Raw genomic sequence first — 114,019 nt, 5'->3', positions numbered from 1 at the left:
GCGAGAGCAGAACAAGCCCCTGCAGGCCGCCCGGTTTTCCGCAGGTGACAGGGTTGGCATCGCGCTTGAAGCCAACGCTGCCAGGGTCTTGAGGAACTGAGATGACAGACGCAGCGGGGACGATCGAGGCAGAGCAAAGCAAGGACATCCGCAAGCGGTGGCTGCTTTCACTTCCCGCCCTCCTGATCATCCTGCTGGCAGCAACCGGCCCGCTGCTGATCGTTCTCCTTTATTCGTTCCTGGCACCCGGCCCCTATGGCGACGTGCAATGGGCCCCGTCGCTCGAAGGCTGGATCGGCGTCTTCCTCGAGAAGGACATCTTCGACGAGACGTTGTCGCTTGCGAGCGCCCATATCTCAATCTTCATGCGCTCCGTTGGCTTGTCGCTCGTCACCACCATCCTGACCTTGCTGGTCGGTTTTCCGACGGCCTATTTCATTGCCACGCGCCCCGAAAAGACCCGCGAACTGTGGCTCTTCCTGATCACCATCCCGTTCTGGACCAATCTTCTCATTCGTACCTTCGCCATCCTCGAAGTCATCCGCAACGAGGGACTGATCAACGGCCTGCTGATAAAAACCGGCCTGATTGCAAAGCCGATCCAGATGCTGTTCACCGACGGCGCGATCCTGACCGGTATGGTCTATGTCTATTTGCCTCTGATGGTGCTGCCACTCTATGCCAGCATGGAAAAACTGGATTTCCGCCTGGTCGAGGCAGGCTATGATCTCTATGCGACCCCGTTCCGCGTGCTGCGGAAAATCATCATCCCGCTGGTCAAGCCCGGCATCATCGCCGGCTCCATCCTGGTCTTCATCCCCGCCCTCGGTGCCTATGTCACGCCCAGCATTCTGGGCGGCGGCAAGAACATGATGCTCGGAAACCTGATCGAGCTGCAGTTCGGCCAGGGCCGCAACTGGCCGCTCGGATCGGCGCTGTCGATCACGCTGATGCTGATCGTCATGGTGGCGCTGCTGGTCTATGTCCGCAATGCCGGATCGCAAGGGAGCCGTCATGGCTAGGGCATTCTCCATCCGCCGTCAGCGCGGTTTTACCGCCATAGCCGTGGCCTGCTTCTTTGCACTCTATCTGCCGATCGGCGTTCTGGTTTTCTATTCGTTCAACGCGGGCGAATCCCTTGCCTCCTTCGATGGGATTTCGCTGCGCTGGTTCGCCAAGGCGTTCCAGAACCAGCAGGTGATCGACGCGTCCATCCGGTCGCTACAGATCGCCTCGGTTGCGGCGGTCGTTGCAACGATCGCGGCCACCATGGCGGCGCTGGCGACGACGCGGACGGAGCCCTATCGCGGCCTGACCCTGAAATACGCCTTCATCAACCAGCCGCTGATGATCCCTGAAATCGTCACGGCGGTTGCGCTTCTGATCTTCTTTGCCCGCATCAAGATCTGGACCGGCTATTCCGGCCTCGGCTACCTGATCGCCGCCCATACGGCGTTCTGCATTCCGTTTGCCTATCTGCCGATCCGGGCGCGGCTGGAGAATATGGATCTGACGCTGGAGAAGGCCGCGGCCGATCTCTATGCAACGCCATGGAACGCCTTCCGCTACGTTACCCTGCCGCTGCTCTGGCCCGGAATTCTCGCCGGCTTCATGCTGGCCTTCGTGATTTCTCTGGATGACGTCGTTATCACCGAATTCGTCAAGTCGGCCGGCCAGGATACGCTTCCGACCTACATGCTCGGCCAGATCCGCCGCTCGATTACGCCGGAAATGAACGCGATCTCGACGCTGTTCCTGCTCCTGTCGATCGGTGTCGTCACCGTCTTCTTCATCGTCAATAGAAAACGTGTCTAACAAGAGGGAAAAGGGAACAGCATCATGAAACGGATCACCACGATCATGGCCGCAACGGCCGCGCTTCTCGCGACGACCGGCCTTGCGCGGGCGGAAGGTGAACTCAACATCTACAACTGGGGCAACTATACCAGCCCCGAGATGATCAAGAAGTTCGAAGACCAGTACAAGGTCAAGGTAACGATCACCGACTATGATTCCAACGACACGGCGCTCGCCAAGGTCCGCCAGGGTGGCTCCGGCTTCGACATGGTCGTGCCGTCGCAGAACTACATTCCGATCTGGATCTCGGAGGGTCTTTTCCTCGAGACCGACCCGGGCAAAATGGAGAATTTCAGCCACGTCGCCAAGGAATGGCAGAACCCCGAGTTCGATCCGGGCCGCAAATATACCGTTCCATGGGCGATGGGCATCGTCGGTACCGTCGTCAACACCGACGTCTACAAGGGTGACATCAACACCTGGGGCATCATCTTCAACACGCCGGACGAGCTGAAGGGCAAGGTCAACGTCGTTCCGGAAATGACCGACGTCATCGACGCGGCCGTGCTCTATAACGGCGGCAAGAAGTGCACGGGCGATCTCGCCATCCTCAAGAAGGTTCGTGACACGCTTGTCGCCGCCAAGCCGAACTGGGTAGCCATGGAATACGGCACGATCCAGAAGATGGGATCGGGCGATTTTGCCGCCTCCAGCGACTGGAACGGCTCTGCCTTCCGTCAGCGTCTGGCGAACCCTGCGATCAAATTCGGCTATCCGAAGGAAGGCTATGTCAACTGGAGCGACAATCTTGCTGTGCTCAAGGATGCCAAGAATGTCGAGAATGCCAAGCTCTTCCAGAACTTCATGATGGATCCGGCCAATGCTGGCATGAATTCCGGTTTCCACCGCTACGCCAATGGTATCGCCGGTTCGGGCGAATTCATGCCAGCTGACATGAAGGGCGCACCTGAAATCGACATCCCGGCCGAGTTTGCTTCGGTCGGCGTCCCTTCGCAGACCTGCCCGCCGGAAGTTCAGGAACTCTACACCAAGATCTGGACCGAGCTGCAGAAGTAACCCGTTCCAATCGCACCCCGCTGGTCGCAGTGGGGTGCGTTTTCATTTCCTGACGCTGGATGTTTCCATGAAAACCGTCTTCTCGCCCCGCCATCTCGGCCATGCCAACCAGCTTGAACTGGTGGCTGGCGCCATCGTTCCCGGCTTCGAACTGACCTCGCGCGCCGAGTATGTCTCGGGGCGGATCAAGACGGTCGGGCTCGGACCGATCCTGCCGCCGCAGGAGCATGACCTGACGACGGCCGCGCGCATCCATCGCAAGGATTATCTCGATTTCCTGCCGACGATCTGGGACCGCTGGACGGCGGAGGGACGCACCGGTACCGCGCTTCCCTTCACCTGGCCGACACGCGGCCTGCGCGGCGACGTGCCGCCGGAATTCATCGATGGGCTCTTGGGTTATTATTCCTTCGACGCCGGCTGCGGCATCGTCGAAGGCTCGTGGGACGCGATCAAATCCTCGCATGACGTGGCGCTGACGGCAGCGGGCCTTGTTCAGGACGGTGAACGCTCCGCTTTCGCGCTCTGCCGCCCGCCCGGTCATCACGCCGGTGCCGGTTTCATGGGCGGTTATTGCTATATCAACAATGCCGCTGTGGCGGCGCAATGGTTCCGCGACAACGGCGCCAAGCGCGTCTCGATCCTTGATGTCGATTATCACCATGGCAACGGCACGCAGGAGATCTTCTATTCCCGCTCCGACGTGCAGGTGATCAATCTGCATGCCGATCCGATGCAGGAATACCCCTATTTCCTCGGCCATGCCGATGAGCGCGGCGCAGGCGAGGGGGAGGGCTATAACCTCAATTATCCCATGCGTTTCGGCACGGATTGGCAACGCTGGTGCGAGGCGCTGGAAGACGCCTGCGGCAAGCTGGTCGCCTACAATCCGGACGTGGTGGTGATCTCGCTCGGCGTCGATACGTTCGAGAAGGATCCGATCAGCAAGTTCAAGCTGAAGACCGAGGATTTCCCGAAGATCGGCGAGCGGATCGCCCGGCTGAACCTGCCGACATTGTTCGTCATGGAAGGCGGCTACGCCGTCGCCGAAATCGGCGTCAACGCCGTCAGCGTGCTGACCGGCTTCGAGGGCAATTGATCGTGACATCAAATCCGGTCGTGACCCTGGGCGTCGTCCAGTTCGCCTGCACGGATGATCTTGCGGAAAATCTCGCCACCGCCATCCGGCTGATCCGGCAGGCGGCAAATGCCGGCGCCAATATCGTGCTGGTGCAGGAACTGTTCGAAGGCCTGTATTTCTGCCAGACGCAGGATCCGGTTCATTTCGCCAGGGCGCATACGCTTGCCAAACATCCGGTGATCGCGCCGCTTCAGGCGCTGGCGGGTGAACTCGGGATTGTCCTGCCTGTGTCCTTCTTTGAGAAGAAGAACCAGGCCTTTTACAACAGCGTCGCTATGATCGATGCCACCGGAGACATCCTCGGCATCTACCGGAAATCTCATATCCCCGACGGTCCGGGCTATAGCGAAAAATTCTATTTCCGCCCGGGCGATACCGGCTTCAAGGTGTGGCCGACCCGTTTCGGTGTGATCGGCGTCGGCATCTGCTGGGATCAGTGGTTTCCGGAAGCCGCCCGTGCAATGGCGCTGATGGGGGCCGAACTCATCCTTTACCCGACCGCCATCGGCTCGGAGCCCAAACGCCCCGATCTCGATACCATGGAACATTGGCGTATGGTGATGCGCGGCCATGCAGCCGCCAACATGATGCCGGTCGCCGCAGCCAACCGTATCGGCGCGGAAACGATCGGCGGCCAGTCGCAATCCTATTACGGCTCATCATTCATCGCCGGTGCCGATGGCCAGATTACTGCGAGCGCCGGGCGTGATGGTGAAGAGGTGCTGATTGCCCGTTTCGACCGGCAGCAGCTTGCCGATAATCGCGCAGCCTGGGGTATTTTCCGTGATCGCCGCCCGGAACTTTACGGCGTGCTGGCGACCGCCGATGGAGGAGACAGGACATGACGGAGTTCAGACGCTCGGACGTCAGGCTTAGCAACTGGCGGACAGTCCCCTTTTCAAAATGGGCCTTCCAGAATGTCAGCGAGATCGTTCCCTCCGCCGTCATCAGGGCCAAAGGCGCGGACGAACACGGGGCTTATCTTGATCTTGCCGGTCTCGGAGATCTGCAAGTAGCGGGAGTTGATGGTACATCGCAATCGCTCAAGGCGTTTTTGACCGCAAGCGAGACCGACGAATTTCTGGTGATGCGGGACGGGCGTATCATTGCCGAATGGTCGGCGGATCATTCCAGCCCCTCGCGCCCGCACATCATCTTTTCCGTGTCGAAATCCCTGACGGCGCTGCTTGCCGGGATTCTGGCGGACAAGGGGTTGCTCTCCTTCGGCAAGCTGGTGATCGACTATGTCCCCGAGGTCGCCGGGTCAGCCTATGCGGATGCGACGGTGCAGCAGTTGTTCGACATGGAGATCAGCGTCGATTTCGTCGAGGACTATCTCGATACATCCGGCGGGTTCGACCGTTACCGGCGGGCGACCGGTTGGAACCCCGACCGTCCGGAGAGTCCCGCACTTGATTTGCTGGGTTTCATCTGCAGCATCGGCAAGGGCGGCTGGCAGCACGGCGAAAAGCATGCCTATCGCTCTCCGGATACCGATCTTGCGGGCATCGTGCTGGAACGGGCCGCCAATGGCCGGCTGGCGGACCTGCTGAGCGAGCACCTGTGGCAGCCGATGGGTGCCGGCTCGAATGCGATGATCACGGTCGATCGCGCCGGCACGGCGCGCGCCGCGGGCGGCATGTCGGCAACGGCGCGGGATCTCGCCTTGACCGGCGAACTTGTCCGCCAGAAAGGTGCTGGCCTGCTCCCGGCGGCATTCGTTGACGATCTATGGACCGGTGGCAGTCGGGATGCGTGGAAGAAAGGCGATCAGGCAAGCCTGTTTCCGGGCGGCAGTTACCGCAACTATTGGTACGAGACCGGACAGGGCGAGCTTGCCGCCATCGGCATTCACGGCCAGTGGATCTGGGTCGATCCGGCAACCGCGACGGTGGTCGTCAAATTGTCGTCGCAGACATTGCCTGTCGACGCTGAACTGGACCAGGCCATCGTTTCGATGCTGCGCACGGTTTCCCGCGCGGCGCTCTAAAGGGCTGCGGTTGCGGCGTCTTCGTTAGCAGCCGCAACCGGCCAACGGATCAGCGCCTCGACACCGGTGGCCGTCAGGCCATAGACACCATGGTCAATGCGCTCGAACCAGCCATAGACATTGCCGCGCAGGATCGTTGCTGCCGAGGGGGTGATTGCCTTCAGGTCCCTTGACCGCAAAGGGCCGGCTTGGAGCGCTGCGGCGCAGGCCAGCGCCTGTTGCCGGTAGGCCGTCATGATCGGCGAGCGGGTGCTGCCGCCAATGGCCGGATCGCCCTTGCGCTTTTTGTGTTCAGTGACGAGACGGGACCGTTTGCGAGGATTCTTGCGCGGCATCAGCGCTTGCGGGCTGACAATCACATCGACAGTGCCGTTGTCGGCAACGCTGAGCATGCCGAATCCGAGTCTCCGGCAGAGATTGCGGTAGCGGCCATCGCTTTCGCGGCCCTTGCCCTTGGCCGAAACACGCGCTGCGATCCACACTTCATCACTGGCCGCAGCCCTGTCTACGGCCTGCAGGATCAGTTCCAGATTGAAGCTCAGCTTGAGTTCGCAGATGACCACCACCGGCGGCTCGTCCGGGCTCAGTCCTACCAGGTCACACCCGGCGATCTCGCCCTTGACGCTGTAGCCGGCGGCTTCGAGAAAGCCCTTGATCGGCAGATAGAGCGCGGTCTCCAAATCATGTCCTCACATCATCGTCTGCACGGTCTTGCCGTGATTTGTCGGCGAGATCAATGAAATGATGGTCATGTGCAGGGCTGGCGCTGCCGGGTCTAGTTCATTCCGGCAACGGAAAGAACGACGATCTCCTCTTCGCGGTCCGCCACTGCGAACTCCACCGTGTCGCCCGGTGCGGCATCTTCGAGTGCGCGGGCAAGTGGCGATGTCCATGCGATTGCCCCGGCTGATGGATCCGCCTCGTCCTCTCCGACAATGCGGATATCTTTGACCGCCCCACCGCGCCTGATGGAGACATGCGTTCCAAATTTAACCGTTCCCGGCTCGGAGAGGGGCTCCATGACCTCCATGCTGGCCCGGCGCGCCTCCCAATAGCGCAGATCGCGCTTGAGGGCGGCACGTAACTCGCTGTCGCTGGTTGCCGCAGTCTGCTGCATTAGCGCTGCAACCATCTGTTCGATCTGCCGGGCACCGTTGGGCGTGACGAGGTTGCGAGCCGTGCTGATGGGTCGTTCTGGAACGGGCGGCGGCGGGGCGTCGTCGATTTCCTTGGTGAATGCGCGGCTCATCGGTATCTCCTCCATACCAACATATACCACGCTTTTCGCGCTCATTTATGCCCCAACTGTCGGGTGCGCATTCGAAAAGGCAAACCGATCACACTTTCTTCTTCAGCTTCGTATGCCGGTCCCGGATAATATGGTCGACCTTTCCGGCAAGCGCATGGTCCGGATCATTTTCGGCCGCTTGCCTTAAAAGCTCGGTCAAACGCCTGAGTTCTTTCTCGTCGAGATGTTCGATGCCCATGAAACGGTTCTCGGCTTCGCTGGTGAGAATCAGTTCGTCGAGCTTTGCCTGAACGGCCTTGCCGTCGCGGTTCTGCGAATTTTGCAGCACAAAAACCATTAGGAAGGTGATGATCGTCGTGCCCGTGTTGACCACCAGCTGCCAGGTTTCCGAGAAGCCGAACAGCGGGCCGGTGACCGCCCAGATAACGATACCCGCCACGGCAATCACGAAGGTTGCGGGCTTGCCGGTCAGTTGTGCGACCCCGCCGGAAAATCTTGAAAAGAGACTGGGTTTTTCAGACATGGTTTCCTCCCTAAGGTCGCGCCACGTCCTAAAGTCCCGGCAGCAACGGAAGTTCCTGCCGGGTTGCACACGCCAGCGAAAATCAGGGGATTCGCCCGGGAAACGGTGTTCCGCGCCGGTGCGTCACACTGCCGAATTGCTCAAACGGCTTTCAGCGTCCTCCCAGTTGCCGGTCATCCGCAAGCTCGGTGATTGGCTTTCGTCATGGGAGGCCCAGCGCAGCGGCAGCGCGTCCGGCCGCCGGATGATGCGGCGCGGCGTAAAGCGCCATAGGCGCTCGGCACCCTCGAATGCCGCAATTTCGGGCGAATCCACAATGACATGAGCATCGCCGGACAACTGCAACAAATCGCCGGTCTCGAAATCAGCGAAAACCAGACCAGCCTTTCCATTGGCCAGGATATTGCCGAGTGTGTTGAAGAACAGGTTGCCGGCAAAATCCGGGATGGTCAGTACGCCGTCGCTGCCAACCCGGACGAAGCCGGGCTTTCCGCCACGGTGCGAGACATCCGCCTGCCGCTCACCGTTTTCAAACGCCGCATAGGTCGCGACGAAGAACGTGTCGGCTGCCGCAATCATCTGCCGGGCGCCGGCGTCGAGCGCATTCAGGACTGTCGGCTTGACGGCAGAGCTTTGCGCAGGATCGCGAACGAAGCGGTAGTCACGCAGCTGAATGTATTTCGGACAGTTGCCATAGGACTGGCCGACGTCCACATCGAACCCAAGCGGCCCGGACCGGTGGATGGTTCCGTTCAGCCGGTTGCGGCGCCGGGTGTGCAGTTCGATGCCGAGCATGCCGATCGCTGCCCCGTCATTCATTCCACCGTCCGCCGGATCGTCGTGCTCACGGTCCAGGCGGACGTTCAGTGTGTACGGGTCGGAGCTTTGTAGAAAGCCCGGATTCGCCGCTCGTATTGTCGCCCACGCATCGCCCTGATCGTCCACCGTGCCGAGCACGATGAACGGCAGTTGCGGATAGAAGGCGCGGTGCTGGTCGATCAGATGATCGCGCAGCACCCGTCGGCCGAGCTCTTCCATACGCTCGCCAACACCGGCCTGATCTTGCAGCAGCCGTTCGCCCGCATGCCAGGGCGACGGCTGATCTGTCGTGTGAAGAGCGAACATCTGTTGATCCTTTGATATCTGGCCGGTAAACCGCCGGGAAATCCGGAGGCCTGCTCAGGCAGCCTCCGGAATACCGATTGCGGTCTTCTGGAAGGCAACAAAGCCAGGAAGCGCTTCTATGCGCCTTAGCCAAGCATTGACGTTGGCGTAAGCGCTCCGATCGACATTGCCCTCCGGCGCGCGGTCGATGTAGCTGTAAAGCGCGACATCGGCGATAGTCGGATGACCGGCAGCAATCCATTGGCGGCCCTCAAGAGCGGCCTCGATGCGCTGCAGGATGACGTGGGCGCGTGCAATGACCTCGTCCGCATTGAAAGGCGCACCGAAGACGGTGACAAGCCGTGCGGCACCGGGGCCATAGGCAATTTCCCCGGCGGCTACCGACAGCCAGCGTTGCACGGAGGCAGCCCTTGCCGGATCTTCCGGCAACCAGTTCTTCGCTCCGTTCTTCTTGGCGAGATAGACAAGGATGGCATTGGAATCGGGGATGATCGTACCTTCATCGTCCAGCACCGGCAGTTGTCCGAACGGATTGAGTTTGAGGAAGTCCGGAGCCTTGTGGGCACGGGCAGCAAGATCGACTTCGACCAGCTCCACATCGAGCCCAAGCAGCGAGACGAACAGCCGGGCGCGATGCGCGTGGCCGGACAAAGGGTGATAGTAAAGTTTCATCGTTGCTCTCCAAGTGGCGTTGATCGCCCCGGAGCAAGATGGTTATTTCCTCACACCAACAGAAGTGCGATAAAAGACAAGATATCATTCCAATTTTTGGAATAATCATACGGAGGCGGCAGTGGACAGACTTCAATCCATGCGGGTTCTGGTAAAGGTTGCCGATACGGGCAGCTTCGCGCAGGCTGCGCGTGTGCTCAACATGAGTCCTCCGGCCGTCACCCGGGCCATTGCCTGTCTCGAAGTCCTGACGGGTGCGCGGCTCTTTCTGCGCTCAACGCGATCGGTGAAGCTGACCGCGCCCGGCAGCCGCTATGTCGAGGATTGCCGCCGTATCCTTGCCGATATCGATGAGGCCGAAGCTTCGGCTGGCGGCTCGCATGCGACGCCCTCCGGCCTGCTGACGGTCACGGCACCTGTCCTCTTCGGCCAAATCTATGTGATGCCAGTCATGACATCGTTTCTGACCCTGCATCCGGCCGTCAACGGACGCGCCCTTCTGCTCGACCGCGTTGTCAACCTGTTGGAAGAGGGCATCGATGTTGCATTACGCATCGGGCAATTGCCGGATTCAGGATATCACGCCATCAAGGTCGGCAGCGTGCGGCGGGTCGTCTGCGGCGCTCCGTCTTATTTTAAGGATCACCCGGTGCCACAGGTTCCCGCTGACCTCGCGGGGCACACCATTATCGCCAATACCGGTTCGTCCGCGCCGCAGGACTGGCGTTTCGTGGACGGGGAAAAGAGCCATGTGACGCTGCGTCCGCGATTGTTCTGCAATACCGTGGATGCCTCGATCTCTGCCGCGCTCAGCGGCTGGGGCCTGACCAGCGCGCTGTCCTATCAGGTGGCATCGGCGGTGCGGGACGGGACGCTCGATATCGTGCTGGCCGGCTATGAGGAGCCGCCCATTCCCATCCATGTCATGCACGCTGAGGGGCGCCACATCTCGGCCAAGACGCGGGCGTTCGTGGACTTTCTGGTCGCGCAATTACGGGATAATCGGAACCTGCAAGCGGCGGCGTCTTTGATGGAGAGTTAAAGCGCTGCAGTTGACAGTGGCCATATTTCGAATTACGACTGACGAAAATCTAAATTCGTCAGTCGTAATTCGAAAGTGTCTCATTATGGACGGCAACACGGATAGTCCGGATATTGCGCGGCAGGAAAATATAACGCGGATCCTGGAAGCGGCGGAACGGCTGTTTAGGCACTATGGCTACGCCAAGACCAACGTCGCCGATATTGCGCGCGATCTCGGCATGTCGCCGGCCAACATCTATCGCTTCTTTGCCTCGAAAACCGAAATCCATCAGGCGATCTGCGGCCGCATGCTCGCTGGTAGTTATCAGCAAGCCTATGAAATCTCGCAATTGCCGATCAGCGCGGCGGACCGTCTGCGTCGCTACCTGTATGCCGAGTATCAGCTGATCGTCACCGCAATGCTTGATCATGAAAAGGTGCACGAGATGGTCGTCGTCGCCATTGAGCGAGACTGGCACGTGATCGAAAAACACATCGACCGTATGCACGAACTGCTGGAAGAGATCATCCGCCAGGGTATCGCCGCCGGCGAATTTGCCGAACAGGATCCTGCGGTTGCCGCCCGGTCCTTCGGGGCCGCCACGGTGGTCATGTGCCATCCGCAAATGGTGGCGCAATGTCTCTCCAAGCCAAACCGGGCGACGCCCGACGAAATTACCGAATTTGCAATTAATGCCTTGAGATGAACGCGGCCGCCAAGGCCCGCTCCCACGCTTCATTTTTGATCAGGAGTGCGAACATGCTTTCGCCGAGCAATACCTATATTCGCCTGTCTGCCATTTCGATCTTTTCCGCCGCAGTGCTGGCTCTGTCCGGCTGCTCCGAAGAAAAAGCCGAGACCAGGCAGATCGTGCGCCCGGTGAAAGTGGTCGAGATCGCCGCCATCGATACGTCGCGCACGCTCAGCTATTCCGGCACGGTGCGCGCCCGCACCGAAATGAACCTCGGCTTCCGCGTCAACGGCAAGATCACTGAACGCCTCGTCGATATCGGCCAGCGGGTCAAATCGGGCGATCTGCTCGCCCGTATTGACCCGTCCGACTACGAGCTTGCTCTGACCAGTGCGAAAGCAAGCCTTGATGCCACTGAGCGGCAGGTCGAGACGGCGGAACTGGCGCGAGTGCGTGCCGAACAGCTGTTTGCCAAGAATGTTTCGCCGAAATCGCAGCTCGAACAGACAACGCTCAGCTACAATCAGGCCGTCGCCACGCGTGACTCGGCCCGCTCGGCGCTCGACCAAGCGAAAAACCAGGTCAGCTATACCAACCTGAAGTCCGACCAGAACGGCATTGTTACTGCGGTGAGTGCCGATATCGGCCAGGTCGTCGGCTCGGGAACGCCTGTTGTCAGTGTCGCCGTTGATGGCGAAAAGGAAGTGCTGGTCGCCATACCTGAGACGGATATCGCCCAGTTCAAGCCCGGCAAGGTGGTCACGGTCGGCTTCTGGTCGGATGCCTCCCTGATGCTGCAGGGCAAGGTGCGGGAGGTGGCCGGCAGCGCTGAGCCACAGTCGCGGACATTTGCGGTGCGTATCAGCCTGCCGAATGATCAAAACGTGCTTCTCGGCATGACCGCCGGCATCATTGCCGCCGCTTCCGACGTCCAGCAGTTCGTCACCATCCCTCTAAGCGCGCTTGCCAGGAAGGGGGGCGAACCGATCGTCTGGACCGTCGATCGCACCGCCGAGACCGTGCATTCCCGCCCGGTCGAGGTTGCTGATTTTACTGGTGACGGTGTGCGGATTGCCGAGGGATTGAAGCCCGGCGATGTCGTGGTCGCCGCCGGCACGCAGTTCATGACCGAAGGCCTGAAAGTGAAGGTCGGCGACGACGTCGCACAGCAATTGGCTGCCACAGAACACACGCAACTCGTGCGCTGACCCAGATCCATCGAAAGCGGAATAACGCCGATGACCTCCTCCTCCTCCGACCACAAGCAGTCCTTCAACCTGTCGCGCTGGGCAATCGGCCATCCGAGCATCGCCCGCTTCCTTTTCGGCCTCATCCTGATCACAGGCGTTCTTGGCCTGATGCGCATGGGCCAAAAGGAAGATCCAGATTTCACCTTCCGCGTCATGGTCGTGCAGGCCATCTGGCCGGGCGCGTCGATCCAGGACATGGAGGATCAGGTCGTCAACAAGATCGAGCGCAGGCTGCAGGAAACCCCGCATCTCGATTTCGTCCGCTCTTATACCCGCGCCGGCAGTGCCATCATCACCCTGCAGGTTAAGGGGGATACCAATGCAGCTGAGGTGGCCGATGCTTTCTATCAGGTACGAAAAAAGGTCGGCGATATCGCCAATGAATTGCCGCAGGGCCTGCTCGGCCCCTATTTCAACGACGAGTTCGGCGACACCTTCGTCACCCTGCATTCGCTGAGCGGCGAGGGCTACAGCTATCCGGAGCTGAAGAAGTTCGCCATCCAGGCGCGCGACATGCTGCTGACGACCCCGGGCGTCGAAAAGGCCGTGATCATCGGCGATCAGCCGCAGAAGATCTACATCGACATCTCGTCTGCCGTGCTGGCATCGCGCGGGCTGACGCTGGCCGATGTGCAGAACGCCATCAAGGGTCAGAACAATGTCGATCCGGCAGGCTCCGTCGATACCGGCACGCGCTCCGTGCGGATCTCGGTCGAGGGTGGGGTAACCCAGCCGTCCGATATCCGCGAACTGCGGCTGCGCTCCGGCAATGAGGTTACGCGGCTCGGCGATATCGCCACGGTCTCCTCAGGTCTGGAAGACCCTTATCAGCGCAAATACCGTTTCAACGGCGAAGACAGCGTCCAGATCGGCGTGGTCATGGCCAAGGGCTACAAGGTGACCGATGTCGGCGCAGCCGTCGAGGAAACCTACAAGCAGTTTGAAACAGCACTTCCCTATGGTGTGAAGGTCGACCAGATTGCCGACCAGCCGGAAGTGGTCACCGAGGCAGTCGGCGAATTCATGAAGGCGCTCGGCGAAGCGCTGGTGATCGTGCTGGTCGTCTCCTTCCTGTCGATCGGCTGGCGCTCAGGCCTAGTGATCGCCATTGCCATTCCGCTCGTTCTCGCCGCCACCTTCGCCATCATGTATGAGCTCGGCATCGACCTGCAGCGTATTTCGCTGGGCGCGCTGATCATTGCGCTCGGGCTTCTGGTCGATGATGCGATGATCGTCGTCGAGCTGATGGAGCGCAAACTGGAAGAGGGGCTCGACAAGCTCGATGCCGCCAGCTTTGCCTATTCCTCGACCGCATTTCCGATGCTGACCGGCACGCTGATCACCACGGCAGGCTTCATTCCCGTCGGCTTTGCCGCATCAACAGCGGGTGAATATGTCCGCTCGCTGTTTTATGTTGTCGGCATTGCGCTGGTCGTTTCCTGGTTCGTGGCGGTCTATTTCACGCCCTGGCTTGGCTATATGATCCTCAAGCAGCGCGCCCATGCCGGAGAACATCACGATGTCTTCGATACGCGCTTTTATCGCCGCCTGCGTGCAACCGTCGGCTGGGCGGTGCGCCACCGCATCATTGTTCTTTCCCTGACGCTCGTCACCTTCATGACCAGCCTCTGGGCGTTCCAGTTCATCCCGAAAAACTTCTTCCCGCAGTCGTCGCGTCCGGAAATCCTCGTCGATCTCTGGCTGCCGGAAGGCACCAGCATCAAGGAAGTCGAAACCCAGGCCAAGGCTCTGGAGGCCAGGATCATTGACGATACCGACAAGAAATTCATCGCCACCTATATCGGCGAGGGCGCGCCGCGCTTCTTCCTGCCGCTCGATCAGCAGCTGCGCAATCCGAATTTCGCCCAGTTGCTCGTCATGGCCAAGGACGAGCCGGCCCGCGAACGGCTGATCGTCAAGCTGCGCACCATTCTGGCCGAGGATTTTCCGACGATCCGCGGCAAGGTCGACCGCCTGTTCCTTGGCCCGCCGACCGGCTGGCCGGTCCAGATTCGTGTCACCGGGCACGATCGCGCCGAGGTTCGCCGGATCGCCGACCAGGTGAAGGCGAAGTTTGCCGAAAACCCTGAGCTTGGCGCCATCCACGACGATTGGCTGGAGCCGGTTCCGGCGATGAAGCTGGTGATCGATCAGGACCGCGCTCGCGCGCTCGGCGTCTCATCGCAGCGCATCCGCCAGATGCTGCAGGCGACGATGAGCGGCGCGCCGCTCGACGATTTCCGGGACGGCGAGGAAACGGTCTCTATTGTTGCGCGGGAGCAGGAAAGCAGCCGCCATCTGCTGACGGCCGTGCACTCGATCTATGTCCCGACCGATTTCGGCAGTTACGTGCCGCTGTCGCAGGTCGCCAAGGTCGCGCCTGTTCTCGAACAGGGCGTCGAGTGGCGTCGCAACCGCCTGCCGACGATTACCGTGCGCGGCACGCTTCCCGATGGCGTGCAGCCAAACGATGTCGCCATGAAGATGTATGCCGACTTGAAGCCGCTGCGTGACAGTCTTGCGCCCGGTTATTCCGTCGAGATCCAAGGCGGTGCAGAGGATGCGGCCGAGAGCCAGCAGTCGATCGCCGACAAAGCGCCGGTCATGCTCGCCGTCATCGTCGTGCTCTTGATGATCCAGCTTCAGCATTTCGGCAAGGCGATGCTGGTTCTGGCAACCGGCCCGCTCGGCATCATCGGTGCGGCCGCCGCACTCCTCATTAGCGGCGCCCCGTTCGGTTTCGTCGCCATCCTCGGCGTCATCGCGCTGCTCGGCATCATCATGCGCAACTCGATCATCCTTGTCGATCAGATCGATCAGGATATTGCTTCAGGCATGGAACGGACGGAAGCAATCGTTGGTTCGGCCGTGCGCCGTTTCCGGCCGATCGTGCTGACGGCGATGACGGCGGTGCTGGCGCTGATCCCGATCTCACGCGGCGTATTCTGGGGGCCGCTCGCCTATGCGATGATGGGCGGTATCCTGGTTGCGACCGTGTTGACCATCCTCGTCCTTCCGGCCGGCTATGCGCTATTCTTTGGCAAGCAGCCGAAGAGCAAGGTTTCTGAGCCGGAGCCAGCAGACAATGAAGCGGAGGAGACTGGAGGATATCCGGCCGCGATCGCAGCGGAATAATCTTCCCCAGTGTGAAGAATGCCGGCGGCTGGTGTTGCGTGCGCCGCAACCTGCAATGCAGGCCGAGGGCAGGGGAGGCGCATTGAAACGATTTAGAGTACAGCGAGCCATCTGGTACGCGCATAGCGCATGGCTGCCCTGCAAAACTCTGCCTACAATTTAAGCTGAATCAATGTATATTAAAACCATCGAAGCAATGCACCTCCTCCCGCAGAGCTTCGATATGCAAGCGGCCTCACTCCTCCTCCCAGAGGGCGCTTGCGGAATGGCAACACTCCTCCTCCCAGTTGCCATTCGGTTCTATTCGAAAGCCTGCCGCACCTCCTCCCGCGGCAGGCTTTTTCGATTCTAGGCCTGTTTTCCCTCGTCTACATGCAAACACAAAAAAAACCGCCGCGAAGTATGACCTCGCGACGGCCCAGGACGTTTATGCGCTTTGATCAGCGCAGCGGCGGGGCGTAGACCAGACCGCCATTGTTCCAGAGATTGTTCAGGCCGCGCTCGATCTTCAGCGGGCTGTCCTTGCCAAGATGGCGCTCGAACACTTCGCCATAATTGCCGACGGCCGAGATGGCCTGAAAAGCCCATTTCGGATCGAGGCCGAAGTTCTTGGAGATCGCGCCGTCTGCACCCAGGAAGCGCTTCTGCGCCACGGTGCCGTCTTCCGCCGTTTTGGCGGCATTTTCCTTGGTGATGCCCAGTTCTTCCGCCTCGATCAGCGCGAACAGGGTCCAGCGAACGATCTTGAACCATTGCTCGTCGCCCTGGCGAACGGCCGGTCCGAGCGGCTCCTTGGAGATGACCTCGGGCAGGACCATGTAATTGTCGGGATCGGTCAGCGTCAGGCGCTGGGCGTAGAGCGCGGAGGCATCCGTCGAATAGACGTCGCAGCGGCCGGTGCCGAAGGCCTGCACGGTCTGGTCGGGCTTTTCAAAGGCAATTACGTTGTACTGGATGCCGTTGGCGCTGAAGTAATCGGCCATGTTCTGTTCGGTCGTGGTACCGGTTTCGGTGCAGACCGAAGCGCCCGACAGTTCCTTGGCGCTCTTTACGCCCAGATCCTTGCGGATCATGAAGGCCTGGCCGTCATAATAGTTGGCGCCGACAAAGCTCATGCCAAGATCGGTATCGCGCGACAGGGTCCAGGTGGTCTGGCGCGACAGAAGGTCGACTTCACCGGATTGCAGGGCGGCAAAGCGTTCCTTGGTGGAAAGCGGCACATATTGCACCTTGCTGGAATCGCCGAGTGTCGCTGCCGCCACGGCGCGGCAGAAATCAACGTCGAAGCCTGCCCATTCGCCCTTGTCGTTCGGGCTCGAAAAGCCGAGAACACCCTGGCTGACGCCGCAGCGCAGCGCGCCGCGTTCGCGAGAAATGTCCAGCGTGCCCGCCTGTGCTCCCGTGCCTGCCAGCGTCGCTGCGGCAAACAATGCAAGAATTGCTGATTTCATGATTTTGTCCTCCTCCGGTTTTTAGTCACACGTATCCCGTCCGGGCAGCGCTAAGCGCTGCCAAGCTTCTTTCCTGTTCGTTTCTGGTATTGACCGGGCCTATCAGCCCCGGGCTGTGACCGCCTCGAATGTTTCCTCGAGTATGGAAAGCAGATGGTCCGCATCGCGCTTCGAGAAGATCATCGGCGGGCGCATCTTCAGCACGTTGTCATGCGGCCCTTCGGTGCCCATCAGCACGCCGCGCTGCCGCGCGCCGTTCGAGACCGCGCGGGCAAAATCGGTCGCCGGCGCCTTGGTCTTGCGGTCGGTCACCAGTTCGATACCAAGGAAAAGACCCAGGCCGCGCACATCGCCGATCACCTCGTAACGGTCCTGCATCGCCTGGAAACCGGCCATCAGGTAGTTGCCGATCTCCAGCGCATTGCCGCGCAGGTCCTGGCCCTCGATCACGTCGAGCACGGCGAGACCAACAGCGCAGGAAACCGGGTTGCCGCCGAACGTGTTGAAATATTCCATGCCGTTGTTGAAGCTATCGGCAATCTCGCGGGTGGTCACGACAGCCGCCAGCGGATGGCCGTCACCGATCGGTTTGCCCATGGTGACGATGTCGGGCACGACACCCTGTTCCTCGAACGCCCACCAGTGGCTGCCCACCCGGCCGAAGCCGACCTGAACCTCGTCGGCAATGCAGACACCGCCGGCATCCCGCACCATCCGGTAGACTTCCTTCAGGTAACCCTGCGGCAGGAACACCTGCCCGGCAACGCTCGGGATGGATTCGGCGATGAAGAAGCCCGGACCTTCGCCCTTTGCCTGCATCTCAGCGATCAGTCCGGCAACGCTTTCGGCATAGCGCTTGCCGTGTTCTTCGATCGCCCAATCGGCAGGAGCGCGGTAGCTGTCGGGAACGGCGGCCACATGCACATGCGGCTTCTTCTCCTTGCCGCCCTTGCGGCGGAACTTGTAGGGGCTGATCTCGATCAGTTCCTGCGTCGTGCCGTGATAGGCCCAGTCGAGCACGATGGCGTTTTCGCGGCCGGTATGGGCACGCATCATCCGCAGCGCCAGGCTGTTGGCTTCCGAGCCGCTGTTGACGAATCCGGCGACCGTCAGTTCCCTCGGCAGTGTCGCGGTCAGCCGTTCGGCATAGGCAACGATATTGTCATGCAGGTAACGTGTGTTGGTGTTCAGCGTCGCCGCCTGCCGCGCCATCGCTTCGACCACGGCCGGGTGTGCATGGCCGATATGGCAGACATTGTTGAAGCAATCGAGATAGGCGCGGCCGCTGTCATCGATCAGCCAGACACCGTCGCCGCGCACGAACTTGATCGGCTTGTCATAGGAAATCGACAGGTTGGGAACCAGAAGTTCCTTGCGCAGCGTGACGATCTCCTCATGCGAACGCCCGGTCTTTTCGTAAAATTCCGGGGCAATACCGGCAAAGGCATTGGCATCGGGAAACAACTCGGCCCAGACGTCGAGATAGCGCTCTTCGCCGACGCCAAGGATTTCGGTGGCGGAAAGCCGGGTGTCGACGGACAGTTGCAGATGCAGGTGGGGCGCCCAGCCTCCGTTTTCCGCAGGAGCGCCCATCTGTCCAACCAGCGCACCGGCGTTCAGACGGTCGCCCGCCTTCAAGCGTCCGAGCGCTTCATGAGCAAGATGGCCCCACAGGCTGATAAAGGCCGGGCAGTCCTCAGGTTCATGGCGAAGCGCAATCAGGCAGCCGTAACCAAGCGGATCCGGCTCGATCTCGACACTGACGACCGTGGCAGCGATCGGCGTGTAGAGCTTGGTGCCTGCAGCCATGAACAGGTCTAGGCCGAGATGACGGATGCGGCGGGTCTTTTCGATCAGCCGCGAGACGAACATGTCGCCGGAATAGACCGTGCGCTTCTCGCCCCAAGGGCCGATGCCGAGGTCGACGCCGCGGTCGGCGCAATAGGCTTCCCAGATTGCCTGCGCCTCGTCCGGCTGTTCGCCGGCCGACTTGACCGTCATCGGATGCTGCGGATCGCCATAGGGAACAAGCGCTGCCGGATAGGTCGCGGCCGGGCGGTCGAGCAGTGGATGAAGCGTCTTCCGGTTGGCTTCAATCCAGGCGGTGACGGCGCGCGTGCCGGGTGTCGCCTCGAAACCGCAGGCATGCCGCAGGATCGCGGTGGCAAAACGCGGGTTCATCGCATCGAGCTTGCGCAGCAGCGTCCAGGCCGGCTTTTCACTGATGGCGAGATAGGGATTGCCGCCGGTATGGGCATGGCGCGAGGCCGAGATGGTCACGGAGGTAACGAGCCGCATGGCGATGAGGTCGAAGAGAAGATCGACTTCCTCTTCGAGCAGCGGATATTCGGCATGGAAGCCCCGGGCAATGGCGCCGGCAGCGCCGATCGGATCGGCATGGTCGAGCCCCGCATAGGCGGCGGCGATCGCCACTTCGGCGATGACGGGCGCATAGAGCGCGTCGCCAAGATCGATCAGGCCGGCGATCCGGTCATGGTCGTCTTCCGCGACGAGCACGTTCCAGTCATTGGCATCGTTGTGAATGACCGTCGAGCGTAGCTTCGGCAGTTTCGGTTCGACCGTTGTTTCGAAATGGGCAAGGAACCGCTCCAGCAATGCGCGGTCGTCCGCATCGGCAATGTGCGGCAACCGGCCGGCGGAACGGCCGGCATTGCGGATGTTCCAGTCGAGATCGCGCAGCGCGCCGGGATGCATGAAGCCCTGCAGCGCGGTATCGAAGCGGCCAAGCAGACGGCCGAGCGAGGTGAGCGCTTCTTCACTGCGGGCGGACTGCGCCAGCGGCGTGCCCGGCACCCAGCCGACGAGGCGCAGCAGATGGCGCACGCCGTGGACGCTGGTCGTTTCGCCAAGGCTCGCGCCGGAAACTGTCGGGCGGATATGCGGGATCGGCAGATCCGGCGCATGGTCGCTGACATGGGTCAGCAGCGCCGTCTGGAAATCGCTTTCGACCTGTGGCTCGGCGGCATTGACGATCTTGAGGATGTAGATCCCGCCGGTGCTGGCCGTCACCTTGAAATTCTGGTCGCGCTCGCTGTCGAGCGGCGACAGCGTTCCGTCGAGGCCATAGTGCTCGGCCAGCAGGCGCTGTGCGTCTTCAATGGAAAAATCCGGGGTGGTCTTCAGCATGTCGGTCATGGCGGTTCCTTATCTGCCCCGCAGATTTGCACGGGCGGAGAAGCCATGCACCCGGCAATATGCCGGTTGCACCGGCATTATGTTTATAATAACCGTCATCTTGTCGGCACTTTGAAAGGCGCGCACTCATGCAGGATACAGACGCGATCGACCGGACGATCCTGAGCATCCTGTCGCGGGAAGCCCGGATCCCGATGAAGTCGCTCGCGGGCCGCATCGGGCTTTCCAGAAGCGCCACCACCGAACGCGTCACCCGGCTGGAAAAGGCCGGGATCATTCGCGGCTACCGGGCCGATATCGGCCAGCTCGACGAGGATCAGGTGTACGCCTTCCTGCTGCTGACGCTGAAGAAGACGCCGTCGATCGGCGTGCTCGACCGGCTGGCTGGCTTCTCCTCCGTGCGCAAGGTATCGTCTGTCAGCGGCCAGCTTGATCTTGTCGTTGAAGTCCAGGTCGGATCGATCAATGCGCTGAACGAACTCAGGAATGAAGTAGCGACGATGGAGAACGTCGATGACCTGACGACATCGATTGTGCTGCGCCGCGACATCGAACGCAGCTGAGCCGCGCTTGACTTTGCTGCGGATGCTCACACAATGAAGTCGAGGAAAATACAGCGTTTGCTGCCTTCTCTTGCCCTGATTGATGCAAGAGAAGAGGCGCTTGCCGCTGGGCCAACCCTGTTTCACTCCAAAACTGTTCCCCGAAAAATTTGAAAGTCTTTCGTTGAGCCCGTCGAAATGGACGGCTAGCGATCCGCCGCGCGAAAACGCACAATCACCAAACCGTGAATGAGACATCCGGCCTGCCGCCATGGCAGCCGGATACTGATCGGGCAGGGGCCCTGACAAGTCATGATGGCTTGAAGATCGGTACAGTGTGGTTGGTTGCCAGAGGAGAAGGCGGCCAGTCAGTGGCATGCGCCGGGAATGGATTTTTTCGGCCAAGGGAGGAAATATGTTTGAACGGCTCTTCAAGCTGAGTGAGCACAATACGACGATCCGCACCGAACTGGTTGCGGGCGTCACGACATTTCTCACAATGTCGTACATCATCTTCGTCAATCCGGATATTCTATCGACCACCGGCATGGACCGCGACGCGATCTTCGTCGCGACCTGTCTCGCCGCAGCACTCGGTTCGATCATCATGGCGCTGGTCGCCAACTGGCCGATCGGCATGGCGCCTGGCATGGGCCTCAATGCCTTCTTCGCCTTCACGGTCGTCGCCGCCCTCGGCTTCACCTGGCAGCAGGCGCTCGGCGCCGTCTTCATCTCGGGCCTGATCTTCCTCTTCCTGACGGTGACGGGGATCCGCAGTTGGCTGATTCAGGGCATTCCGCATTCGCTGCGCAGTGCGATCGCCACCGGTATCGGCCTTTTCCTCGGCATCATCGCCCTGAAGAATGCCGGTATCGTCGTCGATAATCCGGCAACGCTTGTTGGCCTCGGCAGCCTCAAGGCCACCGGTCCGCTGCTGGCGATCTTCGGCTTCTTCGTCATTGCAGTGCTCGACGCCCTGAAAGTTCGCGGTGCGATCCTGATCGGTATTCTTGCCGTCACCGTGCTGTCCTGGATCACCGGCGTCAGCCAATTCCAGGGCGTCGTTTCGATGCCGCCCAGCATGGCGCCGACCTTCCTGCAGCTCGATATCGTCGGTGCACTGCATGGTGGCCTGGTCCACGTCATCCTCGTCTTCGTTCTGGTTGAAGTGTTCGACGCCACCGGCACGCTGATCGGCGTCGCCAAGCGCGCCAACCTGATCCAGGAAGGCAAGCCGAGCCGCCTCGGCCGTGCGCTTCTGGCAGACAGCACCGCCATCGTTGCCGGTTCGCTGATGGGTACCAGCAGCACCACGGCCTATGTCGAAAGCGCATCCGGCGTTCAGGCCGGCGGCCGCACAGGCCTGACGGCCCTGGTCATCGCCGTGCTGTTCCTCGCATCGCTGTTCATCTCGCCGCTGGCTGCATCGGTGCCCACGTATGCAACAGCCCCGGCTCTGCTCTATGTCGCCGGCCTGATGATGCGCGAACTGACTGAAGTCGATTGGGAAGACCTGACCGAAGCCGCACCGGCAGCGCTGACAGCTCTTGCCATGCCCTTCACCTACTCGATCGCCAACGGCCTTGCCTTCGGCTTCATCAGCTATGTCGTCCTGAAAGCCTTCACCGGAAAATGGCGCGCCATCCACCCGGCCACTTTCATCGTCGCCGCTCTGTTCGTCATCCGCTTCGCGTTCTTCGCGGAGTGAGTGCCACAACGAGGCGCGAACAGCCGCCTCGTTTCAAGCGATCTGAATATAGTGCGGGCCGCATCCATCGCGGCCCGTTTTATATGGCAAGTTTGCTCTGCCGCCGGTGGTTCAGGGGCGCTTTCATTAACCGATCCTATTTGGGCCGTGACGTGCAAGAGAGGTTCGCCCGGATTGTGGATAGCGCCCGGCAGGTCCCCGCCAGGAGTGCTTCCGGGCGGACAGGATGATAAACGAAATCGCAAGGGTGATGCGATCGGGAGATTTGGGATGGACCAGCGTGCTTATTCAATCGTGGCTCAAACGCCCTCTATAGAAGACTATCTGCATCTGCGTTCCGTGGCGGGGCTGAGCCCGTTCTCGCAAGAGGCAGCTGGCAAGGGGGTGGCGGGCACCGTTTTTTCCGCATTGGTTTTGTTCGAAGGCTCAACGATTGGGATGGGACGACTGATCGGGGATGGCGGTTGTTTCTTCCAGGTCGTGGACATTGCCGTTCATCCCGAACATCAGGGGCGCGGGCTTGGAAAGATGATCATGAAAGCCATTATGGGGTATATCGAAAACGAGCTTCCTGTTTCCGCCTATGTCAGTCTGATCGCGGATGTGCCGGCAAATTCGCTCTATGGAAAGTTCGGCTTCAAGGAAACTGCTCCAAGATCTCTCGGCATGGCATATCGCGTCGTGCGTTAGTATGAGCGGAAATGGCGCGTGCGTTACAGCGTTCAGTCATCTGCGATGGCCGCCAGAACCATAAAAAAATTCCAGAGGCCCGGCGCCGGTTCCCGGCCGCCGGGCTACGCACCCACCGATTTCGTGACCTGCGCGTCAGTGCCTCATTGCCAGTCAGTCATTTCGTACAACGGCCGGATTTCGATCTCACTCGGCCCCGGCATCGGATTGGGGCAGCGCTTGACCCAGGCAACGGCCTCGTCCATGTCCTTGACGTCCCAGAGCCAGAAGCCGGCCACCAGTTCGCGGGCTTCAGCGAACGGTCCGTCAATGACCGTGCGGCGGGATCCATCGAAGGCAACGCGCTTGCCCGCCGAGGAAGGTTTGAGACCGTCGGCGTCGCGCAGGATGCCGGCATCGCGCAGTTCGTCATTGAACTTGCCCATCGCCTCCATCATCGCATTCGTCTCGGCTGTTGGGAAAAAACCCTTTTCGCTGTCTTCGGTCGCTTTCACGAGCACCATCACACGCATCCTCTATCTCCTTGTTAGAGCCGGCCTCAATGGCCGGTCATCCTAACGACGAACGGGCTTTTCGGAAATCGACATCGTCCCGCAGAATTTCTTGCCGGTCGAAAGTGATCGTGTTTGGTCTTTTCTAACAGTGCTGGGAAGCGCTTAGCAGACCAAAAACGGTGCCTCGTAAAAATGCTCCTCCAGATTGATACCATCGCCGGCACGGTCGACGACGGCGAAGTCGGAAACCCCATCGAGCGGTGTCAGGATACCGTGCCAGACGTTGCGGCCGATATTGACGCCCTGTCCGGGTGCCGTCTTGAAGGCGATCGGCTCGCCCGGGCCATCCGGGGTCTCTTCGGCAACAACCACAAGAAAAGGATGTTCGCTGAGTGGAATGAACGCCTGACTGCCGAAGGGGTGCCGCTCCACCATGCCGAGTTCAAGCGGCAGCGGATAAGGCTCGCCGCGCAACAGGCTGATCATCGGGCGGGCCTTTTCGCCGGTCGTCTCGATCTTGGCGAGATCATGATAACGCACACATTTGCCTGCGTTGATCGGGAAATTGTGGGCGCCCTCGGTTTCCAGAACCTCGCCGAAGGGGGCGAAGGCCTCGCGGGTCAATGGCCGGATATGGATCGTCTTCATCATCTCCCCCTCAGTTCGGCAACATGTCGGTCAGACGCAGCAGCGCGATCCGCTCGACCTGACGGCAGGCCGTTTGAAACTCCGTCTTCCAGTCATTGCCGATGCGGCGTTGGAAGGCCGCCAGGATGTCGCTCTTGTCGAGGCCGCGCACGGCGATGATGAAGGGAAAGCCGAAGGTTTTGACATAACGGCCATTGAGCGTGTTGAACTGTTCGCGCTCAGCGTCTGTCAGAGCATCGAGGCCAGCGGATGCCTGTTCGCTGGTCGAGCTTTCGGTCAGGCGCTTGGCCCGCGCCAGCTTGCCGGCAAGATCGGGGTGAGCGTTGAGCACCGCCAACCGCTCCGTTTCGCTGGCACCACGGAAGACTGCCGCCAATGCGGCATGCAGACCGATGGCCGTATCGTTGGCGGCTCCCAACTCGCCCGCAAAGGCGCGCCGGGCGATCCAGTCCGAATGTTCGAAGACGCCACCGAAGCGGGCAACGAAAGCCTCTTCCGAAAGACGCGACGGGCGGCTGTCATTCGCCTTGAAGGGAAAGGTCTTAGCCCAATGGTCGGCGATATCGATGCGCCGGGCGATCCAGACCTTGTCATGGCTCTTCACATAGTCGATGAACCGGGCAAGGGCTGCTGCGCGTCCCGGCCGCCCAACAAGGCGGCAATGCAGGCCGATATTCATCATCTTTGGCGCCCCTTCAGCACCCTCTGCATAGAGCACGTCGAACGTGTCCTTCAGATAGCTGAAGAACTGGTCGCCGCTGTTGAACCCTTGGGGGGTGGCAAAGCGCATGTCGTTGGTATCGAGCGTGTAGGGAATGACCAGCTGGGGCTTGCCGCCATACTCATGCCAGTAGGGCAGGTCGTCGGCATAGCTATCGGAGACATAGGCAAAGCCACCTTCCTCACTGACGAGATCGACGGTGTTTTCCGAACAGCGGCCGGTATACCAGCCGCGTGGCCGCTCACCGGTCACCAGCGTGTGCAAGCGGATTGCCTCGGCGATCTGCTTGCGTTCCTCGGCCGGGTCCATGTCCTTGTGCTCGACCCATTTCAGTCCGTGCGAGGCGATTTCCCAACCGGCGCTCTGCATGGCCGCCACCTGTTCCGGGGAGCGCCTCAGGGCGGTTGCGACACCATAGACGGTGACGGGGACATCACGCTCGGTCAAAAGCCGGTGCAGCCGCCAAAAACCGGCGCGGGCACCGTATTCATAGATCGATTCCATGTTCCAGTGGCGCTGTCCCATCCATGCGCTGGCACCGACGATTTCCGACAGGAAGGCCTCCGAGGCGATGTCGCCATGCAACACGCAGTTTTCGCCGCCCTCTTCATAATTGACGACAAACTGGACGGCGATGCGGGCCTCATCCGGCCAGGCGGCGTTCGGTGCGGTGGCGCCGTAGCCCTGGAGATCGCGTGGATATCGCATGAAATCATTCCTCCCAAAACGTTCGATTGGCCGATTTCTAACCGCAAATCGCGCGCGTCATTCCCCCTCAAAATTTTGAAAGTCTCGAACGATCAGCCTGCTACCGCAGGGAAGTGAGGTGGCGGATAGTGGCCGGATGAATGCAGTCTTCGGGAGGTGAAACGCATGCAATCTGGAACAGCCGGCCGGCTGACGACCCACGTGCTCGACACGGCGCTTGGCAAGCCCGCCGAGAACCTGCGCATCGATCTCTTCCGCATCGAAGGCGAGCGTGCCGTTGAGATCGGCTCGACCCGCACCAATGATGACGGCCGCTGCGATGTGCCGATTTTGAGCGGCGATGCCATGAAGTCCGGGACCTATGAGCTGCGCTTCCACGCCGGCGATTATCTCGGCCAGACGGATGGCGAAGTGGCGTTCCTCGATATCATCCCCATCCGCTTCGGCATCGCAGACGAGACGGCGCATTACCACGTGCCATTGCTGCTGTCGCCCTACAGCTATTCGACCTATCGCGGGAGCTGAGTAATGACCGTCCAGATCCGCAGCTCCATCCGTTTCCTGCTCAACCATCGCCAGGTCGAACTCTCTGCCGTCTCGGCGGTTCAGACATTGCTCGATTTTCTGCGGCTTGACCGCAATCTGCGCGGCACCAAGGAAGGCTGCGCCGAAGGCGATTGCGGCGCCTGCACCGTGCTGGTCGGACGCCTGCTGGATGGCCAGCTGAAATACGAAAGCGTCAATGCCTGCATCCGTTTCGTCGGCTCGCTTGATGGCTGCCATATCGTGACGGTGGATTCGCTCGCCGTGCCGGGCGGTCCGCTGCATCCGGTGCAGCAGGCGATGGTCGATACCCATGCCTCGCAATGCGGTTTCTGCACGCCAGGTTTCGTGATGTCGCTCTATGGGCTCTGGATGGAAAACCCGAAGCCGTCGGTGGCGGAGATCGAAAAGGCGCTGCAGGGCAATCTCTGTCGCTGCACCGGCTATGCCGCCATCCTGCGTGCCGCCGAGGCGGTCTCGGTGATCGGTGACCTCGACCGTGATCCGCTGGTTGCGGAACGCGCTAAGATTGTCGAGAAGTTGGAAGCGCTGAAGGACGGCAAGCGCGTCGAGATCGGCGAAGGCTCCGAGCGTTTCCTGCTGCCGGCTTCGGTCGATGATCTCGCCGAAATCTATGAGGCGGAGCCGAAAGCCCGCATCGTCGCCGGTTCCACCGATGTCGGCCTGTGGGTGACGAAGTTCATGCGCGATATCGCGCCGGTCGTGCATCTCAGTCATCTTGACGAGTTACGCCGCATTGCCGTCGATGAGGCCGGCATCACCTTTGGCGCCGGTGTCAGCTACACCGAATCCTTTCCGCTGATCGCAAAACATTTCCCTCAGCTCATCGAGTTGTGGAACCGAATCGGCGGCCAGCAGGTGCGCAACATGGGTACGATCGGCGGCAACATCGCCAACGGCTCGCCGATCGGCGACACGCCGCCGGCGCTGATTGCGCTCGGTGCGTCCGTCGTGCTGCGCAAGGGCAAGGTCAGCCGTACTGTGCCGCTCGAAAGCTTCTTCATCGAATATGGCAAGCAGGACCGCCAACCTGGTGAATTTGTTGAGGCCGTGCGCATTCCATTCCTGAACGAAAACGCCCTTTACGCTGTCTACAAGATCACCAAGCGGCTGGACGAGGATATTTCCGCCGTCTGTGGCGCCTTCCGCATCACCCTTGATGCGGGCGACAAGATTGCCAGCGCGGTGATCGCCTATGGCGGCATAGCCGGAACACCGAAGCGGGCTGACAATGCCGAGGCGGTGTTGACCGGAGCGGATTGGACGGAAGCCACCGTCGAGGCCGCCATGGCGGCACTCGGCAAGGATTACACGCCGCTCACCGACTGGCGGGCATCTGCTGATTACCGGCTGCTGGTGGCACAGAACCTCTTGCGCCGCTTCTATCTGGAAACGCAGGGCGATGAGCCGGTGCGGCTTGACCGCAAGCAGGCTGTGTGAGGAGAAGACCATGAACGTCATGCAGCCCATCAATCGCATCCGCGGCGGTGTCCACGAAAACGAACGCCACGAATCCGGCCACAAGCATGTGACGGGAACCGCTGAATATATCGACGATATTCCCGAACCCGCGGGCACCCTGCACGCCTATCTCGGCCTGTCGCAGCGCGCCCATGCGCAGATCCTGTCGATCGATTTTGATGCCGTCAAATCCGCGCCCGGCGTGATCGGTGTGCTGACGGCAGACGATATTCCCGGCGAGAACGACGTCAGCCCGGCACACAAGCATGATGACCCGGTCTTTGCGACCGGCAAGGTCGAATTCCACGGCCAGCCGATCTTTGCCGTGATCGCCGAAACCCGCGATGCTGCCCGCCGCGCTGCCGCCAAGGTCAAGATCGAGTATCAGGACCTGCCGCATGTCACCGACGTGCTCGAAGCGGCCGCTGCCAATTATCCGCTGGTCATCGATCCCCTGAAGCTGGAGCGCGGCGATATCTCCGCCGGATTTGCCAAGGCAAAGAACATTCTCGAAGGCGAGATGCGCATCGGCGGGCAGGATCATTTCTATCTCGAAGGCCATATCTCCTTCGCCATCCCCGGCGAAGACGACGAAATTTTGCTCTATTCCTCGACCCAGCATCCGAGTGAAACTCAGCACATGGTCGGCCAGGTGCTGGGCGTCGCGTCCAATGCCGTGACCATCAATGTGCGGCGCATGGGCGGCGCTTTCGGCGGCAAGGAAACACAGGCAAACCTGTTTGCGGCGGTCGCAGCGCTCGCGGCGAAGAAGTACCGCTGCGCCGTCAAAATCCGCCCGGACCGCGATGACGACATGAGCGCGACCGGCAAGCGCCATGATTTTCATGTCGGCTACAAGGTCGGTTACGACGACGACGGCCGCATCGAAGCGGTCGATGCGACCTTCTCGGCCCGTTGTGGCTTCTCGGCCGATCTCTCCGGCCCGGTTACCGACCGCGCGCTGTTTCACGCCGATAACTGCTATTTCTATCCAAATGTCCGGCTGCGGTCGCGGCCGTTGAAGACCAATACCGTTTCGAACACCGCGTTTCGCGGTTTCGGTGGCCCGCAGGGCATGGTCGGTGGCGAGCGGATGATCGAGGATGTCGCCTATGCGCTGGGCAAGGACCCGCTTGAAATCCGCAAACTGAATTTCTACGGCGGCGAGGGGCGCAACCTGACGCCCTATCACCAGACCGTCGAAGACAACATCATCGGCCGTATCATCGAGGAACTCGAAACCTCCTGCGATTACGCGGCACGGCGCGAGGCGGTTCTGGCTTTCAACCGCAAGAGCAGCATCATCAAGCGCGGTATCGCGCTGACGCCGGTCAAGTTCGGCATCTCTTTCACCAAGACGGAGTATAACCAGGCCGGCGCGCTGGTGCATGTCTATGCCGATGGGTCGATCCATCTCAACCACGGCGGCACGGAGATGGGGCAGGGGCTCTATACCAAGGTGGCGCAGGTGGTGGCCGACGAATTCCAGGTCGATCTGGACCGGATCAAGGTAACGGCAACGACGACCGGCAAGGTGCCGAACACCTCGGCGACGGCCGCGTCCTCCGGATCCGACCTCAACGGCATGGCCGCCGCCAATGCCGCCCAGCAGATCAAGGCGCGGCTGGTCACCTTTGCGGCCGAGCGCTGGAATGTCAGCGAAAACGATGTCGCGTTCGAGCCGAACACGGTCCGCGTTGGCGCCGAGCGTATTGCCTTTTCAGAGTTCATCAAGATCGCCTATGGATCCCGTATCCAGCTTTCGGCGGCGGGCTTTTACAAGACGCCGAAAATTCACTGGAACCGCTCCGAAGGCCGGGGGCGTCCGTTCTTCTACTATGCCTATGGTGCCTCCTGCTCCGAGGTCAGCGTCGATACGCTGACCGGCGAATATCAGGTCGACCGTGTCGATGTGCTGCACGATGCCGGCAAGTCGCTCAATCCGATCCTCGATATCGGCCAGGTCGAGGGTGCCTTCGTGCAGGGCATGGGCTGGCTGACGACCGAGGAACTGTGGTGGGATGGCAAGGGGCGGCTCAGAACCCATGCACCATCTACCTACAAGATCCCGCTCGCCTCCGACCGGCCACGGATCTTCAACGTCAAGCTCGCCGAATGGTCCGTCAACCGCGAAGAGACGATCCGCCGTTCCAAGGCGGTCGGCGAACCACCGTTCATGCTGCCGATCTCGGTTTTGGAGGCAATCTCGATGGCGGCGGCGAGCGTTGCGGAGTATCGTATTTCACCGCGCATCGATGCGCCGGCGACGCCGGAGCGGGTTTTGCTCGGCATCGAGCGGCTGCGCCGCGCGGCAAGAAACGGGTGATTGGACATGGCCGCCAAGCGCGAAGACATCAGGGATTTCCTGCGCCGCGAGCCGGGCTGCGTGTTCGTCGAAGTGACGGGTGCCGCCGGTTCGACGCCGCGTGATACCGATGCCTGGATGCTGGTGGCGGCCGAAGGCCTGTTCGGGACCATTGGCGGCGGTCAGTTGGAATATATGGCCATTGACCATGCGCGCCGCAGCCTGCGGCAGGGCGTGCCTGCCGAAGAGATGAACGTTCCGCTCGGCCCGGAAATCGGCCAGTGCTGCGGCGGCCGTGTCGGGCTTTCCTTCACGCAGATGAGCCCCGAACTTTCCACATTCCTCATTGCGCGCAGCGATCGCGAGATGGCCGCCCGGCCTCACGTCTATGTGTTTGGCGCCGGTCATGTCGGCGATGCACTGGCGATGGCCTTGTCGCTGGTGCCCTTGCGTATCGTGCTTGTCGATACCCGCGAGGACGAACTGGCTGCTTCGACGGTTCCCGGTATCGAAACCTGCCTGACGGCGATGCCGGAGGCGGTGGTGCGCGACGCTCCGGCCGGAAGCTCTTTTGTTATCCTCACCCATGACCATGCATTGGATTTCCTGATCACCGCGGAAGCTTTGCGCCGCAGTGATGCGGCCTATGTCGGCATGATCGGTTCGAAGACCAAGCGCGCGACCTTCAAGAACTGGCTCTCCCGCGAGGTTGGGCGGCCGGAACTGTTCGACCGCCTGATCTGCCCGATCGGCGGCACGGCGGTGAAAGACAAGCGACCGGCGGTGATCGCTGCGTTGGCGGCAGCGGAGATCATGACAGTTGCTTTAAATTACGATCGGGTCGGCACTGCTCACCTGCGGCGGGACATTGGCGCGCCAGCGAGAAGCGCGTTGCGCTGACCGCTCATATCCACGGATTGTGGCACCGCACGCCCAGCGGTTCGAAATGTGCCGTATTGCGGGTAACGACATCCAGACCATGGAGAAGCGCGATCGCTGCGATCATCGCGTCTGGAGACGGACGTTTGTCGGCGGTCGGGAGCTTGCCGGCAATCGAGGCTGCATCGGCATCGAAGGGCAATATCCGGCCATGGAAGCGAGGAAGCACGATGGCCCTGAACCATTGGTCGAGTTCTGCCGCAAAGACTGTGTCGCGATTTTGCTCTCGCGAGATGCCAAACTCGATTTCCATGATCGTTATTGCCGGGAGAAATGCTGTGCTGGCATCGAAATCGGCAAAGAATACGCGGAATTCTTCCGTCTGACGCTCCGGCCGCCGTGCGGCCGAAACCACATTTGTGTCAAGGAGTAGAGGCATCAGAAGGTGACGTCACGTCCGGAGAAGTCGACGCGCTCCGGCTCAAAATCCTTGTCTGAGCCGGGTGAGGGATCGGCCAGAGCTTCGAGTAAGCTCATCGGTTTTTTCCAGCTTCGCTGAAAGTCGTCATAATTAACAAGCACATAGCTCGCTTCGCCATGCTCGGTGATGACAAGCGGGCCTTCGTTGGCGGCTTTTTTTGCCTTGCTGGGGTTCTGGTTGAAGTCTGCACTGGTCATGAGGGCATAGGACATCGACACCTCCATCTAGTATATTTATAACAATATATACTATTTTCTCCGGCAGATTCAATCTGGACCGCCTCTCGCCGTCTATTCCAGCATCTTGCCGATCATCCGCTGACAGCGTTCGGCCATGAAATCGATCATCAGGCGAACCTTTGGGTCCTGGAAGCGCTTGTGTGGATAGATCGCGGCGAGCTGGACGCTGGCGGGTGGGGTATCTTTGAGGATCTCCACCAGCGAGCCTTCGTTGAGATAGCTCTTTACCTCGAACAGCGGCTTGTTGATGATGCCGCGGCCTTCAAGCGCCCACTGGGTCAGGACATCGCCGTCGTCGGAATCGTAGGGGCCGCCGATTTCCAGTTTGCGGGTGCCGTCCGGCGTCTGCAGCGTCCAGTAATATTCCTTCGAGCCCGGATAGCGTAAAAGCAGACAGTCGTGCTTGTCGTCGATCAGTGCATCCGGCGTTTCCGGCGTGCCGCGTTTTGCAAGGTATCCGGGGGCAGCGCAGACCACGCGCTGACAGTTGAGGATGCCGCGCATGCGCAGGTTGGAATCCTCCAGCACGCCGAGCTTGAAGGCGACATCGACGCCTTCGCTCAAGATATCGACATTGTGGTCGGAGAGACGCAAACGCACCTCGATATCCGGATACTTGTCATGGAATTCCGGAATGCCCGACGCGATCAGGCGCCGGCCAATGCCGAGTGGGGCTGTGATCCGGAGCGACCCCTTCGGGTTGTGCGAGAGATCGGCGATAGCGCTTTCGGCTTCGTTGACCGCCTCGATGATCTTGACCGCGCCCTGATAGAACACCCGGCCATGTTCCGTCGGTGAGAGCTTGCGCGTGGTGCGGTTGCACAGGCGCACGCCAAGGTGCCGTTCCAGCTCCTTGATGCGATTGCTGGCGACGGCAGGGGTCACCCGCTGGTCGCGGCCGGCGGAGGAGAGGGTACCGAGTTCAACGACCCGGACAAAGACGCGCACGTTATCGAGATAGGACATGGATTTCTTCTACCACATTGAAAATCGAACGGCATCGGGGGCGATCTTATAGTTTTTTTTGAAAGTGTTGGGGATTAACCGGCATTTCAGCGAAGATCGCGCGATGGCAGAAAGCTCCCAAATAGGGAGGCCCATATGTATGAATACGCCATCGCCTGGGACTGGCTGACCTTCGCCGTCCGCTGGCTCCACGTCATCACCGCCATCGCCTGGATCGGCTCGTCGTTCTATTTCGTCGCGCTCGACCTTGGCCTGCGCAAGCGTCCGGACCTTCCGGCAGGCGCCTATGGCGAGGAGTGGCAGGTGCATGGCGGCGGCTTCTACCATATCCAGAAATATCTCGTGGCGCCTGCCAACATGCCGGAACACCTGATCTGGTTCAAATGGGAGAGCTATGTCACCTGGCTTTCCGGCTTCGGCATGCTGTGTCTGGTTTATTATGCCGGTGCGGATCTCTACCTGATCGATCCGAACGTGCTGGATGTTTCCAAGCCCGTCGCCATCGGTATCTCGCTCGCCTCGCTTGCCTTCGGCTGGATCATCTACGACCTGCTCTGCAAGTCGCCCTTCGGCAAGGACAACACCCGGCTGATGGTGGCGCTCTACTTCATCCTGGTCGCCGTTGCCTGGGGGTATACGCAGCTGTTTACTGGCCGCGCCGCTTTCCTGCATCTCGGTGCCTTCACGGCGACGATCATGTCGGCCAACGTGTTCTTCATCATCATGCCGAACCAGCGCATCGTCGTCGCCGACCTCATCGCCGGTCGCACGCCGGATGCGAAATACGGCCGGATCGCCAAGCAGCGCTCGACGCACAACAACTATCTGACGCTGCCTGTCCTGTTCCTGATGCTGTCGAACCACTATCCGCTGGCCTTCGGCACGCAGTTCAACTGGATCATCGCCTCGCTGGTGTTCCTGATGGGTGTCACCATCCGGCACTATTTCAATACCCGCCACGCCAACACCGGCAACCCGACTTGGACATGGCTTGCCACCGTGCTGCTCTTCATCGTCATCATGTGGCTTTCGACTGTGCCAAAGATCCTGACCGGCGCGCCGGAGCAGGTCTCGGCCGCGCAGCAGCCATTCGTGACGGCGCAAGGCTTTCCGAAGGTGCGCGATACGATCCTCGGGCGCTGCGCCATGTGCCACGCGCAGGAACCAGGCTGGGAAGGCATGATCAAGCCGCCCAAGGGCGTGGTGCTGGAAACCGATGCCGAGATCGCCGCCCATGCGCGGGAAATCTACCTGCAGGCCGGTCGCAGCCACGCGATGCCGCCCGCCAATGTGACGGCCGTGACCGACGACGAGCGCAAGCTTCTGGTCGCCTGGTACGAGACAGTTGTGAACGGAGGAAAAACCCAATGAGCGAACTCCTGATCCGTGGACGGGTGCTGACTTTTATCGACGAGCCCCAGGGGATCGATGATACGGCATCCTATCTGACCGTGGACGATGGCGCGGTGCTGGTGCGCAACGGAAAGATCGCCGCCATCGGCGATTATGCCGACATCAGCAAGACTGCCGGTCCCGGCGTCGCGGTGGCCGATCACCGGCCGCACCTGATCCTGCCCGGGCTGATCGACACGCATCTGCATTTCCCCCAGACCCAGGCGATCGCGTCTTATGGCGCCCAGCTGCTGGAATGGTTGAACACCTATATTTTCGTCGAGGAACAGAAATTCGCCGAACTGGAGCACGCGGCCTTTATCGCCGGGCGTTTCATGGACGAACTGCTGTCGAACGGTACGACAACGGCGGCTGCCTACTGCTCGGTGCATCCGCAGAGTGTGGACGCCTATTTCACGGCGGCCGAACAGCGCGGCATGCTGATGGTCGGCGGCAAGGTGATGATGGACCGCAATGCGCCGGATGCATTGCGCGATACGCCGCAAAAAGGCTATGACGAGACCAAGGGGCTGATCGGCAAATGGCATGGCCGTGGACGGGCGCATTATGCGATCAGCCCGCGCTTTGCCATCACCTCGACACCGGAGCAGATGGAAATGAGCCAGGCGCTGGTGGCCGAACACCGCGATTGCTACGTGCAGACGCATCTGTCGGAAAACCGGGACGAGATCGCCTTTGCCACCTCGCTCTATCCTGATGCCAAGGATTATACCGACATCTATGCCCGCTACGATCTTCTGACGGACAAGACGCTGCTGGGGCATTGCATCTATCTCAGCGACCGGGAGATTTCGGTTCTGGCGGAAACCGGCGCGGTCGGCGTGTTCTGCCCGACCTCGAACCTCTTCCTCGGTTCCGGCCTGTTCGACCGCGACCGGTTCGACAGACTGGGTGCGCGATGGTCGGTTGCGACCGATGTCGGCGCCGGCACCAGCTTCTCGATGCTGGAGACGATGGATGAGGCTTATAAGGTCTTGCATCTGCAGGGCCAGCGCCTGTCGCCGCTCAATTCCTTCTACCGCATGACGCTCGGCAATGCCCGGGCGCTCGGACTTCAGGACCGCATCGGCTCGCTGCATGTGGGCGCCGACGCCGATATCGTCGTGCTGGACTCGAGCGGCAAATCGGCAATGGACCTGCGCATGCGCACGGCAAAATCGCTGACCGACGAATTGTTCATCCTGCAGACGATGGGTGATGACCGCTGTGTCGCCGAAGTCTATGTGGCGGGCAAGGCGATGAAGAAGCGTAAGACTGGTGCTTCGGTGCGGACGCTGGAGACGGCGTAAGGCGGTTACTCCCGCCTTGAGGGGGAGGGGCGTTCTCTCTTCTCCCCAGCGGGGAGAAGTGTCGAGCGGATGCGAGACGATGAGGGGGCGTTTCGGCCAACACGGAGTTCGCGGCCCCTCATCCGGCCCTGCGGGCCACCTTCTCCCCGCTGGGGAGAAGAGGGAGTGCGCGGTAACTTCCATGCCCTATAGCCACGCCCGGAAGAATCCGCCGTGGTTTTGTCTGATGCTTACTTGGCCGGGACGCTGGAAAGTGCCGCAGGGTAATTAAGTTCATATGACGCCTTCCGGCGCCCCGTTCGATGTCTTTTGCCGCGCTTCTCAGGTTCTTCTGCGCTTTCCTCTCTGACTGGAAAGCCTCCAATGCCCCAGCCCGGCCGCTTATCCGCCAAGCCTTCCGATCCGGCGGGGTTTGGCCCTGGACCGTCCAAGACGGTGTGACCATCCGGCACGCCCGGTTCATTTGCGAACCGGAGGAGAACCACCTTTCACGCAGCCCCGGGGATTTGCGGGGATGATTTTTCTATCAACGGCCGGAAAAGCCGGGGCCATCGCATCGGGACGTCCCCGTTATCAGTGATAAAATCGCCGCTCCTTTCCAAATTTGCGTCCATCGTACGTAAGAAAGATCGGATTCAATCTTTGTTGGTAATTTTCCGTTAGGAATTGAATTCAGTGGGGCGGGTGCCGCCTGTTTCTTGTTTTGCGTACGGGGTCTCATGCGTTTTTCGGCTGTTCCAGCGATCCTTCTTGCCGGCCTTCTTGTGGCGGGCTGCACATCGAGTTCCGGGCCGGAAAGCCTGGTGAGCGGACTGCCGTCGAAGGAGACGACCAGTTCCGTCGTTGCGGCGCCCGTGCCTGCGGCCGATGTCGGCGCTGTGATTGCGCAGGCTGAAAGCCATCCCGAGCAACTGGCCTGGGCAGGGCAGGTGCCGCAGTCGCAGGCGTTTGAATCTATGTCGACCCAAGGCATGGCGGTTCCGGCTGAGCGGCCGGTGGCGATGATCATGCCGGATGATCCGGTGACCAGCACCAAGCGGACCCGCCGCGGGCAAATCTACAGCCATCAGTTCCGCGACGCGCATCCGATCAATTTCGGCAAGGCTTCGCCGCGCAAGCTCGCCGTACACGGCGTCGATGTATCGCGCTGGCAAGCAAACATGGACTGGGCGAAACTACGCACGCAAGGCGCCAACTTCGCTTATATCAAGGCCACCGATGGCGGCGATCACCTTGACCCGATGTTCAAGACGAACTGGAAGCGGGCGAAGGATGCCGGGCTGAAGCGCGGCGCGTATCACTTCTTCTACTGGTGCCGGACGGCCGGCGAACAGGCCGACTGGTTCATCCGCAACGTGCCGCGCGATCCCGACGCGCTGCCGCCGGTCATCGATGTCGAATATAACGGCGAATCGAGCTGCAAATTCCGCCTGTCGCGGGCCAAGACGCTTGAGAAGATGCAGGTGTTCATGGACAAGCTTGAGCGCCATTACGGCAAGCGCCCGGTCATCTACACTGCCCCTGATTTCTACCGTGACAACCTGGCGGGCGAATTCAAGAACTATCCGTTCTGGCTGCGCTCGGTGGCGGCACATCCATCGCAGGTCTATCCGGGCCGCAAATGGGTGTTCTGGCAGTATTCGGGTTCGGGCCTTTCGCACGGCGTCGAGGGCCGGATCGATCTCAACGTATTCCGTGGCAGCGAAGCCGATTGGCATGATTGGGTGGCGCGGAACTGACCTGGTGCCGGTGGCCGGGCTGCGGATCGCAACGGGCCATCGGCAGCCCCGGTCAACATCGTGGCATCAAGGCCAGTTCCGGTGGCTGGACTCCAGCGCGTTCGATTGTTAGAAACAACCCATATGCTTCGCAGAAGCCTGGCACGGACGACCCTGCCGCGATCCTATAGTTGGGGACGGCCCCTTGTGAGGTTCACAAGTCTTGTTGCCGAAATCTTCCCCTAGCCTGATCCACAGCCCTTATCTGAAACTGGCCATCGCCTGGCTGGTTGTCATCCTGTTTCTCTGGAAGGGCTCCTCCTGGCTTTCCCAGCCGATGACGGTTTCAACGGCGATTGCCTGTTTCGCCGCTCTGTTCGGAACGATCCTGCTCGGCTCGTTCGGTGTCGTGCGCGAGGCCGACCATCTGGCGCATCAACTGGGTGAGCCCTATGGAACGCTGATCCTGACGCTTTCGATCGTGTCGATCGAGGTCATTCTCATCGCCGCCGTCATGCTTGGCCCGAGCGAAGCGCCGACCATCGCGCGGGATTCGATCTTCGCCGTGATGATGATCATCATGAACCTGGTCACCGGCCTCTGCCTGATTGCCGGTGCATGGCGTCATGGCGAGCAGGAATATAACGCGCAGGGTGCCTTGGCCTTCATGTCGATGACGCTGGTGCTTGCGGGTGTGGCGCTCATTCTGCCCAACACGCTGACGACCGGCAACGGCACGTTCTGGCCCGCGCAGGCGATTGCGATCGCGTTGCTGACCGCAGCGCTCTATGCTGCGTTCCTGGCTCTGCAGATGGGGCGGTACAAGATCCATTTCATGCAGCCGCCTGCGGGCGAGATGTCCATCCGCCGGGAAACGGTGAAGGCGCCTGGCGCGGCGGCAACCGCGCAGTCCGGCTCGAACGGGCGCAAGCTGCTGGGGCACACCGTTATTCTGATCGCTCTGATGATCCCGATCGTCCTTCTGGCGCACGATCTTGCCGTCGTTATCGACTATGGCGTCGCCACCGCCGGTGCGCCGGTGGCTGTCGGCGGCGTGCTGATCGCGATCATCGTCTTCACGCCCGAATCGATCACCGCCGTGAAAGCGGCGCTCAACAACGAAACGCAGCGGGCGATCAATCTATGCCTCGGGGCTTTCGTTTCGACGGTCGGTCTTACTGTTCCGGCTGTGCTCACAGTGGGGCTGGTGACCGGAAAAACGGTGGTCTTCGGGATCTCTCCGACGGAAACGGTGCTGTTCGCATTGACTGTGGGCTTGACGGCCATGACCTATCTCGGACGCCGGACCTCGATCACGCAAGGGCTGCTGCATCTGATGGTGTTCGCGGTATTTACCCTGATGCTGTTCACCAGTTGATATCCGATGGCCTGCGGCGGGTTGCAATCACCGCGGGATATGTCTATCAGACCCCTGCGCAGGACGACCTGCGCCTCGACCATTCCGGGGACGGCCCCGCATCTCATTCGTGAGAGCAGGAGCCGCCCGTGAAAATCCTTTCCTTCGCTTTCATCATTCAGTCCCGCGATCCCATCGCGCGTGTCCTTGCGCCTGTTCGCCGGCGTGCGGACCTGCGCGTGGCCGCGACCTCTTTTCAAGGATAATCGATGGCCGGTCCTATTGAACAATTCGAAATCAAGCCGCTTCTGGAACTGACCGCGGGCGATATCGATCTCAGCTTCACCAATTCCTCCGCCTACATGGTCCTGACGGTCGTGCTTGCCTCCGGCCTGCTTCTGATCGGCACGGCAAGGCGCAGCCTCGTGCCCGGCCGCTGGCAATCGGTGTCGGAACTGCTGTACGAATTCGTCGGTAAAACCCTGCGCGAGAATGCCGGGAAAGACGGCATGCGGTTCTTCCCGCTGGTGTTTTCGCTGTTCATGTTCATTCTTTTCGCCAACCTGATCGGCATGTTTCCCTTCGCCTTCACGGTCACCAGCCACATCATCGTCACCTTCGCGCTGGCGATGATCGTGTTTGGCACGGTGACCATCTACGGCCTGGTGAAACACGGATTCGGCTTTTTCCGGCTGTTCATGCCGGCCGGGATTCCGATGGTACTGGCGCCGATCATCATCCCCATCGAGGTGATTTCCTACATGTCGCGGCCGATCAGCCATTCCGTGCGCCTGTTTGCGGTGATGCTGGCCGGACATATCACCCTGAAGGTGTTTGCGGGTTTCGTGGCCTCGATGACCGAACTGGGAACGCTTGGGATTATCGGCGCCGTGCTGCCGCTGATAATGACCGTTGCCCTGACGGCGCTGGAAATGCTGATGTCGGTCATCCAGGCCTATGTGTTTACGATGCTGACCTGTATGTATCTGAACGACGCCTTGCATCCCGGACATTGATGCCGGGGCGCATTTCTGTCCGTTCATACCTCCATGCTGCTACCGAGCGTCGGCAGAGAAACGGACACCCGGACACCGGGGGCGTTGTCGTCCAACGTCAATATGCCCGAATGCAGATCGGCAATGGCGCGCACAAGGCTGAGGCCGAGCCCGCTTCCTTTGGTGGTACGGCTCTTGTCCAGACGATAAAGGCGCCGGAAGACCTTTTCGCGTTCTGCGGCAGGAATTCCGGGGCCGTTATCGGCGATGATCACCGTTATGCAAGCGGCTTCGACAACCAGCGAGACCTGGATCTCCGAGCCTTTTGGGCAATGAGTAATGGAATTTTCAATCAGGTTGACGAACATCTGGGTCAGCAATTCGCGGTCACCGGCGACAATGCCGGGTGCATCCTGCAGGACCGAAACCTGAAGGACATGACCGTTGTCCTCGGCGACGCCCGTATAGATCTCGGCGAGCGAGGCAAGCAGGCCGGCAAGGTTCACCGGTTGAAAGCGGGTTCTGCGGGCGCCTGCCTCAATCTGTGAAATTCGCAGCAGCGCTTCGAACGTCGCATTGATCTGGCCGCTTTCGGTCCGCGCATCGGCGATGAGGGTCTGGACCCTCTTGCCGTCCTTGCCGGCCGCCTCTTCCAGAATCATGGCAAGCCGGTTGAGCGGGGTCTTGAGCTCATGGGCAATATCCGCGCTCACCTGGCGCACCCCTTCCACCAGGCTAGAGAGCCGGTCAAGCGCATGATTGATCTGGGTGGAGACGCGATCGATGTCGTCTCCGTTTCCCTTCAAGGGTATGCGGGAGGCAAGCTGCCCCTCGGAAACATGCATCATCGTGCGGGCAACTGCATCCAGCCGCCGTTGCGCCCGCACCGCAAGAAAAGCGCCGCCGCCGATGGCGATGAGGATGACGAGCCCTGACACCCAGCCAAGGCTGATCAGAAGGATTTGCGCCAGGCGTTCCGTCTCCGCAAAGCTCTGGCCGACCACGAGCCGATTTTCGCCGACGATGCCCACCTGAACACGATACAAATCAAAGTTCGGCAGGCCGAGCGTGGCGGCCTGCACGCTCAATAATCCAAGCGGCAGCGCGGGCGCGGCGAAATTGCCGGCGAGGCGCTTGCCATCAGCGCCTTCGAGCGAGAAGACGCGATGTTCGGTGGAGCGCAGGCTGGAATAGGTATTGATCGCTGCGATCAGATCCTCGACGTCGTTTTGCGCATAGGTCGAGGCGACGACGGAATAAGCCTCCTTGACGGATTCGTCGAGCTGCCGCGCGAGCGCCCTGTCCAGCAATTGATACGTGGTCATTCCCGCTATCAGGAAGGCGATGATGAAGAGAAAGCCGAATGTCAGCGCGAGGCGGAACGGCGTGCTGCGGAGGAGACTAGCGCGATGCATGCAAGCTGTAACCGGTGTTACGCACGGTATGCAGGAGCTGGACGGTAAAGGGTTTGTCGATCTTGCCGCGCAGCCGGCTGATATGGGTTTCCACCACACTTGTTTTCGGGTCGAAATGAAAATCCCAGACCCGTTCGAGCAGCATGGTTCGGGTCAGAACGCGGCCCTCTGCCCGCATCAGGACTTCGAGCAGGGTGAATTCACGCGGCTGCAAGTCGATCGCTACCCCGGCTCGCGTGGTTTGCCGGCGGATGAGATCCAGCTCCAGATCGGCAACCTGCAACACGGTCTTCTGTTCCTGAACGGGCGGCCGCCGGGCTAGCGCATTGGCTCTGGCAAGCAACTCGGAAAAGGCAAACGGCTTCACCAGATAGTCGTCGCCGCCGGCCTCCAGCCCATCGACCCGGTCGTCAACGCCGCCGATCGCGGTGAGAAACAGGGCCGGTGTGCTGACGCGCGCTGCGCGGAGCGCCTTGACCAGGGAGAGACCATCAAGTCCCGGCAGCATCCGGTCGATGACCGCCACGTCATAGGATTCGCGCGTTGCCTGGAACAGGCCGTCACGGCCATCATGCACCACGTCGCACAGATGGCCTGCCTCGGCAAAACCCTTTGCGACATAGTCCGCGGTCCGTCTGTCGTCCTCGACCAGCAGTATGCGCATAGGGTCCGTCTGCTCCGCGTGATGACCAAGGCTCGTTAGCGTGGAAGGCCGAAGCTCCATTCCAAAGGCCGGCATGCAGCAAAGGTACCTGATTTTTCGAAGAATTCCATCGCGGTGGCCCAACCTTACGAAAGCGTATTGTTTCGGCAAGACCGTGGTATGAGCCCGTCGCTAGTGTTCCGGCCATGGCACCAAGGCTGCCAGCAACCCTACCGCCAAACAAAGGACATCCCGATGAAAACTCTTGCCGCTGCACTTTTTCTCACCACCTCTGCAGTGCTTGGAACTGTCTCCGCGACAATACCCGCCCATGCGGCAGTCCCTTGCGAAGATATGCTCAAGGACATGCGCGCGACCAAGGCGACGGCGAAACTTGCCGATGCCGACATGAAAAAGGTCGATGCGCTGGAAGCCAAGGCGGTGGAGCGCTGCAATGCAGACGATGACACGCGCTCGGATGCCTTCCTCACCGACGCCATGAAGATAATGGGCAAGTGAAAACCGGATTGGAGTTGCCATGACCCACCCAACCTTGTCCCCCAGCGAACGCGTCAACCGCGTTCCACGGGTGACCATCGAATTCTGGCTGATCAAGCTGATGGCCGTGACCATGGGCGAGACGGCGGCCGACTATCTTGCCGTGAACCTCGGGCTTGGGCTTACCGTCACCTCGGTGATCATGACCGCAATCCTTGCTGTCGCCATTGGCCTCCAGTTTTCCAGGAAGCGCTACGTGCCCTGGGTCTACTGGACGGCCGTCGTGCTGATCAGCGTCGTCGGGACGCTGGTGACGGACAATCTCGTCGACAATTTCGGCGTACCGCTCGAAGTCACGACGGTGATCTTCACCATTGCGCTGATCGCTGTGTTCGCGCTTTGGCAGCTTAGCGAGCATACGCTATCGATCCACACGATCTCCACCGACCGCCGGGAGATCTTTTACTGGTTCGCCATTCTGTTCACCTTCGCCCTCGGCACGGCAGCGGGCGATCTGATCGCGGAAGTGCTGGCCTTCGGATATTTTATCACGGCGCTGCTGTTTGCAGGCGTCATCGGTATCATCTCCGCCGCTTATTTCACGGGCAGAATGAACGGCATCCTCGCCTTCTGGCTTGCCTATATCTTCACCCGGCCGCTCGGCGCATCGTTGGGCGACCTGCTGTCACAGCCGGTGGAATATGGCGGGCTCGGTTTTGGCACGATCTATACCAGCCTGCTGTTCCTCGGCGCGATTGTGGCCATCGTCATCTACATGACGGCGACGGAGCAGGCCGCAGAGTTTGCCGAACCGGCTGCGGAGGGCAGCGCCGATCCGCTTTAAAGGCGGCCGGATATCGCAGCGCCGGTGCAAGGCCCTATAAACGGGGTGTTGCGCCGGCGTTTGCTTATCCTTTCAGCGTCCGTCGCGCCGCCCGCCCATCGCCTGCGTCACGCCGTTGGCTGCGGCCGTGACCACCGGGCCAAGTGCTGCCAGCGTCTCGTCCGGCAGCCTGACGGCCGGGCCTGACACCGAGATGCCGGCGATCGCCTCGCCATATTCGTTGAAGATCGGAGCGGCGAGGCAGCGCATGCCGAGCGTGTGTTCCTCGTCGTCGATTGACCAGCCGCGCGCGCGGATGGTTTCGATATCGGTGAGAAGCTTCGGCAGGGTGTCGCGGGTCTTTCCGGTAAACCGCGTCAGCGGGCGCGGCGAGATGAGGCGCTCGATGTCGGCGTTTGGCCAGGTCGAGAGGATGGCCTTGCCGATGCCGGACGCATGAATGGGGCCACGGCGGCCGGGGCGGAAGAAGGCGCGCATCGGCGCGTGGCTTTCGACCTGCGAGATGAAGACGACATCGCCGCCGTCCTCGATGCCGATATTGGCGGTTTCCCCCGAAAGCTCCATCAGGTTTTTCAAGAAAGGACGGCTGATCGTGCCGAGCTTGCGGAAACGCATGAAGGCGTTGCCGATCTCGAAGGCTTTCAGCCCGATCGTCCAGGCGCCGGTCTCGGCATCGTGGGTGACCATGCCGTGATTGGCAAGCGAGGTGAGCAGACGATGAACGGTCGAGGGCGCCATGCCGGACTGATCGGACAGCTCCGTCAGTGCCGCGCCATCGGCGCTGGCGACGAGATCGAGCAGTTTCAAACTGCGGTCGAGCACCTGCACGGAGGAGGGAACGGCATTTTCGCTGGCCTTGCGGCCGGGTTTGGCGCGCAGTTGATCCTGGTTGGGTTGCTTGTCGGCCATGTCGGCTCCGGTTTGTCTGGTCGTCCATGACATAGTGCATCGTTGCCGAAAGCGGAACGGGTGCTTCCGTATCTTCTTCTTCTCCCCCACGGGGAGAAGTGCCCAGCGCATGCGAGGCGATGAGGGGGCAGTTCGGCAAGTTCCTGAACCAATGGCTTCGCCCCCCTCATCCGGCGCTTTGCGCCACCTTCTCCCCGCTGGGGAGAAGAGGGATTGGCTGCCGTGCATGAATTCCGTAGCCATTTATCATGCTCCAGAACGCCGCCATTCATATCGGAATCGTTGAAGATGTTTATTTCCGTATGGTGGGAATGATTTCCATTTTGTGATTGTCCGTCGAAAAAATTGGACTACCCTGATCCTCACACGATGGAGGATAAACTCATGGCGAAAATGCGCGCAGTCGATGCGGCGGTTCTGGTTCTGGAGAAGGAAGGCGTCGATTGCGCCTTCGGGGTTCCGGGTGCTGCAATCAATCCCTTTTACTCGGCGCTGAAGGCCCGCGGTTCGGTGCGCCATATCCTGGCGCGGCATGTCGAGGGCGCCTCGCATATGGCGGAAGGATATACCCGCGCCAAGCATGGCAATATCGGCGTCTGCATCGGTACGTCCGGTCCGGCCGGTACCGACATGATCACCGGCCTCTATTCGGCGTCGGCGGACTCGATCCCGATTCTCTGCATTACCGGTCAGGCGCCACGCGCCCGGCTCGACAAGGAAGATTTCCAGGCGGTCGATATCGCCAAGATCGCCGGTCCGCTGACCAAATGGGCTGTCACCGTCATGGAGCCGGCGCTGGTGCCGTTCGTCTTCCAGAAGGCGTTCCACCTGATGCGCTCCGGCCGTCCCGGTCCGGTCCTCATCGACCTGCCGGTCGATGTGCAGCTGGCCGAAATCGAGTTCGACATCGACACCTACGCGCCGCTTGAAACCTACAAGCCATCCGCGACACGGGCGCAGGCCGAAAAGGCGATCGCGATGCTGAACGAAGCAGAGCGGCCGCTGATCGTCGCCGGTGGCGGCATCATCAATGCCGACGCGTCCGACCTGCTCACCGAATTCGCCGAGATTACCGGCATTCCGGTCATCCCGACGCTGATGGGTTGGGGCACGATCCCTGACGATCATCCGCTGATGGCTGGCATGTGCGGGCTGCAGACATCGCATCGCTATGGCAATGCCAATCTGCTCGCCTCCGACTTCGTGCTCGGTGTCGGCAACCGCTGGGCCAATCGCCACACCGGCAATGTGCCGACCTATACCGAAGGGCGCAAGTTCGTCCATGTCGATATCGAGCCGACCCAGATCGGCCGCGTTTTCGCACCGGACTTCGGCATCGTTTCGGATGCGGGCGCAGCCCTAAAACTGTTCCTCGATGTTGCGACCGAATGGAAGACGGCGGGCAAGCTGAAGGACTGGTCGGGCTGGGCCGAAGAATGCCGCGAGCGCAAGCGGACGATGCTGCGCAAGACGCATTTCGACCAGACGCCGCTGAAGCCGCAGCGCGTCTACGAGGAGATGAACAAGGCATTCGGCCGCGACACCTGCTACGTCTCGACCATCGGTCTCAGCCAGATCGCCGGTGCGCAGTTCCTGCATGTCTATCGCCCACGCAACTGGATCAATTGCGGCCAGGCAGGCCCGCTCGGCTGGACGTTGCCGGCAGCGCTCGGCGTGCGTGCCGCCGATCCGGAGCGGAAGATCGTGGCGCTTTCGGGTGACTACGATTTCCAGTTCATGATCGAGGAACTGGCTGTCGGCGCCCAGCACAAGCTGCCTTACCTGCACGTGGTGGTGAACAACTCCTATCTCGGCCTGATCCGCCAGGCGCAGCGCGGGCTGAACATGGATTTCGAGGTCAGTCTCGCCTTCGACAACATCAACCATTCCGGCGATGCCGAGAAGGGCTACGGCGTCGATCACGTGGCGGTGGCCGAAGGCCTCGGCTGCAAAGGGATCCGGGTCCGCAGCCCGAACGAGTTCCAGGAGGCTTTTGCCAAGGCACAGGCGCTGATGGACGAACATCAGGTGCCTGTTGTCGTCGAGTTCATTCTCGAGCGCGTCACCAATATCTCGATGGGCGCCGACATCAACGCTGTCGTTGAATTCGAGGAACTGGCCGAACGCGGCGAGGACGCCCCGACGGCGATCATGGCGCTGCTCGACTGATCAGAGAACGGAGGATTTTCTCATGCCAAAATTTGCGGCAAACCTGACAATGCTTTTCAACGAGGTACCGTTCCTCGACCGGTTCGCGCTGGCTGCCAAGGCCGGGTTCGACGCTGTGGAATATCTCTTCCCCTACGATTTCGACGCCAAGGCGCTGAAAGCGGCGCTGGAGGTCAACGGCCTGACCCAGGTGCTGCATAACCTGCCGGCCGGAAACTGGGCCGGTGGCGAGCGCGGCATCGCCGTGCTGCCTGACCGGGTCGATGAATTCCGCCGCGGCGTGGCTTCGGCGATCGACTATGCAACCGCGCTCGGGTGCACCCAGATCAACTGCCTCTCCGGCATTGCGCCGGTCGGCGTATCGGACGACGTGCTCCGGGCGACCTTCGTCGCCAACCTGCGGCTGGCTGCTGGCGAACTGAAGAAGCACGGCATCCGGCTGTTGATCGAGCCGATCAACCGGTTCGATATTCCGGGCTTCTACCTCAACACCGTGGAGCAGGCAGCCTCGATCATCAAGGAAGTCGGCAGCGACAACCTGTTCATCCAGTACGACCTCTACCATCAGCAGCGCACCGAGGGCGAGCTGATCGGTACGTTCAAGAAATACCAGGCGCAGATCGCCCATATCCAGCTGGCCGACAATCCCGGCCGTAACGAACCGGGCACCGGCGAGATCAACTATCCCTTCGTCTTCGAGGCGCTGGATACGGCTGGCTATGACGGCTGCATCGGCTGCGAATACAAGCCGCGCACCACGACATCCGAAGGGCTCGGCTGGTTTACCGAGACGAACCGCCAGTCACATGGCGCAGACATCATCAAGATCAGGAGTTAAGCATCATGGCCACAATCGGCTTTATCGGACTGGGTATCATGGGCACGCCGATGGCGCGCCACCTGCAGGATGCCGGCCACACCGTCGTTACCTCGACATTCCATATCCCGCCGAAGCCGGAATTGATCGACAACGGCCTGAAGTTCGTCGAAACACCGAAGGCGCTGGCCGAGAAGGTCGACATCACCATCTTGATGCTGCCGGACACGCCGGAAGTCAAGGACGTTCTGTTCGGCGAAAACGGCGTTTTCTTTGGCCTGTCGGCGGGCAAGCTGGTGATCGACATGAGCTCGATCTCGCCGATCGAGACGAAGGAATTTGCCAAGAAGGTCCGCGAAACGGGTGCCGAATATATCGATGCCCCGGTGTCCGGCGGCGAGGTCGGCGCCAAGAACGCGTCGCTGTCGATCATGGCCGGTGGTGCGCAGGCAAGTTTTGACCGGGCGCTGCCGCTGCTCAAGCTGATGGGCAAGAACATCACGCTGGTCGGCGACTGCGGCGACGGCCAGGTGACCAAGGTTGCCAACCAGATCATCGTTGCACTCACCATCGAAGCTGTCGCGGAAGCGCTGGTTTTCGCCTCCAAGGCCGGTGCCGATCCGGCACGGGTCCGCGAAGCCCTGATGGGCGGCTTTGCTTCGTCGCGCATTCTGGAAGTGCATGGCGACCGCATGGTCAAGCGCACTTTTGATCCGGGTTTCCGCATCTCGCTGCACCAGAAGGATCTGAACCTCGCCCTTCAGGGCGCAAAGGCCATCGGTGTTTCTCTGCCGAACACGGCGGCGACGCAGGAGCTGTTCAACAGCTGCGCGGCCCACGGCGATGCCGGGCTCGATCACTCGGGTCTCGTCACGGCGCTTGAACGCATGGCCAACCACGCGGTCGCCTGACGACAAGGACCGGGCAGCCAGGAGGAGGGCTGCCCGGTCTTTTCATGAATGAGGATAAAAGACATGGCCGTGATCGCCGACCCGAAAGCCTTTCTGGAAACGCTGTTTCATACGGCGGTCGCTGCCGCCGACCCGGAAAAGGTGCTCGCCGCCAATCTGCCGGAAAAACCCAAGGGCCGCACGGTGGTGATTGGCGCCGGCAAGGGGGCTGCCCAGATGGCGCAGGTGTTCGAGCGGCTGTGGGATGGACCGCTCACCGGTGCTGTCGTGACGCGCTACGGCTATGGTGCGCGCTGCGAGCGGATCGAGGTGTTGGAGGCATCGCATCCGCTGCCGGACGGGAACGGGCTGAAGGCATCGCGCCGGTTGCTGGAGGAGGTCAGTGGCCTCACCGACGACGACCTCGTTGTGGCGCTGATCTGCGGTGGCGGCTCGGCGCTATTGCCGTTACCGGCTGGTGATCTGACGCTGGACGACGAGATCGCCGTCAACCGGGCGCTTCTGGCATCCGGCGCGCCGATCAGCGCGATGAATGCGATCCGCAAGCATGTTTCCGGCATCAAGGGCGGACGGCTGGCTGCTGCGGCCTGGCCTGCGAAGGTCGTGTCGCTGGTGGTCTCGGACATTCCCGGCGACGATCCGGCGCTGGTCGCTTCGGGGCCGACCATCCCGGACAAAAGCACGCGCGACGATGCCTTGCGCCTTATCGAACGCTATCGCCTGGAATTGCCGGAAAAGGTGATGGCGTATATCCGCAGCGATGCGTCTGAAGCTCCCAACCCGGCCGACCAAACGTTTCGCCGCAACGCGGTCCGGCTTGTCGCTTCGGCTGCGGTTTCGCTGGAGGCTGCGGCCGAAACGGCACGGGCGGCGGGTGTCGAGGCCGTGATCCTGTCCGATGCCATCGAAGGCGAGGCACGGGAGGTCGGGCGCGTGCATGCGGCGATTGCCCGCGAGGTTGCCGTTCGAAACCGGCCTTTTCAAAAGCCGGTGGTCATTCTCTCCGGCGGCGAGACGACAGTGACGATCCGGGGCAAGGGCAAGGGTGGGCGCAACAGCGAATTTCTTCTGTCGGCGGCACTCGGGATCGATGGTGCCGATGGTATTTCGGCGCTAGCCGCCGATACCGATGGTATCGATGGGTCGGAGGACAATGCCGGGGCGTTTGCGGACGACACGAGTGTGTCGCGGCTTGCAAGGGCCGGTGTCGACGGAGCGGCTTTACTCGACCGCAACGACGCCTGGACCGCATTCGATGCGGTCGGTGACATTTTCAAGCCGGGACCGACAGGGACCAACGTCAATGATTTTCGGGCGATTCTGGTGCAGTAGGCCTGCATCGTCTGCTTGCGCAACTGACTTGATGACGGGGGGATGAATGGCTCTGCCGCCACGCATCGACTCCGCGAAGGATTCGGAACCAAATGCCTTGATCGGCAGTTAATTTCCTCATGGTTCAACGCAGGAGGATGACGGCAATGCTGAAATCATTGTCTCCCGCAATCTCCGGTATCGAAATCGATCCGCAGCAGGGCGGAATGAGTCTGGCCGATTTCGAATGGCGCTACCGCGTGGTGATCATTTTCCCGGATGACAGTCATATCGATGCGGCGCGGCAGGCAAACCAGCTGCTTGCCCAGGCCGAGGGGCTGCGCGAAAGAGATATCATCGTGCTGGAGGTCGGTCGCAATGACGTCAAGGCGTTGTTCGGACCGGAATACGACCTCAATTGCTACGCCATCCGCTCCGATCTGGACGTCACGAACGGCTTCTTTGCAATGATGCTGGTCAGCAAGGATGGTGCGGTGACGTTCCGCACCGACGAGGTGGTGCCGGCAGCGGTGCTGTTTGCGTTGATCGATCAGTTGCCGGCAACGCAGACCAAACGCTCCAACTGAAATCGGCGATGCTTAAACTTGGCTTTTCAGCCATTGATTGATCCCCGCCGCCGCCGCCCGGCCGGTGGCGAAACAGGCGGTGAGCAGGTAACCGCCTGTTGGGGCTTCCCAATCCAGCATTTCTCCGGCGGCGAAGACGCCAGGCAAGGCTTTCAGCATATAGCGCTCATCGACAGCATCGAAACGGATGCCGCCTGCCGAGGAAATGGCTTCGGCGATGGGACGGGGCCGCGTGACGGGAATGGACAGGGCCTTGATCAGCAGCGCGAGCTGGGCGGGATCGCCGAGCGATTGGGTGCCGAGTTCGCGCACGAGTGCGGCCTTGACGCCTTCCAGGCCAGCGCCCTTGCGCAGGCGGTTGGAAAGGCTGATTTTTCCGTCCTGCCTTGCCAGGTCCCTTTCCAGTCGTTCGACACTGCGGCCGGGGGCAAGATCGACCAGCAGGGTTGCCTTGCTCTGCCGTATCAGCCGCTCCCGCAACGCCGCCGAATGGGCATAGACGAGGCTGCCTTCGATGCCATGGCGGGAGATGACGAATTCGCCGGGGAAGGTGCCTGCATCCGATGTGGTCGTGACGGATTTCAGCGGCGCGCCGGCAAAGCGGTCCTTGAAGACATCGCTCCAATTGACATCGAAGCCGCAATTGGCGGGCTGCAGGTCGGTGATGCCGACGCCTTTGTCTCTCAGCAACGGAAACCAGCTGCCATCGGCGCCGAGGCGCGGCCAGCTGGCGCCACCGAGCGCAAGCAGCGTCGCGTCGCTGTGGATGGTTTTGAGGTCATTCGGGGTTTCGAAGGTGAGGCCGTCATCGGTGAAACCTGTCCAGCGGTGGCGGGTCATCAGCTTGACGCCCTGTGTCTCCAGCCGCTTCAGCCAGGCCCGCAACAGCGGCGAGGCCTTCATGACGGTTGGAAAGACGCGGCCGGAAGTGCCGGTAAAGGTTTCCGTGCCGAGGCCCGCCGCCCATGCCTGTACGTCGGCGGGGGTGAAAGCATCCAGCGCAGTACGCAGGCGATCCGATGCGGCGCCGAAACGGGTGGCGAAACGCTGATAGTCTTCGGAATGGGTGATGTTGAGACCTGATTTTCCGGCAAGCAGGAACTTGCGGCCGAATGTCGGCATGCCATCATAGACCGTTACGGCATGGCCGGACGACGACAACACCTCCGCCGCCATCAGGCCCGCGGGGCCGCCGCCGATGATCGCGATCTGTTTTGCCGTCATTAGATGCGTCCGCTGCCGTTGTTCCAAGCCCGTCTTGGAGACTACAGGCTTCATGCGCAAGGATAAACGTGATCATTCCGTATTCTGAAGACACGCAGTTATCCGCTCATCGCCGCAACTGCCATCGCAGACGATCCGGTTCGATCGTATTTTTTTACAAATCATGCGCGCAAGCCGCTGTCTTGGTTCGGAAATTGTTTTGCGGCTGTGTTAGTCTCGAAAACTGGTACCGGTGCGGTGGAGAGGAGTCTGCAGCACCGGCGTCTTGCAGCGGCTGCTGTACCGGGAGGAATGCCGATATCCTTGCCCGCCTTTTTTGAGGCCGGTCTCATATCGTCGTCTTCTTTCCGTTCAGGCAGCGCGATCCGGCTGGGAGGAGGCTTGATGTATTCTGGCGGCTTGAATTTTGCCTTGGGCGACGAGATCGAGGCTCTGCGCGACACCGTGCAGCGGTTTGCCAGCGAGCGTATTGCGCCGCAGGCGGCGGATATCGACCGGAGCAACAGTTTTCCGATGCCGCTCTGGCGTGAGCTGGGCGATCTCGGCCTGCTCGGGATCACGGCGGGCGAGGATTATGGCGGCATCGGCCTTGGCTATCTCGCCCATTGCGTGGCGATGGAGGAAATCAGCCGGGCCTCGGCCTCGGTGGCCTTGAGTTATGGTGCCCATTCCAATCTCTGCGTCAACCAGATCAACCGCAACAGCTCAGACGCGCAGAAAGCCCGGTACCTTCCGAAGCTGATTTCCGGCGAACATGTTGGCGCGCTGGCAATGTCCGAGCCGGGGGCAGGCTCCGATGTGGTGTCGATGAAGCTGCGCGCCGACAAGCGCGGCGACCGCTACGTGCTCAACGGCAACAAGATGTGGATCACCAATGGTCCTGATGCGGACGTTCTGGTGGTCTACGCCAAGACCGATCCGGATGCCGGGCCGCGCGGCATTACCGCGTTTCTGGTCGAAAAGGGGTTTGCCGGATTTTCGACCGGCCAGAAGCTCGACAAGCTGGGAATGCGCGGCTCCAATACCTGCGAGCTGATCTTCAGCGATTGCGAGGTGCCGGAGGAAAATGTGCTCGGCAGCGTTGGCGGGGGTGTGCGGATTTTGATGTCGGGCCTCGATTACGAGCGTGTCGTCTTGTCGGCCGGGCCGCTCGGCATCATGGCGGCTTGCCTCGACGTCGCGGTCCCCTATTTGCATGAGCGAAAGCAGTTCGGCCAGCCGATCGGCGAATTTCAGCTGATGCAGGGCAAGATCGCCGACATGTATGTGACGCTGAACGCAGCACGCGCCTATGTCTATGCCGTCGCCGCCGCCTGCGACAGGGGCGAGACGACACGCAAGGATGCGGCCGGGTGCATTCTCTACGCGGCGGAACGGGCAACCGCCCTGGCGCTGGAGACGATCCAGGTGCTGGGTGGCAATGGCTACACCAACGACTATCCGGCCGGGCGGCTGCTGAGGGACGCGAAACTGTACGAGATCGGTGCTGGAACCTCGGAAATACGGCGTATGCTGATCGGCAGGGAGCTTTTCTGCGAGACGGCTTGAACGTGACACTCTGCAGGATGTTTGGTCGGGGGAATGAATGGCCGTTCTGAAATCGCAAATTACCACGTCCTCGGAAACCTTCCGCGCCAACAGCGCTGCGATGGCGGAGGCGATGCGTGTCGTTGAGGAAGCGGCGGCGCTGGCTGCCGGCGGTGGCGGCGAGGTGGCGCGCGAGCGTCATGTCAGCCGTGGCAAGATGCTGCCGCGTGAACGGGTGGCGCAACTGATCGACCCGGCGACGCCCTTTCTGGAAGTGGGCTTGACGGCGGCGCACGGGCTCTACAAGGGCGAGGCGCCGGGGGCGGGGCTGGTCACCGGTATCGGCCGTGTGTCCGGCCATGACTGCATGATCGTCTGCAACGATGCGACGGTCAAAGGCGGCACCTATTATCCGATGACGGTGAAGAAGCATTTGCGGGCACAGGAGATCGCGGCGGAGAATAACCTGCCCTGCATCTATCTGGTCGATTCCGGCGGCGCCAACCTGCCGAACCAGGATGAAGTGTTTCCGGATCGCGATCATTTCGGCCGCATCTTCTATAATCAGGCCAATATGTCGGCCGCGGGCATTCCGCAGATCGCCGTCGTCATGGGCTCCTGCACGGCGGGTGGCGCCTATGTCCCGGCGATGTCGGACGAGGCAATCATCGTCGAGGGGCAGGGGACGATCTTTCTCGCCGGGCCGCCGCTGGTGCGGGCTGCGACGGGCGAGGTGGTGACGTCGGAGGATCTCGGGGGCGGCGATGTGCATACGCGGCTTTCCGGCGTTGCCGATCATCTGGCCCGCGACGATGCGCATGCGCTGGCGCTGGCGCGCCGGGCGGTTGCCAACCTCAACCGCACCTCCATAACCACCGTCGAGCGGCAGGCGCCGGAAGAACCGGTCTACGATCCCGGCGATATCTCCGGTGTCGTTCCCGCCGACCTGCGCACGCCCTATGACATCCGCGAAGTGATCGCCCGGATCGTCGATGGCTCGCGGCTGGACGAGTTCAAGGCGCGCTACGGAACGACGCTGGTCTGCGGTTTTGCCCATATTCACGGAATTCCGGTCGGCATCATCGCCAACAATGGCGTGCTGTTTTCGGAATCGGCACTGAAGGGCACGCATTTCGTCGAGCTGTGCTCGCAGCGGAAGATCCCTTTGATCTTCCTGCAGAACATTACCGGCTTCATGGTCGGGCGCAAATACGAGACGGAGGGCATTGCCAAGCACGGTGCCAAGTTGGTGACGGCGGTGGCGACGACCAGGGTGCCGAAGATCACCATGCTGGTCGGCGGCTCGTTTGGTGCCGGCAATTATGGCATGGGCGGCCGGGCATTTTCACCGCGCTTCCTGTGGACCTGGCCGAACAGCCGGATTTCCGTCATGGGCGGTGAGCAGGCGGCAGGGGTGCTGGCAACGGTACGCGGCGACGCGCTGAAACGTGCGGGCACGCCCTGGACCGAGGAAGACGAGGCGAAGTTCAAGCAGCCGGTGCTGAACCTGTTCGAGACCCAGAGCCACCCGCTTTATGCCTCGGCGCGGCTGTGGGACGACGGCATCATCGACCCGCGCAAAAGCCGCGATGTGCTGGCGCTTTCCCTGTCGGCGGCACTCAATGCGCCGATCGACGATACCTGTTTTGGCCTGTTCAGGATGTGAGGAGAAAGACCATGAAACGTGATGCTTTCAATGCCAAGAACGCCCCTCAGCCACGCGGTGGTTATTCACAGGCTGTCCGGCTTGAGGATTTTCAGCGCCTGCTCTTCGTCAGCGGCCAGATCCCGACGGATTCAGACGACAACGTACCTTCAGGGTTTGAAGCCCAGGCGCGGCAGGTCTGGCTGAATGTCGATGCGCAATTGAAGGCCGCCGGGATGAGCAAGGCGGATATCGTCAAGGTGACGGCCTATCTCGCTGACCGGCATCACACCATGGCCAATCGTGAAATCCGCAGCGAATATCTGGGCAGCCTGACGCCGGCGATGACAGTGGTAATCGCCGGTATTTTTGACGGGGCCTGGCTTCTCGAGGTCGAAGTCATCGCCGCGCAATAGACCGGGATAGAGTAATGTTTTCCAAGATACTCGTTGCCAATCGTGGTGAAATCGCCTGCCGGATTATTCGCACGGCGCGGCGGCTCGGTATTCGGACGGTCGCGGTATTTTCCGATGCGGATGCCGGTGCGCTGCATGTCGAACTGGCGGACGAAGCCTTTCGCATCGGCGCTGCGGCGGCGAGCGAAAGCTACCTGAACGCCGGACGGATCATTGCGGCTGCCGAGCGCGCGGGCGCGCAGGCGATCCACCCCGGTTACGGGTTCCTGTCGGAGAATGCCGAGTTTGCCGAGGCTGTCGAGGCGGCGGGCATGGCCTTTATCGGACCCTCGGCCGCAGCCATTCGCGCCATGGGCCTGAAGGATGCGGCAAAGGCGCTGATGGAGCAATCCGGCGTGCCGGTGGTTCCGGGCTATCACGGCGACAATCAGGATGCCGCATTTCTTGCCGAACAGGCGATCGATATCGGCTTTCCGGTGCTGATCAAGGCACGGGCGGGCGGTGGCGGCAAGGGCATGCGCCGCGTCGACCGGGCCGAGGATTTCGGTGCTTCGCTCGAAGCAGCGCGGCGGGAGGCGGAGGCGGCCTTCGGCGACGGCGCCGTGCTGATCGAAAAATACCTGATGAAACCACGCCATATCGAGATTCAGGTCTTCGGCGACCGGCATGGCAATGCGGTGCATCTTTTCGAGCGCGATTGCTCGTTGCAGCGGCGACACCAGAAGGTCATCGAGGAAGCACCGGCGCCGGGCATGACGGCGGAAATGCGCCGGGCGATGGGCGAGGCGGCCGTACGGGCGGCGCGCGCCATCGATTATTGCGGCGCCGGCACGGTCGAGTTCATCGCCGATGTTTCCGACGGGCTCTGGCCCGACCGGTTCTTCTTCATGGAAATGAACACGCGGCTGCAGGTCGAGCATCCGGTGACGGAGGCAATCACCGGTATCGATCTGGTCGAGTGGCAATTGCGGGTGGCCAATGGCGAGCCCTTGCCGTTGAAGCAATCGGAACTGTCGATCGACGGCTGGGCCTTCGAGGCGCGAGTCTATGCGGAAGATCCCGCGCGCGGTTTTTTGCCATCGACCGGCACGCTATCGCATGTCGGGTTTCCGGCTGATGGTGTGCGGGTCGATGCCGGGGTGCGCCAAGGTGACCGGATCAGCCCATTCTACGATCCGATGATTGCCAAGCTGATCGTCCACGGATCGACGCGGGCTGCGGCGTTGGCCAGGCTTACCGGGGCTTTGGCGGCGAGCCATATCGGCGGCGTCGCCAACAATCTTGAATTTCTGACGCGCTTGAGCCAGCAGCCGGATTTTGCCGCCGGGCATCCCGACACGGGCCTGATCGACCGGGAAGTTGCTGCATTGACGGTGACCGAAGCGCCGGATGAAACGGCGCTGGCGCTCGCAGCAGTTTTGTCGCTCGGCACGCTGCAGCTGCCGTCGGCCGATGATCCCTGGCGGTCGCTCGGCCACTGGCAGGTCTGGGGGCAGGCGACGCGCACGGTGACGCTGGATCATGCCGGCGAGCGGCATATGCTGCGCGTGGCGGCGCGTGGTCTCGACCTGTTTGCCGTGCATGGCAACAGCCGGGTCATTCCCGTCCGGATTTCCGGCCGGTTCGACGGCGGTTGCCTTGTCGAGGCTGATGGGCGCCAGAGCCGTTTGCAGCGGCTTGAAATCGCAAAAGGGTTTACGCTTCTCGTCGATGGCCGTGCCTTTGATTTCCACGTTCCCGATCCGCTGGATGGCGAGGCGGAAAGCGCTGAAGGTAGCGACCGTTTGACGGCGCCGATGCCGGGGCTGATCAAGCTGGTGCGGGTGAAGGAAGGCGATACGGTGTCGAAAGGCGGTCCGCTTGTTGTCATGGAAGCGATGAAAATGGAGCTGACGCTTTCGGCCAGCCGGGACGGCGTCATTGAAAACCTGTTTGTTGCCGAGGGTGACCAGACTGTCGATGGAGCGGTTCTGCTTACGCTGAAGCCGCAGGAGGCGTGATGTCTTTCTTGGATCCGGATGCCGCCGCAAGCCGCGTGTCCATCGTCGAGATGGCACCGCGTGACGGCCTGCAGAACGAGAAGGTGCTGATCGAAACCAGGGACAAGATCAGGCTCACCGACATGCTGTCGGGTTGTGGTTTCGAGCGGATCGAGGTGACGAGTTTCGTCAGCTCGAAATGGGTGCCGCAACTGGCCGATGCCGCCGAGGTCATGGCGGGGATCGCCCGGCCGCCGGGCGTGCGGTACGCCGTGCTGACGCCCAATATGAAGGGTTTCGAGGCTGCGCTTGCGGCAGGTGCGGACGAGGTGGCGATCTTCGCCTCGGCCTCCGAAGGATTTTCGCAGCACAATATCAATTGCTCGATTGCCGAAAGTATCGAGCGGTTTCGTCCGGTGGCGGAGGCGGCCCGCAAAGAGGGAATTGCAGTGCGCGGTTATGTCAGCTGCGTGGTCGAATGCCCCTATGATGGCGTTGTGGCGCCCGAAAGCGCTGCTGGTGTCGCGGCGCAGCTGCTGGGGCTTGGCTGCTATGAAATCAGCCTTGGCGATACGATCGGCCGTGGCACGCCGGAGGCGGTGGACCGCATGCTGGCTGTCGTGCTTGAGGGTATTCCCGCCCAAAAACTCGCCGGACATTTTCACGACACGTCGGGCCGGGCGCTCGACAACATCGGCGTGGCGCTGGATCGCGGTCTCAGGGTGTTCGATGCGTCCGTTGGCGGGCTCGGCGGCTGTCCCTATGCGCCGGGCGCCAAGGGCAATGTCGATACGCTGCTGGTGGACCGCTATGTGAAGAGCCGCGGATTTGTCACCGGACTTGATGAAGACGCGCTTGAGGCCGCGTCTCTCTTCGCGCGCAGTTTGAGGAGTGCGGCATGACCTATGAGACCATCCGCATCGAGGTTGACGGCCGGGGTGTGGCGCGGTTGGCGCTTGCGCGTCCCGACAAACACAATGCTTTGTCCGGTACTATGATCGGCGAATTGACCACTGTGGCAAGATTGCTGGGCTCAGATGCTGCCGTTCGGGCCATTGTATTGTCGGCGGACGGCGCAAGCTTTTGCGCCGGTGGCGATCTCGGCTGGATGAAGGCGCAGATCGAGGCGGACCGGGCGGCGCGCATCAAGGAGGCCACGCGGCTGGCCTTGATGTTCAAAGCGCTGAACGATCTGGAGAAACCGCTCATTGCTCGCGTGCAGGGCAATGCGTTTGGCGGCGGCATCGGCTTGTTGTGTATTGCGGACGTGGCTGTTGCGGCCGAGACGGCCAAGTTCGGATTGACGGAAACCCGGCTGGGGCTGATCCCGGCAACGATCAGTCCCTATGTGGTGGCGCGGATCGGCGAGGGGCGGGCGCGGCCCTTATTCATGTCCGGCAGGATTTTTGACGCTCAGGAAGCGCAACCCGCAGGCCTTTTGACGCGCGTGGTGCCGCCAAGTGATCTCGATGCGGCGATCGAAGCGGAAGTGGTGCCCTATCTGCAGGTTGCGCCCGGCGCAGTTGGCCAATCCAAGGCGCTGGCGCGGTCGTTGGGCATGCCGATTAATGAAGCGGTCATCGAAGCGACCATCGAGCGGCTGGCCGATGTCTGGGAAACGGACGAGGCGCGGGAAGGGATTTCGGCCTTTCTGGAAAAGCGCGAGCCATGGTGGCGGAAACCGGTCTAGCAGTCCTGATTGACGGTTGCGCTTGAAATGCGCATGGTTTGAGCATATTTTGATCTTGTAGTTATCAATATGTGTTAGGAAAGTGTCATGACAGCTCTGAGCTTCGATATGACGGCAAGCCGGTTCGGCGACGGTCAATCACCGTTCCTTTCGGCTGAGCGGGTCTCCAAGCAGCTCGGTGTAACCCTGTCCGAGCTTGCCCGGCTGATTGGTGTTGCCCGCAATACGCTGACGGCGAAATCCGGCGCACGCAAGGTGGATCATGCCTTGAGCCATGTCGTGCGCATCCTTGCCATGGCGAGCGAAATGGCTGGTGACGAAAACCGCGCCACCATCTGGTTCAAGCATCAGCCGATTCCTGGATGGGCGGGCAAGACCGCCTATGATCTGGTGAGCGAGGGCAAGTCGGACAAGGTGCTGGCTTATCTCGAGGCGGTCCGATCCGGCGTCTATGCCTGACAGAACCAGAAACACGCTGACGCTGTGGCGCGCCTTCGTGCCGCAATGGGCTTTTGCGCCGCTGTCCGGCGAGGGGGCGGCGCGCTTCGGCGGCCGTTGGAACCCGGTGGGAGCGGCGACGGTCTATGCGGCACGTGAACTTTCAACCGCCTGGGCAGAATACAATCAGGGTTTTGTCCAGCACCCGGCGCTGATCGCGCAGCTGGATCTCAAGGATGCCGCACTGGCCGACCTGACGGATTTGGACGTTTTGTCCGGCCTTGCCGTTCCGGAGGACATCCACCAGTGCGAATGGCGGATGCTGCTGGACGAAGGCAAGGTGCCGCAGACGCACCTATTGCGCCAGCGGCTGCTGGCCGAGGGTTTCGACGGTGTCGTCTATCCCTCCTTCATGTCGCCGGGCGGAACCTGCGTGGCGTTGTGGCGGTGGAATGCCAAGGGCGCGCCGCGGCTCGATGTCGTTGATCCGGATGGCCGCTTGCCGAAGACGCCGGCGTCGTGGGTGTGATGCGGATGTCGTTATCTAGGGCAGATTAAGGATGAAAGCCACAGCCGATGCAGCTGGGAACGAACGATTTCCCCAAAATAGTCTACAAAATAAATAAACATAATTATCTAAGTCGCGCGTGACGCTGTAACTTCTCTCTGCCTTTGGGGGGAACAGCCGCGCATGTCGAAGACGCCATCCTATACAATCAAAATTCCGCGCCGCCGCATGGAATGGCCGACCATCATTCTTGCTATCGCGATCTACGGCGGATTTCTGGCGCTGACATTCTGGTGGCAATCGCTGCCTGTTGTTGTCGTTGCGCTGGTGGGCGGCTGGTTGATTGCCTGGCAGGGATCGCTGCAGCACGAGGTCATCCATGGGCACCCGACAGAAAATCAGCGCGTCAACGATGCCATCGGTTCGATCCCGCTGTCGCTCTGGCTGCCCTATCCGATCTATCGTGAAAGCCACCTGGAGCATCATCGCGACGAACATCTGACCGATCCGATCGAGGATCCGGAATCCTCCTATTTCACCGTTGCCGCCTGGGAGCGGCTGGGGCGGGCGGGCAAGCAACTCGCCCGCTGGAACACGACGCTACTCGGGCGGCTGACCATCGGACCCGCTGTCATGCTGGCGAGTTTCCTGGCGCGGGAGGCGCGGCTGCTGAGGGCCGGCGAACCCGGCCGGGCGCATGTCTGGGCGGTGCATATGCTCTGTGTCGCAGCGGTGCTGTTGTGGGTCACGGTGATCTGCGGCATGCCGTTCTGGCTCTATTTCTTCGGCTTCGTCTATTTTGGCGGGGCGCTGACGCGGCTGCGCTCCTATGCCGAGCACCGCTATGCCGAACGGCACGAGGAGCGCACGGCGATCGTCGAGAACAGCCACCTGTTCGGGCTGCTGTTTCTCTATAACAACCTGCATGTGCTGCATCATCTGAAGCCCGGCATTTCCTGGTACCGGCTGCCCTCGGTCTACCGCCGCAACCGGGAGGCCCTTATCGATACCAATGGCGGGCTGGTCTATAACAGCTACTGGGACGTTGCCCGGCGATTTTTCCTGAAGCCGCATGACGAGATCACCCATCCGAACCATTCCGGATGAACGTGCCGCCGCGTCAAAATCTGGTGATACGGCGCGGGCCGATTGTGCAATAAACGTAAGGTGCTGCAGTGATATTTGCGCATCATGAATGAAGCGCGTTACTTTAGTGCGTTTATCCTTTGTGAAAGCCTCTGAATGCGTCTTGCCAGCCTTGCCATGTATGCCAGTCCGTCGCCGCTTGCGGAGGCCACGGCAAAACTGTGGGATTTTCTCAGCGAAGCATTGAAGCGGGCAGGGTTGGATGAGATGCCGGCCAGGCTGGACGATGCCGAGGACTATCATCAGGCCTGGACGCGGCCGGATCTGCTGCTCGCCCAGACCTGCGGCTTTCCTTACGTCAAGCATCTGCGCGGCAAGGTGAAGCTGGTGGCGACGCCGGTCTATGGTCATCCGGGCTGCGATGGACCATTGATGCGCAGCTTCATTGTTGTGGCGAAAAACAGTGCTGCTCAATCCCTGGATGACCTCCGTGGTACATGGGCGGCGATCAACCAGCCGGACAGCAATTCCGGCTACAACCTGTTTCGCGCCGCCATTGCGCCGCTGTCACGGTGTGGCCGGTTCTTCGACTCAGTGATCGAAACCTGCAGCCATCGCAACAGTATTGCGGCGATCACCGCGGGCAAGGCGGATGTGGCGGCAATCGACTGCATTACCTATGGCAACGTGCTGCGGTTTGACCCCGAAAGTCTGGGCGGAGTCAGGATTCTCACGCAAACCGTCAGTGGTCCGGGACTGCCGTTGATCACGCGCGGCGATGCCTCGGATGCGGATGTGGATGCGATGAGGCAAGCCTTGCGGCTGGCCATCGCCGAGCCGTCGCTGGAGCCCGTGCGGAATGTGCTTTGCCTCAAGGATTTTGCCGTTCTTTCCGACGCCGACTATGAGCCGCTGGCCGAGCTCGAGCGGCAGGCGCAACGGGTGGGATATCCGGTAATCGCTTGAGTTTAGACGCTTCTGGTCATCGCGTTACAGAGCGCGCAGGTGCTCTCTCCATATTTCCAAGGGGCTGGTCGTGACGGTTGTGGCTGCGAAGTCATGACGGCATGAGGTTGTAAAACAAGAGGAAAATCCATCGGCTCGGGTTGTTTATGTATTTTCCTGTTGACTCATCTGGTGTCTGAATCAATAGTTCGGTGATAGAACGAATTAATTGAGGCGATTGTGAGCGAAACCCTGCGCATCTCCCGGAAGTTTTCTCAAAGGGCCGTGATGGAGGCGATCATCCAGAACGGACCGATCTCCCGCGCCTCGATTGCCAAGCAGACGGGGCTGTCAAAGCAGACCATTTCGGAAATAGTTCGCCAGCTGGAGCTGGATGACTGGGTGCGCGAGACAGGGCGCACCAGCGGTCATGTCGGACGCACCGCCGTCACTTATGAGCTTGTGCCGGATGCGGCCTATATCGCGGCCGTCGATCTCGGCGGCACCAAGATCAGGCTGGCGATCGCGGACCTTGCCTGCCAGGTCTTTGCCGAGGAAGTTGCCGCGACCGACCGGCGCGGCGGCCAGTTCGTGGTCAATCAAATCGCCGAGCTTTGTGCGCAGGCGGCGGAACATCTGAGCATTCCCCGTGAGCGCATCCGCATGGCCGTGATCGGTGCGCCCGGTGCGCCGGATGCCAAGACCGGCCGCATCTTGCTTGCCCCAAACATCTCGGACTTCGATACGATGAACGTGGCGGCTGCCTTCGAAAAGGCGCTCGGCGTCGATGTCATCCTGGAGAACGACGTCAATCTGGCGGTGTTGGGCGAAAACTGGCTGGGGCAAGGGCAGGGCATCGACAATCTCGCCTTCATCGCGGTCGGTACCGGCATCGGTGGTGGCCTGATGGTCGGCGGCCAGCTGGTGCGCGGCGCGATGAACGCTGCCGGTGAGTTGGGCTTCCTGCCGTTTGGCGCCGATCCCTTCGATCCGGAATCATTGCGCACCGGCGCTTTCGAGCGCGTCACCGCCTCGATCGGCATCATGGAGCATTATGCGGCGGCGTCCGGCGAAACAGCGACGGTGCCCGCTATCTTCGAGCGGGCAGCGAATGGTGATGTGCATGCCGCGGCGACCTTGGACGAGACGGCAAAATATCTGGCGCGCGGCATCAGCGCGATTGCGGCGATCGCCAATCCCGAAAAGGTCATTATGGGCGGCTCGATCGGTCTGCGCCTGGAGCTGATCGAACGCATCCGCAAATTCCTGCCAACCTGCTTCCCCTATCCTGTTGATATCGAGGCGAGCCAGCTCGGTCCGCGCGCGGCGATTGTCGGTGCGGCGGCGATCGGGCTCAGCCACCTGCACAACGCGCTGTTCGGCGCCGATGCTCCCGACAGCCGCCTGTCGCTGCCGCCGGCGGAGACGGTCACCTTCAAGGAGGCGCTGCGATGAGCATGTCCGACACTCTGACGGAAAAACTGCACGCTGCCCTCGACCGCGACGACGCGATTGCCCTGCTGCGCGGCGCGATCGGCGCCGAAAGCATTACCGGCAATGAAGCGAATTTTGTGGGTTTCCTCGAACGCCAGATGCGGGCTCGCAAGATCGATGGCATCGCAGTTTCGGACTTCCTGCCGGGACGGCCGAACATTCGCGGTGAGCTCAAGGGCGATGGCACCGGCAAGCGGCTGCTGTTCATTGGCCACACGGACACAGTCCATGTTGATGGTTGGCGCGAACATTGGGCGGGCACCGAACGCGAGGACCCGTTTGGCGCGCCGATCATCGACGGGCAGATCTGGGGCCGAGGTGCCGGAGACCTGAAGGCGGGTATCTGCAGTTCGCTGGCGGCGCTGAGCCTGCTCGATAAAGCAGGAATCAAGCTCAAGGGAGACGTTGCCTTTGCCTTTGTCGGCGACGAGGAAAGCGGCCAGCCGGGAACCGGCGTGTCCGCCGGGATCAAGGATTACACCGCCAGCATCGAAACGGGCGCGGTGGCAAAGCCGGATTTCACCGTCTATGTCGAGCCAACGCAGCTGGCAGTCTATCCGGCGCAGATCGGCTTCTTCATCACCGATATCAAGATCACCGGCAAATCTGCCTATTTCGGCGTGCCGGAGTTGGGCCGCGACGCGCTGAAGGCAAGCCATGCGGTCATGTCGGCTCTGTGGAAACATTCCGATGATATCTCCGCGCGGGCCGTGCATCCGCTGATCGGGCGCGGATTCCTGCTGATCACCGGCGTTTCCGGCGGTGGGTTCATCGCCGTGCCGGAAGAATGCTCGCTGTCGCTGATCCGCAAGCTTTTGCCGGGTGAATCTCTCGACACCGCAGCTGCTAAGCTGGAAAACGTTATCCGTGGCGCGGTCTCCGATCCGCAGATCAAAATCGAAATCTCCTATCCCGCTGGCCGCGATCATGCGCTCGGTGGCTCGGCGGCGGAGATCGATCAGCATCTGCCGGAGGTATCGATGCTTTGCGCCGCTGTCAGCGAGGCGATGGCCGGGCGGGGCACGATACAGGGCGCGCCGTTCTGGTCGGAATCGCCGTTCTTCGTCAACCGGCTCGGCGTGCCCGCCGTCTATTGCGCGCCGGGCGATATCCGCAACTGCCATACATTCGAGGAGCATGTCGATGTCGAGGAATATCTCGCCGGGATCGTGGCATTCGCCACCTTCATGGCGCGCTATTGCGGCATCGCGGAATGAACAACTGAAACAGCCATAATCTGAAAAAAGGGAACAGAAAGATGCTTATCAGGAATTTGTTGAATGCCGCGCTTCTGAGCGGTGCGATGATCACCGCAGCCCATGCCCAGACCGTCGGTCCGGCGGGCGAAACCGCGACGCCGAGCGCCGAAATCAAGCTGTCGGATAGCGATATCGCCAGCCTGAAGGGCAAGGGCTACAAGGCGGCGCTGCTCTGGCACACGTCGTCGGACTTCATCAACGCCGTTTCAGCCGGCGCCAAGGATGAGTTTGCCAAGGCGGGTGTCGACGTTGTCGTGACGACGGATGCAGGCTTTGATGCTGCCCGCCAGCGCAGCGATATCGAGACGGCGCTGGCCGCCAAGCCGAATGTCATTCTGGCTCTGCCGCTTGACCCGACGACCTCCGCCGAAGCCTTCAAGCAGGCCGTCACCGATGGCACCAAGCTGGTGTTCCTCTCCAATCTTCCCGCCGGTTACAAGCACGGCACGGATTATGCCGCGATCGTCACGGACGATCTGTTCCAAATGGGCAAGCAGGCAGCCGATGCGCTGGCGAAATCGATCGGCGGCAAGGGCAAGGTTGGCTACATCTTCCACGATGCCAGCTACTACGTCACCAACCAGCGCGACCAGGCCTTCAAGACGACGATCGAGAAGGACTATCCGGATATCAAGATCGTTGCCGAACAGGGCATTTCCGATCCGGCCCGCGCCGAGGAGCTGGCCAATGCCATGCTTTTGCAGAACCCGGATCTCGACGGCATCTACGTGACCTGGGCCGAACCGGCCGAAGGCGTGCTTTCTGCCCTGCGTGGCGCAGGCAATACCAAGACGAAGATTGTGACGCTCGATCTGTCAGAGCCGGCAGCACTCGACATGGTCAAGGGTGGTAACGTCGTCGCGCTGGTTGCCGACAAGGCCTACGAGCTTGGCCAGACCATGGCCGCCACTGGCCTGAAGGCCCTGTTGGGTCAGGAGACCCCGGCCTTCATCGTCGCCCCGGCGCTGACCGTGACCAAGGCTGACGTTTCCGAAGGCTGGAAGCAGTCGCTCAATCGCGATGCGCCGCAGTCGGTTCTCGACGCCGCGAAGTGATGTGCTGTGCCGGGCGGTACGAACCACCGCCCGGCGCATCAAACCGAGATTCTGGAGGAATAATGATGAACAAGCTGTCGATGATCCCGGCGGGGCTGGTTGCCGCGCTTCTGTCTGCCCACGCTTTGGCCGCTGATGGCGCGACCACCGGTCCGCACGGCGAAAAGCCGACACCGGCCTCCAGCTTCACGTTGACGCCGGATGAAGAGACGAAGATCAAGGACGGCAAGTTCACCGCCGCCCTCGTCTGGCACGAGATGAGCGAATATACCAACGCGGTCAACAGCGGCGCGCAGGATGAATTCAAGCGTCTCGGCGTCGAGGTTGTCGCCCAAACGGATGCGGGCTTCGATGCCGCGCGCCAGAAGGCCGATGTCGAGACGGTGCTTGCCAAGAAGCCATCGATCATCCTGTCGCTGCCGGTCGATCCCGCAACGGCCGGGCCGATCTACGATCCGGCGCTGAAGGCTGGCATCAAGCTTGCCTTCGTCGACAACTCGCCGCAGGGTTATGTGCAGGGCAAGGACTACGTCACGATCGTCTCCGACGACCTGTTCCAGATGGGTCACAAGGCAGGCGTCGCCATGGCCGAGGCGCTCGGGAAAAAGGGCAAGGTCGGCTATATCTTCCACGATGCTGATTTCTACGTGACCAACCAGCGCGACCAGGCCTTCAAGTCGACGATCGAGCAGGATTATCCCGATATGACGATCACGGCAGAGGCTGGAATGGCCGATCCGGCCCGTGCGGAGGAAATCGCCCAGGCGATGGTCACCCAGAACCCTGATCTAGACGGCATCTACGTGACCTGGGCGGAACCGGCATTGAGCGTGCTTTCCACTTTGCGCGCAGCCGGAAACACTCATACCAAGATCGTCACGCTCGATCTCAACGAACCGGCGGCGCTTGATATGGTCAAGGGCGGCGCAGTTGCAGCGCTCGTTGCCGACGAGGCCTACAATATCGGCGTCACAGCCGCACGTGCTGCGGCCGGATCGCTTGTTGGCAAGCAGGCCGAACCGTTCCTGGTGGTGGATTCGCTTGCGGTCACCAAGGACACGGTCAGGGACGGCTGGAAGACGTCGCTCAACAAGGATGTTCCGGCCACCGTCGCCGAAGCCATCAAGTAAGACCAGCGCCCAGGCGCAGATTGAAGTCGTCGCACCGGCCGCCGAGAATGCATGCCAGTGCCCGGCGGGAGCCACAGGTTCCCGCCCATACCCCAGCTCTTCGGAGGAGCCGCTATGTCCAGCGCCCCAAGCAATGCCGCCAACCCGGCGATGAGCATGATCAGCCGCATCAATATCCAGCAATATGTCGTCTATGTCGGTTTTCTGGCGATCTTCCTGTTTTTCGCCATCGTGCTGAAAGACAGCGGGTTCCTGACTGTGCGCAACCTGTCCAACATCGTGCTGCAGACCGCGCCGATCACGATCATGGCGATCGGCATGGTCTTCGTGCTTTCGGCCGGTGAGATCGATCTGTCGATCGGCTCGACCGTGGCGGTCGCCGCTCTCTCTGCCGCCGTGACGATGAATGCCTATGGCATGATCGCCGGTATTGCGGCCGGGATCGGGGCAGGGGTCGCCATCGGTCTCGCCAACGGTCTGCTGGTCGCCTATGTACGCTTGCCATCATTCCTGGTGACGCTGGCAACGCTGGGGCTGTTTGCCGGTGTCGCCCGGTCTCTCACCAACCTGCGCTCCATTCCCGTCACCGACAGCACGTTTACCGGCTTCTTCGGTTCCGGCTCGCTGCTCGGCATCCCGTCGCTGATCTGGTGGACCGTGATCGCCATCATCGCCGGGCACCTGATCTTCCGCGAAACCAAGTTCGGCGCGCATGTTCTGGCAACCGGCGATAATGCCCGCGCCGCCAGCGTCTCCGGCATTCCCGTGCCGCGCATCCGGCTTGCGGTGCTGGTCATCAGCGGCGCGCTCGCCGGCCTTGCCGGTCTGCTTTATGCCGGCCGTCTGCAGGCGGCAAAATATACGCTGGGCGAAACGGACCTGATGACAGTGATCGCCGCCGTCATCGTCGGTGGCACGTTGCTCAACGGCGGCAAGGGTTCAATCATCGGTGCGCTGGTGGGTTCGCTGATGATGGGCATGCTCAACAACGGTCTGATCCTGATGGGGCTTTCCGTCTCCGACCAGATGATTGTCCGCGGTCTCATCATTCTTGCTGCCGTCGCCGTGTCGCTGCGCGAAAAGCTGCGCTGAAGAAAGGATATCTCATGTTTCTCGACGTTCTGCGCCGCCGCAATCCGAAATTCCTCGAAGCCGCCATCGCGTTGCACCGGCAGGGCAAGATTCCGGCCAATGCCTATGTGCTCGATCTCGATGCCGTCGAGGCCAATGCCCGGGTCTTGAAGACGGAGGCCGACCGGCTCGGTTTGAAGATCTTCGCCATGACCAAGCAGGTCGGCCGCGCCAGCTCCTTCTGCGCCGCCGTGCAGCGGGGCGGCATCGACCGGTCCGTGGCGGTCGACATGGCCTGCGCCCGTGCCACCCACCGGGCAGGTCTTCGCGTCGGCCATCTCGGCCATCTGCAACAGGTGGCCCGCCACGAGGCCAAAGCCGCGGCAGCAGCCTTCCGGCCGGATTACTGGACTGTCTTCAATGATGACAAAGCGGGTGAAGCGGCTGACGGCGCCAGCGCAGCCGGCTATGTGCAGAACCTGCTTGCCCGCATCAAGGCGGAAGGGGATACGTTCTACCGCGGCCATGAGGGTGGTTTTGCCGCCGCTGATGTCGCTGCCGTCGCCGACGCTTTCGATGCGCTGGAAGGCGGACGCTTTGCCGGGATCACCACGTTTCCGGCGCTGCTCTTCGATCACAAGAGCGGTAAGGTCTTGCCGACGCACAATCTGGCGACGCTGACCAAGGCGGCCGAGGCGCTGGCAAAGGCCGGACGCACCGGCATCGAGGTCAATGCGCCGGGTACGACGTCTTCGGTTCTGCTGCAGGCGCTCGCCGATGCCGGCGCGACGCAATGCGAGCCCGGCAACGGTCTGCATGGCACGACGGCGCTGCATGTGGTCGAAGATTTGCCGGAGCTTCCGGCCGTCTGCTATCTCACCGAGGTCTCGCACCTTTCCGGCGGCAAGGCCTATTGTTTCGGCGGTGGTTTCTACATCGACCCGATCTTTCCTGACTATGACGTCAAGGCGATCGTTTCCGGCGAGCCGACCGTGGCTGCGTCGTCCCTGCGCAGCGTCGAGGTGCCGCCGCCTTCGGCGATCGACTATTACGCGATGATCGATGCGACGGGGCCAAACGCGCCAAAACCCGGCGATACCGCGGTCTTCGGTTTTCGCGGTCAGGCCTTTGTCACCCGCGCCTATGTCGTTGGCGTCTCGGGCATTTCCACAGGTATGCCGAAAGTCGAGAGCATCGAGAACGGCTTCGGCGAACCCCAATCCTGGCCGGTATAGGAGAATGACCATGAACACTCAGGCCCCTGTGCTGCAGCTCAAGGACATCCGCAAGAATTTCGACGCGGTTGTCGCCATCGAGAACTTTTCGCTCGATATCTATCCCGGCGAGATCGTCGCGTTGGTCGGCGATAACGGCGCTGGCAAATCGACGCTGATCAAAATCGTTTCCGGCGTCTACGGCCCGTCATCCGGTACGATCACCATCGAGGGCGAGACCGTCGCCATGTCCAGCGCCACCATGGCCCGGTCACACGGGATCGAGGTGGTCTATCAGGATCTGGCGCTGGCCGATCAGCAGACGGTCTACATGAACATGTTTCTCGGCCGCGAACTGACCAACGGCATCGGCCTGCTCGACCGCAAGACCATGATTTCCGAGACGGAAAAGCTGGTGAAGGAACTCGATGTGCGCATTCCATCAGCCCATGCGACAATCCGCGATCTCTCCGGCGGCCAGCGGCAGGGGGTGGCGATTGCGCGGGCCACTCGCTGGGCCAAAAAACTGATCCTGCTTGATGAGCCGACGGCAGCGCTCGGCGTTGCTGAAACCGCCAAGGTTGAGGAGATCGTGCAGTCGTTGAAATCGCGCAATATCGGCGTCTTGATCATCAGCCATAGCCTCGATCAGGTCTTCAAGCTTTCGGACCGTATTTGCGTGCTCCGCCGCGGCAAGCAGATCGGCATCCGCAGGACGTCGGAGACCAACAAGAACGAAATTGTCTCGATGATCACCGGCGTCAACTGACGCCGGAATTCATGCCGTCTTGACCGCCGGGGTGTTTGCCTGCGCTGGCGCGTAGGCCCGCAGGAATGTGCGCACGGCATTGCGGGCCGCACTGTCCAGTTCCTCGTCGGTTGGCGTGACCCCGAACAAGGTGCCCATCTGCAGGTCTGCGTTGACCAGCGCCAGGAACTGACGAGCCGCGACGTCGAAATCGTCGATCTCCAGCAGCCCCTTGTGCGACAGTCTGGCGAAAAGCGCCGCCAGCGCCGTGCCGATCTTGCCAGGGCCGTGCTGGCGCCAACTTTCAAACAGATGCGGATAACGCTCGCCCTCCGACTGGACGAGCTTGCGCAGGAATTTTCCGTCTTGATTGCAGATGCAGCTGCGGCTGAGGCGCACGGCAAAGCCGACGAGGTCATCTTCAAGATTGTCCGGCTTTTCTGGGAAGGTCGACAGGATGGTGAACAGCATGGCGTTTGCCCGGTCCATCACGTCCTCGACCACCGCGGTGAACAGATTATCCTTCTCCCGATAGTGATTGTAGACCGTCTGGCGCGACACGCAGGCTGCTGATGCAATCTCATCGATGCTCGCACCGGCAAATCCCTGGCGGCAAAACACCTCGGCGGCGGCTTCCAGTATCGACAGGCGCTTGGCGCATTGTCCGCGCTGGCTGTGGACGGACATCTTGGGAATGGGGTCATTCGAAGCTTTCATCAGCCCAAGATAATGCCTCTTGACGTTTTAGACAATGGTGTCTAATTTTACACGTGTGTCCAATTATATTGACATAAATTGCCAAGCGCGCGGATGTCCTCCCAAGCATTGCGTGCGGGCTTGAAACGTTTCCATTGAATCCCGTGAGGCAACGCGGCGCGAAACCGGTCAGGTTCCGTACCGCTGTTTTCTGAAAGATGATCCCATGACGTCCTCCTTCTTCCGGACTGCCCTCATCCTTGGCCTCTTGTCAGCCATCGGTCCTTTCGCCATCGACATGTACCTGCCGGCGCTGCCGTCGATCGGACAGGATTTTGGCGCGGAAAACCACGTCGTGCAGCTCAGCCTGCTCGCCTTCTTCATTTCCTTTGCGCTGTCGCAGCTGGTCTATGGTCCCCTGTCCGACATGTGGGGCCGCAAGGCGCCGCTCTACATCGGCATCGGCATTTTTGCGCTCGCCAGCATCGGCTGCGCGCTGGCGAGCGATATCGAAACGCTGATCGCCTTCCGTTTCCTGCAGGGCATCGGCGGGGCCGCCGGCATGGTCATCCCGCGTGCCATCGTCCGCGACATGCATACCGGCGTGCAGGCCGCCCGGCTGATGTCGCTGTTGATGCTGGTTTTCAGCATCTCGCCAATCCTGGCGCCGCTGACCGGCAGTGCCGTCATCGAATTCTACGGCTGGCGTGGCGTGTTCTGGGCCGTGATGATCGCCGCCTTCATCGGCCTCATCCTGCTGGCGACGCAATTGCAGGAAACCCGCCTTAGGGAACATCGTGCCGAAAGCGGTTTGCGCAGCGCCATGGCGGCATATGGCCTGCTGCTCAGGGACAAGAATTTCCTGACGCTGACCTTCATCGGCGGGCTCGGTATTTCCAGCTTCCTCGTCTATCTCGCCAACTCGCCCTTCGTGCTGATCGATTATTATGGGCTGACGCCGACGCAATACAGCTTCGCCTTCTCCGTCAATGCCGTGTCTTTTTTCGCGGTATCGCAGGCGACCGGCTGGTTCGGCGAGCGTTTTGGGCTTGTTCGCGTCATGCGGATTGCCGTAACGGCCTTTGCACTGACCATGGCTGCGATGGCCATCGTCATGAGCCTTGGTTTCAACCAGCTTCCGGTCATGGCCGCGTTCCTGTTCGTCGGCTACGGCTTCCTCGGCCTGGTCATTCCGACCAGCGCGGTGCTGGCACTGGAGGATCACGGCGAGATTGCCGGCACGGCATCGTCGCTGATGGGCACGCTGCATTTCGTCACGGCCGCCGTCGCCATGGTGATCGCATCGGTGTTCTTCGACGGTACCGCCGTCCCAATGGCCATGGGCATCGCGCTTTGCGCCGTTGGCGCGCTGTTGCTCACCCAGGCCACGATCGGCCGCCGCCGCGCGGTTGCCGCTGCCGAGTAAATCGGCATTCGCAATATCCTGGAATATCGAAGGCCCGGGGCGATGCTCCGGGCCTTTTGCAATTCCTGTGACCCGGTATTAACGCCCCATTATCCACAATGCCGGAAAAATTATGTGCCAGGAGGCATGTTTCCGAAGCCTACACATTGACGTTGTTTTCACGTCGTATACTATATCTAGTGTTCAAGGTTCCTCTGACTCGCAAGATTCGGAGGCTAAGAGGGAATGCGGTGCGTTCAGCCATTTTGGCGGGGCAAATCCGGAGCTGCCCCCGCAACTGTAAGCGGCAAGTGCCTGTTTCATTTCAAGTCACTGAAGGCATCGGTCTTCGGGAAGACGGAGCAGGCGCCACGACCCGCAAGCCAGGAGACCTGCCTTAAACAAAACGTCCACGGGCGGGGTGTCCGGAAGGTCGCGTGATGTGCAGCGGAATGACTCCGCTTTGTGTTGCGTTCTTCCGATGTCCGCCAAAAAAGGCTTCGGGGTGAAGGCATGTCAGTCAATCGAATTCGCAGACCACGAGATGCGGGATCGCGATCGGCGGTACACGCCTAGCCTGCTCGCCAGCTCGCAATGAAAACCACACGATCGGATCCGCGTGCAGCGGCTCGGAACCCTTTCGTGCGCCCGCAACATCACAGACCACGAGGACCATCATGAACATCACCGTCTACAGCAAGCCTTCCTGCGTCCAGTGCACCGCGACCTATCGCGCGCTCGATCGTGAAGGTATCGACTATCAGGTCATCGATATCTCCAAGGACGAGGACGCCTTCGCAAAGGTGATCGGTCTCGGATACCAGCAGGTTCCGGTCGTGATTGCCGGCCAAGACCATTGGGCCGGATTCCGGCCGGACAAGATCAGCGCGCTTTCTTGAGTACGGTCTGACGAGCGATGGGGCTGATCGTCTATTATTCCAGTCTGTCGGAAAACACCCATCGTTTCGTCGCCAAGCTCGGTTTGAAATCGGCCCGTATTCCCGTCAGCAGTGGCGCGAAAACGCCCGATGTGCGCGAGCCTTTCGTCCTCATCCTGCCGACCTATTGCGGCGATGATGGCCGGGGCGCCGTTCCCAAACAGGTGATCCGCTTCCTCAACGATGCGGTCAACCGATCCTTCATCCGGGGCGTGATCGCTGCCGGTAACAGCAATTTCGGCGAGACGTTCGGTCTCGCGGGTGACGTGATCTCACGCAAATGCGAAGTGCCGTATCTCTACAGGTTCGAGCTTCTGGGCACCGATGAGGACGTCGCCAACGTTAGAAACGGATTGGAACGATTTTGGACGTCTCAGAGACTTTGACGCGGAATGCGGGCGCAAAACCGCTCAACAGTTTTCCTCATTCCGCTGCCGAACGCCCTTTGAAGGCGACGGAAACGGCGATTGACTATCACGCGCTGAACGCGATGCTGAACCTCTATGACGACGAGGGGAAGATTCAGCTCGACAAGGACCGGCTGGCCGCGAAGCAGTATTTCCTCCAGCACGTCAACCAGAACACCGTGTTCTTCCATAATCTGCGGGAGAAGCTCGATTATCTGGTGACCGAAGGCTATTACGAGCGCGAGGTTCTCGACCAGTATTCGTTCAACTTCGTGCGCGACCTCTACGATCACGCCTATGCGAAGAAGTTCCGCTTTCCGACCTTCCTCGGAGCCTTCAAGTATTACACCAGCTACACCCTGAAAACCTTTGACGGAAAACGCTATCTTGAGCGTTATGAAGACCGCATCTGCATGGTGGCGCTGACGCTGGCGCAGGGCAATGAAGCGATCGCCCGTGACATGGTCGACGAGATCATTTCCGGAAGGTTCCAACCGGCAACGCCGACGTTCCTCAATGCCGGCAAGAAACAGCGCGGCGAGCTTGTCTCGTGTTTCCTGCTGCGGGTCGAGGACAACATGGAGAGCATCGCCCGCGGCATCAATTCGGCGCTGCAGCTGTCGAAGCGCGGTGGCGGCGTGGCCCTGTCGCTCACCAACATCCGCGAGGCGGGCGCCCCGATCAAGCAGATCGAAAACCAGTCGTCCGGCATCATTCCGGTGATGAAGCTGTTGGAAGACAGTTTTTCCTATGCCAACCAGCTCGGCGCGCGCCAGGGGGCAGGGGCGGTCTATCTGAACGCCCATCATCCCGACATCATGCGCTTCCTCGATACCAAGCGCGAAAATGCCGACGAGAAGATCCGCATCAAGACGCTGTCGCTCGGCGTTGTCGTGCCGGATATCACCTTCGAACTGGCGAAGAACAACGAGGATATGTATCTGTTCTCGCCCTACGACGTGGAGCGCGTCTATGGTGTGCCGTTCACCGAAATTTCGGTGACGGAAAAGTACCGCGAGATGGCGGATGACGCCCGCATCTCCAAGAAGAAGATCAAGGCGCGTGAGTTCTTCCAGGTGCTGGCGGAAATCCAGTTCGAGAGCGGCTACCCCTACATCATGTTCGAAGACACGGTAAACAAGGCGAACCCGATCGCCGGCCGCATCACAATGAGCAATCTCTGCTCGGAAATCCTGCAGGTGAGCGAAGCCAGCGAATACAATGATGACCTGTCCTACAAGACCATGGGCAAGGATATTTCCTGCAATCTCGGTTCACTGAACATTGCAGCTGCAATGGATAGCTCCGATTTCGGCAGGACCATCGAGACCTCGATCCGGGCGCTGACCGCCGTCTCCGACATGAGCCACATCTCCTCGGTTCCATCGATCGAGAAGGGCAATGACGATAGCCACGCCATCGGTCTTGGCCAGATGAACCTGCACGGCTATCTCGCCCGCGAGCGCATCTATTATGGCTCGGACGAAGGTGTCGATTTCACCAACATGTATTTCTACACGGTGACCTATCATGCCATCCGGGCATCGAACCGGATCGCCGTCGAGCGTGGATCAAGCTTCAAGGGATTCGAAAATTCGAAATATGCGTCCGGCGAATATTTCGACAAATATACCGAGAAAACCTGGGAGCCGGCGACGGAGAGGGTGAAGGAGGTCTTCGAAGCTGCCGGGATCCATATTCCGACACAGGAAGACTGGCTGGCGCTGAAAGCGGCCGTCATGGCGACGGGGCTCTATAACCAGAACCTCCAAGCAGTGCCGCCGACGGGATCGATCTCCTATATCAACCACTCGACCTCCTCGATCCACCCGATCGTCTCGAAGATCGAGATCCGCAAGGAAGGCAAGATCGGCCGCGTCTATTATCCGGCGCCGTATCTGACCAACGACAATCTCGACTACTATCAGGATGCCTACGAGATCGGGCCTGAGAAGATCATCGATACCTATGCGGCGGCAACGCAGCATGTCGATCAGGGCCTGTCGCTGACCCTGTTCTTCCGCGACACGGCAACGACGCGCGATATCAACAAGGCGCAGATCTATGCCTGGAAGAAGGGGATCAAGACGATCTACTACATCCGCCTTCGCCAGATGGCGCTCTCCGGCACCGAGGTGCAGGGCTGCGTGTCGTGCACGCTTTGATTTGAGGCGTCTCAGCCACGCTTGAGCCCGGAGCCCCCTCATCCGCCTGCCGGCACCTTCTCCCCGATGGGGAGAAGAGACACGCGGCTGGCGCCAGGTTCTCCTCTCCCCTCGGGAGAGGGCAGGGTGAGGGGCCGGGCGCTCCGTAAGATTTTATCGAGGAAAGACATCCCATGAACATCGCCATCAAGCCCGTCTCGCGCGTGCGCGCCATCAACTGGAACCGCATCGAGGACGACAAGGATCTTGAAGTCTGGAACCGGCTGACCGGAAATTTCTGGCTGCCGGAAAAGGTCCCGCTCTCCAACGACATCCCGTCCTGGGCGACCTTGCGGCCGGAGGAACAGCAACTGACAATCCGCGTCTTCACCGGTCTGACCCTGCTCGACACCATCCAGACCAGCATTGGTGCGCCAAAGCTGATGGAGGATGCGATCACGCCGCATGAGGAGGCTGTTTATTCCAACATTTCCTTCATGGAAGCGGTGCATGCGCGCTCTTATTCCTCGATCTTTTCGACGCTCTGCTCGACACCGGATGTCGACGATGCCTATCGCTGGTCGGAGGAAAACGAGCATCTGCAGAAAAAGGCGGCGCTGATCCTTGAACATTATCGCAATCTCGATCCGCTGAAGCGCAAGGTCGCCAGCGTCTTCCTCGAAAGTTTCCTGTTCTATTCCGGCTTTTATTTACCGATGTTCTGGTCGAGCCGGGCCAAGCTGACGAACACCGCCGACATGATCCGCCTGATCATCCGCGACGAAGCCGTGCACGGCTATTACATCGGCTACAAGTTTCAGAAGGGGTTGGAGCGGCTGAGTGCTGAAAGGCAGCAGGAGATCAAGGATTTTGCCTACGAACTTCTGTTCGAGCTTTATGATAATGAGGCCAAATATACCGAAACGCTCTATGACGGTGTAGGGCTGACTGAGGACGTCAAGAAGTTCCTGCATTACAACGCCAACAAGGCGCTGATGAACCTCGGCTACGAGGCGCTGTTTCCGGCCGAAGCCTGCAAGGTCAATCCGGCGATCCTTTCGGCACTATCTCCAAATGCTGACGAGAACCACGACTTCTTCTCCGGCTCCGGCTCGTCCTATGTCATCGGCAAGGCCGTTGCGACGGAGGATGACGACTGGGATTTCTAGACGGTTTCCCTTCGGCAGCTGGCTCACCGGGCGCAAGCGGCACACTTTCACGTGCGTGATGTCGCCTGCAAGGCAATTGTAACCGTAACGTACTCCCGTCCGACCGGAAAAAGCGCATAGGTATCTGGGTAACCGTTTGAGGCCTGCCTTAAACGGAGCGGTAAACTGACAGGCATGCATCCTCGGCCAAACCAGGTACCAGATCGATGTCGACAGACACGGCGCAGAAGGGTTTGTGGAAGCTGATGTTGAGGTTACCCGCGCTGCGCGGGCAGCTTCAGATTCTCAGTGTGCGGAATACGAGTTTGCTGGGCCTTTGTGACGCTTTCCAGGATGCAAGCTCCACTCTCGATTCCTTGAGAAAGTATCCGAACGCGGACAGTGCGATCATTCGCGAGTATGAGATACTGTGCAGCGAAATCGAGAGCGAAGTGATCGAGATCTGTCTGAGCGAACAGACAAAACCACGCTAATATACCGCCATATCCTTTTGTTTAGCCTGTATTTTTGAGCCTGCTCCAAAGCAGGACGCTTCTGTGCCAAATTATCACTTTTGAAACAGTCAACGGAATTTTTAGCGTTTTTGGGCGCGGTACTTCAGCAAAGGGCGGTTGACTGGCATGCGGATTTTGTGCGGTACTGTGACCTCAGGTTGAAAACTTGGGGGCAGGCATGAGCGGCGAGCGTAAAATCGATCGATCATTCTGCGAACATATCGACTTGGCGGAGGCGCAGGCCGAAATTGACCGGCTGCTCGCGGATTCCCGCTTTCAATCTCCGGAACGCAACCGAAATTTTCTGCGCTTCATTGCATCGGAGTATTTCGAAGGCAGGGCCGAGGCGATCAAGGCGTACACGATCGCCGTCGATGTGTTCGGTCGTCCAGCCAATTTCGATGCGTCGGTTGATCCAATCGTGCGCATCGAAGCGACCCGGCTGCGCGCCGCGCTGACGCAATATTATGAGGTTCACGGAAGCGACACCGGCATCCGCGTTGATCTTCCACGGGGCCGGTACGTTCCAGTCTTCTCCCGCATGGCGCCAAACGACATGACCAGCCCCGTGGCAGAAACCGCGGCGCCGGATTTATCTCATCATACACCAAGCTTGGAAAAGAGCTCGAACCTGCGGTTTTGGAGCGCCCATACCGGGCTCGCTTTGACCTGGCTGCTGGTCGGCCTTGGAAAGCATCGAGGCGGCCGGCGAGAAGCGCATCGATCATGTTGAATCCCGTCACCATCGGCAGGGGGGCCGAGATGGAGATTTCGCGCGCCAGACGGCCGGAGAGCGGCAGAATGCCAAGCCATTGCGAAAAGACGAGCTGCAGGATCATGGCGAGAAAGAAGGTCGGCATGGCGACGGCCGCGATGGAGCCGAAACTGCCGAGCTTATCCGGCCACCGGCCCTGTCGCGCCGCGGCCAGCACCCCGAGCGGAATCCCAATGATCAGTGCCAGACCCGTGGAAAAGACCGCAAGCTCCAGCGTGGCGGGAAGATAGGCCCGCAGGTCCTGAGCAATCAGTCGGCGCGACTTGTATGAAATACCGAAATCGCCCGTCGCCATGGCCGCCGCGAATGTGGCGAAGCGGGCGGGCAGAGGCGCGTCGAGATTTAGCTCCTGACGCGCCTTTTCAATCTGCTCGGCGGTGGGCCGCGGGCCGGCATAGAGTGCCGCGGGGTCCGACGGAACGACCTGTGCGACCACGAAGACCAGAAAGGTCACGCCCACCACCACGAAGGCAGAGAGGAGCGTGCGGCGAAGGATGTAGCGGAGGAGTTCCATCAGACCGCCACGCGCCTCTTACCGGCTCAGTTCGTTGACAAGGGCCACGTGTCCGTAGGCTGGATTGTCGGCGTAGCCCTTGATGTCGGAGCGGATAATGTGAACGTTGGGCTGGTCCAGCATGAAGACGGCCGCCGCATCGTCGATTATCTTGCGCTGCGCCTCAATGAACAGGGCTTCGGCGCGTGGACGGTCCGTGCCCGAAAGCTTCGCCGCTTCGTTGATCTTAGCGTCCACTTCCGGATTGGAGTAGTAGCCGAGGTTGAAGTTCGGCTTCTCTTCGGTGTGGAACAGGTTGAAGAGGTAGTCATAGGGGGTGACGAATGTCGGCCACCAGAACATGACGAAAATATCCTGGGCTGCTTCCGGGTTCGACTTGCCGAGCTGCCACTGGGCTTCCCAGGCCATTGGTTGAAGCGTCAGGTTGATGCCGAGCATTTCCAGATTGGCCTTCCAGAGTTCGCCGGCAACTGCCTCGATCGCCTGGGATGTCGAATAGGTCATCACCAGTTCGAGCCCCGGTTCGATGCCTTCCTCGGCAAGAAGTGCCTTGGCCGCTTCGAGATCGGTTTTCGGGATCGGCGCGTTGGCGTCATGGCCCCAGATACCGGCGGGCACCACGCCCTTGGCGCGGGTCGCGAAGCCGCTGGTTCCGGCGGCGATCACGTCGTCATAGGGGAAGGCGAGCGACAGGGCCTGACGCACTTTGATCTTGTCGAGCGGCGCGCGCTTGACGTTGTAGAGGCCGAACAGGGTTTCAAAGGACGGGTTGACCACCACATTGAGGTCGGGATTGGACTTCAGCGCTTCGAGGTTTTCATAGGGAAGGCTGTAGGTCCAGTCGGCCTGGCCGCTTTCGATCATATTCTGGGCGAGCGTCGTGTCCTCGGTGATTTCGAAGGACACCGTCTGGAAGGCGCCGTCCGGCACCTTGCCCCAATAGCCTTCCGCCCGGTCGAGAACCGCGCGCTGGCCAGGCTCATAGCGCGAAATCTTGAACGCGCCGGTACCGGCATCGTTGCCGGCGTTGAACCATGCGGCGTCCTTGTCGCGCGAGGAAGGGGCATAGATCCAGGCGGCGAAGCCGGCCGACGCGATGAGATCGAGCGGTTGTGGCTCGGAGAGCACGAAGACCACCTTCAGCGGCTCCGGCGTTTCGATAGAGGTGACCGGTCCCCAGATGAAGGAGGCACCGCCACCGATCTTTTTGGTGCGCTCGATGGAGGCTTTCACGGCCTCCGCGGTGAGTGGCGTGCCGTCGTGGAATTTGACGCCGTCGCGCAGGGTGAAGGCCCAGGTCTTACCGTCGGCGCTGACCTCCCAGGCGGTGGCAAGCAGCGGCTCGATCTTCGCCTCGGCGGCATCGGTCGCCGGGATGTAGCGCGTCAGGCCTTCATAGACATTGGCGAGTACCGCGCCGTCGTTCGAGAACGAGGTTGCGGGGTCGAGGTCGGGAAAGCTGGTCGGATAGGCGAGCGTGAAGATGCTGCCGGTGCCTTGCGCCATCGCAAAGTTAAAGCGCGAGGTGGCAGCGGTGGCAAGTGCCGCAAGCGCGGCGGTTTTCAGAAAATTACGGCGGTTCATGTCGGGCTCCCAGTGGATTGGTCTTGAGGGCGGACGATCAGGCGTCTTCTTCTTCTTCTTCATATCGCGGCACGGCAAGCGCATCGGCGGATACGCCCATCGGAGCAAAGTCGAAATCATAACCGAAGGCGCGCGGGCCGACGGAGGCGAGCGCGATCTCGCTGCGTAGCAGAACCGGCGCGGGCATGGAGAGTACATCGATACGTAGGCCGTAGCGGAGTTCTTCGGTACCGATGGCACGACCGGTCTCCGAATCCACGATACAGATCAGGTCCGGTACCATGGTGATGATGTTCTCGCCTTCGCGGGCGATCAGGTATTCGTTCTGGATCTCGATCGCGATCGCCCGCCCGTTGTCCTGGTCGAGCCCGGCAACGGTGAGCGTGCCGCGATTGAAGCCGGCCGCGATGCGCCGGCTGATATCCGTGACCTTGCCGCGCATCAGACGCACGCCGTCCGATTGCTTCAGGATCGCCTCCACCGGATCCTCCTTGGCGATGCGCGCGTTCAGAACCGCATCGCCGAGGTTCCAGGCCTGGCTGGTGGTGTGCGGCACACCGAAGCGACGCACGAACTCTCCCGACATCGGCGCCGTCGTCATCAATGCGGTGCAGCCCATGGCGATCGTGCTGGCGCGCAGCAGCTTTTCCAGCATCTTCGGCGTGGTGGCCTCGGTGACGATCAGGACATTGCCGTCAGCGTCGGCCAGCGCTGCCGGTTGCACCGGCTGACCATGGATGAAGAAGGTGGTCATCTGCACTTCCGGGAAGGCGCGGCCCATGCCGTCGGCATCCACCACCGGCAGGTCGACCATCGCGGCGGTCAGCATCGGCGAAAGGCCGTTGCCGCCGCCCACTTCGTCGCCGAGCAACGCATCGATTTTGCGGCCCATATGGTGCTCAAGCGCGCGGAGAAGCCGCACGCCTTCCGCACCCTCGGCAATCTTCTCGATGCCGACGGTCGGAGCGCCGATGCCGCCGATGCCGATGATCTGCGCATCGGGATCCATGTCGGCCGGGCGCACCATGCGGATGCGCTTGCCCTCACGCAGCAGCGCCTTGGCGCGCAGCGACGCATGATACGTGCTGCCGCCGCCGCCGGTGCCCAGGATGCCGCAGCCGATGGCGATGCGGTCGATATCCGCTTCAGTGAGTGTCCAGTACTTCATGCCCTGAGGTCTCCAATCACTTTCGCAGCGACGCGAACGGCATTGCCGGGCAGATAGGCCAGCGGCGTTTCCTCGATTTCGGCGAGCGTCGTCGTCTCGGCATCTGCGCCGGCCTCGACGGCGCGGGCGCGCGCCTCGGCAACGATGGATTCCAGAGCTATCTCGCGCGTGGTGCCTTCGAGCGAAACCACGCTGTCCACCTCGCCGGAGACTTGCGCGATCGCCGCACCGATTGCATTGGCCGAACCGAAGTGATCCGGCTTGAGCGAGACGGACGTGCCGTTCAGCAGCCCCTCGATCAGTACGGACCCGCCGCCGACGAGGATGGCGGGGATTGGGTCGGCACTCGGCTTCATCCGGTCCAGCACCGTCTCGATGCTGGCCTTCATCTGCGCCAGCATCTGACGGGCGAATTCCGGCGTGATGTGGCTGAGACGGCTGCGATCCCCGAGATCGACAAGGCCGACTGCGACGGCGATGTCGGTCGCCGTCAGTGTATCGCCGCCGAAGCAGAGCGCCTTTTCCGGCAGGCGGAAACCGACCGAATCCGGCCCGATGGTTGCAGCTTCGCTGGGGCGCACGATGCTACCGCCGCCAAGACCGAAAGAATAGACGTCCGGCACGCGGAAGTTGGTCGGCACGCCGCCGATCATTGCGCCTTCGCTGCGGGTGCGCGGGAAGCCGGCGACGAGCATGCCGATATCGGTGGTGGTGCCGCCGATATCGATGACGGCAGCGTCACTCAGACCGGTCAGGAACGCGGCGCCGCGCATCGAGTTGGTCGGGCCGGAGGCAATGGTGAAGACGGGATAACGCTCGGCAAAGTCCGCCGCCATCAGCGTGCCGTCGTTCTGCGTCAGGTAGAGCGGGCAGGCGAGGCCGAGTGCGGCGAAGGCCGAACGGAAGGCGCCGACGGTTTCACGGCCGAGCGTGTGGAGGCTTGCGTTGAGGATCGTCGCGCTCTCGCGCGGCAGGAGACCGGTGCGGCCGACGCGGTGCGACAGACTGATTGCTGCGCCCGGAATTTCCTCAGCAACGATTTCCGCGGCCTCGTTTTCCATGCGCGGATCGACCAGCGCGAAGACGGAGCAGATCGCAATCGCCGAGATACCACGGGCGCGCCAGCCGCGGCAGGCTGCTCGAACGGCGTCGATATCGATCGGCGCGATTTCAGAGCCGTCATAGTTCACGCCGCCGCCCACCATCGCCGCACCACCATCGACGATCGGGCGCAGAGTGTCAGGCCAATCGATCATCGGTGGAAGCGAGCGTGTTGCTGCCCCACAGAGCCGAAGGATTCCGACCTTCTCCAAATGCCGACCTTCCACGACGGCGTTGAGGAAATGCGTCGTGCCGATCATCACTCCGTTTACGGAGGTTGCGGCGACGCCGGCTTCTGCAAGAACCGTGCGGATTGCCGCGCTGACGCCCGAGGTCACGTCCGCGGTGGTCGAGGATTTTACCGTCGCCAGAACCTCGGTACCGCGCAGCAGCGCCGCATCCGTATTGGTTCCGCCTACATCCACCCCAATGCGCAGCATGGGTTACCCTTTCTTCTTACCGCCGAGGTCCGTTCCGCGGCTGATCGCCGTCGTCCTCGTGCCGAATACCTTGTAGAGTCGCAGCACGACCGAACTCGTCACGCGCTTGACGCCAGGCAGCTTGCCCAGCTCCTGGTCGATGAAATCGAGAAGTGCTGAATGATCGGACACAAAGAGCGAGGCGCTGAGGTTGGCCGTACCGCTGGTCGCGGCGAGATAGCCGATCTCGTCATATTCGGCGAGCAGGATGGCCACTTCCTCCAGCTTGCCCTGCTCGACCTCGATCAGCAGTTCGACCTGAACATCACGGCCGAGGGCCACTGGATCGGGAATGGCGCCGATGACAATCATCTTGGCCTGCAACAGTCCGGCAATACGGTTGCGGATCGTGCGCTCCGATACGCTGCCGATCCGGCCAGCGATTTCGGCGGCCGAAAGGCGCCCGTCTTCGGAGAGATAGCCGATGATCTCGCGATCCAGATCGTCAAGCAGGTAGCGCTGCGTCATTGCCGGTTCCCTATCGGCTTCGTTAGGATCAGTAAATTTCCGAAACGGAATTATGTCAAGAAAATTTCAGCCAGATAGGACCAGAATTCTCAAAAATTTCTCTGTTACGGGATTGTGGCTTCTGAAAATTGCCGAATCGGAAATTCAATCGGTGGACGGCCTGCCAAAAAAGTCATTCCCGACGAAATCCTCGTCGTCAACGAGGTGACGCACACGAAAGCAACCATCCGCGAACCGAAGGATTGAATAGATGGAGTGGTTGCCGCTCCGCCCAACCGCTAAGTCGAGGCCGCGGCTGGCTGTAACTCGATGCGAGTTTCTCCAGCAAAGCGATCGATGGTGCTTGAGAAGTCCCAGCGAGGCGCTGCATTTAAAGCGTGTCGCATTTAATCGCACTCATATCCTGCGGCTTTGAAGTGGTTTCTGTATCCTGTGAGGGAGAAGAGATTGCAGAATTGGCCGAGGGCGTGGGTGACGGCGTCGAAGTTGCACGCCGCCGCTTTCACATCAGCATCTTGAGAATGCCATCTCGATGCGGAAGAAAGAGTCGATACTCGGTATCGACTTCGTTCGATCTATATGCCGCAATCTACGTCCTTGTAGAGTAGATATTCTGTTTCGCTGAACCGGACGCCCGAATTATCGAAGCAGAAGCGCTTAGGCACGACCCGAAAAAGATACCGCTTCCCGCATGCCGCCGGGACATCGACCGAATACAATCGCGCTATGTTGGACGGCGCGGGATCTGTCCACTTTTTATGTCCGGCGAAGGAAATGTCTTGCAGGAGCGTCGCCGATCCTGAGCTGCCGACACCTCCTGCCGCTGCGGCAAAACCCGTTCCCTTCGCTTCATCAATCGTTGGATATTCCTGCTTAGCCGGTGGCCGGTGGACCATCGGCACGTCCATCGTCTCGAATGCCACGTTGAAGCGTACATCGTCGCGGGCAGGCACGTAACCGTAGCCGTTCAGGTATTTCCAAGAAAGGCTCAGGACCCTTTGCGCGCCGCCCGTGGTAGCGGGGCGAAAGCGCAAATTGGTGGAAAAGTCCGCTGGCACGAAGGTGTCACCGCCGCCGCCCGGGGGCGGGCATGGCGTGAACAGCGCCTTGTACCCACATTCGCTTCCACCGACGCCCCACGCACATTGGCTGAGACGCAACCAATCCTCGTCATTGAGTCCACTCACACCTTTCCATAGGTTGCCACCGTGCTCGGGTATCATCCACGGGCTGATCCTGCCCTCTCCGGAGGCGGAGGCCCATTCGGTCCTGTGGTTCTGCACGAGCGTGAGGGCTACCTTTTGCGCGAAGAGGGCTGCGTTCTGCATCATCGTCGCGTTCGGGATGACAGGGGTCTTCCCAGCGGCGTCGGCGGCGAAGCGGCGTCCCGACTCCAGCGTCGTAAGGCTGTGACAGCCCGAACACGGATGGCCGTCGATCAAGACGGACTTAGCGTCAAGCAGCGTGCCAGCATGGACAGCCGAATATCCCGAACCGATCACGCGGAACGGCAGTTCTTGCTTCGCGACGCGGGCCGGAAGAAAGTTGCCCATGCTGAACACGGCGCGCGGATCGTGTCTGCTCTTAAAGTAGCCGACTCTTGCCTGTTGCATGTGCGGATCGACAACCGTTGGCTTCTTGTTGTCATGACAGAGTACGCAATCAACCCTGGCGCTCCCGTCGTATAGGTTCTCCGCGACGCGCCGTCCGGCTAAATCACCGTATGTCGCTCCACCGGGCGGGGGGAACCGCTCCCTCCAGTCGAAGACGGAGCGGTCCTTCCGGCCGTCAAGGAACGCGATTTCGCCCGTGACGTCGTTGAAACCGATCGCGCTGTACCGGGAGAACCGCGGATCTGTCTCAGTCCAGTAGGAATCCGCCTCAATTTCGAGATTCTCGGACGACTTCCGGCAGAGGAACAGCCACTGTATATGGTCACGCGTGACCCGGCCGACCCTCGAGTTCAGTGCGCAGAAGGTCACATCCCCCGCGAGCGAGGGCTTGTCGCAGCGGTCAACGGCGGTTGTCCACTTCACCAGTCGGCCTTCGACGTTACGGTGCGCAAATTCGAGCGGAGCGTCTACCTTGGAAGGATTTGGTTCCAGCCTTACGGCGTTTCCGTCAACCTCGAGACCGACCGGTCTCGAGTTCAGACCCGTGCAGACCCCGTCCGGTATGGGGCCGAATACCGACCTAGCCTCGTCGCCGAATTTCGTCACCGGATCGGTGCTTGCCGTCGCCGGAGCCCACAGCACCTCGCCATTCCACTGAAGAAGAAGGTCGTATGGCGACACGGTTGGGGTGTCGGCTGTTGCGGCTTTTGGGTCAGAAGCTAAGAAGGGTCCCACTTCCTCGAGGTGCCCGGCATGCAACTCTCGCAGAACGGGGAACTCCAAGCCAATCAGTAGATAAAGCGCAACCGCAAACGCGGCGATGAGTTGGACGAGGCCCCCCAAGTTTCCTTCCCTCATTTACTGCTTGTGCGGATGATCAACGCGCGCTGGCCTGGATCCCGGACTGGAAGGGGGCGAGCTTTAGGACATTGAAGTTCATCGTTTTGCCATTCTTTTTGATCGTTCCGTATAACTTGGCCGTGTAGTCCGGTTGTACCGCGCTGACGCCGATCGTCTGAATGCTTACCTGGACCGTCAAAGCAACCTCGAAGGTGCCGTCTTCCCTCTTCCCAATAAGAATGCTGCTAAGAACCCGGGTGGCGCTGGAGTTGGTAGCGGCGAGGTTCGCGAACAGCGTCTCGAATTGCTTGGCCAGCGATCCTGCCGAAATGGAAAGCACGGCATTCACGTTGCCTGGGTCGCAGTGGAAGTACTGCCCCGTGTCCTCGAACAATGCGGCCAGCCCGATAAAATCACGATTGTCCATCCTCCATGCATATTGGGAGAGCAGGTCTATCACGTCGCGCCGTTCCTCTGGCGAGGGCGCAGTTAATGACCCGTTACGGTAGTCCCTCCAGGGCATCTCGCTTGACCCGGGGCATTCGTTGATCGCGAATGCGGGTGCGGCCGCAAACAACGAGAAAAGGGCTACAGTCCCGAAAAGCTTACATGCTTTCACGTTGGTCCCCTCCGTGCTGGCTGCCGAGGTCCGTCCCGTCCCCTGCGCCATGTCATACGCTATCAACGGACAGCACCAAACGTTCTCGCAGCATTACCAGTAAACGCGGTCACCATGTGATCGCGTATAGAACAAACTCAAGTTGTTGAATGACCTTATTGAGAATAGTAGCTTGAACTAATAAAATGCGCAAGTTGAGCGCTGCTCTATTTCAACTGAGTGGAATCGGCGATGAACGACGTCACCGCATGGCTGGCCGAGATCGGGTTGCGACATTTGGCGGACAAATTCGTCGACGCGCAAATCGATTTTGACACGCTTGCTCTGCTTTCGGATCGAGATCTGCGCGAACTGGGTGTGCCCATGGGCCCCCGCCGCAAGCTGCTTGCAGCGATCGCTGTGCTCGGCAGTTCGGTGCGGCAGCCTGGGAGTGATCGGACTCCAGTCGAACGTCGACAGTTAACGATCCTGGTCGGCGACATGGTCGGTTCGACAGAATATGCCTCCAGACTCGACCCTGAGGACTTCAGCCAGCTCACACAGACGTTCCTGTCGAGATGCAGCGGTCTTGCAAGGTTGCACGGGGGGTTCGTCGCCAACTACGTCGGTGACGCGCTGCAGGTCCTGTTCGGCTTTCCGACGGCGGAGGAGAATGATGCCGAACGTGCGATGCACTTAGCGCTCGACATCGTGGCGGCCGTCCCACAGATAGAGACGCCGGACAGTTCGCGTCTTGGCGTGAGGATCGGGGTCGCAAGCGGTCTGGTCGTCGTCGGCGATATTGAGGGGGCACCTGCTGGGATTTCGACGGTAGCGTTCGGGTATGTCCCGAATCTCGCGCACCGACTTCAGGCGATAGCCGAACCGAACGGCATCTACGTTGATGAGAACACCTACCAAACAACGTCGGGTGCCTTCGAATACGCCGATGTCGGCGGGAAGACTCTGAAAGGCTTTAGCGATCCCATCCACATCCGGCGCGCTCTCAAACCGATTGCGAGGCAATACCGCTTTGCGGGGAAACTCCGATCGACGCCGCTGGTAGGAAGGAAGAGTGAACTGAAGGCCGTCGAGGCCCTCTGGGACGCCGTGCGAGCTGACCGCCACGGGCGCGTCGCATTGATAAGCGGCGAGCCGGGGATAGGTAAATCGCGCCTGCTCTACGAGATTGGCAGAAATTTTTTCGGATCGAAGGCGCTCGTTGCTCAGTGCGCCCCTGCCTTCACCAACAGTGCACTTTTTCCGTTCTTGAGACTGCTTAAGCAGGAGGCCTGCATTACAGACGATGCGCCGTTTCCGTCTGAAAGGCTGCGGGCCGCTCTGTCGGCCAGCAGCGTCCCCTTGTCGGTTTCGTATCCGATCTTCACACGGCTTCTGGCGCTTGAACCGGAATGCGAACCATCCAGGCTTGCCTCGTCCGAACAGGAGGCGGCGATCAGCCAAGTATTTTCGGACTGGCTCCGGCAATTGGCGAGCGCTGGCCCCCTGATGTTTTTCGTAGAAGACGAGCAATGGATCGATCCATCCTCCGGCAAGCTTCTTCAGACACTCGCTTGCTGCGTCGAGCAGTTTCCGGTGCTCCTCGTGGTTACCTCGCGGGAGACTTGGACGAAGGCTGAGTTCGACGAAGCCGTCACGGTGCATCTTGCACTCGAACGGTTCTCCCTTGGAGAGGCTGGCGAGTTCGTCCGGAATGTCGTCGAAGGGGGGCATCTGTCTTCCGGTGTCGTTTCGAAGCTTCTCAGCAAAGCCGAAGGTGTTCCCCTCTTTCTTGAGGAACTCGCCAGGTCAGCCCTCATGCTTGCTGCCGATTCGTCCGACCTGTCCGGGGCGAAGGACGAGAGCGACGTAGCCATCCCCAACTCACTCCAGGCGGCGCTCATGTCCCGGCTGGACAAGCTCGGCGTGGTCAAGACGGTCGCGCAGACTGCAGCCGTGATTGGCCGGGAATTCGACCTGAAGACACTCGCCCATGTCGTCGGCCTTTCGAGCGAGTTACTGCGGCCGCAGCTCGAACGTCTTGTCGCCGTCGGACTCATCGCGCCGCAGCATGTCGGCGATTGGCCCCGCTACTCCTTCTCTCACAGTTTGTTGCAGGAGGCCGCCCAGGGGGCGCTGCTTCGGGGCAGGCGGCGGGAGCTTCATGCCCTCGTTGCCAGGGCGATCGAGGTTGTCGAACCGAGGACGGTCGTGGAGCATCCGGAGATTCTGGCCCAGCACTACCACGATGCAACGCAGTTCGAGCGCGCTGCCGACTACTGGCTCAGAGCGGGCCGGAAGCTTGGGGCGACGTGGGCAAAAGTCGAGGCTGCGAACATGTTCTCGAAAGGGATAGAATGCGTGGGTAAAATGCCGCTGTCGATGGTGCGTGACAGCATAGAGCTGACCCTTGAACTCGAAAGGGGCGACGTCCTCTATGCGGCATATGGATACATGACTGGCGAGGGCAGCGACGCGTACCGGAACGTCATGCGGCTTAGCGAGGCTACCGGAAATTCGGAGGCGCCGATCCGAGCCTTGGATGGCCTGTTCGGAACTTCATTCAACTCCGCACGTTTCTCTGACGCAGAATGGGCTAGCAACCAACTCAAGCAGATTGGCCGCACGGACGGCAACACCAAGGCCCTTGTGCTCGGATTGCAGTTCGGAGGGATGTGCGCTTTCGCGCGCGGCAGGTTTTCGGAGGCGCGAGAGGCGTTGCTAAAGGCCCTGGAGCACCGCGAGCATTCCCATGAGGTCGGAAGTGACTTTCCAAGCATGTCGATGCTGTATCTCTCGTGGACGCTGCAAATACTTGGGGAGGCCGACGCGGCTATGGAATTGTTCCGCGTGGCTGAAATGGAGACCCGCGGACAGGCAGACTACCACCTCGCTGCGTATCTGGGCAACGGCTGCATCCTGATGTCTTTTCGCCAGGATGTAGAGACGCTCGAGAGGCTGGTCGATGAACTCGTGCCGCTCGCGGCACGTAACGGATTTCAGCTTTGGCTCAACTTCGCGTCGTTTTTTTCTGGGTGGGCCAAGGCCGCAGGTCGCCAAGACGCCTCCGGCCTCACGCAGATGAAGCACATCTGCGACAATATGGGTGATCAGGAGGTCGATAAGACATGCTATCTAGGCGTGCTTACCGATAGCTACCTTCGAATGGGACGAATTGACGAGGCGACAGCGGCAGTTGACCAAGGTCTGAGGCTCGCGAGGCGTACCGGCGAGCACTACTACATGCCTGAGCTGCTTCGTTTAAGAGGCGAACTGCTACGGCAGACGGGCCGGGCCGCTCAGGCCAGGAGGTCGTTTCAAGAGGCGATCTCTTTCGCACGCGATCAGGGGGCCAAGGCATGGGAAGAAAGAGCAAAGCAATCACTATATTTGCTTTCTTCTGATCTCCGGCAGAGATAGCGGCAGTAAGTTCGGCGGACGGCGTGGCCCCGCACGTTAGTGGCCGACCACCCTGGAGCAATTTCCAGGCGAGATGGTCTTGCCGACGATGATGTGGGTGGCGCGCGACGGAAGATTGCCGACGGGAGCGGGCGCAGCTTCTCCGTGCTCGACGAGCCGCCTGACGGACGCCATGAATGGCTCGTCAGTGGGACCACGACGTCGTGGCCCGGAGAAGTCCTTCTGCGCCACCTGGCCGTTTACTTTCTAGTGACTGACGCCGCATGCGCAAAGACCGCAGTTGAAAATTCGGCGCTGTAAGCGCGCGCTGCCGTCGACGTTGACGAGCGCGTGGGTCTTCGTTTTGTGGTCCCGTAACAGCCGGTGCTCCCGGTCTACGACGGCGCCGTAGTCGACGCGGCCCCGCAGGAAGAGGTCATCAACGAAGGCCTTAGCTGCCGCAGTTGCGCTCAAGGCAGTGATCGGCTCACCATCGAAGCCAGCTGCCATCACGATAAACCTGCACGGCTCGGCCGCCGCATCTACGAAGAGCAGACCGTCGATGCCATACTGGGACGCAGACAGTCCGACCATCGGGAGGGGCTCTCGCGCGGCCGTATCCGGCTTCGCCGCCGCGTCTAGGGGCTTGATCTGGGATGTCATCGGGAGCGAGGACGCGGTTTCTAGGGAAAGGATACTTCTCCCCACGAACACGCCTTTGGCGATTGACGCATAGATCGGGTCCGACTGGGCCGCAATCACCATGTTAGCAGCGACGTGGGCGTACCAGTTGGTAACGATCGGTGAACATTTGATACCTTGAACAAGAAATCCGGCAAGGTCGTCGGAGACGGTAAGCAACTCGGCCTCGGTCGGTGTCCCCGGTGTAGCCGCCTTAGCCGCGAGAGAAACCCCGAGGATCTCGAAGAATGCTCCTGTGAAAATACGCGAGAAGGAGTGCGGCTCCGATGAGAGACACGACATCGCTGCATTGCTCGGGAGCGTCGTCGGGTCCTGGTAGTTGAACGAGTTGACTGCACTGCGCAGGCAGTCCGCCTCGGCTAGATCGGGATCCTGCGCACGCAGAGCACTGCCGAGCTGCTCCGCGAGCCTCGAGAGACGCGATTTCGTGTATATGTTTCCGCCATTCACTGTCAGAATCGCGGTGCGCAACGACGGAATCTGGATGGCCGACATCAAGGCACTGATGTCGCCGAAGGACTCGTGAAAGGCTGCGGCCTCCTGGTTGGCGACGCCCCAAAGCCCCGGCTTGAAGGCGTCAAGCACGGCGTGCCCCATCTCGTGACAGCTTACGTCAGCACTCTCGCAGGTGAATACTGTTCCTGTCACGCCCGGACCGTGGAAGAAGTTCAACGCGGCTCGGTCGTAGTTGGCGTCGAGGTCGAAACCCTTGTCGAGCACGACGTTGAGACTCGGCCCACCGTACCATTGTGTCAGCGGCACCCGCTTCGCCCAATAGTCGGCGGCACGCCTCAACGCAGCCGCCGTGGCCCAGTAGCGGAACTCAGATGTCCCGTGCGCGTAGGTGGCAGGGGGCGGCCCCCCAGCCGGGAACGAGAACGCGAGCGGGGGCTTGGAAAGGTCCGGTATGGGCACCGTCAGGCTGACGGCTGATTCAGGATCATCCTCCCATGAGCCCACCGTCCCACTTGGCGGGAGGGGAAATACATTCTTCTTCGGGGTTTTGGTCTTCGCTGCGCCGGCTGCCGGCTTCGTTGGAACTTTCTTAGATTTCCCGGGGGCTTGAGGCATGCGGATGCCCTCTCCAAATGTTGCACCGTTTTACCATCATTCTTCGGATGAAGCCGTAAGCTATCGTGCGTTCAGCGTGTGCAGCATCAATGTTACCATCTGCCATAGGCACCGTAAAGTTAACCGGCCGGCGATCGTTTAGTGCGATCTTGCAGGATGGCACAAGCCGTTCGAGATCCTCGTTATCGCCGCCACTGGATTCCGGGTGAAGTGATTGCCCACGACGATCCTCTTCAATCGCGCATTCTCGTCCTCGAGCTGCTTCAGCTTCCTCATCTCCGGCGGCAACAGACCGACAATGGTTGAACCGCACCGGGTTTGCCGGAGGCTCCAACTTCTGAGAGAGTGGAGCTGATAGGAGCAAGACAACGAACAAGTTTTCACCTGAAGTCCGTGAGCGTGCGATCCGGATGGTTCTGGATCACGAAGCAGAACATCCGTCACGGTGGGCTGCCGTTTCATCTATCGCGGCCAAGATAGGCTGCTCGGCAGCCACGCTGTATGAGTGGGTGAAGAAGACCGAGGTCGATAGCGGCAAACGAGCAGGCCTGCCGAGTGACGTCGCCGAGAAGATGAAGGCTCTGGAGCGTGAGAACCGCGAGCTTCGTCAAGCCAACAAAACGGCACCCGCCTGAGTGGAAGCCGTCCACGGAATCGACAGGGAGCGACATCAAGCTACCGCATATTGGTTTGCATTTTTCAGGCGCCGACGTTGTTCTTGTTCTGCTAGGCCCGATAGAGTTTCGAATCATTTTCCGGTGAGAAATGCTCAAAACTCACGCCGGTTTGTGCGCTGACAGGCTTGGCGAGATCAGCGGCGATTTTCGCGCTTGAAAGGCCGAAAGGCTCGGCCTGTAGATTGGAAATAGGCGTAGCGGATCTTTTCAACGCCGGCTATCCGCATTGCGGGAAGGCACATGGGACAGCGTTGGCCGCTCGCATAGACTTCGCAGCCATCGAGGCGTGGCGTTTGCAACATTTTGCCTGTCGCACGGGGTGATATCAGTTCGGTATGGACGGTCGGATCGCAACGACCTGCATGCGATTAACGCCCGTGGCGATGACTTTGCCATTCTTGACGGCCACGGCGCCGGACGGGCGCCCGCCTTGTTCGACATCATCGAAGGTGCGTCTTATGGCCTGATGGAGAAACGTGATGGCGCCGCTCATCTTGCGCCGGCCTTTTCCAGCAGGGTCACCATGGGCGCATAGCCGCGGCTGCGGGCATGCTGAAGCGGCGTGACGCCGTCATTGTCTGCCAGATTGACGTTGGCGCCGGCGTCGATGAGAAGCTTCACGATATCCACATGGCGCTGGCCACCATCGCCCAGCATGATGGCCTCGAGGAGCGCGGTCCAACCAAGATTGTTGACGTGATCGACGTTGATACCTGCCTCGATCAGCGTGCGCACCGTTTCGACGTGACCGCGTTCGGAGGCGGGAATGAGTGCTGTTCCGCCATAGCGATTGGTGCTCTTCAGGTCTGCGCCATGTGCAAGCGTCATCTTGAGGATTTCAAGGTGTCCGCGTGCGCCCGCATAAAGATAAGGGCTGTCCTTGATGGCATCCTTGGCATTGACATTGGCCCCCGCATCGATGAGTGCGCGCGCGATATCGATCCTGTTGGCATGGGTTGCTGCGAGAAGTGCCGTCTCACCGTTCCTGCCGGGCGCTTCGAGATCGGCTCCGGCTTTGATCGAGGCATTGACTGCTGTCAGATCGCCGGCTCTTGCAGCCTGAAGAAGGGAAGTTTGGACATGGGCAGCGGCGTGGTGGCCGGGCACCGTCGGTTCGGTCATAACTATTGTCCCCGCAATCAATGCCAAGGCACTCAAGCTGAATATCGTTTGGCGCATCGGCTGGTTCTCCTGCTTGTCGCGTTCATAAAAGCTTGATTTCATATTTTGAAGTTAAATGTTGAACTGATAACCGTGGATTTATGAATGCTCCTTGGACCACGGATATGGTGTTCATGCTGCCGTATGATGCCCATGCGACTTATGACGTTCCCCCGGGCAAGGGTCGGAGGGGGGCGCAGCGATGGCGGTACGAGCGGCCGAATGGTCGCTTGGATACGAAATCAAAATTTGCGTGTCGGCGCACAAAGTCGGATTTGTAAAAAGAAATCCTGAAACGCTGCCAAGACGATGGCTTTCATGCCGGTATCAAAGACAACGACGGCCGCGTGATTTGACGTCGCCGCTATACTCGGTTCACCCAAATGCTCATTACGAATTGGTCGCCCACATGCCGCCCGGTGTTTCGTCATTGGCAAAAGTATGTCTCACTGGCCTTGGATTCCGCCGGCCTTCATTATCTCCCCGGCATCCGGATCGTCATCGACAAGTTCTGACCCGACGGCCGCACAGATGCCTCCTCAGGGTGTTGCTCTACAAGCTGAGTACATCGTCGGCCAGAGCGGGCCCAATCATGCATTTATACCCTGGCCAGCAGTTCCTCTTTGCGCTCCAAAGGGGGTGGGAGACGTAGAAAGTCCATAAAGCTATCGGTACTTCACCCGTGAGATATCATCGGCATGGCGATGCGGGGAATTCAAATTATTGTCGTTGAAAGGGCGGGCTCCTGCGCAAGAAGATCGACCAGAAGCGAAAGGCTATGCGTCAATTCTTTCATCGTTGCTGGAGCCCCTAGTCCAAGTCTTACAGCCTCCGGAGGTCGTGACAGCGCAAAAGCGTCACTTGAAACGATACCGACTCCCACAGAGCGAAGCGCCGAAACCAATTCGGCTCTCGACCATGGTTTCGGTACAGCAAGCCAGACGTGGAACCCACCAGGGGAAACTTCAACCTCGTAAGGCAACATCGCCTTCATGGTCTGAACTCTGGCTGCGGTTTCCTGAATGATTGCGCGGCAGACCGCATCTGCTACCCCACTCTCGATCCAACGTGATGCAGTCGCACTGGTAAGAGGTGAAACCAGAGAGGCGGACGCACGGATGGCGCTAGCGACCCTTGGACTGCGCCCGTTGGGCACCGCGACGTAGGCGACCCGCAAGGCTGGAGATAAACACTTGGACAAACTGGCCACATGATAGACAATCTCTGGCGCGAGTACAGCGAGTGGCGCAGGCGCACCAGAAACTAAGGCACCGTAGGCATCGTCTTCGATAATAGGAACGTTGTACGTGCGCGCCAACTCCACCAGCTCAAGGCGGCGACCGTGCGGCATCGTGCGGGAGGTAGGGTTATGGAGCGTCGGCATGCAATAGAGAGCTTTTGGCTTTGTTTTTTGGCAGGCCTTTGCGAATGCCTCTGGAAGCAAGCCCTGTTCGTCCATTTCCAGCGGCAGCAACTTGAGCTTCAAATGCGAGGCTACCGAGCGGAAGCCGGGATAAGTCAGTTCTTCGGCACAAACCGTATCTCCCGGTTCCGCGAGAACGCTCAATATGGCGTGCAGGCCGCCCTGAGCGCCTGCCGTAATCAGGATTCGGTCTGCAGAAACGTCGGGGAGACGTTTCATAAGCCACGATGTTGCAGTCATTCGGTCCCGCATGATTCCGCCAGGCTCCTGATACCGCATCAAAAGATCAAGCCCTTCGGCTTCAAGGTCCTTCGTCGCGTCCCAGATTCGGCGCGTGAGTGCTGCGTTATCGAAACGCGGCGGCAGGTTCATGCTCATGTCGACCAAGCCGGAGGGCTGTAGGCTGGACAATCGGCTCGGTCGCGTTCTGACATATGTGCCTTGGCCAACCTTTCCTTCTACTAGCCCTCGGCTTCGGGCTTCGGCATAGGCGCGGCTCACTGTGGTGAAGTCAATGTCAAGATCGTCAGCTAGCCTGCGCTGCGTCGGAAGCCGGGCGCCCTCCGCAAGCCGCCCGCTTGCAATATCCGTCGCAAGTGCGTCAGCGATTGCCAGGTAGATGGGGCTATCCTTCGTGTCGAGTCTTGGCGTCCATGATGTCGCAACCATTGGAAGTCCTATTGTATTCGATTTGCTGATTGTATGGACGTTATCTGGAAGCGTCTCGCAGTTGTTGTCAAGCCAGACATAACATCCGTTAAGCCGTGACACCTTACCGCCCTGATTTCCCTGATCTACTAGCTTCACGACTTGGCGCTTGCCGTGGGGACCTTCTGGGCGGGCAGGCTGGCCAAGCTTTTTAAATGGCAGGGAGCTCGCGGCCGCAGCAAGGGTTCAGCCCATAGAGGTTGTATGTGCGGCATTTTGTAATGTTTCCGGATTGATTGCATTAATGTATGCATTGATAGCGCATATAATCTAAAATTGAAAGGAAAGGTGATGGCAAGTGAATGGCCTCCGCTGCCCCCAATTCGGACTGGCATTAAAGGTCTTTGCCCACGGTGTGGGCAGGGTCATATCTTTGATGGTTTTCTTTCTCTGAAGCCCAGATGTGATGTCTGTGGCTTGGATTATTCCTTTGCCGATCCTGCCGATGGGCCTGCCTTCTTCGTTATATGTTTTACATGCATTCCTGCTGTCGCAGTCGCCTGCTATATCGAGGTGGCCTACACGCCTCCCATCTGGGTCCATCTTCTGACATCGCTACCTTTGGTCTTGGCCGCCTGTCTTCTTCCTCTGCGCCCGCTCAAAGGCTGGTTGGTCAACAGCCAGTATTTCTACAAAGCCGAGGAAGGAAAAATCGACTGGGAGTTCCGTCGGCAGGGAAGCGGAACAAGCGACCGGGAGCGTTAAGCCATGGTACCGCCGTCCGTCCGATGCGTACCTCTGGGGTTCGGCATTGGCCGCTTCTGGAGTCCGCTGGCACGTGAACTGACGCCCTACGCCTCGTGAATAGTTTGCAGTCGCCAGTTCGATCGAGCTGAGCACCAATGAGAACCGGCAAGCGGTCGCTCGAATGCGTGGGCCGTACCCTGCATCAGCCGACGGTAACCACCAACCTGCGACAATTTGAATTGTAGGTGATATTGATAGGATAATGTATGTATAATTGCATGCAATTAATCCTAGGAAACCGGAACAATGACTGACAAATCGCCTCCGCTGTCGCCGAGCAACAGCGGGTTGGGACAAGGTCTCGAAAACTCCTCCGCCAAGCCAGCTGATCGTCTGGCGTTCTTTTTAATCTGCTTCATTTGCTTTACAGGCGTGGCGCTGGTGTGCCGAATCCAAGTTGCTTATTCGCCCTCTATTTGGGCGCATCTCTTCATCGCCCTCCCACCCGTGCTTCTGGCTTGTCTTCTGCCCATTCGATTGTTGAAAGGCTGGCCTATAAAGAGCCGGTTCTACTTTGAGGCGGAAGAGCGAAAAATCGACCGCGACTACGCTCAATCGAAGCCTCGCAAGGGCACACCGCACGCGGTTAACATTAACATTAACATCTGCAATCGCACACGAGTTCCGAATTGAGAACGCTTTGACGCCCGGAGCCGGAGGGTTTCGGTTACACAGCCCGGTCGTCACCCCATGCAGTTCATGCCGGCAGTTGCTAAGTTTAAACAAACTGTTGGGGTGAACAGGTAACTCGCCATTCGAACCCACAAGTAGCCACCTGCCGTTACATCTAAAAATTGCTACGTTTGCCTGAGTTGAAATCATAACGCGCGTAGCTGATTCACTTGAGAGTCTTCATTATGGATTGGGTACCTATTGCCTTCGGCACGTTCAAAGCCCTCGGATTAGGCGCGGGCATGTTCTTCGCGATCAAGTGGCACTACGACCAAGGGGGGAAGGAGGAAAGGCGAGTTGCATTACGCACGAGCGGCATGATTGCTGCAGCCTTCCTTTTAGCGGTTTCGGCAGTAGTGCTGTTGGCGTTCGTCCTTAGCAGGATGCTTGGTTTGGACCTGAGTTACCCGTGACGGCATCACGTTCTCAGTTTTGGCTAGGCCGTGCACCGGCAAGGAGCTAACATTGGCTTCATCTGAACTTCCTTCCGTCAGTCCCTTCCGCTGGCAAGTCGTTTGCCCAGGGGAGGCGTGGCCGTATTACGAATGGCAGCAGTGAGGTCGTTTCCGGAATAACAGGTTTTGGGCGAGATGATGAACCCCAGAATTGAATGACGAGATTTGTGGAGCACGGTGACCTGAGCGAACGGGAAGCCCCGCCGACTTAGCTTCAAGTGATACGCGATCTACTCAACGGGCGTGCCATCAGGGAAGGGGGCAGGGCTGCGGCCGTGGCTCACTTCATGAATTGTGATGTGTGCCGGATTACCGGCGCTGCCTCTCCAGATGTCATCAAAGCGAAGGATGATGGCAACAAATCCTGTAGCGAACGCGAAACCTTAGACGGTGCACGACCGCCTCAAGTCAGGACCTCACGATGAAAAGTGACGTGGATCGTGCCGCTTTCGGCCGTTTCTGACTTGACCGTGTAGCCGGCCTCCAAGCCGCTCAAATCGTCCCATAGGCGTATGCCACGTCCTAGCAGAATGGGAACAATGGCGACATGCAAGCGGTCCACAAGCCCGGCCTTTAGATAATCGCGAACCATCGTTGGTCCGCCACCTATTCGTACATCCTTGCCGTTTGCGGCCTTTAAGGCCTGTTGCAGTGCATCAACCGGGTTAGCGGCGAGGAAGTGGAACGTGGTACCTCCAGCCATTTCGATCGCGGCGCGCGGTGTGTGCGTCAGGACGAAGACCGGGCATTTGAAAGGCGGCTCATCGCCCCACCACCCTTTCCAGTTTGGATCATCAGGAAAGTTGTGCAGCCCGAACTTGCCAGCGCCCATGATTTCCGCGCCGATGTTGTCGAAGTAATCCCTTGCATACGCATCGTCCATGCCGGTGGTGCCTTTGCCGCTGGTGTCCTTGAACACACGCTCCCGGAACGTCCTCGTCGCGACATATGCGCCGACTAGGCGCGACCAGTCCTGGCCGAACGGATTGTCTGGCGTCTGGTCCGTCGTTGTTGCAAAGCCGTCGAGCGAGATAACAAGGTCGGCACGAACTGTCATTGGCGCACTCCCAAATACTAAGGTAATCACCTTTATATTATCAGCCAAACACTAAGGCAAGTGCCTTTTTATTCTTGACCGGCGTACGCGATAGGCTTACCGAGTTGGTATGCCCTACCACTCGAACCCGCTGGACCTCGCATTTCACGCCCTAAGTGACCCGACCCGTCGCGCGGTCGTGTCGCGACTGGCGGAGGGCGAATTGCCGGTCACTGCACTGGCCGAGCCCTTCGACATGGCGTTGCCGTCCTTTGCCCAGCATCTCAAGGTGCTGGAGGATTGCGGATTGATCACCAGCGAGAAGCGCGGACGAAGCCGCTGGTGCCGCCTGGTCCCATCTCGCTTCGACGAGGCGGCGGACTGGATGGAAATCGAGCGCCGGCGTGGGGCCGAGCGGCTCGATCGTCTCGAAGCCTACCTGAACAAGACTGGAGGGCACAACGATGGAAAAGCTGTTTGACACTTGGTCGATCGAGCGCGAGATCGTGCTGGTGAAGGTGCTGAAGCACCCGCGGCATAAAGTCTTCGCTGCTTGGCTGGACCCGGCCGCTCTGGCGCAATGGTATGGCCCGGCCGGCCTCAACATTGAGAGCCACGAAGCCGATATCCGCGAGGGTGGGCAATGGCGCTTCGACATGGTGGGCATATTCGAGGGCCAAGAGCAGCGCTTCCCCAATCTCATGCGCTTCTTGAAAATCGTTCCGGATGAGCTGATCGTGGTGGACTATGGTACCCCAGACTCCGATGACCCGGACCGATTCTACATGACGATGACCTTCGATGAGCAGACCGACGGCAAGACTGTGCTGACCATGCGCCAGCTCCATCCGAGCCGCCAAAGACGCCAGGCGGTCATCGGATTCGGCGCGGTGGAGTATGGGTTGCAGACGCTGGACGGCCTCGCCACGTGGTTGGATAGTTGAGCGATGCTCATCTGGAACGTCGATGGGCGTCGCTACCGTATCCACAAATAACCGCCCACCGGGCGGATCTCGCCGGCTGCTGCAAAACTCCTCGTCACGCGGATGGGTTTGTGATTCACTGGTTTCATTGATGTGGGGGAGTGGATCGATGCGCGGCCGACCGGGTCATGGTGATGAGCTTTTCAGTTTCGTGCGGCTGGAGGACGTGTTCCGGCGGATCATCCTCTGCGGGCAATCCGGGTACTGACGGACGAGGTCCTTGGGTCGCTCAGCCTCGCTTGGAGGCGCTTTATGCACGGGTCGGCCGGCACCAGTCCCGGCTGTCTTCGGCCTGTGGGTTGCAAAAAGACGCTGGTGATTTGATCTCGATGGCTTTCCGGGATAAATGCATTTTGATTTGGAAACTGCTGTAACGGCTTCCTGGAGTGGCACGGCACAAGGAACAGAAAATGAGTAACCAGAACGGCGACGACTACGTCTATGATGACGTAACAGGTGAATGGCGCCCTGCTTCCGAAATTGCAGCAGATAAAGCCAAAGCCGCCGAAGTCCGCGATGCTTCCGGTAATCTTCTCGCCGACGGTGATTCCGTTGTGTTGATCAAGGATTTAAAGGTCAAGGGCGCTGGCCAGACATTGAAGCAAGGCACCATCGTCAAATCAATCCGGCTCACCGAAAATCCGGAAGAAATTGATTGCCGCCATGACGCAATCAAAGGGCTGGTTCTGCGCACTGAGTTCGTGCGCAAGCGTTGAAGGTAGGGGCGCAGAAACGCGGTTCATGCTGACCAGGCGGCTGTCTTTTCCACGACGGGCCGGTATTGACGGCGTGGCCGTGAAAGGTGCTGAGCTGGTCTCGGGGTGAGGGGCGGGCCAACCGTTGACCAGTCCATAGCCTACACTTCGGGGTCGATGTCTGAAGTCGCCCTGAAGACGTAGCGACAAGACCTGGAGAACTGAATGTCTGGCTTGAGGTAATCGTTCCGACGCTATCCGCGCATATCTCCATCCGGCGCTATCAACGGCATGGCTGACAGCGATCCAACCGCGCTCTTCATGTAAGTGGTCTCGGAGCTCGACGCTTTCGATTTGGCCTATCTGTACGTCATCGAAGGTGAGACCACGTTCGCGGCCAGCAGGAAAGATGAGATTGATTAGGCTGCTCTACGCCACGCGACGTTTTCGAACTCCTGTGCGAAGTGCAGTGCAGCGAGGGTAGGTGAGCCGCCATTACTATGGCCCAGCAGCAGAATGGGCGAAGCGTGCGGGTGATGGGCATAATGTGCAACAATCGGGGCGAGCTCGAATACGCCGTCTGAAAGGGCAATGTAGGGCGCGCCAAGCATCTGCGCATAGCGCAAAGTGTTTTAGTGAATGATCACGGAGTGCCGTCACCACGATGTTGTGCCGCGCGGTTTTATCTATGCCAAGATCGCCCGAGCGAATGTCGACTTTGCCGATCGTGGCAAGGCCGACCTCGGCTGCGAGCGCTGCTGCTTTTTCCATGTCGCGTGCGCCGATAGTGATGAGGAGCTCCGGATGGAGTCTGCGCAGCATCCGTGTTGTACGTGAGCCCAGGCTCCCGGTTGCGCCCAGGATCAGGACGGACTGATTTTTTGTCGCGGTCATGTGAACGTTTCCTCAGTGGGTAAAATCAAAACGGGTACCGATGGCCTTCATCTCATCGACCAAGTAGGTTGGGTCGATCAGGGATTCAGGGAGATAGAGGCCTGGAACAGGTGCGTCGCCACGTAGGCCCAGCAGCGCTTCAAGCCCTAACGCGACGCCGAGGGCCTTAAGTGGTGTTTCGGCGTGGAATATTGGACGCCAGTAAGGGGGCAACATTCCGAGCCGATTGACAGAGAGCCACATCAAGCCAGATTGCCGTGGAGCCAAAGTCCAGAAAGGTTTTCTCGAAAACCGCTTGACAACCGTCCAATATAGCGATCAATTCCTGTTTACCGGATGCGATGTACGACATACCGGACTATTGGCTGGGAGGCCTACCTTAACAGTTTTATTTTTGCTTTGGGCACCAGTGGCTCAGGCGGAGCCGTGTGTTGTGAACTCACATAGGTAATCAGGACCATCGGCTCGATAGAAGTTCAAATCAAAAAGGGGAACTTAAATGAGTGACAAGTTGACGACGACCCGCAGAACCGCGCTGAAACTGTTCGGCACAGGCGCGGCCGTTCTTGCATTGCCTTCGATTATTCGCCCGCGCCCAGCGTGGGCTGAAAACGGTGTCCTCAACGTCACAACTTACGACAAGTTCTTGCCCCAGGAATTCCTTGAAAAGTTCCAGAAGGACACCGGGATCGAAGTCAGAATCCGTCTGACCGACGACCAGGGAAAGCAGTATAATCTGCTAACGGCCGAAGGTGCTAACCCTTCAACCGACATGGTGACGGTCGCCGGTCACCGCTATTCTCAGTTCATCAGTTCGAAGCTGCTCCAGCCGCTCGACACCGGCAAGATTGCGAACTGGAAAAATCTCAACACCGCTTATCAGGATGCTCCCTGGGCGCGCATCGACGGTAATCTCTGGGGCTTGCCCATCTTGGCTGGTTATGAGGGCCTTGCCCGTAATGTCGACTATGTCAAGGAAGCGCCGAGCTGGGAGATCATGTTTGATCCGCAGTACAAGGGCCAGACCTCCTATATCGTCAGCGATTTCATGACGATTGCCATGCAATATCTCGGCCATGACGGCGACTTCGTCACCTATGCCGACAAGCCGGAAATCGCCCAAAAGGCTACCAACGAAGCACGCGACCTGCTGATCAAGCACAAGGATATGGTCCGTAAGTACTATGATGCCGGTTCCGAAGTGCAGCAGATGTTTATCAACGAGGACATCTATCTCGCGCACTCCTGGTCGGGCCCGGCTGCCAAGCTCATCATGGACGGCCATCCGATTCAGTTGTCGGTGCCGAAGGAAGGTACGTTCGGCTTCTGCTACACGCTCAACGTCGTCAACAACGCGCCAAATGCTGAGAACGCCTACAAACTGCTCGACGCAATCCTGGCCAGCCCGGAAGTCGGTGCAGCCATGACCCGCCAGTCGGGCTACAGCTCGACGATGAACGGCGTTGCTGACTTGCTCAACGACCGTGAAAAGCTCGCTTCGACGCTGCCTCAGGAAGAAGTCGACCGCATCATCTTCTTCTCGTCGATCAACCGCGACATGAAGAACGAGATGATCGACCGCGCGACTGCAGAGGTCAAGGCGGCCTAACGAGGCCAAGCCTGCATAAGCCTTCACCTGCTCCGGAGCATTCGATGATCTCCGGGCAGGTGGCGGCCAAGGGCCTGCAAGCCTAACAACGCGCAATGACTGACCGCCGGTTATAAGGCGGCACCAGTTGGGCTGCGCCAACCGAGATTTTTTGATGGTGAATAGCAACACGATAGCCGGGGACGCGGCAGGGCGCAGTGCGTCCATACCCAAATACTCGACCGGCATAGCGCGGATCGTCAATTCCGCAATCTACCGGCACACGCTGGGAGCCGCAGTCGAGTCGCCGATCGGCCGCGTCATCCTTTTGGCCGGCGTGCCGCTGATCTGGCTGGTCATGCTGCATATCGGCCCGATTTATCAGATGCTGAAGATCAGTCTTCTGTCCCACTATCCGGTCCAGCCGGGCGTGGAATCGCATTTCACCTTCGACAACTATGCGATCTTTTTCCGGGAGTCGCTCTACTTCACGCCCCTGATCAAGAGCTTCATCTTTGCAACGGCAGCAACCGCCGCCACTTTGGTCGTGGTCTATCCGGTCGCCTACTATGTCGCCAAGATCGTCAAGCCGGAAGGCCGTTCCAAAGCGCTGCTGCTGCTCTTGGTGCCCTTCTGGGCTGGAGAGTTGATCCGCACATTTTCGGTGATCATGCTTCTGGCCAATCGCGGTGCCGTCAACGTGCTGTTGCGCGAAATCGGACTGATCGACCGGCCAATTCCGATGCTCTACACATCATTCTCTCTCGGCTTCGGACTGGTCTACCTTATCTGCCTGTATATGCTTCTGCCGCTTTATTCGGCGATCGAGAAGATCCCGGGCCAGTATCTCGATGCCGCTGCCGACCTCGGTGCTGGACCGTTCACGCGCTTCCGCAGAATCATCCTGCCGCTGTCCAAGGATGGTATCGTGTCCGGGTGTTCTCTGGTGTTTTTGACCTGCATCGGCGTCTTTGCGACCCCCATGCTGCTCGGCGGCCCCAACACCGTGCTGTTCCCCGAAACGATCAGCGGCTTCTTCCATGGCGCCAGCGACAAATGGCCGGTGGGTGCAGCCTTTGCTTTGATCATGCTGGTAACAGCTTTGATCGCCGCCGGCATCTTCATGCGCCTCGTCGGCGGTAAGAAAGGGAGTGCCTTCTGATGCGCAACATGGTTTCCGACGCTCCGCGCACAACGCTGACTGCGTTCTACTGGGCCTTTATCCTCTATCTGCTGCTGCCGCTCACGCTGATGATGGCGATGAGCTTCAAGGACGCCAATTTCGTCGCATTCCCGATAGGTGACTGGACGTTCGACTGGTACGCCAAGGTCATGCAGGACAAGCAGTTCCTGGAAGCATGCCTCTATTCGATCATGATCGCTGCCGCCTCTACGCTGGCCGCGACCACGCTCGGCACCTGGATCGCCATGCTGATCGTCGCGGATGGCATACGCGGCCGGACGATCATCTTCGCGCTTGCCTGCCTTCCTGCCGTCGTGCCGGGGATGATTTCAGCGATTTCTCTGCGCATCTTCATCTCGACCATCGACATGCCGACGGGAACGGCAGCCATCATCCTGGGCCACACCGTCCACGCGGTACCGTTCGTGGTGGTGATGGCGCTGACACGCCTTCGCTCCATGCCACGCAACCTCGTCGATGCGGCGCGCGATCTCGGTGCTGACGGTGTCGTTGCCTTCTTCCGCGTCACGCTTCCCTATCTGGGACCCGCGCTGTTTGGCGGCATGATCTTCTGTGTCCTGCTGTCGATCGACGATTTTGTCCGCACCTTCTTCCTGGGCGGATACCGCCCGACGCTGCCCATGCTGATCTTTGCCAAGGTGCAAGGCGGCATGTCTCCTGAAATCAACGCAATGGCGACGATTGTCCTGGTGGTTACGGCCGCTGTCGGATTGTACGCCGAATTTATCACCCGCCGTGCGAGGACTCGCTGATGGAACCCGTCGTCCAATTCGACAATGTCAACAAGAGCTACGGCAAGCATGTCGCCGTCGATAACCTGAACCTGAGCATCGAGGCCGGCAAGTTCGTCACACTGCTCGGGCCGTCCGGTTGCGGAAAATCCACCTCCCTTCGCATGCTTGGCGGATTCGAGACGCCAACGTCCGGCCGCATCATGCTGAGCGGCAAGGACGTGACGCGGGTTCCGCCCAACAAGCGCAACGTCAACATCGTTTTCCAGGACTACGCGCTGTTTCCCCATATGAGCATCGCCAAGAACATTGCCTTTGGACTTGAGCTGAAAGGCTTCGACAACCAGCGCATTCATCGCCGGGTGTCGGAGCTGCTGGAACTCGTGCAGCTTCAGGATTATGCCGCGCGTCTGCCGGCCGAACTGTCCGGCGGCCAGCGCCAGCGCGTAGCGTTGATGCGTGCGCTGGCGCCGGATCCGGACGTGCTTCTGCTTGACGAGCCACTTTCCGCGCTCGATGCCAAGCTGCGCCAGCAGATGCAGATCGAACTCAAGGCGATCCAGGAGAAAACCGGCAAGACCTTCATGTTCGTGACCCACGACCAGGAAGAAGCACTGACCATGTCCGATACGATCGTGGTGATGAACAAGGGCCGTATCGAGCAGATGGGCGACCCTAACACGCTCTACGGGCGGCCCGGCTCCGTCTTCGTTGCCAATTTCATCGGCGAAACCAACCTGCTGCGCAGCACGGTGATCAGCTCGGAGGGTGATGTTGCCGCTTTGAATTGGAACGGCATCACCATTACCGCAAATCCCGGCGGGCTCGCGCCCCGGCATGGCGAACACCTCTACGTCGTTCTGCGACCCGAGGCGATCCATTGCTCGGCTGCGGAGCCAGTCAGCGGGAACCGCGTCAAGGGCAAGATTCGCCAGCGCGTCTTCAAGGGCAACCATACCTCGCTGATGGTCGAAGTCGGAGGCGGCGCGATGCTCAACACGCTCGTGCACCCGAGCGACGTTGCCCAGCTGGGCGGCGAAGACATCTGGCTCGGCTGGAAGCCCGAAACCACGACGGTCATTCCAGACCGGCATGCCCACAATTGATAAAAAACCGCGCCCCGCATCCATTGGAATGTGGGGCAGAGACCAGCAGGGCAGTCAATGCGAACCACACGTTCCATCGACCGGCGGAGATGAACCATGGCCTATAACGTACAGACACCGCTCCAATCCGCGGCGGCGAGCCTGCCGGAGCTGGAACAGCGCGTGCGCGACGATCTTGCCTGCCTGTGCTATCCGCCGGCAAACTGGGTGGTCCCGACGGTGGCTGACGGCAGGGAGAAGGTGCACGATGTCGTCGTTATCGGCGGCGGCATGTGCGGTCTGGTCACCAGCTTTGCACTGATCGGTGCCGGTATTCAGAACATCCGTATCTTCGACCGCAATCCACAAGGCCGCGAGGGGCCGTGGCTGACCTATGCCCGCATGGAAACCTTACGTTCGCCCAAGCAACTGACCGGTCCGGCCTATGGCATGGCGTCGCTGACCTTCCGCGCCTGGTACGTTGCCCAGTTTGGCAACGACACATGGGCAACGCTCGACAAAATCCCGCGGCCGATGTGGATGGAATATCTATGCTGGTACCGCAAGGTGCTCGACCTGCCGGTCGAGAACGGCGTCGAAGTCAAGACGATCCTGCCCGAAGGGCCGTTGATGCGGTTGACGCTGGCGGGCGAGGGCGCTCGTGAAAAATCGGTGCTCGCCCGCAAGGTGGTCATGGCAACCGGCCGCGACGGAATGGGCCACCCCAGTATTCCCGGATTCGTCGAAGGACTGCCGCAGAAATATTGGGCGCACTCGTCGCATGAGATCGATTTTGCCGCCCTGCGCGGCAAGCGGATCGCGGTTGTCGGCGTCGGCGCGTCGGCAGTCGACAATGCCGCCGAGGCCCTGGAGGCAGGGGCAGCAGAAGTTCGCCATCTGATCCGCCGCAAGGAAATGCCCTGCGTCAACAAGCTGATGGGCATCGGCTCGTTCGGATTTACCGCGGCCTTTCCCCAGCTTGGCGACGCTAGGCGCTGGCAGATCATGAACTATTCACTGCGTACGCAGACGCCCGCACCCCGTGGCTCGACGATGCGCGTCAGCCGTCATCCGAACGCCTATTTCCATTTTGATGCGGCGGTCGAAACGACGAAAATCGACGGCGATGAGATCGTTATTCAGACATCGCAGGGCAAGCCGGTGCGCGCCGACTTCCTCATCCTTGGCACCGGTTTCGGCGTCGATCCACTGGCGCGCAAGGAACTCGACGGTTACGCCGACAAGATCCTGTTGTGGCAGGACCGCTTCACGCCACCGGTCGGCCAGGAGAATGCTGATCTGGGTAGGTTTCCCTATCTCGCCAATGACTTCACCTTCCTTGAGCGCGAGCCGGGGCAGGCGCCGTGGCTTGCCAATATTCACAGCTTCAATTCGGGCGCCACGGCAAGCCTTGGAAAGGTCAGTGGCGACATTCCTGGCATCAGCGAAGGCGCGGCATGGCTGGCACAGGAGATTGCCGCGAAACTCTATACCGAGAATTTTGACCAGTATTGGCAGCGGCTGCTCGACTACGACACCCCCGAACTGCGCGGCGACGAGTGGACGGCATCACCCTTGCCCGGCAGCACGCAGAACACCGCCCGCAAGCAGGCATAGGAGGACGACGGCATGGCTGAAAACGAGGACGTGATTGCCGCGATCGCCGGCATTGAACCCGGCAGCGCGTTCGCCGAAGTGGTGGCGGGAAGGGCCGACATCATGGCGCTGACCCAGCAAACCCACGACGGCGCTCTGACACCGGAAAATCCTGGCGGCCTATCGCATGCAGAGCGCGCGGCACTCGCCTGGCGCATAGCAAAGATCAACGATCACAAGGCTTTCGAAGACCATTTCGAAGCGATGCTGGAGAAGGCCGGCGCGCCGGACAATGCCGCCCGCCTCGCCGACATCTGGTTCGACGGTGGCAGCGACCTTCGAACGAAGGCGCTTATCCGGCATGTCGATCTGGTCGCACACGCGCCCAAGGAGGCGACGCGCCGTGACATCGAGTTGCTGCAGGAAGCCGGGATTGCCGACGCAGACATCGTGCGACTATCGGAACTTGTTGCGTTCGTCAGTTATCAGATCAGGGTCGCCGCCGGTCTGCAATTGATGCGGGAACTTGCATGAGCAACATTGTCCACGATTTTACCACCGACATCCCGGTCTGGAAGCCCTATGTGGCACCGCTTGATCTTGCCGAAGCGAGTGCCGAGCAACTTGAGGCGCTGAAGATCACGCCGTCAAATACCAAGGTTTCGGACTATGTTCTTGTGCTTGCGCATGACGTCGAAACCTTGAAACACAGATCGCCGCTGTTCAACGCGGTGATGTACAACCGCGGTGGCCTGTCGCGCGCCGAGCGTGAAATCGGAGCGGTCGGTGCGTCCATTGTCAACCGCTGCATCTACTGTGCCGCCGTTCATGCCAGCCGCTACAACCAGCTGACCAAGGATGAGGACGTCATCGCGGCGATCTTTTCCGATGGCGTCGATGCAGAGATCGATCCACGCCTGAAGGCGATCCTGACATTCGCGGTCAAGCTTTCCAAATGCCCTTCCGATGCAAACACTGCCGATATGGCAGCACTCGTGGAGGCCGGTCTGGGCAAGGACGAGATCCTCGATCTCATTCTGTCCACATCGCTATTCGGCTGGGCAAACCGGCTCATGCACACACTTGGCGAGCCGATCACAGAGTGATTGGCCGCAACGCTTACGGGCTCGGAGAAGGGGGACAAAACATGCTTTCGATCAATCCGCCCGAAATCGGGCCACGCTTGCAGGCCTATCGAAAAGAACTCAATCTGACGCTCGCGGAACTTGCCGCAATGTCCGGTGTGTCGCGTTCGATGCTGTCGGAAATAGAACGGGGCAATGCCAATCCGACCTATGGAACCCTCTGGCACCTGACGCGCGCGCTGAAGATCGATCTCAACAGTTTGATCGGCGGCGCCAGCGAGGAGCGGGGCGGCGGCTCGATTATCGACCTGCAACCGGGGAACCTGACGCCGACCATTCGCAGCGCCGACGGCAGCTGCACGCTGCAGATCCTGTCACCAGCCAATATGGTTTCGCTGATCGAATGGTATCTCCTGAGCTTTGAACCAGAAGGGGAGCTGGCAAGTGACCCGCACGGAGCAGGTACCATCGAGCATTTGCACTGCACCAAAGGCGAGATCCTGGTCAGAAGCGCCGGCAGCACAATGACGGTGCGGGCGGGCGAGACGGCACGCTATGCCGCCGACGTGCCCCATTCGCTGAAGAGCGTCGGCCCGGTCGGGGCCGGAGCATTCCTGGTGGTTGCATCCGGCGATGTCGTGCCGGGCGCACAACGGACGTCGATACGTCCAAAATGATGGCCGGGTTGTGCCGGTTCAATAGATTGACGAGAAAAGGAAATTGTAATGCGGGTAGGTATTGTTGGTGCGGGTTCGATCGCTTATGGAACCGCTGCTCTTGTTGAGCAGCAAGGGCACAAGGTGACCTTGTGGTCGCCATCCGGCGAACGCACCAAGGCGTTGGCCGCTGGCGAAGCACTCGTTGCCGATGGGGCAATCAAGGGCACGTTCCATCCGGCCGTTGCAGCGAGCGCTGCAGAACTCGTCGCTGGCGCAGACGTGCTCGTCGTTGCGCTTCCTGCCTATGGCCACAAGACCGTTCTCGACGCGATCGCACCGTATGTTACGTCACAGCAGACCGTTGTCTTCAGTTCTCATGCTTCGTTTGGTGCGCTGTATCTTTCACGCCTGCTCGCCGAGCGTGGCGTCATCGCCACGATTGTCGCCTGGGGCACCACCGCTGTGACCGGAAGACAGCAAGGCCCGACATCGGTCAATGTGAACACAGTCCGCAAACAGGTTGACCTTGCAACCGTGCCTGCCTCGCGCAGCGCCACCGGTCTCGCCGTCTGCAAGGACCTGTTTGGCGACCGCTTCCTTGATCGCGGCAGCCTGATGGCGATCGCGCTCTCCAACCTCAATCCGCAAAATCACATGGGCATCGCGCTCGGCAACATGACTCGCATGGAGCGGGGGGAAAGCTGGAGCCAGGGTCAGAACGTCACGCCGAATGTCGGACGTCTTCTGGAGGATCTTGATCAGGAACGGATCGCCATTGCCACCAAGCTTGGTCTTGACGTGCGCAATATCTTCCAGCATTTCCATCTTTCATTCCATGTGCCGATCAGCTCGATCTCCCAGATGAACCAGGAGATGCACGAAGCGGGCAATGGCGGCAGCGGCCCGACCACGGCCGACAGCCGATATGTGACCGAAGATGTCCCGTTCGGACTGGTGATGACGGCGAAGATCGGCCGCCTCGCCGGTTACCCTGCGGAGCTACATGAAGCCGGCGTACGGATTTTCTCAGCCATGTATGGCCGCGACTTCACCGCCGAGAACGACCTTCTCTCCGCTCTGGAGCTGGATGCGATGTCGTTGGAGGAACTGAAGAACCTCTGCCATAACGGGTTTGCCGCTGCTGCGGCCTGATCGTTATCGGTTCCTTTGCTCTTGCGTCAGGTGGACTGCCGGACGCTGACCAATCCGAAGGAGAGGAGGGCGGTATCAAGCCCTCCTCATCGTTCTCCAACAAGGTTTCCAAAATGCTGTTGCGCGAAAAGCGTCACCGGCTCAAGCGAGGTTGCATTTGCAATGACAAGCGCATTTTTGTCCCATCTCTCCACGGAGCTTTCCGGTTTGAAGTCATTGGGGCTTTACAAGTCGGAGCGTGTGATCGTGTCCAAGCAGGCTGGCGAGATTGAGGTTGCGTCCGGTGCGAAGGTTTTGAACTTTTGCGCCAACAATTATCTCGGGCTTGCCGACAATGCCGAGCTGATTGCGGCTGGCAAGCAGGCGCTCGATCGTTACGGTTACGGCATGGCCTCGGTCCGTTTCATCTGCGGCACCCAGGAAGAGCACAAGCAGCTTGAGGCGCGGATTTCGTCGTTCCTCGGACTGGAGGACACGATCCTCTATTCCTCCTGCTTCGATGCCAATGGCGGTCTGTTCGAGACGCTGCTTGGCGAAGAGGACGCGATCATTTCCGATGCGCTCAACCACGCCTCGATTATCGATGGCGTGCGGTTGTCGAAGGCCAAACGCTTTCGTTACGCCAACAACGATATGGCGGCGCTCGAAGAAGAGCTGAAGAAAGCCGAGGGCGTGCGTTTCAGGCTGATCGCCACCGACGGCGTCTTCTCGATGGATGGCATCATCGCCAATCTGCAAGGGGTCTGCGATCTCGCCGACAAGTATGGCGCCATGGTGATGGTCGATGACAGCCATGCCGTCGGTTTCGTCGGCAAGCATGGCCGTGGTTCGGCCGAATATTGCGGCGTCGAGGGCAGGGTGGATATCATCACCGGCACGCTCGGCAAGGCGCTTGGCGGCGCCTCTGGCGGTTATACGTCGGCGAAGAAGGAAGTGGTCGACTGGCTGCGCCAGCGCTCACGGCCCTATCTGTTTTCCAATACGCTCGCCCCGGTGATTGCGGCTGCCTCGCTAAAAGTGTTCGACCTGATCGACAATGGCGAGGCGCTGCGGTCGCGGCTTGAAGCCAATGCGACGCTGTTCCGCAGCGAAATGGGCAAGCTGGGCTTCACGCTCGCCGGTGAGGGTCATCCAATCATCCCGGTGATGCTCGGCGATGCGTCGCTGGCACAGGCTTTTGCTGCCAAGATGCTGGAAAAGGGCGTCTATGTCGTCGGCTTTTCCTTCCCCGTCGTGCCGAAAGGCCAGGCCCGCATCCGCACCCAGATGTCGGCGGCGCATAGCGAGGCGGATGTGCGTCGCGCGATCGCGGTGTTCGAAGAGGTCGGTCGCGAGCTGGGCGTGATTTGATGATTGCAGGGCTGCCCCTCATCCGCCCTGTCGGGCACCTTCTCCCCGCAAACGGGGAGAAGGGAGAGGCGGCAGCCTCCGTCGTCCCCTCTCCCTGCTTGCGGGGAGAGGGCTAGGGTGAGGGGCGGCGTGTAGCGCTTTAATTATTTGAGGACATGAAACATGACAAACATGATGAAGGCGCTCGTCAAATCCAAAGCTGAAACCGGCCTGTGGATGGAGCATGTGCCGGTGCCGGAACCCGGTCCCAACGATGTTCTGATCAAGGTAAAGAAATCGGCGATCTGCGGCACGGACGTGCATATCTGGAACTGGGACCAGTGGGCCCAGAAGACCATTCCCGTGCCGATGGTCGTCGGTCACGAGTTCGTCGGCGTGATTGCGCAGATCGGATCGGCCGTCACCAAATACCATGTCGGCGAGCGGGTATCGGGCGAGGGGCATATCGTCTGCGGCAAATGCCGCAACTGCCGGGCGGGCCGCGGGCATCTGTGCCGCAACACGCTGGGCGTCGGGGTGCATCGCCCGGGTTCTTTCGGCGAATATGTCTGCATTCCGGAATATAACGTTGTCGCCATTCCCGACGATGTGCCGGACGAGGTGGCGGCGATCTTCGACCCGTTCGGCAATGCCGTGCATACCGCACTCTCCTTCGATCTGGTGGGCGAGGATGTGCTTGTCACTGGCGCCGGCCCGATCGGCATCATGGGCGCGATGGTTGCCAAGCGCTCCGGCGCGCGCAAGGTCGTGATCACCGATATCAATCCAGTGCGGCTGGCGCTGGCCGAAAAGATGGGCATCGATTATGTCGTCGATGCGTCGAAGGAAAACCTCGCCGATGTGATGAAGCGGATCGGCATGACTGAGGGGTTCGATGTCGGGCTAGAAATGTCGGGTGCTGCCCCTGCCTTCCGCGACATGATCGACAAGATGAACAATGGCGGCAAGATTGCCATTCTCGGCATTGCGCCGACCGGCTTTGAGATCGACTGGAACAAGGTGATCTTCAAGATGCTCAATCTCAAGGGCATCTACGGCCGCGAAATGTTCGAGACCTGGTACAAGATGATTGCCTTCGTGCAAGGCGGCCTCGACCTGTCGCCGATCATCACCCACCGCATCGGCATCGACGATTTCCGTGAGGGTTTCGAGGCGATGCGCTCCGGAAACTCAGGAAAGGTTGTCATGGATTGGTAGGGCGGGTGAGGGCATACGGACAAGGTTAATTGGGAACGGCCAGGCGGCGGGGAGATCGGAATGCCAACTCACTCTTGCGAGAAGTCTTCCCCGCCGAGGTGCTTTGAATGATGAACATCGCGCAATCTGCAAACCCGCAGGAAAACTGGAACCGCCGGATGTTAACCTTGGCGTTTCCCATCTTTCTTGCCAACCTGGCTCAACCGATCCTGTCATTGGTCGATACGATGGTGGCAGGGCATCTGCCGGGTTCGTCCTATCTCGGCGGCGTCGCGCTCGCCGGTGTGCTGTTCAATTTCCTGTTCTGGAGTTTCAGCTTCCTGCGGATGGCGACTACCGGTCTGGTTTCGCAGGCCTGGGGTGCCAACGATAGCGCTCTCATGCGCCTGCATCTGCTCAGAGCGCTTCTCATTGCCGCCGCCGGCGGTGCAGGGATCATTATCCTGCAAAAGCCGATCATCGAGATTGGTTTGGGATTCCTCGGCGGCAGCGCGGCCGTCTATGAAAGCGCTTCGGCTTACGCCTTCGCCCGAATCTGGTCGGCCCCCGCCACCCTTGGTAATTTTGTTCTGCTCGGCTATCTCCTCGGCCGCCAGCGGGTGATGGTTTCACTCGGCTTGCAGATCGCGCTGAATGTGATCAATCTCGCCGCGACACTGACGCTGGTCTTCGTTTTCGAGTGGGGGGTCGCCGGCATTGGCGCAGGTACGGCGCTGGCGGAATGGGCTGCTTTCATCGCGGGGCTTGTAATCGTCAAGCCTTTTGGCGCGCGCCCGGCGGTGGGGTTGCGGGATTTGCTGGATAGGCTTGCATTTCAACGATTGATCGCAGTCAACCGTGACATATTCCTGCGCAGTCTGTTCTTGCTGATCTGCTTCGGCTGGTTTGCTCGCAGCGGTGCCGCAGAAGGTGATGCCATTCTGGCCGCCAACGCCGTCCTTCTCAATCTCCATGGCATCACTTCGTACGGGCTGGACGGGTTTGCCCATGCCACCGAAACCCTCGTCGGTTCCGTCATTGGCGCACGGCGCAGAGACGCCCTTGCCCGCGTAATCAAGGCCGCCCTCCTTTGGTCGGGTCTGGTCGCGCTGTTATTTTCGCTTTGTTACGCGTTCGCGGGTCCGTCGATCATAGCACTTCTGACCAACCAGGAGGATGTGCGCACGGCCGCCGTCACGTTCCTTCCTTATCTGGTCGTATTGCCGGTCGTCTCGGTGACAAGCTACATGCTCGACGGCGTCTTCATCGGTGCAATGCGCACAAGGGAATTGCGCAACAGCATGTTCATCTCGACCGTCATCTTTCTTGTGACAGCCTATGTGCTGCAACAAATCTGGAGCAATCATGGGCTGTGGATCGCGATGATGGTCCTGATGCTTGCCCGCGCCGTGACGCTGGGGCTCGGCCTGAAGCACAGGGATTTTGTTGACGCGCAAGATTTCTAAGAGACCTGTGTACGGGATGCATCTCGCGTTGATTTTATGTGATCTTTTCGACTTCTGGGGTAAAGGGCGCGGAGATATCAGCGTCGACAACCTAAATGTTTGATTCCAGACTTTGATGATGCAGTCTTCTCGCAGGTTTGGAGGGATTCGCTATGGGACAGGTTCTACACGGCAACGCCACGACGACAGAGGCAATCCGTCGAACGGTACAAAATAGTCAAGAGAGCTTGAGGGCACTCTCCAAGCGCTACGGGATCAATCAGAAGACCGTGGCCAAGTGGCGTAAGCGCGCTTCGACGGCCGAACTTCCGACTGTTCCAAAGGAGGCGAAATCGACATTCCTTTCGGTAGAAGAAGAGGCAGTGATCGTTGCTCTCCGCCGCTATACCTTGCTGCTACTGGACGACTGCCTTTTGTGCGCTGAGGCCGACTATACCGTACCTGACCCGGTCTTCCTTGCATCGCTGCCTGCAACGCTATGGCATCAGCCGCCAGCCGCCAGCCGCCAACTGCCTGCCGGATGTCGAAGGCCGCCAATCCTCGGAGTGGTCGGTGCTGAGGATTTGGAAGACCTTCTACGTCGACACCATGAACCGCGGCCGAACTTGAGGCCATCGCCACGTTGGAGACACTGGCCCAAGGCTGGCGCGATCACACTTTACGCAGGCGTTCATCCGGCAACGTAGAAGACTGGTCATCGCGTCTCGGTGGATCGCAATAAATCAAAGCGGAGTGGATATCGACCTCGCCGGCAAGTTTCCGGGCGGAACGCTCGGCCTGGCGCTGGCCGCGCCGGTCAAGCTTGCCGATGACGGCGTCGATCTGTCCAACTCACCACGGGCGAAAATGAGGAGCTCACGAGGATCAGGCCGCTCGTCGCCCTCGAGGCGAAAGTTTCTTCGATGTTCCATAACTTACA

104 protein-coding genes, 4 pseudogenes and 1 riboswitch (1 of these 109 cut by a window edge) are annotated in these 114,019 nt (G+C 60.3%); of the genes and pseudogenes, 76 read left to right on the top strand and 32 right to left on the bottom strand.

Annotated features, from left to right (window positions below; all coding sequences use genetic code 11):
- The 7 genes from ACSQ3J_RS21240 to ACSQ3J_RS21210 all read left to right on the top strand — a co-directional run.
- A protein-coding gene (locus ACSQ3J_RS21240; protein WP_060506894.1) for an ABC transporter ATP-binding protein crosses the window boundary here: on the top strand, positions 1–100 show its 3' end. Its footprint begins 1,001 nt before the window's first position; the window shows 100 of its 1,101 coding nt (coding positions 1,002–1,101); its start codon lies beyond the left edge, outside the window; it ends in the stop codon at positions 98–100.
- Position 101: 1 nt separating this feature from the next.
- Complete coding sequence (locus tag ACSQ3J_RS21235; RefSeq protein WP_060506893.1) at positions 102–1,022, top strand: ABC transporter permease; 921 nt, start codon at positions 102–104, stop codon at positions 1,020–1,022.
- On the top strand, positions 1,015–1,815 hold the full coding sequence (locus tag ACSQ3J_RS21230) for an ABC transporter permease (RefSeq protein WP_060506892.1): 801 nt from the start codon (positions 1,015–1,017) through the stop codon (positions 1,813–1,815). The genes ACSQ3J_RS21235 and ACSQ3J_RS21230 overlap by 8 nt, the downstream gene beginning before the upstream one ends.
- Before the next feature lie 24 nt (positions 1,816–1,839).
- Positions 1,840–2,874, top strand: coding sequence for an extracellular solute-binding protein (locus ACSQ3J_RS21225; protein ID WP_060506891.1), 1,035 nt, complete (start codon positions 1,840–1,842; stop codon positions 2,872–2,874).
- A gap of 67 nt (positions 2,875–2,941) precedes the next feature.
- Positions 2,942–3,973, top strand: coding sequence for a histone deacetylase family protein (locus tag ACSQ3J_RS21220; protein WP_060506890.1), 1,032 nt, complete (start codon positions 2,942–2,944; stop codon positions 3,971–3,973).
- Between the two features lie 2 nt (positions 3,974–3,975).
- Entirely contained in the window at positions 3,976–4,860 is an 885-nt protein-coding gene (gene aguB / locus ACSQ3J_RS21215; RefSeq protein WP_060506889.1) for an N-carbamoylputrescine amidase, read from the top strand.
- On the top strand, positions 4,857–6,005 hold the full coding sequence (locus ACSQ3J_RS21210; RefSeq protein WP_060506888.1) for a serine hydrolase domain-containing protein: 1,149 nt from the start codon (positions 4,857–4,859) through the stop codon (positions 6,003–6,005). The genes aguB and ACSQ3J_RS21210 overlap by 4 nt, the downstream gene beginning before the upstream one ends.
- Here ACSQ3J_RS21210 and ACSQ3J_RS21205 read toward each other — a convergent pair.
- The 5 genes from ACSQ3J_RS21205 to ACSQ3J_RS21185 all read right to left on the bottom strand — a co-directional run bounded on the left by ACSQ3J_RS21205 (position 6,002) and on the right by ACSQ3J_RS21185 (position 9,574).
- The gene (locus ACSQ3J_RS21205; protein ID WP_060506887.1) at positions 6,002–6,685 is read right to left on the bottom strand and encodes a DUF2161 domain-containing phosphodiesterase; all 684 of its coding nucleotides are present in this window, start codon (positions 6,683–6,685) and stop codon (positions 6,002–6,004) included. The two genes, ACSQ3J_RS21210 and ACSQ3J_RS21205, sit on opposite strands and share 4 nt — an antisense overlap.
- A gap of 95 nt (positions 6,686–6,780) precedes the next feature.
- Positions 6,781–7,254 (bottom strand): GreA/GreB family elongation factor, encoded by a 474-nt coding sequence (locus ACSQ3J_RS21200; protein WP_060506886.1) that lies wholly within the window; start codon positions 7,252–7,254, stop codon positions 6,781–6,783.
- An 88-nt stretch (positions 7,255–7,342) separates the two neighbouring features.
- The gene (locus ACSQ3J_RS21195; RefSeq protein WP_060506885.1) at positions 7,343–7,777 is read right to left on the bottom strand and encodes a low affinity iron permease family protein; all 435 of its coding nucleotides are present in this window, start codon (positions 7,775–7,777) and stop codon (positions 7,343–7,345) included.
- Between the two features lie 123 nt (positions 7,778–7,900).
- The gene (locus ACSQ3J_RS21190) at positions 7,901–8,902 is read right to left on the bottom strand and encodes a pyridoxamine 5'-phosphate oxidase family protein (RefSeq protein ID WP_060506884.1); all 1,002 of its coding nucleotides are present in this window, start codon (positions 8,900–8,902) and stop codon (positions 7,901–7,903) included.
- Positions 8,903–8,956: 54 nt separating this feature from the next.
- Positions 8,957–9,574, bottom strand: coding sequence for a glutathione S-transferase family protein (locus ACSQ3J_RS21185; protein WP_060506883.1), 618 nt, complete (start codon positions 9,572–9,574; stop codon positions 8,957–8,959).
- 121 nt (positions 9,575–9,695) lie between these two features.
- Here ACSQ3J_RS21185 and ACSQ3J_RS21180 point away from each other — a divergent pair, with 121 nt between their 5' ends.
- The 4 genes from ACSQ3J_RS21180 to ACSQ3J_RS21165 all read left to right on the top strand — a co-directional run bounded on the left by ACSQ3J_RS21180 (position 9,696) and on the right by ACSQ3J_RS21165 (position 15,674).
- Entirely contained in the window at positions 9,696–10,616 is a 921-nt protein-coding gene (locus ACSQ3J_RS21180) for a LysR family transcriptional regulator (RefSeq protein ID WP_436040109.1), read from the top strand.
- An 85-nt stretch (positions 10,617–10,701) separates the two neighbouring features.
- Positions 10,702–11,304, top strand: coding sequence for a TetR family transcriptional regulator (locus ACSQ3J_RS21175; protein WP_060506881.1), 603 nt, complete (start codon positions 10,702–10,704; stop codon positions 11,302–11,304).
- A gap of 53 nt (positions 11,305–11,357) precedes the next feature.
- Positions 11,358–12,497: an efflux RND transporter periplasmic adaptor subunit gene (locus tag ACSQ3J_RS21170; RefSeq protein WP_060507028.1), complete on the top strand. Its 1,140-nt coding sequence runs from the start codon at positions 11,358–11,360 to the stop codon at positions 12,495–12,497.
- Positions 12,498–12,527: 30 nt separating this feature from the next.
- Positions 12,528–15,674 (top strand): efflux RND transporter permease subunit, encoded by a 3,147-nt coding sequence (locus tag ACSQ3J_RS21165; RefSeq protein ID WP_060506880.1) that lies wholly within the window; start codon positions 12,528–12,530, stop codon positions 15,672–15,674.
- A 440-nt stretch (positions 15,675–16,114) separates the two neighbouring features.
- Here ACSQ3J_RS21165 and ACSQ3J_RS21160 read toward each other — a convergent pair whose 3' ends face one another.
- Positions 16,115–17,125 (bottom strand): amino acid ABC transporter substrate-binding protein, encoded by a 1,011-nt coding sequence (locus ACSQ3J_RS21160; RefSeq protein ID WP_060506879.1) that lies wholly within the window; start codon positions 17,123–17,125, stop codon positions 16,115–16,117.
- 102 nt (positions 17,126–17,227) lie between these two features.
- The gene (locus ACSQ3J_RS21155) at positions 17,228–20,281 is read right to left on the bottom strand and encodes an aminotransferase class III-fold pyridoxal phosphate-dependent enzyme (RefSeq protein WP_436040108.1); all 3,054 of its coding nucleotides are present in this window, start codon (positions 20,279–20,281) and stop codon (positions 17,228–17,230) included.
- Between the two features lie 128 nt (positions 20,282–20,409).
- Between ACSQ3J_RS21155 and ACSQ3J_RS21150 the strand changes: the two genes are divergently transcribed.
- The 3 genes from ACSQ3J_RS21150 (at position 20,410) to ACSQ3J_RS21140 (ending at position 23,221) form a co-directional block, all read left to right on the top strand.
- Positions 20,410–20,844 (top strand): Lrp/AsnC family transcriptional regulator, encoded by a 435-nt coding sequence (locus ACSQ3J_RS21150; protein ID WP_060506877.1) that lies wholly within the window; start codon positions 20,410–20,412, stop codon positions 20,842–20,844.
- A 394-nt stretch (positions 20,845–21,238) separates the two neighbouring features.
- Complete coding sequence (locus ACSQ3J_RS21145) at positions 21,239–22,531, top strand: NCS2 family permease (protein WP_060507026.1); 1,293 nt, start codon at positions 21,239–21,241, stop codon at positions 22,529–22,531.
- Between the two features lie 270 nt (positions 22,532–22,801).
- A complete protein-coding gene (locus tag ACSQ3J_RS21140; RefSeq protein WP_060506876.1) occupies positions 22,802–23,221 on the top strand; it encodes a GNAT family N-acetyltransferase in 420 nt (139 codons plus the stop codon).
- A gap of 143 nt (positions 23,222–23,364) precedes the next feature.
- Here ACSQ3J_RS21140 and ACSQ3J_RS21135 read toward each other — a convergent pair whose 3' ends face one another.
- The 3 genes from ACSQ3J_RS21135 to puuE all read right to left on the bottom strand — a co-directional run bounded on the left by ACSQ3J_RS21135 (position 23,365) and on the right by puuE (position 25,792).
- Positions 23,365–23,733 carry a YciI family protein gene (locus ACSQ3J_RS21135; RefSeq protein ID WP_060506875.1) on the bottom strand — a complete coding sequence of 123 codons (369 nt, stop codon included), beginning with the start codon at positions 23,731–23,733 and terminating at the stop codon, positions 23,365–23,367.
- Positions 23,734–23,877: 144 nt separating this feature from the next.
- Positions 23,878–24,363: an ureidoglycolate lyase gene (locus ACSQ3J_RS21130; protein WP_060509312.1), complete on the bottom strand. Its 486-nt coding sequence runs from the start codon at positions 24,361–24,363 to the stop codon at positions 23,878–23,880.
- 10 nt (positions 24,364–24,373) lie between these two features.
- Positions 24,374–25,792 (bottom strand): allantoinase PuuE, encoded by a 1,419-nt coding sequence (gene puuE, locus ACSQ3J_RS21125; protein ID WP_436040106.1) that lies wholly within the window; start codon positions 25,790–25,792, stop codon positions 24,374–24,376.
- Between the two features lie 165 nt (positions 25,793–25,957).
- Between puuE and uraH the strand changes: the two genes are divergently transcribed.
- Genes uraH through xdhC form a run of 4 tightly spaced genes read left to right on the top strand, consistent with a single transcriptional unit; the run spans position 25,958 to position 31,022 of the window.
- Complete coding sequence (gene uraH, locus ACSQ3J_RS21120) at positions 25,958–26,317, top strand: hydroxyisourate hydrolase (RefSeq protein WP_436040105.1); 360 nt, start codon at positions 25,958–25,960, stop codon at positions 26,315–26,317.
- A gap of 3 nt (positions 26,318–26,320) precedes the next feature.
- Entirely contained in the window at positions 26,321–27,796 is a 1,476-nt protein-coding gene (gene xdhA / locus ACSQ3J_RS21115; protein WP_436040104.1) for a xanthine dehydrogenase small subunit, read from the top strand.
- Between the two features lie 10 nt (positions 27,797–27,806).
- Complete coding sequence (gene xdhB / locus ACSQ3J_RS21110; protein ID WP_436040103.1) at positions 27,807–30,143, top strand: xanthine dehydrogenase molybdopterin binding subunit; 2,337 nt, start codon at positions 27,807–27,809, stop codon at positions 30,141–30,143.
- 6 nt (positions 30,144–30,149) lie between these two features.
- A complete protein-coding gene (gene xdhC / locus ACSQ3J_RS21105; protein WP_436040101.1) occupies positions 30,150–31,022 on the top strand; it encodes a xanthine dehydrogenase accessory protein XdhC in 873 nt (290 codons plus the stop codon).
- 4 nt (positions 31,023–31,026) lie between these two features.
- On the opposite strand, the gene ACSQ3J_RS21100 is transcribed toward xdhC, so the two are convergent.
- From ACSQ3J_RS21100 to ACSQ3J_RS21090, 3 genes are all read right to left on the bottom strand, one after another.
- On the bottom strand, positions 31,027–31,440 hold the full coding sequence (locus ACSQ3J_RS21100) for a type II toxin-antitoxin system VapC family toxin (protein WP_060506870.1): 414 nt from the start codon (positions 31,438–31,440) through the stop codon (positions 31,027–31,029).
- Positions 31,440–31,694: a type II toxin-antitoxin system Phd/YefM family antitoxin gene (locus ACSQ3J_RS21095; protein ID WP_060507021.1), complete on the bottom strand. Its 255-nt coding sequence runs from the start codon at positions 31,692–31,694 to the stop codon at positions 31,440–31,442. Before ACSQ3J_RS21095 ends, ACSQ3J_RS21100 begins: the two co-directional genes overlap by 1 nt.
- Before the next feature lie 78 nt (positions 31,695–31,772).
- Positions 31,773–32,687: a LysR family transcriptional regulator gene (locus ACSQ3J_RS21090; protein WP_436040100.1), complete on the bottom strand. Its 915-nt coding sequence runs from the start codon at positions 32,685–32,687 to the stop codon at positions 31,773–31,775.
- Between the two features lie 135 nt (positions 32,688–32,822).
- Between ACSQ3J_RS21090 and ACSQ3J_RS21085 the strand changes: the two genes are divergently transcribed.
- From ACSQ3J_RS21085 to ACSQ3J_RS21065, 5 genes are all read left to right on the top strand, one after another.
- A complete protein-coding gene (locus tag ACSQ3J_RS21085; RefSeq protein ID WP_060506868.1) occupies positions 32,823–34,058 on the top strand; it encodes a urate hydroxylase PuuD in 1,236 nt (411 codons plus the stop codon).
- A complete protein-coding gene (gene guaD / locus ACSQ3J_RS21080; RefSeq protein WP_060506867.1) occupies positions 34,055–35,389 on the top strand; it encodes a guanine deaminase in 1,335 nt (444 codons plus the stop codon). Before ACSQ3J_RS21085 ends, guaD begins: the two co-directional genes overlap by 4 nt.
- 719 nt (positions 35,390–36,108) lie before the next feature.
- Complete coding sequence (locus tag ACSQ3J_RS21075; RefSeq protein ID WP_060506866.1) at positions 36,109–37,128, top strand: glycoside hydrolase family 25 protein; 1,020 nt, start codon at positions 36,109–36,111, stop codon at positions 37,126–37,128.
- A gap of 205 nt (positions 37,129–37,333) precedes the next feature.
- The gene (locus tag ACSQ3J_RS21070) at positions 37,334–38,485 is read left to right on the top strand and encodes a calcium:proton antiporter (RefSeq protein WP_244482401.1); all 1,152 of its coding nucleotides are present in this window, start codon (positions 37,334–37,336) and stop codon (positions 38,483–38,485) included.
- 248 nt (positions 38,486–38,733) lie between these two features.
- Positions 38,734–39,480: a F0F1 ATP synthase subunit A gene (locus ACSQ3J_RS21065; RefSeq protein WP_436040097.1), complete on the top strand. Its 747-nt coding sequence runs from the start codon at positions 38,734–38,736 to the stop codon at positions 39,478–39,480.
- Positions 39,481–39,503: 23 nt separating this feature from the next.
- On the opposite strand, the gene ACSQ3J_RS21060 is transcribed toward ACSQ3J_RS21065, so the two are convergent.
- Complete coding sequence (locus tag ACSQ3J_RS21060) at positions 39,504–40,874, bottom strand: ATP-binding protein (RefSeq protein ID WP_436040096.1); 1,371 nt, start codon at positions 40,872–40,874, stop codon at positions 39,504–39,506.
- A complete protein-coding gene (locus ACSQ3J_RS21055; RefSeq protein WP_436040094.1) occupies positions 40,861–41,538 on the bottom strand; it encodes a winged helix-turn-helix domain-containing protein in 678 nt (225 codons plus the stop codon). Before ACSQ3J_RS21055 ends, ACSQ3J_RS21060 begins: the two co-directional genes overlap by 14 nt.
- A 234-nt stretch (positions 41,539–41,772) precedes the next feature.
- Between ACSQ3J_RS21055 and ACSQ3J_RS21050 the strand changes: the two genes are divergently transcribed.
- Both ACSQ3J_RS21050 and ACSQ3J_RS21045 read left to right on the top strand, forming a co-directional pair.
- Complete coding sequence (locus ACSQ3J_RS21050; RefSeq protein ID WP_436040093.1) at positions 41,773–42,036, top strand: hypothetical protein; 264 nt, start codon at positions 41,773–41,775, stop codon at positions 42,034–42,036.
- Between the two features lie 19 nt (positions 42,037–42,055).
- The gene (locus ACSQ3J_RS21045; protein WP_436040091.1) at positions 42,056–42,859 is read left to right on the top strand and encodes a COG4705 family protein; all 804 of its coding nucleotides are present in this window, start codon (positions 42,056–42,058) and stop codon (positions 42,857–42,859) included.
- Between the two features lie 72 nt (positions 42,860–42,931).
- Here the strand turns inward: ACSQ3J_RS21045 and ACSQ3J_RS21040 are convergent, their stop codons facing one another.
- Positions 42,932–43,768: an IclR family transcriptional regulator gene (locus ACSQ3J_RS21040; protein WP_436040089.1), complete on the bottom strand. Its 837-nt coding sequence runs from the start codon at positions 43,766–43,768 to the stop codon at positions 42,932–42,934.
- A 384-nt stretch (positions 43,769–44,152) separates the two neighbouring features.
- Between ACSQ3J_RS21040 and gcl the strand changes: the two genes are divergently transcribed.
- The 5 genes from gcl (at position 44,153) to ACSQ3J_RS21015 (ending at position 49,563) form a co-directional block, all read left to right on the top strand.
- A complete protein-coding gene (gcl, locus tag ACSQ3J_RS21035; RefSeq protein WP_436040088.1) occupies positions 44,153–45,937 on the top strand; it encodes a glyoxylate carboligase in 1,785 nt (594 codons plus the stop codon).
- Positions 45,938–45,959: 22 nt separating this feature from the next.
- Positions 45,960–46,775, top strand: a complete 816-nt coding sequence (hyi, locus tag ACSQ3J_RS21030; RefSeq protein ID WP_436040087.1) for a hydroxypyruvate isomerase — start codon at positions 45,960–45,962, stop codon at positions 46,773–46,775.
- A 5-nt stretch (positions 46,776–46,780) separates the two neighbouring features.
- Positions 46,781–47,665 carry a 2-hydroxy-3-oxopropionate reductase gene (locus ACSQ3J_RS21025; RefSeq protein ID WP_436040086.1) on the top strand — a complete coding sequence of 295 codons (885 nt, stop codon included), beginning with the start codon at positions 46,781–46,783 and terminating at the stop codon, positions 47,663–47,665.
- 63 nt (positions 47,666–47,728) lie between these two features.
- Positions 47,729–48,997: a glycerate kinase type-2 family protein gene (locus ACSQ3J_RS21020; protein WP_436040085.1), complete on the top strand. Its 1,269-nt coding sequence runs from the start codon at positions 47,729–47,731 to the stop codon at positions 48,995–48,997.
- A 146-nt stretch (positions 48,998–49,143) separates the two neighbouring features.
- Positions 49,144–49,563 carry a DUF4174 domain-containing protein gene (locus ACSQ3J_RS21015; protein WP_436040084.1) on the top strand — a complete coding sequence of 140 codons (420 nt, stop codon included), beginning with the start codon at positions 49,144–49,146 and terminating at the stop codon, positions 49,561–49,563.
- 12 nt (positions 49,564–49,575) lie between these two features.
- Here the strand turns inward: ACSQ3J_RS21015 and ACSQ3J_RS21010 are convergent, their stop codons facing one another.
- Positions 49,576–50,787, bottom strand: coding sequence for a TIGR03862 family flavoprotein (locus ACSQ3J_RS21010; RefSeq protein WP_436040082.1), 1,212 nt, complete (start codon positions 50,785–50,787; stop codon positions 49,576–49,578).
- A 384-nt stretch (positions 50,788–51,171) separates the two neighbouring features.
- Here ACSQ3J_RS21010 and ACSQ3J_RS21005 point away from each other — a divergent pair, with 384 nt between their 5' ends.
- The 17 genes from ACSQ3J_RS21005 (at position 51,172) to ACSQ3J_RS20925 (ending at position 69,013) form a co-directional block, all read left to right on the top strand.
- The gene (locus ACSQ3J_RS21005; RefSeq protein ID WP_436040080.1) at positions 51,172–52,335 is read left to right on the top strand and encodes an isovaleryl-CoA dehydrogenase; all 1,164 of its coding nucleotides are present in this window, start codon (positions 51,172–51,174) and stop codon (positions 52,333–52,335) included.
- A gap of 37 nt (positions 52,336–52,372) precedes the next feature.
- Complete coding sequence (locus ACSQ3J_RS21000; protein WP_436040079.1) at positions 52,373–53,980, top strand: carboxyl transferase domain-containing protein; 1,608 nt, start codon at positions 52,373–52,375, stop codon at positions 53,978–53,980.
- A gap of 11 nt (positions 53,981–53,991) precedes the next feature.
- Positions 53,992–54,375, top strand: a complete 384-nt coding sequence (locus ACSQ3J_RS20995; protein WP_436040078.1) for a RidA family protein — start codon at positions 53,992–53,994, stop codon at positions 54,373–54,375.
- A gap of 14 nt (positions 54,376–54,389) precedes the next feature.
- Positions 54,390–56,375 (top strand): acetyl/propionyl/methylcrotonyl-CoA carboxylase subunit alpha, encoded by a 1,986-nt coding sequence (locus ACSQ3J_RS20990; RefSeq protein WP_436040076.1) that lies wholly within the window; start codon positions 54,390–54,392, stop codon positions 56,373–56,375.
- Entirely contained in the window at positions 56,375–57,256 is an 882-nt protein-coding gene (locus ACSQ3J_RS20985; protein WP_436040075.1) for a hydroxymethylglutaryl-CoA lyase, read from the top strand. Before ACSQ3J_RS20990 ends, ACSQ3J_RS20985 begins: the two co-directional genes overlap by 1 nt.
- Entirely contained in the window at positions 57,253–58,044 is a 792-nt protein-coding gene (locus ACSQ3J_RS20980; RefSeq protein ID WP_436040074.1) for a crotonase/enoyl-CoA hydratase family protein, read from the top strand. The genes ACSQ3J_RS20985 and ACSQ3J_RS20980 overlap by 4 nt, the downstream gene beginning before the upstream one ends.
- 87 nt (positions 58,045–58,131) lie before the next feature.
- Positions 58,132–58,503: an antitoxin Xre/MbcA/ParS toxin-binding domain-containing protein gene (locus ACSQ3J_RS20975; RefSeq protein WP_060506851.1), complete on the top strand. Its 372-nt coding sequence runs from the start codon at positions 58,132–58,134 to the stop codon at positions 58,501–58,503.
- The gene (locus ACSQ3J_RS20970) at positions 58,496–59,011 is read left to right on the top strand and encodes an RES family NAD+ phosphorylase (protein ID WP_436040073.1); all 516 of its coding nucleotides are present in this window, start codon (positions 58,496–58,498) and stop codon (positions 59,009–59,011) included. The genes ACSQ3J_RS20975 and ACSQ3J_RS20970 overlap by 8 nt, the downstream gene beginning before the upstream one ends.
- Positions 59,012–59,173: 162 nt before the next feature.
- Entirely contained in the window at positions 59,174–60,097 is a 924-nt protein-coding gene (locus ACSQ3J_RS20965) for a fatty acid desaturase (RefSeq protein ID WP_436040072.1), read from the top strand.
- Between the two features lie 135 nt (positions 60,098–60,232).
- Positions 60,233–61,042, top strand: coding sequence for a phosphate/phosphite/phosphonate ABC transporter substrate-binding protein (locus tag ACSQ3J_RS20960; RefSeq protein WP_436040071.1), 810 nt, complete (start codon positions 60,233–60,235; stop codon positions 61,040–61,042).
- 219 nt (positions 61,043–61,261) lie between these two features.
- Complete coding sequence (locus tag ACSQ3J_RS20955) at positions 61,262–62,476, top strand: ROK family transcriptional regulator (RefSeq protein ID WP_436040070.1); 1,215 nt, start codon at positions 61,262–61,264, stop codon at positions 62,474–62,476.
- On the top strand, positions 62,473–63,732 hold the full coding sequence (locus ACSQ3J_RS20950) for a M20 family metallopeptidase (RefSeq protein WP_436040069.1): 1,260 nt from the start codon (positions 62,473–62,475) through the stop codon (positions 63,730–63,732). Before ACSQ3J_RS20955 ends, ACSQ3J_RS20950 begins: the two co-directional genes overlap by 4 nt.
- A 41-nt stretch (positions 63,733–63,773) precedes the next feature.
- Positions 63,774–64,829: a substrate-binding domain-containing protein gene (locus ACSQ3J_RS20945; protein ID WP_436040068.1), complete on the top strand. Its 1,056-nt coding sequence runs from the start codon at positions 63,774–63,776 to the stop codon at positions 64,827–64,829.
- Between the two features lie 65 nt (positions 64,830–64,894).
- Positions 64,895–65,959 (top strand): substrate-binding domain-containing protein, encoded by a 1,065-nt coding sequence (locus tag ACSQ3J_RS20940; RefSeq protein WP_436040279.1) that lies wholly within the window; start codon positions 64,895–64,897, stop codon positions 65,957–65,959.
- Positions 65,960–66,073: 114 nt separating this feature from the next.
- On the top strand, positions 66,074–67,051 hold the full coding sequence (locus ACSQ3J_RS20935) for an ABC transporter permease (protein ID WP_436040067.1): 978 nt from the start codon (positions 66,074–66,076) through the stop codon (positions 67,049–67,051).
- Positions 67,052–67,065: 14 nt separating this feature from the next.
- On the top strand, positions 67,066–68,265 hold the full coding sequence (locus ACSQ3J_RS20930; RefSeq protein WP_436040066.1) for an alanine racemase: 1,200 nt from the start codon (positions 67,066–67,068) through the stop codon (positions 68,263–68,265).
- Positions 68,266–68,275: 10 nt separating this feature from the next.
- Positions 68,276–69,013, top strand: a complete 738-nt coding sequence (locus ACSQ3J_RS20925; protein ID WP_436040065.1) for an ATP-binding cassette domain-containing protein — start codon at positions 68,276–68,278, stop codon at positions 69,011–69,013.
- 9 nt (positions 69,014–69,022) lie between these two features.
- On the opposite strand, the gene ACSQ3J_RS20920 is transcribed toward ACSQ3J_RS20925, so the two are convergent.
- Complete coding sequence (locus ACSQ3J_RS20920; RefSeq protein ID WP_060509191.1) at positions 69,023–69,679, bottom strand: TetR/AcrR family transcriptional regulator; 657 nt, start codon at positions 69,677–69,679, stop codon at positions 69,023–69,025.
- A 235-nt stretch (positions 69,680–69,914) separates the two neighbouring features.
- Between ACSQ3J_RS20920 and ACSQ3J_RS20915 the strand changes: the two genes are divergently transcribed.
- From ACSQ3J_RS20915 to ACSQ3J_RS20890, 6 genes are all read left to right on the top strand, one after another.
- Positions 69,915–71,114: a multidrug effflux MFS transporter gene (locus ACSQ3J_RS20915; RefSeq protein ID WP_436040064.1), complete on the top strand. Its 1,200-nt coding sequence runs from the start codon at positions 69,915–69,917 to the stop codon at positions 71,112–71,114.
- 169 nt (positions 71,115–71,283) lie between these two features.
- A riboswitch (cobalamin riboswitch) is annotated at positions 71,284–71,507 on the top strand.
- 263 nt (positions 71,508–71,770) lie between these two features.
- The gene (nrdH, locus tag ACSQ3J_RS20910) at positions 71,771–71,992 is read left to right on the top strand and encodes a glutaredoxin-like protein NrdH (protein ID WP_037097908.1); all 222 of its coding nucleotides are present in this window, start codon (positions 71,771–71,773) and stop codon (positions 71,990–71,992) included.
- Positions 71,993–72,009: 17 nt separating this feature from the next.
- Positions 72,010–72,417: a class Ib ribonucleoside-diphosphate reductase assembly flavoprotein NrdI gene (gene nrdI, locus ACSQ3J_RS20905; RefSeq protein ID WP_060506838.1), complete on the top strand. Its 408-nt coding sequence runs from the start codon at positions 72,010–72,012 to the stop codon at positions 72,415–72,417.
- A 59-nt stretch (positions 72,418–72,476) separates the two neighbouring features.
- Positions 72,477–74,603, top strand: coding sequence for a class 1b ribonucleoside-diphosphate reductase subunit alpha (nrdE, locus tag ACSQ3J_RS20900; RefSeq protein ID WP_436040277.1), 2,127 nt, complete (start codon positions 72,477–72,479; stop codon positions 74,601–74,603).
- Between the two features lie 173 nt (positions 74,604–74,776).
- On the top strand, positions 74,777–75,751 hold the full coding sequence (nrdF, locus tag ACSQ3J_RS20895; protein ID WP_436040063.1) for a class 1b ribonucleoside-diphosphate reductase subunit beta: 975 nt from the start codon (positions 74,777–74,779) through the stop codon (positions 75,749–75,751).
- 206 nt (positions 75,752–75,957) lie between these two features.
- Positions 75,958–76,224 (top strand): hypothetical protein, encoded by a 267-nt coding sequence (locus tag ACSQ3J_RS20890; protein ID WP_436040061.1) that lies wholly within the window; start codon positions 75,958–75,960, stop codon positions 76,222–76,224.
- Between the two features lie 371 nt (positions 76,225–76,595).
- On the opposite strand, the gene ACSQ3J_RS20885 is transcribed toward ACSQ3J_RS20890, so the two are convergent.
- The 7 genes from ACSQ3J_RS20885 to ACSQ3J_RS20855 form a co-directional block, all read right to left on the bottom strand.
- Complete coding sequence (locus ACSQ3J_RS20885) at positions 76,596–77,534, bottom strand: ABC transporter permease (RefSeq protein ID WP_436040060.1); 939 nt, start codon at positions 77,532–77,534, stop codon at positions 76,596–76,598.
- A gap of 18 nt (positions 77,535–77,552) precedes the next feature.
- A complete protein-coding gene (locus ACSQ3J_RS20880) occupies positions 77,553–79,118 on the bottom strand; it encodes an ABC transporter substrate-binding protein (RefSeq protein ID WP_436040059.1) in 1,566 nt (521 codons plus the stop codon).
- Between the two features lie 37 nt (positions 79,119–79,155).
- The gene (locus ACSQ3J_RS20875; RefSeq protein WP_436040058.1) at positions 79,156–80,286 is read right to left on the bottom strand and encodes a DUF917 domain-containing protein; all 1,131 of its coding nucleotides are present in this window, start codon (positions 80,284–80,286) and stop codon (positions 79,156–79,158) included.
- A complete protein-coding gene (locus tag ACSQ3J_RS20870; RefSeq protein ID WP_436040056.1) occupies positions 80,283–81,827 on the bottom strand; it encodes a hydantoinase/oxoprolinase N-terminal domain-containing protein in 1,545 nt (514 codons plus the stop codon). Before ACSQ3J_RS20870 ends, ACSQ3J_RS20875 begins: the two co-directional genes overlap by 4 nt.
- Positions 81,828–81,830: 3 nt before the next feature.
- On the bottom strand, positions 81,831–82,334 hold the full coding sequence (locus ACSQ3J_RS20865) for an Lrp/AsnC family transcriptional regulator (RefSeq protein ID WP_436040055.1): 504 nt from the start codon (positions 82,332–82,334) through the stop codon (positions 81,831–81,833).
- A gap of 575 nt (positions 82,335–82,909) precedes the next feature.
- The gene (locus ACSQ3J_RS20860; protein WP_436040054.1) at positions 82,910–84,790 is read right to left on the bottom strand and encodes a hypothetical protein; all 1,881 of its coding nucleotides are present in this window, start codon (positions 84,788–84,790) and stop codon (positions 82,910–82,912) included.
- 34 nt (positions 84,791–84,824) lie between these two features.
- Positions 84,825–85,247, bottom strand: a complete 423-nt coding sequence (locus ACSQ3J_RS20855; protein WP_436040053.1) for a hypothetical protein — start codon at positions 85,245–85,247, stop codon at positions 84,825–84,827.
- Positions 85,248–85,637: 390 nt separating this feature from the next.
- Between ACSQ3J_RS20855 and ACSQ3J_RS20850 the strand changes: the two genes are divergently transcribed.
- Entirely contained in the window at positions 85,638–88,805 is a 3,168-nt protein-coding gene (locus ACSQ3J_RS20850) for an AAA family ATPase (RefSeq protein WP_436040051.1), read from the top strand.
- A 36-nt stretch (positions 88,806–88,841) separates the two neighbouring features.
- Here ACSQ3J_RS20850 and ACSQ3J_RS20845 read toward each other — a convergent pair whose 3' ends face one another.
- The gene (locus tag ACSQ3J_RS20845) at positions 88,842–88,979 is read right to left on the bottom strand and encodes a hypothetical protein (RefSeq protein WP_436040050.1); all 138 of its coding nucleotides are present in this window, start codon (positions 88,977–88,979) and stop codon (positions 88,842–88,844) included.
- A 72-nt stretch (positions 88,980–89,051) separates the two neighbouring features.
- Complete coding sequence (locus ACSQ3J_RS20840) at positions 89,052–90,557, bottom strand: hypothetical protein (protein WP_436040049.1); 1,506 nt, start codon at positions 90,555–90,557, stop codon at positions 89,052–89,054.
- 359 nt (positions 90,558–90,916) lie between these two features.
- On the opposite strand from ACSQ3J_RS20840, the pseudogene ACSQ3J_RS20835 reads away from it, so the two are divergent.
- Positions 90,917–91,177, top strand: a pseudogene (locus ACSQ3J_RS20835) (transposase); the annotation flags it as partial.
- A gap of 382 nt (positions 91,178–91,559) precedes the next feature.
- On the opposite strand, the gene ACSQ3J_RS20830 reads toward ACSQ3J_RS20835, so the two are convergent.
- The 3 genes from ACSQ3J_RS20830 to ACSQ3J_RS20820 all read right to left on the bottom strand — a co-directional run bounded on the left by ACSQ3J_RS20830 (position 91,560) and on the right by ACSQ3J_RS20820 (position 94,487).
- On the bottom strand, positions 91,560–91,727 hold the full coding sequence (locus ACSQ3J_RS20830; protein WP_436040048.1) for a hypothetical protein: 168 nt from the start codon (positions 91,725–91,727) through the stop codon (positions 91,560–91,562).
- Entirely contained in the window at positions 91,724–92,356 is a 633-nt protein-coding gene (locus tag ACSQ3J_RS20825) for an ankyrin repeat domain-containing protein (RefSeq protein ID WP_436040047.1), read from the bottom strand. The genes ACSQ3J_RS20830 and ACSQ3J_RS20825 overlap by 4 nt, the downstream gene beginning before the upstream one ends.
- Positions 92,357–93,110: 754 nt before the next feature.
- Complete coding sequence (locus tag ACSQ3J_RS20820) at positions 93,111–94,487, bottom strand: PLP-dependent aminotransferase family protein (RefSeq protein WP_436040046.1); 1,377 nt, start codon at positions 94,485–94,487, stop codon at positions 93,111–93,113.
- A 330-nt stretch (positions 94,488–94,817) separates the two neighbouring features.
- On the opposite strand from ACSQ3J_RS20820, the gene ACSQ3J_RS20815 reads away from it, so the two are divergent.
- The 3 genes from ACSQ3J_RS20815 (at position 94,818) to ACSQ3J_RS20805 (ending at position 96,358) form a co-directional block, all read left to right on the top strand.
- Complete coding sequence (locus tag ACSQ3J_RS20815) at positions 94,818–95,231, top strand: DUF983 domain-containing protein (RefSeq protein ID WP_060506826.1); 414 nt, start codon at positions 94,818–94,820, stop codon at positions 95,229–95,231.
- 288 nt (positions 95,232–95,519) lie between these two features.
- Positions 95,520–95,906: a DUF983 domain-containing protein gene (locus tag ACSQ3J_RS20810; protein ID WP_436040045.1), complete on the top strand. Its 387-nt coding sequence runs from the start codon at positions 95,520–95,522 to the stop codon at positions 95,904–95,906.
- A 224-nt stretch (positions 95,907–96,130) separates the two neighbouring features.
- The gene (locus tag ACSQ3J_RS20805; protein ID WP_436040043.1) at positions 96,131–96,358 is read left to right on the top strand and encodes a hypothetical protein; all 228 of its coding nucleotides are present in this window, start codon (positions 96,131–96,133) and stop codon (positions 96,356–96,358) included.
- Between the two features lie 445 nt (positions 96,359–96,803).
- Here ACSQ3J_RS20805 and ACSQ3J_RS20800 read toward each other — a convergent pair whose 3' ends face one another.
- Positions 96,804–97,457 (bottom strand): dihydrofolate reductase family protein, encoded by a 654-nt coding sequence (locus ACSQ3J_RS20800; RefSeq protein WP_436040042.1) that lies wholly within the window; start codon positions 97,455–97,457, stop codon positions 96,804–96,806.
- Positions 97,458–97,566: 109 nt separating this feature from the next.
- Between ACSQ3J_RS20800 and ACSQ3J_RS20795 the strand changes: the two genes are divergently transcribed.
- From ACSQ3J_RS20795 to ACSQ3J_RS20780, 4 genes and pseudogenes are all read left to right on the top strand, one after another.
- Entirely contained in the window at positions 97,567–97,917 is a 351-nt protein-coding gene (locus ACSQ3J_RS20795; protein WP_436040041.1) for an ArsR/SmtB family transcription factor, read from the top strand.
- The gene (locus ACSQ3J_RS20790) at positions 97,901–98,380 is read left to right on the top strand and encodes an SRPBCC family protein (RefSeq protein ID WP_436040040.1); all 480 of its coding nucleotides are present in this window, start codon (positions 97,901–97,903) and stop codon (positions 98,378–98,380) included. The genes ACSQ3J_RS20795 and ACSQ3J_RS20790 overlap by 17 nt, the downstream gene beginning before the upstream one ends.
- 148 nt (positions 98,381–98,528) lie before the next feature.
- A pseudogene (locus ACSQ3J_RS20785) lies at positions 98,529–98,653 on the top strand (IS5/IS1182 family transposase); the annotation flags it as partial.
- 176 nt (positions 98,654–98,829) lie between these two features.
- Complete coding sequence (locus tag ACSQ3J_RS20780; RefSeq protein WP_060506820.1) at positions 98,830–99,135, top strand: alkylphosphonate utilization protein; 306 nt, start codon at positions 98,830–98,832, stop codon at positions 99,133–99,135.
- 477 nt (positions 99,136–99,612) lie between these two features.
- Here the strand turns inward: ACSQ3J_RS20780 and ACSQ3J_RS20775 are convergent, their stop codons facing one another.
- Positions 99,613–100,008: a hypothetical protein gene (locus tag ACSQ3J_RS20775; RefSeq protein WP_436040039.1), complete on the bottom strand. Its 396-nt coding sequence runs from the start codon at positions 100,006–100,008 to the stop codon at positions 99,613–99,615.
- A gap of 499 nt (positions 100,009–100,507) precedes the next feature.
- Between ACSQ3J_RS20775 and ACSQ3J_RS20770 the strand changes: the two genes are divergently transcribed.
- The 14 genes and pseudogenes from ACSQ3J_RS20770 to ACSQ3J_RS20705 all read left to right on the top strand — a co-directional run.
- Positions 100,508–101,617, top strand: coding sequence for an extracellular solute-binding protein (locus ACSQ3J_RS20770; RefSeq protein WP_060506818.1), 1,110 nt, complete (start codon positions 100,508–100,510; stop codon positions 101,615–101,617).
- A gap of 154 nt (positions 101,618–101,771) precedes the next feature.
- Positions 101,772–102,758: an ABC transporter permease gene (locus ACSQ3J_RS20765; protein ID WP_060506817.1), complete on the top strand. Its 987-nt coding sequence runs from the start codon at positions 101,772–101,774 to the stop codon at positions 102,756–102,758.
- The gene (locus ACSQ3J_RS20760) at positions 102,758–103,552 is read left to right on the top strand and encodes an ABC transporter permease (protein WP_060506816.1); all 795 of its coding nucleotides are present in this window, start codon (positions 102,758–102,760) and stop codon (positions 103,550–103,552) included. Before ACSQ3J_RS20765 ends, ACSQ3J_RS20760 begins: the two co-directional genes overlap by 1 nt.
- On the top strand, positions 103,552–104,637 hold the full coding sequence (locus ACSQ3J_RS20755; protein WP_060506815.1) for an ABC transporter ATP-binding protein: 1,086 nt from the start codon (positions 103,552–103,554) through the stop codon (positions 104,635–104,637). Before ACSQ3J_RS20760 ends, ACSQ3J_RS20755 begins: the two co-directional genes overlap by 1 nt.
- 96 nt (positions 104,638–104,733) lie before the next feature.
- Complete coding sequence (locus tag ACSQ3J_RS20750) at positions 104,734–106,233, top strand: NAD(P)-binding domain-containing protein (protein WP_436040038.1); 1,500 nt, start codon at positions 104,734–104,736, stop codon at positions 106,231–106,233.
- Between the two features lie 12 nt (positions 106,234–106,245).
- Complete coding sequence (locus ACSQ3J_RS20745) at positions 106,246–106,746, top strand: CMD domain-containing protein (RefSeq protein ID WP_060506813.1); 501 nt, start codon at positions 106,246–106,248, stop codon at positions 106,744–106,746.
- The gene (locus tag ACSQ3J_RS20740) at positions 106,743–107,318 is read left to right on the top strand and encodes a peroxidase-related enzyme (protein WP_060506812.1); all 576 of its coding nucleotides are present in this window, start codon (positions 106,743–106,745) and stop codon (positions 107,316–107,318) included. Before ACSQ3J_RS20745 ends, ACSQ3J_RS20740 begins: the two co-directional genes overlap by 4 nt.
- A gap of 41 nt (positions 107,319–107,359) precedes the next feature.
- Positions 107,360–107,974 (top strand): helix-turn-helix domain-containing protein, encoded by a 615-nt coding sequence (locus tag ACSQ3J_RS20735; protein WP_082512331.1) that lies wholly within the window; start codon positions 107,360–107,362, stop codon positions 107,972–107,974.
- Positions 107,975–108,022: 48 nt separating this feature from the next.
- Positions 108,023–109,108, top strand: coding sequence for an NAD/NADP octopine/nopaline dehydrogenase family protein (locus ACSQ3J_RS20730; protein ID WP_060506811.1), 1,086 nt, complete (start codon positions 108,023–108,025; stop codon positions 109,106–109,108).
- A 162-nt stretch (positions 109,109–109,270) separates the two neighbouring features.
- Positions 109,271–110,458 carry a glycine C-acetyltransferase gene (locus ACSQ3J_RS20725; protein WP_436040037.1) on the top strand — a complete coding sequence of 396 codons (1,188 nt, stop codon included), beginning with the start codon at positions 109,271–109,273 and terminating at the stop codon, positions 110,456–110,458.
- 162 nt (positions 110,459–110,620) lie between these two features.
- Positions 110,621–111,655, top strand: a complete 1,035-nt coding sequence (tdh, locus tag ACSQ3J_RS20720; protein WP_436040036.1) for an L-threonine 3-dehydrogenase — start codon at positions 110,621–110,623, stop codon at positions 111,653–111,655.
- 107 nt (positions 111,656–111,762) lie between these two features.
- Positions 111,763–113,100 (top strand): MATE family efflux transporter, encoded by a 1,338-nt coding sequence (locus tag ACSQ3J_RS20715; RefSeq protein ID WP_436040034.1) that lies wholly within the window; start codon positions 111,763–111,765, stop codon positions 113,098–113,100.
- A gap of 152 nt (positions 113,101–113,252) precedes the next feature.
- A pseudogene (locus ACSQ3J_RS20710) lies at positions 113,253–113,631 on the top strand (IS481 family transposase); the annotation flags it as partial.
- Between the two features lie 210 nt (positions 113,632–113,841).
- Positions 113,842–113,925: pseudogene (locus ACSQ3J_RS20705) on the top strand (alpha/beta hydrolase); the annotation flags it as partial.
- Positions 113,926–114,019 lie beyond the last annotated feature (94 nt).

The organism is Rhizobium sp. LjRoot98, assembly GCF_964252935.1.
Classification (GTDB): Bacteria; Pseudomonadota; Alphaproteobacteria; order Rhizobiales; family Rhizobiaceae; genus Pararhizobium.
The sequence above is the reverse complement of the archived record's forward strand: the minus strand, read 5'-3'. Positions and strand labels throughout refer to the sequence as shown.

Coding starts and splice junctions, on each gene's coding strand:
- ACSQ3J_RS20825 (WP_436040047.1), bottom strand. CDS start 92,356: ATGACCGAACCGACGGTGCCCGGCCACCACGCCGCTGCCCATGTCCAA.
- ACSQ3J_RS20820 (WP_436040046.1), bottom strand. CDS start 94,487: ATGGTTGCGACATCATGGACGCCAAGACTCGACACGAAGGATAGCCCC.
- ACSQ3J_RS21235 (WP_060506893.1), top strand. CDS start 102: ATGACAGACGCAGCGGGGACGATCGAGGCAGAGCAAAGCAAGGACATC.
- ACSQ3J_RS21135 (WP_060506875.1), bottom strand. CDS start 23,733: ATGCGTGTGATGGTGCTCGTGAAAGCGACCGAAGACAGCGAAAAGGGT.
- ACSQ3J_RS20850 (WP_436040051.1), top strand. CDS start 85,638: ATGAACGACGTCACCGCATGGCTGGCCGAGATCGGGTTGCGACATTTG.
- ACSQ3J_RS21090 (WP_436040100.1), bottom strand. CDS start 32,687: ATGTCCTATCTCGATAACGTGCGCGTCTTTGTCCGGGTCGTTGAACTC.
- ACSQ3J_RS21190 (WP_060506884.1), bottom strand. CDS start 8,902: ATGTTCGCTCTTCACACGACAGATCAGCCGTCGCCCTGGCATGCGGGC.
- ACSQ3J_RS21230 (WP_060506892.1), top strand. CDS start 1,015: ATGGCTAGGGCATTCTCCATCCGCCGTCAGCGCGGTTTTACCGCCATA.
- ACSQ3J_RS20725 (WP_436040037.1), top strand. CDS start 109,271: ATGACAAGCGCATTTTTGTCCCATCTCTCCACGGAGCTTTCCGGTTTG.
- ACSQ3J_RS21050 (WP_436040093.1), top strand. CDS start 41,773: ATGAAAACTCTTGCCGCTGCACTTTTTCTCACCACCTCTGCAGTGCTT.
- ACSQ3J_RS21100 (WP_060506870.1), bottom strand. CDS start 31,440: ATGCCTCTACTCCTTGACACAAATGTGGTTTCGGCCGCACGGCGGCCG.
- uraH (WP_436040105.1), top strand. CDS start 25,958: ATGCAATCTGGAACAGCCGGCCGGCTGACGACCCACGTGCTCGACACG.
- ACSQ3J_RS21085 (WP_060506868.1), top strand. CDS start 32,823: ATGTATGAATACGCCATCGCCTGGGACTGGCTGACCTTCGCCGTCCGC.
- ACSQ3J_RS20935 (WP_436040067.1), top strand. CDS start 66,074: ATGTCCAGCGCCCCAAGCAATGCCGCCAACCCGGCGATGAGCATGATC.
- ACSQ3J_RS21160 (WP_060506879.1), bottom strand. CDS start 17,125: ATGAAATCAGCAATTCTTGCATTGTTTGCCGCAGCGACGCTGGCAGGC.
- xdhA (WP_436040104.1), top strand. CDS start 26,321: ATGACCGTCCAGATCCGCAGCTCCATCCGTTTCCTGCTCAACCATCGC.
- nrdI (WP_060506838.1), top strand. CDS start 72,010: ATGGGGCTGATCGTCTATTATTCCAGTCTGTCGGAAAACACCCATCGT.
- ACSQ3J_RS21195 (WP_060506885.1), bottom strand. CDS start 7,777: ATGTCTGAAAAACCCAGTCTCTTTTCAAGATTTTCCGGCGGGGTCGCA.
- ACSQ3J_RS20775 (WP_436040039.1), bottom strand. CDS start 100,008: ATGACCGCGACAAAAAATCAGTCCGTCCTGATCCTGGGCGCAACCGGG.
- ACSQ3J_RS21015 (WP_436040084.1), top strand. CDS start 49,144: ATGCTGAAATCATTGTCTCCCGCAATCTCCGGTATCGAAATCGATCCG.
- ACSQ3J_RS20890 (WP_436040061.1), top strand. CDS start 75,958: ATGTCGACAGACACGGCGCAGAAGGGTTTGTGGAAGCTGATGTTGAGG.
- nrdF (WP_436040063.1), top strand. CDS start 74,777: ATGAACATCGCCATCAAGCCCGTCTCGCGCGTGCGCGCCATCAACTGG.
- ACSQ3J_RS20995 (WP_436040078.1), top strand. CDS start 53,992: ATGAAACGTGATGCTTTCAATGCCAAGAACGCCCCTCAGCCACGCGGT.
- ACSQ3J_RS21165 (WP_060506880.1), top strand. CDS start 12,528: ATGACCTCCTCCTCCTCCGACCACAAGCAGTCCTTCAACCTGTCGCGC.
- xdhC (WP_436040101.1), top strand. CDS start 30,150: ATGGCCGCCAAGCGCGAAGACATCAGGGATTTCCTGCGCCGCGAGCCG.
- ACSQ3J_RS20755 (WP_060506815.1), top strand. CDS start 103,552: ATGGAACCCGTCGTCCAATTCGACAATGTCAACAAGAGCTACGGCAAG.
- ACSQ3J_RS20770 (WP_060506818.1), top strand. CDS start 100,508: ATGAGTGACAAGTTGACGACGACCCGCAGAACCGCGCTGAAACTGTTC.
- ACSQ3J_RS20970 (WP_436040073.1), top strand. CDS start 58,496: ATGCCTGACAGAACCAGAAACACGCTGACGCTGTGGCGCGCCTTCGTG.
- ACSQ3J_RS20845 (WP_436040050.1), bottom strand. CDS start 88,979: ATGGCGTCCGTCAGGCGGCTCGTCGAGCACGGAGAAGCTGCGCCCGCT.
- ACSQ3J_RS20940 (WP_436040279.1), top strand. CDS start 64,895: ATGAACAAGCTGTCGATGATCCCGGCGGGGCTGGTTGCCGCGCTTCTG.
- ACSQ3J_RS20715 (WP_436040034.1), top strand. CDS start 111,763: ATGATGAACATCGCGCAATCTGCAAACCCGCAGGAAAACTGGAACCGC.
- xdhB (WP_436040103.1), top strand. CDS start 27,807: ATGAACGTCATGCAGCCCATCAATCGCATCCGCGGCGGTGTCCACGAA.
- puuE (WP_436040106.1), bottom strand. CDS start 25,792: ATGCGATATCCACGCGATCTCCAGGGCTACGGCGCCACCGCACCGAAC.
- ACSQ3J_RS21220 (WP_060506890.1), top strand. CDS start 2,942: ATGAAAACCGTCTTCTCGCCCCGCCATCTCGGCCATGCCAACCAGCTT.
- ACSQ3J_RS21185 (WP_060506883.1), bottom strand. CDS start 9,574: ATGAAACTTTACTATCACCCTTTGTCCGGCCACGCGCATCGCGCCCGG.
- ACSQ3J_RS20945 (WP_436040068.1), top strand. CDS start 63,774: ATGCTTATCAGGAATTTGTTGAATGCCGCGCTTCTGAGCGGTGCGATG.
- ACSQ3J_RS20745 (WP_060506813.1), top strand. CDS start 106,246: ATGGCTGAAAACGAGGACGTGATTGCCGCGATCGCCGGCATTGAACCC.
- ACSQ3J_RS20885 (WP_436040060.1), bottom strand. CDS start 77,534: ATGGAACTCCTCCGCTACATCCTTCGCCGCACGCTCCTCTCTGCCTTC.
- ACSQ3J_RS20920 (WP_060509191.1), bottom strand. CDS start 69,679: ATGTCCGTCCACAGCCAGCGCGGACAATGCGCCAAGCGCCTGTCGATA.
- ACSQ3J_RS20815 (WP_060506826.1), top strand. CDS start 94,818: ATGGCAAGTGAATGGCCTCCGCTGCCCCCAATTCGGACTGGCATTAAA.
- ACSQ3J_RS21150 (WP_060506877.1), top strand. CDS start 20,410: ATGCAGGATACAGACGCGATCGACCGGACGATCCTGAGCATCCTGTCG.
- ACSQ3J_RS20735 (WP_082512331.1), top strand. CDS start 107,360: ATGCTTTCGATCAATCCGCCCGAAATCGGGCCACGCTTGCAGGCCTAT.
- ACSQ3J_RS21130 (WP_060509312.1), bottom strand. CDS start 24,363: ATGAAGACGATCCATATCCGGCCATTGACCCGCGAGGCCTTCGCCCCC.
- ACSQ3J_RS21155 (WP_436040108.1), bottom strand. CDS start 20,281: ATGACCGACATGCTGAAGACCACCCCGGATTTTTCCATTGAAGACGCA.
- ACSQ3J_RS20925 (WP_436040065.1), top strand. CDS start 68,276: ATGAACACTCAGGCCCCTGTGCTGCAGCTCAAGGACATCCGCAAGAAT.
- ACSQ3J_RS20990 (WP_436040076.1), top strand. CDS start 54,390: ATGTTTTCCAAGATACTCGTTGCCAATCGTGGTGAAATCGCCTGCCGG.
- hyi (WP_436040087.1), top strand. CDS start 45,960: ATGCCAAAATTTGCGGCAAACCTGACAATGCTTTTCAACGAGGTACCG.
- ACSQ3J_RS20930 (WP_436040066.1), top strand. CDS start 67,066: ATGTTTCTCGACGTTCTGCGCCGCCGCAATCCGAAATTCCTCGAAGCC.
- ACSQ3J_RS20870 (WP_436040056.1), bottom strand. CDS start 81,827: ATGCTGCGCATTGGGGTGGATGTAGGCGGAACCAATACGGATGCGGCG.
- ACSQ3J_RS21095 (WP_060507021.1), bottom strand. CDS start 31,694: ATGTCCTATGCCCTCATGACCAGTGCAGACTTCAACCAGAACCCCAGC.
- ACSQ3J_RS21000 (WP_436040079.1), top strand. CDS start 52,373: ATGGCCGTTCTGAAATCGCAAATTACCACGTCCTCGGAAACCTTCCGC.
- ACSQ3J_RS20865 (WP_436040055.1), bottom strand. CDS start 82,334: ATGACGCAGCGCTACCTGCTTGACGATCTGGATCGCGAGATCATCGGC.
- ACSQ3J_RS21145 (WP_060507026.1), top strand. CDS start 21,239: ATGTTTGAACGGCTCTTCAAGCTGAGTGAGCACAATACGACGATCCGC.
- ACSQ3J_RS21040 (WP_436040089.1), bottom strand. CDS start 43,768: ATGGCCGACAAGCAACCCAACCAGGATCAACTGCGCGCCAAACCCGGC.
- ACSQ3J_RS20830 (WP_436040048.1), bottom strand. CDS start 91,727: ATGAGCGGCGCCATCACGTTTCTCCATCAGGCCATAAGACGCACCTTC.
- ACSQ3J_RS20780 (WP_060506820.1), top strand. CDS start 98,830: ATGAGTAACCAGAACGGCGACGACTACGTCTATGATGACGTAACAGGT.
- ACSQ3J_RS21025 (WP_436040086.1), top strand. CDS start 46,781: ATGGCCACAATCGGCTTTATCGGACTGGGTATCATGGGCACGCCGATG.
- ACSQ3J_RS21045 (WP_436040091.1), top strand. CDS start 42,056: ATGACCCACCCAACCTTGTCCCCCAGCGAACGCGTCAACCGCGTTCCA.
- ACSQ3J_RS21175 (WP_060506881.1), top strand. CDS start 10,702: ATGGACGGCAACACGGATAGTCCGGATATTGCGCGGCAGGAAAATATA.
- ACSQ3J_RS21060 (WP_436040096.1), bottom strand. CDS start 40,874: ATGCATCGCGCTAGTCTCCTCCGCAGCACGCCGTTCCGCCTCGCGCTG.
- ACSQ3J_RS20840 (WP_436040049.1), bottom strand. CDS start 90,557: ATGCCTCAAGCCCCCGGGAAATCTAAGAAAGTTCCAACGAAGCCGGCA.
- ACSQ3J_RS21170 (WP_060507028.1), top strand. CDS start 11,358: ATGCTTTCGCCGAGCAATACCTATATTCGCCTGTCTGCCATTTCGATC.
- ACSQ3J_RS20730 (WP_060506811.1), top strand. CDS start 108,023: ATGCGGGTAGGTATTGTTGGTGCGGGTTCGATCGCTTATGGAACCGCT.
- ACSQ3J_RS20790 (WP_436040040.1), top strand. CDS start 97,901: ATGGAAAAGCTGTTTGACACTTGGTCGATCGAGCGCGAGATCGTGCTG.
- ACSQ3J_RS20810 (WP_436040045.1), top strand. CDS start 95,520: ATGACTGACAAATCGCCTCCGCTGTCGCCGAGCAACAGCGGGTTGGGA.
- ACSQ3J_RS21140 (WP_060506876.1), top strand. CDS start 22,802: ATGGACCAGCGTGCTTATTCAATCGTGGCTCAAACGCCCTCTATAGAA.
- ACSQ3J_RS20985 (WP_436040075.1), top strand. CDS start 56,375: ATGTCTTTCTTGGATCCGGATGCCGCCGCAAGCCGCGTGTCCATCGTC.
- ACSQ3J_RS20880 (WP_436040059.1), bottom strand. CDS start 79,118: ATGAACCGCCGTAATTTTCTGAAAACCGCCGCGCTTGCGGCACTTGCC.
- ACSQ3J_RS21005 (WP_436040080.1), top strand. CDS start 51,172: ATGTATTCTGGCGGCTTGAATTTTGCCTTGGGCGACGAGATCGAGGCT.
- ACSQ3J_RS21010 (WP_436040082.1), bottom strand. CDS start 50,787: ATGACGGCAAAACAGATCGCGATCATCGGCGGCGGCCCCGCGGGCCTG.
- ACSQ3J_RS20760 (WP_060506816.1), top strand. CDS start 102,758: ATGCGCAACATGGTTTCCGACGCTCCGCGCACAACGCTGACTGCGTTC.
- ACSQ3J_RS20975 (WP_060506851.1), top strand. CDS start 58,132: ATGACAGCTCTGAGCTTCGATATGACGGCAAGCCGGTTCGGCGACGGT.
- ACSQ3J_RS20960 (WP_436040071.1), top strand. CDS start 60,233: ATGCGTCTTGCCAGCCTTGCCATGTATGCCAGTCCGTCGCCGCTTGCG.
- guaD (WP_060506867.1), top strand. CDS start 34,055: ATGAGCGAACTCCTGATCCGTGGACGGGTGCTGACTTTTATCGACGAG.
- ACSQ3J_RS21210 (WP_060506888.1), top strand. CDS start 4,857: ATGACGGAGTTCAGACGCTCGGACGTCAGGCTTAGCAACTGGCGGACA.
- ACSQ3J_RS20805 (WP_436040043.1), top strand. CDS start 96,131: ATGGATTGGGTACCTATTGCCTTCGGCACGTTCAAAGCCCTCGGATTA.
- ACSQ3J_RS21065 (WP_436040097.1), top strand. CDS start 38,734: ATGGCCGGTCCTATTGAACAATTCGAAATCAAGCCGCTTCTGGAACTG.
- gcl (WP_436040088.1), top strand. CDS start 44,153: ATGGCGAAAATGCGCGCAGTCGATGCGGCGGTTCTGGTTCTGGAGAAG.
- tdh (WP_436040036.1), top strand. CDS start 110,621: ATGACAAACATGATGAAGGCGCTCGTCAAATCCAAAGCTGAAACCGGC.
- ACSQ3J_RS20915 (WP_436040064.1), top strand. CDS start 69,915: ATGACGTCCTCCTTCTTCCGGACTGCCCTCATCCTTGGCCTCTTGTCA.
- ACSQ3J_RS20750 (WP_436040038.1), top strand. CDS start 104,734: ATGGCCTATAACGTACAGACACCGCTCCAATCCGCGGCGGCGAGCCTG.
- ACSQ3J_RS21055 (WP_436040094.1), bottom strand. CDS start 41,538: ATGCGCATACTGCTGGTCGAGGACGACAGACGGACCGCGGACTATGTC.
- ACSQ3J_RS21075 (WP_060506866.1), top strand. CDS start 36,109: ATGCGTTTTTCGGCTGTTCCAGCGATCCTTCTTGCCGGCCTTCTTGTG.
- ACSQ3J_RS20795 (WP_436040041.1), top strand. CDS start 97,567: ATGCCCTACCACTCGAACCCGCTGGACCTCGCATTTCACGCCCTAAGT.
- ACSQ3J_RS21225 (WP_060506891.1), top strand. CDS start 1,840: ATGAAACGGATCACCACGATCATGGCCGCAACGGCCGCGCTTCTCGCG.
- ACSQ3J_RS20950 (WP_436040069.1), top strand. CDS start 62,473: ATGAGCATGTCCGACACTCTGACGGAAAAACTGCACGCTGCCCTCGAC.
- ACSQ3J_RS20800 (WP_436040042.1), bottom strand. CDS start 97,457: ATGACAGTTCGTGCCGACCTTGTTATCTCGCTCGACGGCTTTGCAACA.
- ACSQ3J_RS20980 (WP_436040074.1), top strand. CDS start 57,253: ATGACCTATGAGACCATCCGCATCGAGGTTGACGGCCGGGGTGTGGCG.
- ACSQ3J_RS21200 (WP_060506886.1), bottom strand. CDS start 7,254: ATGAGCCGCGCATTCACCAAGGAAATCGACGACGCCCCGCCGCCGCCC.
- ACSQ3J_RS20875 (WP_436040058.1), bottom strand. CDS start 80,286: ATGAAGTACTGGACACTCACTGAAGCGGATATCGACCGCATCGCCATC.
- ACSQ3J_RS21020 (WP_436040085.1), top strand. CDS start 47,729: ATGGCCGTGATCGCCGACCCGAAAGCCTTTCTGGAAACGCTGTTTCAT.
- nrdH (WP_037097908.1), top strand. CDS start 71,771: ATGAACATCACCGTCTACAGCAAGCCTTCCTGCGTCCAGTGCACCGCG.
- ACSQ3J_RS20965 (WP_436040072.1), top strand. CDS start 59,174: ATGTCGAAGACGCCATCCTATACAATCAAAATTCCGCGCCGCCGCATG.
- ACSQ3J_RS20765 (WP_060506817.1), top strand. CDS start 101,772: ATGGTGAATAGCAACACGATAGCCGGGGACGCGGCAGGGCGCAGTGCG.
- ACSQ3J_RS20740 (WP_060506812.1), top strand. CDS start 106,743: ATGAGCAACATTGTCCACGATTTTACCACCGACATCCCGGTCTGGAAG.